This window comes from Nonomuraea sp. NPDC049714 (assembly GCF_044465295.1).
Lineage (GTDB): Bacteria > Actinomycetota > Actinomycetes > Streptosporangiales > Streptosporangiaceae > Nonomuraea.
In genome coordinates this window covers 222,850-334,516 of the sequence record NZ_JBITLM010000013.1, presented here as the reverse complement: position 1 = coordinate 334,516, position 111,667 = coordinate 222,850, and the positions used below count along the sequence as shown (strand labels likewise).

The following is a 111,667-nucleotide window of genomic DNA, read 5'->3' as shown; positions in this document are numbered from 1 at the left end:
CGCAGGCACGGCTCCCGCCGCCTCGCACGTACGCAGTGGGGCCAGGGACGCTCGATCTGGGACGCCGACACGCGCGGCCGCCCCTTCACCGTGGACGAGGTGGAGGTGGTCCGCGAGCAGGCCTCCGAGGCCGTCGCCGGCGTACTGGACAGCCGTGAGGTCTGGGTACGCAGGCGGCGCTACTCCGTCGACGCCAGGCCCGTGCAGCTCTCCACCTCCTACTTCCCCGCCGGCCCGGTCGAAGGCAGCGCGATCACGGCCGTCGAGACCGGGCCCGGAGGCGTCTACGCCCGGCTGAGCGACCTCGGCCTGCCACCGGCCCACTTCACCGAGGAGGTGCGCGCCCGCATGCCAGGCCCCCGTGAGAGCACCCTGCTCGGCCTGCCGGGGGGCACCCCGGTCATCGTCATCGACCGCACCGCCTACACCGCCGGGGGTGTTCCCATCGAGCTCAACGAGATGGTCCTGGACGCCGCCGCCTACGTCCTGCAGTACGACTTCGACGCCTGAGCCGGACCAAGCAAGGGTGACCTGTCCTCCACGATCATTGACGTCTCTAGAGAAGTAGCGCACCTTCGTAAGAGATGGAACCTCGCACAGGGGCCCCCTCGGAGGGTTGACCAGATGGCCTTTGACCGGCATCTAGCCGAAATAGCCCGAGAGCACCCCAAATGGACCATCTGGCGGAGCGACGCCGGACGGTGGTGGGCCACCCGCCACCATCCGCTCGACGACGAGCAGCGGGCCGCCGGCTGTGCGATGACCATCGACGCGGACGACCCGGACGACCTGCGCAAGCAGCTCCGGGACCAGGAGAGGCGGACCGGCGGCGGACCGGAGTGGGGAGCCGGCCCGCCACCTCCGTAGGACAGGCGCTGGACCGTTCCCCGGTCCACGCCCACGAGCAGCCCGGTGCCGGGTTCAGCAATCGGCGGCTCCGGCACCGGGCCACCAACGGATCACCCCAGGGGACGCGTACGTGGAAGCCTCCGACCCGATCGGGGGCGGAGGCTTCCACCCGACGGCCTGCCTTCCCCGTCGCCGGACGGCGAGAGGGCCCCGCCGGACGGCGGGGCCCTCTCCTTCCTGAACGGAACGGTTACTGGCGCAGTTGCAAGCGGCCGATGTTCACGTCCGTGTCCTCGGCGGAGACGCGGCCATCGGCCGGCGCCTCCTGCGGACGGTCGTCGCCCCGCTCCTGGCGCTGCTCCTGCCCCCGCTCCTGGCGCTGCTCCTGGCGCTGCTCCTGCGGCTGGTCCTCGACCTCGACGATGACCCGCACGTCGTCCTGCGGCGCGGGCGTCAGGGACTTGGCCGCGTCCGGCACCAGCGCGCCCGCCGCGGACTCGTCGCGCATGAGGTCGCTCAGCACGGTGCTGACCTCGTTCAGCCTCCGCACGACCTCGCTGTGCGTGTTGGTCAGATACTCCACCCGGCGGCCGGCGTGCTCGTCCAGCGAGGCCACCCGCTGCTCCGCCGCCGCCAGCGTCGACTCGGCCTCCTCACGGGCGGACACGACCGTACGCTCGGCCTCGCCCCTCGCGCTGGAGAGCGTCTGCTCCGACTCGGCACGGGCCTGCGCCACCATCTGCTCGGCCTCGGACGTGGCGGTCGAGACCAGCCGCTCCGCCTCGCTGGTGGCCGAGGAGACCAGGCGCTCCGCCTCCGCGTGCGCCTCGCGCACCCTGGCCTCCGACTCCATGCGGGCGGCGTTGCGCGCCTCCTCGGCGTCGGAGCCGGCCTGCGCCAGCATGCGCTCGGCCGCCTCCGTGGCCTCGCTCACCCGCCGCTCGGCCTCCGCCTGAGCGGACGTGAGGATCTTGTCCGCGGTCTCGCGCGCGGATGCCATGAGCCGCTCGGACTCGATCTTCGCGGACTCGCGCAGGGCGGAGGTCTCCGCCTCCGCCTCCTCGCGCATCGCCGAGGCCTCTTCCTGGCCGAGCTTGAGTATCTGCTCCAGGCGGGTGCTCGGATTGAAGTTGGTCGGCACCTCGGCTATCTGCCGTCTGGCCTCCGCCAGCTCGATCCGGCCCTGCTCGGCCTGGTCGATCGCCCGTGCCAGCCGCTCTTCCAGGTCCCTGACTTGGTTACGGGTACGGATCATGTAGTCGTGGACCTGGCGGCGGTTGTAGCCGCGCATCACGACCTCGAAGGTGTCGTCTTGCATCAGATCGGGAATGCTCTCGTGCCGGTTTGTCATGGGGGTTACCTAAGGGTTTGCGTGAGGCGGGGGAAGAAAATTGCGGGTTGTGAGGGTCTGACGACGAGACGTCAAGATTCGACTTTCCTGCCATCTGCCCACGTCCGCAACCGGAACGCCAGACCCAGGGCGGGAATTACGATGTGGCAGATGTACATCGCTGCATTGGACAACGGGGCAATCCCGGACATTCATCCCGAGGCTTACGTGGCCCCCGGAGCCGTCGTGGTGGGCAGGGTCTCGGTGGGCCGGGCGTCCAACATCTGGTACGGCTCCGTTCTCAGGGGGGACGACGAGCGGATCGAGGTGGGGGAGGAGTGCAACGTACAGGATCTGTGCTGCCTGCACTCCGACCCGGGTGAGCCCGCGATCCTGGAGTCGCGGGTCAGCCTGGGCCACAAGGCCATGGTGCACGGCGCCCACGTCGAGACGGGCGCGCTGATCGGCATCGGCGCGATCGTGCTCGGCGGCGCACGCGTCGGCGCGGGCACCCTGGTCGCCGCCGGAGCCCTGATCGCCCCGGGGAAGCGCATCCCGGCCGGAGTGCTGGTCGCCGGGGTGCCCGGCAAGGTCGTGCGCGAGCTCACCGACGACGACCGGGCCTCCTTCGCCCGCACACCGGACAGCTACCAGGCCAAGGCGATCAGACACCGGCAGGCGTCACCAATTTGATCAGGACCTCGTCCGACACCGAGGCGGTGTTGAGCGGGTCGGCGTAATCGGGCAGTTCGGGCCGGAGGAACCTGACGAAGTCCACCGTCATCTTCAGATCCGGCAGCCCTCTGACCTGCTTGGCATTGCCCTTGGTGGCGTCCTTCTTGAGCGTGCTGTAGCTGTCCCAGTCGGTGTAGGCGGAGACACCCCACTGCAGCACCTCGGGAAACTCCGACTCCCAGCGACTGCCGACCTTCCAGGTGCCGCCGTCCTCCTTGTACAGGGCGACGGCGACCCCGCCGACCCTGGCCAGGATGAGATCCATCCACTCGGACGTCACCGCTGACTCCTGGGGCTTGGAGCTGCCCTCCCTGGTGATCTTCACCTCGAGCCGGCCGGTCTTGTCGGTCGTGCCGGTCGCGATGGCCATCCAGTGGGGGGCGGCGTAGGTGCCGGGCTCCCTGGCCATCAGGCCGCCGAGGGAGAACTTGCGCTTGGGCGCGCCGCCCTTCTTGCCCTCGACCTTGACCCTGGCGTGCATGACGATGTCCCCGGCGAGATCCTGGTAGACGAACGGGCCGCGGAAGCCGTCGAACCACGCCGAAGTCTTGGGCTCCAGGTACATCGAGCCCTTGGCGGTCTTGTTCACGTCCAGCTTGGCGATCCGGTCCACGTCCTTCTCCGTGGCGCTGAGCTTCTTCCACATGGACAGGTCGGTGGCGGCGTCGAACTCGGTGGAGGCGCCGCCCACCTCGCCTCCGGGGTCGGGCGGCGTGGCCGCGGCCAGGGTCAGCACGCCGGCCACGTCGGGCGGCGGCTTGAGCGGTGCCGTCGTCCCGCATCCGGCGAGTAAGCCCACGAGCGCCACCATCCACGCCTTTTTCACCCTCATGGCGAACATTCTGCCGTGTTATGCCCATGGCCGATCCGAGTACGCCCAGTACGATGGCCGCCGTGCGCCCTTGGAACGCGTTCACCGCCGCCGAGGCGGAGGTCCGCTCGATGGTCGCCGACGCACGCTGGCAGACGCTGCCCGAGCCTGATCGCGCCCATGCCATCGCCGCCAGGACCCTGGTGACGCGCGACGGCGACCGGTGGGTGTTCGGCGCCCACGCGCGCTGGCACCTGCACGATCCGGCCGACGGCCGTTGGCACCTCGCCCCGCCGCCCCGGCGCCTGCGGGCCCGGCAGGTGGGGCACCACGCGACGGCGCTGCCCTCCGGCGTCGTCCCCAGCGGGCCGGACTTCATCGCCGAGCCCGGCTCCACGCAGGCGTTCGTCGGCCCTGACGTGCCCGTCAAGCTGTGCGAGCAGATACGGGAGCTGCTGCGCGCCAACTGCCGCAAGTCCGAGCTGGACTATCCGCTCACCGCCTTCGGCGAGATCTTCGCCCGAGACGTGCCGAGCACGGTCGCCGCGGTGTGGGGCACCATCATGTGGTGCGCCTACGCGCCCGCCTTCGACGGCAACGAGCGGCTGCTCACCATCTTCGGCGAGTTCCTGCGCAGGCCGCTGCCGGGCGACGAGTGGGTGCGCTGGCTGCCCGCCCCGCCGCTGATCGACCTGGTCACCCTCGTCGCCGAGCGCCGGCGAGCCGGTCAACCGCGCACCGCGCTGCGGCTGGCCGCGCTGATCGGCGACACCGCGCACATCCTGCTGTCGGACATCCGCTTCAGGCCGCGCGCCCTCGCGCTGCTGACGATGGTCGAGCCCGTGCTCAAGCGGCCGGGGCTGGACGACGAGGCGGCCCTGCGGGACGACCACGCCCTGCGCCTGGCGTGGCTGCGGCGCTGCCCTCAGCGGCTCGCCAGAGCGGTGCTGGTGGACACCGACCCCGAGGCCCATCTGTCGCACACCGTCTACGACCTGGTCGAGGCGCTGGCCTTCGCCCCCGATCCGCCGCGCGCCGCCGCCGTCTACCTGGCCGACCTGTCGGACTCCCGGAGCATGCTGCCCGCCCGGCTCGACCACCGGCTCAGGCACGCCTACGACGAGCTGCGCCGCGCGGGGCTCACCAGCACCTCGGCGAGCGAGCGGACCGAGCCTGACGGCTTCGCGGTGATGACTCCGGATGTACGGCCCGGCGCGCGCACGGGCCCACGACCGATGCCGCGCGACTCGCGTACAGGATCGGGCGCTGGTGCGGGAGACACGGGCGAGCGCGCCGCGGGCGGCCGGCAGGAGACGGGGGCCGGGGTCCGGGTGGAGACGGGGGTCGGGGTCCGGGTGATTCCGCCTGATCGGGCCGGCGCGGCGGCGGTGCTCGGCGCGGCGTACGCGGTCGGGCTGGCATGGAGCCGGGTTTCCGGGGCACGGGTGCCGGAGCGCGGGTTCGCGGGGTCTGTGCCGCTGGTGCACAGGCTTATCCACGAACGTGACGACAGTCCCATCTAAACCACTAATACCGTTATTTCACCGTAACTCCGGCTATATCGTTCTAACACTTCAGCAACGGGCCATTCGCTGAATTGTGATCTCGGAATCGGGAAATGATCCTCATGGGGACCAGGTGACGGCGGAAGGAATGACTCCGATGGGCCATGTCGCCGGAAGGTCCCGCGCCGTAACCTCGATGTGGGTGTGGGCTGCGGAAGGAAGGACGACGCGGTGGGGCACAATGACCTGGACTCTCGGGTCCACGACCGTGTCGCGTTGGACGAGATTGCGCTTTACGCCGAGGTGCTCACCGCTGTAGCAGTAAGCGAGCGGCGGTTGACCTTGGACGAGCTCGACGACGCGCTCGGATTGCGGACTTCGGCGAGCCGCTGAAGACGATCACTAGACCTGTCCCGGACTCCTCAGGGGTCCGGGACAATGGTTGCCAGGAGTGGTTCGGCATAACTAGTCAATCGCGTGATCAAGCTCCCGCGAATCCACTCCACCACTCCCCTACGCGTCCTTTACGCGACCTTTGCCTAACGCTACGGACGCTACGAGCGGACGAGGCGCGCGATGGCGGCCGAGGCCTCCTTGACCTTCGCGTCGGCTTCCGGCCCGCCGGTGGCGATGGCGTCGGCCACGCAGTGGGAGATGTGATCCTCCAGCAGCCCGAGCGCCACCGCCTGCAGCGCCCTGGTGGCCGCGGAGACCTGGGTGAGCACGTCGATGCAGTAGGCGTCGTCGTCGACCATCCGCTGCAAGCCCCTGATCTGGCCCTCGATCCGCCTGAGCCGCGTCAGATAGGCCTGCTTGTCTCCGCTGTACCCATGCATGGTCCTAAGGTACCCGCTGCCGGTATCGCTCACCTGAGGTCGGCGATCAGCTTCTCCCACTGCTCGCCCACCTCGTCGGCGGCGTGCCGGATCGCGGTGTCGAGCGCGCCCGCCGCCAGGGAGCGACGCCTGCGCTCGTCGTCGATCAGCGCCAGCAGCGCCGCCGCGAACAGTTCGAGCTCCACGCCGCCCTCCGGCACGAGCACGCCGTTGTAACCGGTCGCGACGTACTCCGCCGGTCCTCTGGCGCCCTCGTAGGCCACCACCGGCACCCCGCAGCCCATGGCCTCCAGGACGGTCATGCCGAGGTCCGCGCTGCGCGAGGTGTTGGCCACGATCGACGACTTGGCGAACTCCCCGGCCAGGTCGGGCGTGGTGCCCATGAAGTAGACGTGGTTGTGCAGGTCCAGCTCGGCGACCAGGGCGCGCAGCCGCCGCTCCTCCGAGCCGCCGCCGTAGAGCCTCAGGCGCCAGTCGGGCCGCTTGTCCGCCACGATCGCGAAGGCCCTGATCAGGCGATCGTAGGCCTTCGCCGGCACCCATCTGCCGCCCGCCGCCACGATCCGGTTGTCCATCCGCGAGCGCGGCCACGGGGCGCTGGGGAGGGCGTCGGGCACGGCGTGCACGGCCGGGCCGCCGTCGAGCAGCCTGGTCCACTCCTCCTGCGCCGACTCGGTGGCGGTGACGACCGCGTCGAGCCGGGGGTAGAGCCTCTTGACCGGTCCGGGCACGGCCGGGCGGCCCCACTCACGGGCGAGCCGCAGCACCTCGCGGGGGGCGTGCCTGGCCGACTGGACACTCAATCCTGGCCTGGTGGTGACGAGGACGTCACACTTCAGGTTCCGCAGCACCCGCCACAGCGCCACTTCGGTGCGCACCTGCCCCTTGGGGAACAGGTGGCGGACGCCGGGCCTGATGTCGATGACCGTGCGCATGGCGACGTTCGGCCCGACGGGGAAGAACGGCTTCTCCTTCGGCCGCCTGAGGCTGATCACCTCGACCTCGTGCCGCTGGGAGAGCGCCGTGGCGAGGTTCAGGGTGGAGCGCACGTCGCCGCGCATGCCGTACGCCGAGGAGAGCAGCAGGCTGATTTTCACCCGCCCACCTCGATGCGCAGCTCGTCGTCGGCGGTGTAGGAGGGTCTGATGGGCACGCCGTCGACCCTGGCCGACGGGTAGTGCAGCCGGCGGCGCTTGCCGTCCACGTCGTCCAGCCAGCCGCCGAGACGCAGCGGCGCGGGCACGCCGTCCACCTCCAGCGACGGCTCCCAGGTGCCGGACGCCTCCGGGTCGGCCGCGAGCACGTCCACCAGCGAGACCGCGGCGTGGAAGCGCACACCCTGCACGGTCGCGTTGGACGTGACCTGCGCGCCCGTCTGTCTGCGGTGCAGCGACAGCACGGCCTCGTGGCGCGAGTCGTCGTCGTCGAGCCCGGTGTAGGCCAGCAGGCCCGTCACCTCGAAACGGCCCTCCCTGAACCAGATCGCCCGGACCTCCGCCACCGGATCGGCCTCGTCGATCTTGAGCGCGAGGTAGCCGTTGCGGGTGCGGTAGGACCGGTAGGACAGGGTGCGTTTGCACAGGGCGTAGGCGTCGAGGTGGTCGAGCGAGAAGCCCGGATCGATGGTGCGCAGCCGCACCCGCTTGCCGCCCCGGCGCAGGTAGGCGTCCCAGCGCCCGGCGCTGAGCAGCAGCGGCGCGAGCGACACGGCCAGCGTGGCCTCGCGGGCGATCGCCCCCGGCGTGCCGAGCAGCACCCCGCGCTCGACCCCCGAGGTGCGGTGCCTGAGCACCAGCTCGGTCCCGCTGCGCAGTGGCTCCTGCATGGCCAGCCTCAAGGAGAGTACGTCCGCCAGGGTGACTTCCGCGTCTGTGACAACGACGCTCATCACGAGCCCCCCTCCCCGTCGAATAGAGCCATGCGACGTTGAGGTTACCGTGATTTTCCCGTTATGTGGATGGCAGATTTCCTGCCGTGGACCCTCTTGACGTACGGAACTTCTCCACAGGACCTGTGGAGAAGTCCGACTTTCTTCCGTCAGGAAGGGCTCTTGACCGATTTGATCAGAAGCTGGGCGACGTCCACGACCTCCAGCGACTGCTTGGCCTCGCCGGTGCCCTTCTTCTCGTTGATCGCGTCACCGAGCATCACCATGCAGAACGGGCAGGCGGTGGAGACGGTGTCCGGATCGGTGGTCAGCGCCTCGTCCACCCGCTCGGTGTTGATGCGCTTGCCGATGCGCTCCTCCATCCACATGCGCGCGCCGCCGGCGCCGCAGCAGAAGCCGCGGTCCTTGTGCCGGTGCATCTCCTGGGTCTGCACCCCGGGCACCTTGGACATGATGTCGCGGGGCTGGGAGTAGACCTTGTTGTGGCGGCCGAGGAAGCACGGGTCGTGATAGGTGATCTTCTCCTCGATCGGCGTGATCGGGGTGAGCAGCCCCTCGTCGACCAGCTTGGCCAGCAGCTGGGTGTGGTGCACGACCTCGTAGGTGCCGCCCAGCTGGGGATATTCGTTGGCCAGGGTGTTGAAGCAGTGCGGGCAGGTGGCGACGATCTTCTTGACGCCCGCTTCGTTCAGCGTCTCGATGTTCTGCTGGGCGAGCATGTTGAACAGGTACTCCATGCCCAGCCGGCGGGCCGGGTCGCCGGTGCACGCCTCCATCGGGCCCAGCACCGCGAACTTCACGCCGGCGATGTGCAGCAGCTCGGCGACGGCCTTGGTGGTCTTCTTGGCCCGGTCCTCCAGCGCGCCCGCGCAGCCGACCCAGAAGAGGTACTCGGTGTCCTCGGGCATCTTCTCGTCGACCAGCTCGACCTCGAAGTCGAGCTCGGAGATCCAGTCGGCGCGCTTCGTCTCGGACATGCCCCACGGGTTGCCCTTGTTCTCCAGGTTCTTCACCATCACCCCCGCCTCCGACGGGAACGACGACTCCACCATCACCTGGTAGCGGCGCATGTCGAGGATGTGGTCGATGTGCTCGATGTCCACCGGGCACTGCTCGACGCAGGCGCCGCAGTTGGTGCAGGCCCAGAGCACGTCCGGGTGGATCACGCCGTCCTCGCCGACCAGCGGCTTCTCCAGCAGCGCCAGCACGTCGGTGCCGGCGTGCGGGTTGTCCTCGGGCTTGACCCCGGCGGCGGCCGCCATGAGGTACGGGGCGACCTTGAAGGCGTGGTCACGCTGGTCGAGGATGAGCATCTTGGGCGACAGCGGCTTGTCGGTGTTCCAGGCCGGGCACTGCGACTGGCAGCGGCCGCACTCGGTGCAGGAGTAGAAGTCGAGGAAGCCCTTCCAGGTGGTGTCGCCGATCTTGCCGCGGCCCAGCCGCTCCGGGTCCAGGTCCTCGTCCTCGAAGTCGACCGGCTTGCCGTCGACGCGCATCTCGACGGCCGCGCCCAGCGCGTCGGGCCGGCGGGAGAAGGCGATGTTGAGCGGCGCGGTGAAGATGTGCAGGTGCTTGGAGTAGACCACGATGACCAGGAACACCAGCATGAAGCCGATGTGCAGGAGCAGCGCGATCTCCTCCAGCAGCGCGCTGCGCGGCAGCACGTCGCCCAGCGGGATCGAGACGAACGCGCCCGAGGTGTAGGGGAAGTTGCCGTTGGCCGACGCGGCCGCCCTGGCCAGGAAGAGCGTCCAGATGATGTTGAAGATCATGAACAGGACGAGCCAGGCGCCGCCGAGGTGCGAGCCGGTGAAGCGGGAGTCGCGGCCGAGCGCCTTGGGCGAGTTCCGCAGCCGGATGACGGCGAAGGCGACCAGGCCGAGCAGACAGGCGACCGCGATGAAGTCCTGCAGGAAGCCGAGCACCGCCCAGGTGCCGACGAGCGGGATGTGGAAGTCCGGCGTCCCGGTGATCGCCCCCTGGACGATCGCGCCGTACGCCTCGATGTAGACCGTCAGCAGGATGAAGAACGCCCACATGACGAAAAAGTGCGCGATGCCGGACGAGGTCCACTTGAGCAGCTTCTTCTGCCCGAACACCTCGACGAGCTGCGCCTTCAGCTCGGCGCCCAGATGGGTCCTGGCATACGCGACCCGCTCGGGAGCCGGTGGACCCACTGTCGCGAGCTTGTAGAGGAACGACATCCTGCGGCCCGCGACGGCCACCGCCAGAACGGTCATCACGAGTCCGATGATGGCAACCCAGAGCACGGGGGTCCTCCCACAGACGACGTTACTGTCAGCCTACTGACCTGGCCACTCCCCGAACTCTACTGCTGAGTAACATCCACGGGGTAACCGCGACTCACCTTACGGTCAGGACAACTACAGAACAATGCTCTACCCGACGAAATAGCGCTGAATCGTCGGTGCCAGCAGCTCGACCAGCTCCTCCGGCTCGGCGCTCGCCATCGGCTCCAGCTTGAGCACGTAACGGGCCATGAGCACGCCGAACATCTGCGAGAAGGCCGCCTCGATCCGCAGCGGCGGCACCCCGAGCTCGGCCGCCACCCTGCTCAGCAGGGCATTGGACACGAACTCCTGGAACATCTGCGCGGCCCGCTCGTTGGTCATCGCCGACCGGATGAGCGCGATCATCGGCTCCCGCGTCTCCGGCGCGGCGGTCACCGTCAGGATCAGGGTGACCAGCCTCCGGCCGAGCTCCTCGCGTGGGCCTTCGAGCAGCGTCGGGAGCACCAGCTCAGGGGTGATCGGCAGCCGCATCGCCTCGGCGAACATCCGGTCCTTGGTGTCGAAGTAGTGGTGCACCAGGGCCGGATCGACCTTCGCCTCCCTGGCGATGCCGCGCACCGTCGCCTTGTCGAACCCCTTCTCCGCGAACACCTTCCTGGCCGCGCTGAGAATCTCCCCACGCGTGTCCGCCGAACCGGGCCTGCGCCCGGGCCGTCGCTTGACCGTCACCGGCCCACCGCCAGATAGACCCGCATCGGCACCGACAACACGCCCTCGGGGAACTCACGCGCCAGCTCCGCCCGCTGCCGCCCGACCAGCTCGTCGGCCGCCTCCGGCGACAGCACCGCCATGAAGGAGTGGGAGCGAAGGTCGAGCAGGAAGTCCTCGATGGTGATCAGCCGGGTCCACGGGATCCAGCGCTCCCCGACCAGCTCCATCGCCGCCGCGATCGGCGGCACCGACCACTCCTCCAGCGCCTGCCCCCAGTAGCCGGGACAGCTCCGCGCCAGGCGCTCCTCGTAGGCGGCCAGCCACTCGGCCTGGGCGGCGTGGGTGAAGTTCCAGCAGCCGGCGATGGCCCCGCCGGGCCGCAGCACCCGCCGGGCCTCGGCGATGGAGGCCCCCGGGTCGAGCCAGTGCCAGGACTGGGCGTACGTCACCAGATCGGCGATCCCGCCGGCGAGGGGCAGCGCGTCGCCGTCGGCCAGCACCGCCGCGACACCACCGGCCACGTGCCCGGCAGCGCCGTCGGGCACGTTCCCGGCGATGCCGTCGGGTGCGTGCCCGGCGGCGCGGGAGCGCAGCCGGGCCAGCATCTCCGCGCCCGGATCCACCGCGATGACCTGGGAGCCGCGAGCCCGCAGGGCGCGCGTCATGATGCCCGTGCCGGCGCCGACGTCCACGGCCGTGGCGCCGTCGAACTCGACGCCCGACATCTCCGACAGCGCCCGGTAGAGCTCGTCGGGATAGCCGGGCCGGCCCGCGTCGTAGGCGTCGGCGACCCTGTCGAACACCCGGCCCAGCCCTCTCCTCGGCCCCACACTCATGGGGAGGCCGCCAGGTGGAGCCTGGCGAAGGCCAGGCCCTCCGCCAGGTCGTCGATCCGCTCGCTGCGGCCGGTCGCCTTGCGAGTGTTGATCTCCAGCACGACCAGGCCGGTGTAACCGTTGCCCGCCAGGCGCTCCAGGATGGGGGCGCACGGCTGGTTGCCCCTGCCTGGCACCAGGTGCTCGTCCTTGTTGGTCACGCCCAGGCCGTCGGCCAGGTGCAGGTGCGCCAGCCGGTCGCCGAGCTTGGTGGCCATCTCCATGGCGTCCGAGCCCGACACGGCGGTGTGCGACAGGTCGAGCGTGACCTGCGGGAAGTCGAAGTCGACCGGGTCCCAGCCAGGGGAGTAGGGGACCACGTCGTTGCCCCTGGCGCGCAACGGGAACATGTTCTCGACCGCGAAGGTCACGGCGGTCTCGTCGCGCATGCGCGCCAGGCCCGTCTCGAAGTCACGGGCGTAGTCGCGCTGCCAGCGGAACGGTGGGTGCACCACGACGGTGGACGCGCCGAGCCGCTCGGCCGCCTTCTGGGCCTTGACCAGCTTGGCCCACGGGTCGCGCCCCCACACCCGCTGGGTGACGAGCAGACAGGGCGCGTGGATGGCCAGGACGGGGATCTCGTAGTGATCGGAGAGCCGCTCGATCACGTCGATGTCCTGGCTCACCGGGTCGGCGCCGACCATGATCTCGACTCCGTCGTAACCCAGCCGGGCGGCCAGCTCGAACGCATCGGGAGTACGTTCCGGATATACCGAAGCAGTGGACAATGCGATCTTCGCATTGGGCACGCGGATGACATCAGCCACGCGACCCAGCCTAAGCCGGATGACCGGATATGGCGCGCCGGGCCTACGGTTGACCCATGCCCAGGATCGCGAGAGGCGCCATTCCGAGCCCGAACATCTGGCACACCCCGCAGGTGTACGAGCTGGAGAACCGGGCCGTCGACCCCGAGGACACGGCCGGCGCGGCCATGCGCGCGCTGCGCTCCTGGGACGGCGCGAACGTGCTCGACATCGGCTGCGGCACCGGCTTCCACCTGCCCGGCTACGCGGCGCGGGCGGCCAAGGTGATCGGCGTGGAGCCGCACGGCGACCTGGTGGCCCTGGCCCGGCGCCGCTGCGCGGCCCTGCCGAACGTCGAGGTGCACGCCGCCACCGCACAGGACCTGCCTGTCCCGGACGCCTCGGTTGACGTCGCCGTCGCGCGCTGGGCGTACTTCTTCGGTCCCGGCTGCGAGCCGGGACTCCGCGAACTGTCCCGGGTCGTACGGCGCGGCGGCGCGGCCTTCGTGGTCGACCTCGACGCCACCCGAGGGGCGTTCGGCCGGTGGTTCAGCCACACCGTGCCCACCTACTCCGCCGGCGCCGTGGAGGCCTTCTGGGTCCGCCACGGCTGGCAGCGGCAGCCGCTCGACCTGCGGATGGTCTTCCAGAGCAGGGCGGACCTGGAGGCGGTGCTGCGGATCGAGTTCGCGCCCAAGGTCGCCGAGCAGGCCATCGCCGAGACGCCGGGCCTGGAGCTGCCCTACCCGAACGTGCTGCGCTGGCGCCACTTCTGAGGGCTTGACCTTGACGTCGGTGTCAACGTTTAACGTGAAACCATGCGCATCGGAGAGCTGGCCGAACGAACCGGGGTGAGCACTCGCTCACTCCGCTACTACGAGCAGCACGGGCTGCTCAGCGCACGGCGGGGCGCCAACGGCTACCGCCACTACTCCGAGCAGGACGTCCGGCTGGTGTCGGAGATCCGCGCCCTGCTCTCGGTGGGGTTCACGCTCGAGGACACGCGCCCCTTCGTGCACTGCCTGCGTTCCGGGCACAGCACCGGCGGGTCGTGCCCGGAGTCCATCGAGGTCTATCAGCGCAAGCTGACCCAGATCGACCAGGAGATCCGCGTGCTGCTGGCCCGGCGCGCCGAGGTCACCGCCCAGCTCGCCGAGTCGTGCCCCGGCTGCTTCGTACGAGGAGAGACATGATCACGCTGACCACCGAGAACTTCGACGAGCAGGTCCTCAAGGCCGGCAAGCCGGTGCTCGTCGACTTCTGGGCGGAGTGGTGCCCTCCCTGCCGCATGATCGCACCCGTACTGCAGGAGATCGAGGCCGAGTACGGCCTGACGGTCGGCAAGCTCAACACCGACGAGAACCCGGAGATGATGGCCCGCTACGGCATCCTGGGCCTGCCGACGCTGCTGCTGTTCGACGGCGGTGAGCCGGTCAAGCAGATCATGGGCGCCAAGCCCAAGCGCATGCTCGTCAACGATCTGGGCCTGGTGTAAACCCTTAGGCCGACCGACGAAGTCCTCCCCTGGGTTGATCCGCCCGGCCAGGCCGCGCCCTAGCGTTGGCCCATGACCCGCACCGCCCTGGCCGGCCTGGCGGCGTTGACGGCATTGCTCGTCGTCGCCCTGCTCGACCTGGCACCCCCCGCGCCCAGCCCGGCCGGCGCCCCCGCCACGGCCTTCAGCGCCGCCAGGGCGCACGAGCACGTCCGCGCCATCGCCCGCGCCCCGCACCCGGTGGGCACCGCCGAGCACACCCGCGTCCGCGAGCACCTCGTCACCGAGCTCCGCGGCCTCGGCCTGGAGGTCCGCGTCCAGGAAGGCGTCGGCGTCCTCCCCCTGTCCCACGACGGCGTGGTCCCGATGGGCACGATGCGCAACATCGTGGCCGTGCGCCCCGGCACCGCCCCGACCGGGCGCGTCGTCGTCGCCGCCCACTACGACTCCGTGGGCGCCGGACCCGGCGCCTCCGACGACGGCGCCGGCGTGGCCACCATCCTCGAGATCGCGCGGGCCCTGCCCGCCCGCCTGCGCAACGACGTCGTCTTCCTCATCACCGACGGCGAGGAGGAGGGCCTGCTCGGCGCCGAGGCGTTCACCAGGGAGGATCCCCTGGCCAAGGGCACCGTCGTGGTGCTCAACCAGGAGGCCAGAGGCGTCCGCGGCACCGTTCAGATGTTCCGCGCCTCCCCCGGCTCCGCGCCGCTGATCAGCCTGTACGGCGCGAACGCGCCTCACTTGTCCGCCGACTCGGCCTTCGTGGCAATGCTGAGCGTGCTGCCCAACAACACCGACTTCCACGTCTTCGACGAGGCGGGCTGGCTCGGCCTCGACTCCGCCTTCATCGGCGGCGGGGCCTACTATCACACGGCACTGGACGACCCCGCCCACCTCGACCTGGGCAGCCTGCAGATGATGGGCGACAACGCGCTCGCCCTCACCCGCGCCCTGGCCGGCACCGACCTGACCACGCTCGAATCGGGGGACGAGTCGGTCTACTTCACCCTCCCCGGGGTGCTCGTCCGCTATCCGCTCTGGCTGGAGCTGCCCATCGCGGCCGGCGCACTGGCGCTGGCGGCGGCCCTGGCGTGGACGCTGAGACGCCGCCGGCAGGCGTCCCTGCCCCGCATCCTGGCCGGCGCCGGGCTCGCGCTGCTGCCCGTCCTGGGCGCCGCCGCCGCCGGTCTCGCGGTGCTGCCGCTGCTCACCCTGATCAGGCCCGAATACAGCGAGATGCTGACCGGCGACCCCTACCGTCCCTGGCTCTACCAGGCGGCGTTGCTGGTCTTCACGACCGCCGTCGTGCTGGCCTGGCGGCTCGTGCTGCGCCGCGTCGGACCTGCCGCGCTCGCGGCGGGGGCGCTGCTGCTGGTGGCGGTGCTGGGGCTGGTGTTCGCCGCGCTGCTGCCCGGCGGCGCGCACACACTGAGCTGGCCGGCACTGTTCGCCGCACTCGGCTGGCTCGTCTCACTGCGCCTGCGCGGCGCAGGATGGCGTACGGTCGCGCTCACTCTCGGGCTGGCGCCCGCCCCGGTCCTGCTCGGCGTCACCGCCGTGGTCACGATGGACGTCGGCCTGGCGATCGGCGGCGTGATCGCGGCCCCGCACTTCGCGCTGCTGCTGATGCTCCTGCTTCCCCTGGTGGAGCGAGAGCGGCCGGGCGCCGCCGAGCCGGTAGACGGGCGAGGTCTCGCGCCGGAGGGCGGCTCGGCGCCCAAGCTCCGCCGGGCCGCCCTCCCGCTGCTCACGGCCGTGGTCGTCACCGTGGGGCTGGTCGCGGCGGGCCTGTTGGTGGATCGCTTCGACGCCGCGCATCCCCGGCAGCACCGCCTCGCCTACTCCCTGGACGCCGCCACCGGAGAGGCCGTCTGGGGATCGCGGTCGGAGCCCCCCAGTGCCGACAGCGAGCGCTTCTTCGGCACCGACGCCTGGGCGACCAGACCCGCCCAGGCCGCCGACCGGCGCGCTCCCGAGCTGTCCGTGGTCAGGGACGAGACCACCGGTGGGCACCGCACCCTGACGCTCCGCCTCAAGCCGACCGGCGACGCCCCCATCACCGGGCTCGCCATCATGTCCGTCGAAGGAGCGGCGCCCATCTCCGACTCCACGATCGGCCCCATCACGGTGAACGACCGGCGCATCGGCACGGGGACCGGCTTCGCCTATCACGCCCCACCCGAGGAGCTGGAAGTCACCCTCGTGCTGCCTTCGGGGCCGGCACGGATCCAGGCGTTCGAACAGACCCACGACCTGTCCGCCTTACCTGGCTACCGGCCACCACCCGAGACGATCATCATGTACCCGGAGGCCACCGTCTTCCAGGTGCACACGTTGTGACCACCCCACCGGGCTGCCACCCCGGCTCAGGCTGAACGACGGATACCTCATTCGGCACCGCACGAGAAGCAGTCACCCACCCGACACCCCCGGCGGCGTCCTTCAGGGCGGAAAGGATGTCAATCGTCAAGGATTTGAGTCGACAGCAGCAGCGGTCCCCGCCTGCCCCGCTCCAGCCAGTACAGCCGGTAGGTCCCAGGCGAGGGCAAGGCGGGGGCGCCGAAGGGCACCGGGATGACCTCTGACTCCCTGATGCCGTGCAGCCGCCGTTCGCCGGCCTCCCCCTGTCCCTCCCCCGCCTGCGATCCCCGCAGGACAGCCTCGCAGGCACCGTCAGCACCGTCAGCACCGTCAGCACCGTCAGCACCGTCAGCACCGGGACGAGCCTCTGCCTGCCCCACCCGCGCCTGTGGACCGTTCGGGCCGACCTCGATCTGTCCCACCGCACTGCCGATCCGGCAGGTGGCCAGGTCAGCGATCGCTCTGCGGTAGGCGTACCGCTCACCCCAGTCGGGCACGCCCCAGAACCAGATACCTGCCAGGAGTTGCCAGCCCAGCACCACCAGCATGAAGGCCATCGCCGCCACAGCGCCGCCCCATCCCCCTTCCGGCACGATCCCTCCGTTGGTGGTGGCCCCGTACCACCCGGCCCATCCCTCGGTGATTACAAAAGCAATCACCAGCACCCATCCCAGAACCGGCGGCCCCACCCACGGCCCCGTGATCAGCGCCCGCTGCGCAGGCGTCACCCCGCCGGCGGCATTCGTCTCCCACGCCTGCGGATCGACCCACGACCACTCCGCGACCGAGCTGTCCTCGTCATCCGCGACATCACTCCGCATACCGACCCCCTCACCACATGGCCGCTGCTGAGCACCATTGAGAACCCAGATCTCCGCGCTGTCCATCGGCACAGCGCCCAACCCCGCCACACCGCACGCGATCACCGAATTCCCGTGTACGAGATCCCCATGTACTGCGGAGCCTGAGCTGTCGGCCCTGCTGCAGCGGGCTGCGCTGAGCGGGCTGCGCTGAGCGGGCTGCGCGATGTCATCGGGGACCGCATGAACCACCACGGCGCACCCGGCGACCTTGGAGGGTCCACCGTCCCGCGAGAATCCGCGTCTCAGCGATCTAGGCCCACCATTGTGTGGGCCTCGCGCTCGATTCTCGCGGGTCGCGGCCTCCCGCACCGCCACCCGACGGCACAGTCCGACGGCCAGAGCGAGGGCCAGGGCGAGGGCCAGGGCCAAGGCCAAGGCCAAGGCGAGGGAGGGCGAGGGTCAGGGTGACGGCCAGGGTGGGGGCGTTCACCTGAGCTGTGAGTCGGGGCGTAGGCGGAATGTCGGCGGGGACCGCTAGCCTGCTCGGCATGGCCAAGTCAGCGCAGAAGCCCGGATACCGCTGCGCCGAGTGCGGGTGGCGCACCATGAAGTGGGTGGGCCGGTGCGGCGAGTGCCAGGCGTGGGGCACGGTCGACGAGGAAGGCGCACGGGGCGGGGCGCACGTCGTCCAGGCCGGCGCCACGACCGCGCCGGCGATGCCGATCGGCCAGGTCAAGGCGGAGATGGCGGCCGCGCGGACGACCGGCGTGGGTGAGCTCGACCGGGTGCTGGGTGGCGGGCTGGTGCCGGGCGCGGTGGTGCTGCTGGCGGGCGAGCCGGGCATCGGCAAGTCGACGCTTCTGCTGGAGGCGGCGGCCCGCATCGCCGAGCGCGACACCGTTCTCTACGTGACGGGTGAGGAGTCCGCCGCGCAGGTCCGGCTGCGCGCCGACCGCATCGGCGCCATCCGCGACGAGCTCTACCTCGCGGCCGAGACCGATCTTGCGGCCTTGGTCACGCATGTGGAGAAGGTCCAGCCGAAGCTGCTGGTGGTCGACTCCGTGCAGACCGTCGGCTCGGCCCAGGCCACCGGCGTGCCCGGCGGGGTGACGCAGGTGCGCGAAGTGGCCGCCAATCTCGTACGGCTGGCCAAGGAGCGCAACATGGCCACCGTGCTCGTCGGCCATGTCACCAAAGAGGGCTCGATCGCCGGTCCGCGCACCCTGGAGCACCTGGTCGACGTCGTGCTCAGCTTCGAGGGCGACCGCCACTCCCGGCTGCGCATGGTCCGCGCGATCAAGAACCGGTTCGGCCCCACCGACGAGATCGGCTGCTTCGACCTGCATGAGCGCGGCATCGAGGGCATCACCGACCCGAGCGGCCTGTTCGTCTCCCGGCGCAGCGCCCCCGTGCCCGGCACCTGCGTGACCGTCACTGTCGAGGGCACACGCCCGCTTCCCGCCGAGGTTCAGGCCCTGGTCGCCCGCACCGACGCCCAGCAGCCCCGGCGCACCTCCTCGGGCCTCGACACCTATCGTGTCCAGATGATCCTGGCCGTGCTGGAGCGCAGGCTCAACGCCAGGCTGGGCGGCTGCGACGTGTTCACGGCCACGGTCGGCGGCCTCAAGCTGGCCGACCCGGCCGTCGACCTGTCGGTGATGCTCGCGGTGGCCAGCGCGGCCGGTGACAAGCCGCTCCCCGCCGGCCTGGTGGCGCTCGGCGAGGTCGGGCTGGCCGGAGAGCTACGCCCGGTCAAGGACGTACGCAGACGCCTGACGGAGGCGGCGAGACTCGGCTTCAAGCGCGCCCTGGTCCCGGCGGGCTCCCTCGACCAGGGCACCCAGAAGCGCAACGGCCAGCGCTCCCTCGTCCCGGTGGGACCGGTCGCGTTCGCCCCGGGCTTCGAGGTGATGGAGGCGGAAAACGTATGGGACGCCCTCACCCACGTCACCTGACATCCAGGCCAGGACCCCGCACCAACGCTCTGCGCGATCTCGGCCCTGCGGGCACGTGGCGTTCGAGGCGCAGGCGGCAGCAGACGCCGAGTGTCTATGACCCCTGGGACGCGAAACCATCGAGACACCGGCAGGGCAGGCGTTGACGGGTTTCCGGCCGGGAAGGCTTTGTGCCAGGTCAACCTCTGAAGATGGCTGATCCGTACAAGACCTGAGACTGGGCGGCGAGGGACGATGGGCGCATGAACGTGGACCTTTCCGCGGCCGATTCGTTCATGGCCACGCACGCGCGTGTCCTGGATCGTCGCCGCTTCGAGCTGCTGATGCACCGGACGACGGACCCCGCCGCCGTTCTGGCCGCCCTGGACGGCTACCGCAACGCCGACGGCGGGTACGGGTGGGGCTTGGAGCCGGACCTCCGTTCGCCGGAGAGCCAGCCGGGGGCTGCCCTGCATGCGTTCGAGGTGTTCGAGGACATCGGTCCGGTCAGGGCGCCGCAGGCCGTGGCGCTGTGCGACTGGCTGGAGTCGGTGTCCCTGCCCGATGGAGGGCTGCCCTTCGCGCTGCCTCTCAGCATCCCCGCCGGCACCGCGCCCTGGTGGCAGGGCGCCGACCCCACCGTGTCGGCGCTCCAGATCACCTCTGTGACGGCCGCCGCGGCCTTGCGCGTCGCCGCCCACGACCCGGCGGTGGCCGCGCACCCCTGGCTGGAGCGGGCCACCCGCTACTGCCTGACCGCGATCGAGGCGCTCGACCAGGCGCCGGCCGCGTACGTGCTGGCCTTCGCGGTGCGCTTCCTCGACGTCGTGCACGACAGCCGGCCAGAAGCGGCGAACCTCCTGCGCCACCTCAGCGCGTACGTGCCCGCGGACGGCCGGGTGCGGGTCGAGGGCGGCACCGAGAGCGAGACCCTCCACCCGCTCGACCTCGCGCCGTACCCTGACCGGCCGGCCCGGGAGCTGTTCGCGCCCAAGGTGATCGACGCCGACCTCGACCGCCTCGCCACCCTGCAGCAGGACGACGGCGGCTGGATCGTCGACTACGCCACGATCTCCCCGGCGGGCTCCCTGGACTGGCGGGGCCACACCACGATCCACGCCATCGACCTGCTCCGCCGCAACGGCAGGATCTGATCGAGCAGTCGCCGCCTGCCGCTCTCCGCAACCCGAGGGGCCCACGCACACAGGATCCGCCGTCGGACAGGCAGGTCCTCTGACCTGCGGCCGAACCTCGTGCGGCGTCATCAAGCTCTGTAGCCGGGAAACAGCCCACGATGGGCGATATGTCACGATGTCGCGACCTTCGCGGGCACTTCTCCCATCGAAGGAGTCACCTCTGGAATCCTCGACCTGAGGCGGAGGTGGACCTCAGCCGACACGGCTAAGCTGAGTTTGACGATTGGACACGGGGGTCAGGTGCCTAACGACAGGAGTCTTGACGACCGCCGTCGCGAAGCACTGGCGGCGGTAGCCCCGGGCACACCGCTGCGCGACGGCCTGGAGCGGATCCTGCGGGGTCAGACCGGCGGGCTGATCGTGCTCGGCCACAACAGGGTCGTCGAGCAGGTCTGCAGCGGCGGCTTCGAGCTGGACGTGGAGTTCTCGGCCACGCGGCTGCGTGAGCTGGCGAAGATGGACGGCGCGATCGTGATCAGTGACGATCACAGGATCGTACGCGCTGCCGTGCACCTCGTCCCCGACCCGGCGATCCCGACCGACGAGTCCGGCACCCGTCACCGCACCGCCCAGCGCGTGGCCAAGGAGACCGGCCTGCCGATCATCGCGATCAGCAAGTCCATGCGGATCATCGCCCTCTACCTCGACGGCATCCGTTATGTGCTGGAGGAGCCGGCGGTCATCATGTCCAAGGCCAACCAGGCCCTGGCCACGCTCGAACGCTACAAGCACCGCCTGGACGAGGTGTCCGGCACGCTGTCCGCGCTGGAGATCGAGGACCTGGTGACGGTCCGCGACGTGTCGGCGGTGGCGCAGCGGCTGGAGATGGTCCGGCGCATCTCCGACGAGATCAAGGGCTACGTGGTCGAGCTGGGCACCGACGGCAGGCTGCTGTCGCTGCAGCTCGACGAGCTGGTCGCGGGCGTCGACTCCGAGCGTGAGCTGGTGGTGCGCGACTATCTCCCGGCGGCGGCCGGCCGTCGGCAGCGCCGCCTCGCGGAGTCCCTGCAGGAGCTGGACGCCCTGTCGGGCAGCGAGCTGCTGGACCTGTCGATGGTGGCCAACGTGCTGGGCCACCACGGCGGCGACACCCTCGACAGCCCGGTCAGCCCGCGCGGCTTCCGCCTGCTGGCCAAGGTTCCCCGCCTGCCCGCCACCGTCGTCGACCGCCTGGTCAACCACTTCGGCAGCCTGCAGAAGCTCCTTGCGGCCAGCATCGACGACCTGCAGGCCGTGGGCGGCGTCGGCGAGTCCCGCGCACGCAGCGTCCGCGAGGGCCTCTCCCGCCTCGCGGAGTCCTCCATCCTTGAGCGTTACGTGTGATCCCCGCGGCGGTCAGATACGGCGAGAAGCTGTTCTTCCTCAATGACCACGCCAAGGCCCAGATCGTCCTGCGTGAGGCGCTCGCACGAGGCGACGAGGGAGCCCAGGACTGGCTCTGCGACGTCCTGATCGCCACCGAGCGCCCGGAGCGCCGTGTACGCGTACGCGGAGATGCTCAGGCAGGGGGCCGTGGTGCGGAGGTCGCCGCGCCGGCGGCGGACGCCGAGCGCCTCGGGGCCACTCCCGGACGGCTTCGCGAGCTGACCGGTTAGCGCGGCGAGCCGGCCGGTCAGGCGCGGGGAGGTGGCCGGTCAGGCGCGGCGGGGTGGCCGGTCAGCGTAGGTGGAAGACTCCCTTCGGGCTTTTGAGCTTGCCCATGCGCGCCACCGCGACGTACGTGCCGGGCAGGGCGTTCGGCGGGTCGGCGCGGCAGTCGCCGCTGGAGCGGCGGCGGTCCCAGTCGAGCGAGCGGACGTAGGGAACGCCGCGCTGCAGCTCCTTGACCTCGACCCCGGCGCCGCTGACACAGTCGGAGGTGGACCAGATCCGGTCCTCGCCCGAGGTGATCCGGATCTCCATGGCCCGCGGGCCCACGTCCGTCTTGCACATGACCGGGCCGGTGTTCACGACCGTGATGAGGAAGTTGGGGCGGGCGCCTCCGGCGTAGATCTCCTGCTTGCCCTGGAGGCCGATCACCAGGTTCGCCTCGGCGCAGGGCTCGCCCGCGCGGTGTGTCTGCGCCTCGGGGGTGGCCTTGGTGGCGCTCGGCTTGGGCGTGGGGCTGGCCGTGCCCATGGCGAGAGTGCGCAGTCCGGCGAGCAGTGGATCGGTGGCGGGCGTGGGGCTCTGCGAGGACTGGGCGCTGGACGGGCGCTCGGGCCCGGTCGAGCCGCTGGAGCACGCCCAGGCCACCACGGCCACCACCACAAGCACCCCGACCAGTACGCTCATGCGCCGCCGCCAGTAGACGTCGCCTCCGAATCCAGGGTCGCCAGGCATCGTATCCGGGTCCATCAGTGCCTCCCGAGGGGACCGCCGCCTTGAGGCGATGGGTGAATCGGGAGCGGGAGGGCCGTCAAGGCCCGAGCGTGCCCTGGCCTGTCAGGTTCGCGCATCATGGATGTCCTTCCGGGTTTTGTCGGTGCCGGCCGATATCGTGGCGCTTCCGTTACCGAGCGTGATGGGAGGTGGGTGTGCGCAGGTCGTTGAAGTTCCTGCTGCGTCCCACCGCCCGGCAGGTTGCGGCGCTCGCGGCGTGTCTGGAGGACCACCGGCAGCTCTACAACGCAGGCGTGAGCATCCGGTACGGCGACCAGTCCGCCGAGCTGAAACACATCCGGGGCGATGACCCCGACGGGCAGGGCCGGTGGTCGTTCTCCTCCCAGCAGGCCACGCTGCGCCGTCTGGACAAGGCGTTCGCTGCGTTCTTCGAGCGCGTCAAGTCCGGGCGCACGCCAGGCTTCCCCCGGTTCAAGGGGCGCGGCTGGTTCGACAGCGTCGAGTGGCCGAAGGACGGCGACGGCTGCCGGTGGGACTCCCAGCCTGAGCACCCGACCACGACCTACGTACGACTTCAGGGCATCGCACACATGCGGGTCCACCAGCACCGCCGCGTGTCCGGCACCGTCAAGACGATCAGTGTGAAGCGGGAAGGCTCCCGCTGGTACGTAATCCTGTCGTGCGATGAGGTGTCCGCCGAACCGCTGCCCGCCACGGGCGCGGTCGCCGGGATCGACCTGGGTGTCGCCTCGCTCGTCATTACCTCCGACGGCGGCCAGGTGGCCAATCCGCAGCACCTCGCGGCCACGGCCGGCCGTCTCGTGGCGGGGCAGCGCGACCTGGCCCGCAAGAAGCGGGGCTCCCAGCGGCGGCGCAAGGCGGTGGACCGCCTCGCCGCGCTGCACGCGGCGATCAACATCCTTGGGGCAGGGCTTGCCCGTCGCCAGGCTGCGGAAGCGGCTTAGCGAGAAGCCGCTCTCTTCAGGGAGCGGAGGAGTCACGAGCACAGCATGTTTAATCGCCCGGCCACTCAGCGTGACGACACGCCGCCCCTTGCCATCTCCACATACGCTAGGGCGCGTGCTTGAGCCGAAACCCCTACACCTTCCCATTCTGGAGTGGTACGAAAACAACGCCCGGGAACTCCCTTGGCGTGCCGGCGATTCGACCCCCTGGGGCGTGCTCGTCAGCGAGATCATGCTGCAGCAGACCCCGGTCGCCAGAGTGCTGCCGGTGTGGCTCGAATGGATGGCGCGCTGGCCCACTCCCAAGGCGCTGGCGGCCGAGCCTCCCGGTGAGGCCGTCCGCCATTGGGGCAGGCTCGGCTACCCACGCCGGGCGCTGCGGCTGCACGCCTGCGCCAAGGCCATCGTGGCCGAGCACGACGGTCAGGTGCCGTCGGACCACGCGACGCTGCTGGGCCTGCCCGGCATCGGCGACTACACCGCCGCCGCCGTCGCCAGCTTCGCCTACGGCGGACGGCACGCGGTGCTGGACACCAACGTCCGCCGGGTGTTCGCGCGCGCGGTGCGGGCCGAGGAGTATCCCCCCACCGCCACGTCGGCCGCCGAGCGCCGGTTGGCCGAGGCGCTCCTGCCGGAGCTCGGCGCCGCTCGCTGGGGAGTCGCCGTGATGGAGCTGGGCGCCCTGGTCTGTACGGCCCGCAGCCCGCGATGCGCCGACTGCCCGATCGCCGGGACATGTGCGTGGCGCCTGGCCGGCAAGCCTCCGCACGCGGGCCCGGCGCGCAAGGGTCAGACGTACGCGGGCACCGACCGCCAGTGCCGGGGCCGTCTGCTGGCGGTGCTGCGCTCGGCGCACGGCCCGGTGCCGAAGGCGGCACTCGACGCGGTGTGGGACGAGCCCGTACAGCGCGAACGCGCCCTCGACGGCCTCATCACCGACGGCCTCGCCGAGCACCTGGACGACGGCACCTACCGCCTCCCTCACGCCTGAGAGCGGCGGCAGGTCCCGCCACGGTCAGCACGCCCAGGGCAGCGGCATCCGCTCGGTCCCTTCGGGGACCAGGTCACAGGCGCCGTCGGCCACGAGGCCGCCCGGGTTGTAGACCTGCACCCCGGCGGGAGCGGCCACGATCGCGGTGAAGCCGCGCTCGGCGTCCGCGAACAGCTGCCGCAACACGTCCGCCGCGAGCACCAGGGTGTCCCCCGCGGCCACCTCGAACCGTTCGCGTCCCACCTGCACGGCACACGCACCGTCCAGCCAGGTCCACACCGACTCGCGGTCGAAGGCGTGCAGCGGCCCCGCCATCCCCGGCAGGGCGTCCACCCGCCACACCGACTGTCCGGCCTCGCCCTGGGTGGGCGAGGCCAGGGTGGTCATGACGCCGTTGGGAGTCTCGATCCGGCGGGCCTGCGCGTCACGAATGACAGTCATGCCGTCCTCCACTAAGATAGACAATGTTGTTGTCTAGATAGTGAACCAGGTTGTCTATCGTGTCAAGCGAGTCCCCCGGCTTCGAGCTGCCCCTGCGCCTCCTCATGGCCTTCCGCGTCCTGATCGACGAGCTCCACGCCGAGCTCGGCCGCCAGGGACACCCCGGCATCCGCCCCATGTACGGCTTCGTCATGCAGGCCATCGGCCCCCACGGCACGACGGCCGTCGAACTCGGCCGCATCCTCGGCGTCACCAAGCAGGCGGCGGGCAAGACCATCGAGACCCTGGAAAGGATCGGCTACGTCCAGCGCACCCCCGACCCCGACGACACCAGACGCAAGCTCGTCCGCCTGACCCCCTACGGCCTGGACGCCCTCGCCCGCTCCGCCCGCATCTTCGACGAGCTGCGCGCCAACTGGGCCGCCGAGCTGGGCGAGGACCGCCTCCACGCCCTGGAGGCCGACCTCCGCAAGATGACCCCCGCCACCCTCTGGCGGCTCGACACGCCCGGCTGGTTCGGCACCCTGTGACCGGGCGTCAGGCGGCCAGCTGAAGGCCCAGGCTGCTGAGGTTGGTGCGGGCCCAGTCGAGCTCCTGGGCCAGGAGCGACACCAGGGCGCCGGGGCCCTTGGCACGGCCAGGAACCATCAGGTTGTGCGTCTCGACCTCGATGTGGGCGCTGCCGTTCACCGCGCCGGCCAGCATCGCCGTGAGCGTGTCGTGGAGCACGGCTCCGGTGTTGAGCGTGTCGCCGGCGTGGTTGTGGACGTGGCCCAGCTTGACCACCGGCGCACCGCCCTTGGCCAGGCCGCGCAGGGCCTGACCGGGCTCCTCGGAGCCGCAGGCGAGGTGACAGGCGTCCAGGCAGACACCCAGGTGCTCGGAGTCGATGCCGCCCACGCGCTCCAGCGCCTGCTCGGTCGTCTCCAGCACGCAACCGGGCCACGGCTCGAAGCCGACCCTGATGGTCTTGCCGGTGACGCTGTAGATGCCGCGCAGCTCGCGGGCCAGCCGCTCCAGCCGCCGGGTGGCGATGGAGTGGAGGTCGGCGGGCCAGTCACGACGCCAGCCGATCGGTATGGTGGAAATGCTGCCGAACCGTACGTCCTCCGGCAGCAGGAACGCCAGGATCTTGGCCAGCGCCATCGTGTACCGGTAGCGCTCCGGCTTGGCCCAGTCGGGGCCCGGCACCTCCTGGTTGCGGCCGCCGGTGCCGTTGAGGCTGACGACCTCCAGGCCGCGCTCCTCCAGCGAGCGGCGCAGCCGTACCAGCTCGATGCGGTCGGCGGTGAGGTGGTCGGCCACGGTGGGCGACAGCCACAGGCCGACGCCCATCCGGTCCACGCCGAGCCGCTTGCGCACCGGCACGGCGTAGCGGGTCAGGTGGGCGATCAGGTTCTCCAGGTCCTCAGCGGGGTGAACGCCTGCGTTGTAGGCGAGGTGAACGAGCGTTCCGTCAACGTGACGCAGGCGCATCGGTGTCCTCCACGGCTTGCATTGGTTGTCCCCTCGCCCGCTTGAGGCTCGTGCGGACCCTGTTGAGCATGGCTGCCCACGGGTGGCGCACGCGTCCGCCCTGAGTTGATTTCGTACTACTCCCCCGGGAGCAGTCCCCACCGTAAAAGCGCACTCTTGCGGCTGGCTTGGACAGGACTTGGCGAAGCTCTACGCAGTGTAGTACTACTTTCGGTGGCGCGTACAGCCGTACTGCCAACAATTCGGCAACGGCCGCTGTGAGATGGCAGGCACCGCCCCCGGACAGCAGAAAACCCCTCGTGTTGACCACGAGGGGTTTCTGCGCCTTGGCGCTCGGACCGTCAGCTCTGGATCGAACCGGCGATCGCCGCGGCCGAGTCGGGAACCACCGGGACGTCCTCGCCCACGAAGAGGAACTTGGCGTTGTCGCCCTCGCCCTCGATCGTGACCTTGACGACCTGCCCCGGACGGAGCTCGCCGTAGAGGATCTTCTCCGACAGGGAGTCCTCAAGCTCGCGCTGGATGGTACGGCGCAGCGGCCGCGCACCCATGACCGGGTCGTAACCGCGGTCGGCCAGCAGCTGCTTGGCGTCGGGCGAGACGTCGAGCCCCATGTCGCGGTCCTTCAGGCGAGCGTCCACCTGGGCGAGCATCAGATCCACGATCTTGATGATCTCGTTCGGCGTCAGCTGGTGGAAGACCACGATGTCGTCGACACGGTTGAGGAACTCGGGCCGGAAGTGCTGCTTGAGCTCTTCCTGGACCTTCGACTTCATCCGGTCGTAGTTGGAGTCGGCGTCGTTGGACTTCGCGAACCCGACCCCGATGCCCTTGGAGATGTCCCGGGTGCCGAGGTTGGTGGTCATGATGATGACCGTGTTCTTGAAGTCGACCACCCGGCCCTGGGCGTCGGTCAGGCGACCGTCTTCCAGGATCTGCAGCAGCGAGTTGAAGATGTCGGGGTGGGCCTTCTCGATCTCGTCGAACAGGACCACGGAGAACGGCTTGCGCCGCACCTTCTCGGTGAGCTGACCGCCCTCTTCGTAGCCGACGTAGCCGGGAGGCGAGCCGAACAGCCTGGAGACGGTGTGCTTCTCCATGAACTCCGACATGTCGAGGCTGATCAGAGCGTCTTCGTCACCGAAGAGGAACTCCGCCAGAGCCTTGGACAGCTCGGTCTTACCGACACCGGACGGGCCGGCGAAGATGAACGAGCCGCCGGGACGCCGCGGGTCCTTCAGACCGGCGCGGGTGCGCCGGATGGACCGCGACAGGCCCTTGATGGCGTCGTCCTGGCCGATGATCCGCTTGTGGAGCTCGTCCTCCATGCGGAGCAGGCGCTGCGACTCCTCCTCGGTCAGCTTGAAGACCGGGATGCCGGTGGCCGTCGCCAGGACCTCAGCGATGAGCTCCTCGGTGACCTCGGCCACGACGTCCATGTCGCCGGCCTTCCACTCCTTCTCCCGCCGCTCGCGCTTGAGCTGGAGCTGCTTCTCCTGGTCACGGAGGGCAGCCGCCTTCTCGAAGTCCTGCGCGTCGATCGCGGACTCCTTGTCGCGACGGACGTTGGCGATCTTCTCGTCGTACTCGCGCAGGTCCGGCGGAGCGGTCATCCGGCGGATGCGCATCCGGGAACCGGCCTCGTCGATGAGGTCGATCGCCTTGTCGGGAAGGTAACGGTCGCTGATGTAGCGGTCGGCCAGCTGCGCGGCGGCGACCAGCGCGCCATCGGTGATGGAGACCCGGTGGTGCGCCTCGTAACGGTCGCGCAGACCCTTGAGGATCTCGATCGTGTGGCTGAGCGAGGGCTCGGCCACCTGGATCGGCTGGAACCGGCGCTCGAGCGCCGCGTCCTTCTCGAGGTACTTGCGGTATTCGTCGAGCGTGGTGGCGCCGATGGTCTGCAGCTCACCGCGGGCCAGCATCGGCTTGAGGATGCTGGCGGCGTCGATCGCGCCCTCCGCGGCGCCCGCACCCACGAGCGTGTGCAGCTCGTCGATGAACAGGATGATGTCGCCGCGCGTGCGGATCTCCTTGAGCACCTTCTTCAGGCGCTCCTCGAAATCACCGCGGTAGCGCGAGCCGGCGACCAGAGCACCAAGGTCAAGCGTGTAGAGCTGCTTGTCCTTCAGCGTCTCGGGCACCTCGCCCCTGACGATCTTCTGCGACAGGCCCTCGACGACGGCGGTCTTGCCGACGCCGGGCTCGCCGATCAGCACCGGGTTGTTCTTGGTCCTCCGGGAGAGGACCTGCATGACCCGCTCGATCTCCTTCTCACGGCCGATGACCGGATCCAGCTTGCCCTCGCGGGCGGCCTGGGTCAGGTTGCGGCCGAACTGGTCGAGCACCAGGGAGGTCGACGGGGCCGACTCCTGCGGGCCACCCGCGGCGGCCGGCTCCTTGCCCTGGTAACCGTGGAGCAACTGGATGACCTGCTGCCGCACACGGTTGAGATCGGCTCCAAGCTTGACCAGCACCTGGGCGGCCACACCCTCACCCTCACGGATGAGCCCGAGCAGGATGTGCTCGGTGCCGATGTAGTTGTGGCCCAGCTGCAAAGCCTCACGGAGCGACAGCTCGAGGACCTTCTTGGCCCGCGGGGTGAACGGAATGTGCCCCGACGGAGCCGACTGGCCCTGGCCGATGATCTCCTCGACCTGCTGACGCACACCCTCAAGGCTGATGCCCAGGCTCTCCAGAGCCTTGGCGGCTACGCCCTCACCTTCGTGGATCAACCCAAGAAGAATGTGCTCAGTGCCGATGTAGTTGTGGTTGAGCATCCTGGCCTCTTCTTGGGCCAAGACGACAACACGCCTCGCTCGGTCGGTGAACCTCTCGAACATCTCGTCGCTCCTCACAGAGCGGTCAGTCAGGCCGGTTAATCCGGTCCCGTCATCCCGCATGCTAGCCCTGGCTCGGCAAACCTTGCCCTCTGCCGCTGACACGCTCTATAGCAGACACGTTCCCCGAGAGCAGGGCCTTCACCCTCTATCCAACTACCGTTCGGGGGTGACGTGTTCCCGATACGCCGCAAGCGAACGATGTTTAGGGCGCTCGCCTGAAGTGGGTCTAATACCTCGGTGACGGCGCGGGCAGATCGGCACGGATCCACTGTCGGACGCCGTGGCGGGCCGGCCCAGGGCCGCCTTCGCCCACTCATCTACGCGCCGCGTCCGTAACTCTTACCCGGTCATCGTATGTGCTGGTGCAAACGCAGGCCAAGCGGCCGTGCAACGTATCACCCAGGGCGTAATCGCGGAGGGTCCGGTCAGGATCGTTACCGGTGGCGCCCCGGCGGCGTACCGGGCCGCGCGTTGGCCTGGATTACAGGACCTCAGCGTTCAGGCCAGGGGGTTGATTACCGGACCACCCGCCTACAGGTGCAGTGGATTAGCGGACCGCTCGCGTACAGGGGCGGGTGGATTGGCGGACCGCTCGCGTACAGACGAGGGGTGTGGATTACGGGACCGCCCGCGCACAGGCCGGGCGTGGATTTCAGGATCGCCGCGTACGGGGGCCGGGGGGTGGATACAGGACCGCCGCGTACGGGCCGGGGAGCGGATTTCCGGACCGCCACGTAGGGACTTGGGCGTGGCTTTCAGGACCGCCGCGTACGGGCTTGGGCGCGGCTTTCAGGACCGCCGCGTACGGGCTTGGGCGCGGCTTTCAGGATCGCCGCGTACGGGGGCCGGGGGAACGTGCGCCTAAACGGGCGGGAGGTAATGAGCGCGGACGAGTGACGTCGCGAGCCTCTTGGGGTGGCGGTGCGCCTGAACGGCTTCACGTGAAACAATCCGTCGCGACACGCCGGGAGAACGCCGCGTGGGAACGCTTCCATGCCGGACTTCTTCCACGAACCGGATCACCACGCGCGCCATAACGCGATCACCGAGAAGATCGGCGTGCCGGCATAACGCCGAATCCCGCCACCCCGGCACGGCCGGCCGAGGAAGCGGGAGCGTCAGGATGTCAGGCGGGGAAAGGTGGGGGCTCCAGGCAGCAGATCAACAAATGCCGCCCATTCGCCCACGGCCCGCACCGCACCGTCGGGAAACACCGGCCCAAATGCCGAAGAATCAGAAGATCAACCCGGGAAACGTCCACTATTTGAGATTTGCCCCAAAATGATCATGCGCTTATGGCGGTCGCCGGGGTCCTAGGCGATCGGCATAAGCGCATGGTCGGTGAGTCGGCTCCTTAGTGGGCCGCCTCGTACTTCTCTACGACGGTGGAGGCGATACGGCCTCGCTCGCTGACCGGCAGTCCATGGGCCTTGGCCCACTGCCGGATCTCAGCGCTCTTCTCGCGGCTCATCGCACGCTGCCCGCCGCGTCCGCGACGGCGCGTCGATACGGCACCTGCCCGGCGAGCGTGCTGCACGAAAGGCGTGAGGGAGTCCCTCAGCTTCTTGGCGTTAAGGTCGCTGAGGTCAATCTCATAGGTGGAGCCGTCAATAGCGAAGCTGACCGTCTCATTGGCCTCGCCCCCATCGAGGTCATCGATGAGAATCTCCTGGATCTGCTTGGCCATCTACGCAATCCTTTCCCGGAGCATTGTTTCATTCGCCTGAGCCAAACATATACCCGGAAAGGCGTTAAGACAATTCAGAGCTGCAGTGATTCGCTGAGCCGCTGATCAGTTGTGGTTCTCGGCCTGATCCTGGCGGTTTGGACGCCGTCCGGCGCCCTCGGAGCGCACCAACTTCACCACGCCAAAGATGAAGGCGCCGCCCACGACGACAGGTGGGATGAGCGCCGACAATACGTCTGTTACGGCTTGCATTCGTCCTCGTCTCCACAGCGGACCGGGGTTTCAGGGGCGTTTATACACACGTCGCGGGAGAGCTGGGGCCACCCGGCCCTCATGTCACCCAAGGTGAGAGCACCGCCCGCACCCGACCATAGCGGCACACCGATGCCCACAGCCCGGCAGGGGGCACCAACATCCGGCAACCCGGACGTCCATAGCCTAATGCCAGTCTCTCCAGGCTCCTTACCGGATCAAGCGGAAAATTTTGTGAAAAGCCATCGAGCCAGGTACGAGTGGCTCAACGAAGATCTTTGACCACCAGCGTTCCCGCGAGTCTGTCATGCGGCCCACGCTGGAGTGGCTTGTCGATCAAGATGAGCAGACCGACGCCGAACACGAACATTCCGGCCAGCAGATTGACCACCGGAATGCCCATCACCATAGCGGGCGCCGGATAGAGCAGGGCTCGTTTGAGCCGCTCACGCGGCGGAAGGTCGCCCGGCGCAACCCGAATCTTCATGATCGCCTTCCCGAACGTGCGCCCGCCTCGGGAAAGTTGACGCCAGTCGTAGGCCGTATATGCCAGCCCCGCGAGCACCCAAGCGAACACCCCGGGCAAACGTCCCTCGAACGCGTCCAGAACCCCGACAGTTCGGAAGATGCCCCAGAGCGCAATGAACAGAATGTAATAGAAGACGCCGAAGACGAGCGCTTCAATGAGCCTGGCGACGAGTCGTTCCCACCATTCAGCGGGCATCAGGTCCACCTGCGGCGGTGTCCCGGCCATAACCTCACCTCACCCCATCGCAGGCCTGTCAGAGCCCCGCAGGGCCCATTCTGGTACCGGATCGAGGCACAAAACAGGGGCCGACGGGATGCCGGCCCCTGTTTCACGTGGTCTGGGTTACTTGATCTTCACCACCACGGTGCCGGCGAACTTGTCGGCGAACGTCTGCTGCAGCGGCTTGTCCCAGAGCTGGGAGGCGGCGTTCACACCCACGGCGATCACGCCGAGCAACGGGCCGACCAGCGGGACGATGCCGAGCACGTAACCGCCCCAGGTGCCACCCGCACGCTTCAGCGCCAGGTCGGTCGGCAGCCCGCCGGGCGGCAGCGCCTGCCCCACCGGGACGACCTTGATCCCCATCACCATCTTGCCGAGCGTCTGCCCGTTCATCTTGGTCATGAAGAACTCGTAGGCCACGTACAGCGCCGCCAGGAGGAGGTACTGGATGAGCCCCGCGAGGAAGGAGGAGGCGCCCACGAAGCCGCTCGTGGCGCCGGTGACCGAGCTGTAGCTCGCGACGAACAGGGCGGTGATGACGAGGGACACCAGGAAGGAGATGATGCCGAAGATGACGCCGTCGATCAGACGGGCCACCAGACGCTGCCACCACTCCGCCAGCGGCGCCGGAGCACCGGGCGGCTGCACCCCGACCGGCTTGCCGTACGCCTGTCCGTAGGGCTGCTGACCGTAACCGGCCTGCGCCGGCTGCCCGTAGCCCTGCTGGCCGTACTGCGGCTGCTGACCGTACTGGGGCTGCTGTGCGTAGCCCTGCTGGCCGTAGGCCTGCTGCTGCCCGTAGTCAGGCTGAGAGGCCGGCTGCTGGCCGTAGTCAGGCTGCCCGTACTGCGGCTGCTGACCATAACCCTGCTGCCCGGAAGGCGGCTGCTGGCCATAGCCCTGCGGCTGCCCATAACCCTGCTGACCCGACGGCTGCTGCTGACCGTAGCCCTGCTGCTGGCCGTAATCCGGCTGGGGCTGCTGTGCGTAGCCCTGCTGGCCGTAGGCCTGCTGCTGGCCATAGTCCGGCTGAGAGGCCGGCTGCTGGCCGTAGTCAGGCTGCCCGTACTGCGGCTGCTGACCATAACCCTGCTGCCCGGAAGGCGGCTGCTGGCCATAACCCTGCGGCTGCCCATAACCCTGCTGACCCGACGGCTGCTGCTGCCCGTAGCCCTGCTGCTGCCCGTAGTCAGGCTGCTGCTGGCCATAGCCCTGCTGCCCGTACTGCGGCTGCTGGCCGTAGCCCTGCTGCTGCTGTTGCCCGTACTGGGGCTGCTGGCCATAGGCGTCGTCGGCCCGGTAACCGACGATGGTCACGTCGGGGTCGGGCTCGCCCTGCTGGCGTCCCGTGTTCTGCCCGTATTCAGGATGTCCGTACGGCGGGTTGTCGCCGGAGTTGTCCTGAGGATACGGCGGCTGTCCTGTGCTCACCGTGTCACCTCGCTTCGAGTGCGCATGTGGCACGTGTCAGGGCACATGCCTGTCCTGGCCCAAGGTATCGACATAGGTATCAACAATCACCTTTCCTGTCAGTCAAGGACCTCGTCACCCGACGCCAGGTGGAGCAGCATACGCGTGTTGCCCAGGGTGTTCGGCTTGACGTGCTCCAGGTCCAGGAACTCGGCCACACCTTCGTCGTAGGAGGCCAGCAGCTCGGCATAGACCTCAGGTGAGACCGGGGTGCCCTGGATGGTACGGAACCCGTGCCGGGCGAAGAAATCGACCTCGAAGGTGAGGCAGAACACGCGCTGCAGCTCCAGTTCCCTGGCGGTGCTGAGGAGAGCCGAGACGATCCGGTGGCCGATGCCCAGGCCCCGGGCCTCAGGGTGGACGGCGACCGTGCGGATCTCCGCCAGGTCCTCCCAGAGCACGTGCAGGGCGCCGCAGCCGACGACCTCGCCGCCGCGCTCGGCCACCCAGAACTCCTGCACGTCTTCGTACAGGGTGACGGTCGCCTTCTCCAGCAAGCGATGTCCGGCGCCGGCATAGGTGTCGACCAGGAGCTTGATGGTCCGGACGTCCGGGGTCCTGGCGCGCCGGACGACGACCTCTGTCTCTGGGACCGTGAGTTCGGCGACCTGCTCCATGGACATCCAGCGTACAGATGTCATTACGGCTCAGCCCTAACTCTCACCTCTGCCCCATCCTGTGACCTCTCGTGTTCGGGTGAGCACGCTCGGATTTGCACGGTTCCTACAGTCCCATCCCCCGACGAACCTAGGGCAAAGGGGACATAAATCCTTTTCTGTACGGGGTGCCACGAGATCACCTTGTGACCCTTCGGTTGTGAAACCTCTACAGACTCTGCAGTTCCGGTTGAGCAGGAACCTGGAGTGCATTAGTGTCCAGCGACGATGTCCCCCGCGATTCTCGTACGGGACGCGCCCAATCCCCGCAGGGGAGCCGGGGAACCACAAGTGGTGCCCGCACAGCACCACCAGGGGTGAATCCGAGTTTCGGCTCGGTAGGGCTGCTTCCGGCCCGAACCCGTCAGCTAACCCGGTAGGCGTCGATGGAAGGAGCTCGGTCGGTGAAGCGCAGCGGGACCAAGGAGAAACGGGTCCTCCAGCTCGGCGTTGTCGGCGTGACGGTCGCCGCCCTGCTCATGGCCGGCCCGCCCGGCTCCGCCGCCGCCGACCCGAAGCCCTCGCTCAAGCAGCTCTCCAAGCAGGTCGAGGAGATGCACGTCGAGATCGAGACGCTGACCGAGAACTACAACGGGCAGCGCGTGAAGCTCAAGGCGGCCCAGAAGTCCGCGCAGAGCGCCAAGAGGACGCTGGCCGTCAGTGAGGCCGAGCTGACCGCCAAGCGCTCCAAGGCGATGGTGCTCGCGCAGAACGAGTACATCACCGGCGGGCTCGGCAACGCCCTGACCTTCGCCGGCTCGATGGACCCCGAGAACTACCTCGACCGGGCCGCCACCACCTACGCGCTCCAGCAGCAGCAGGGCGAGGAGGTGGTCCAGCTCACCAAGGCCATGAAGGCGGCCGAGCGGGCCAGAGCGGGCGCCAAGGCGCGCATCGACGAGGTGACGGAGATCGTCAAGGATCTCGACACCAAGCGCGACAAGATCGTCAAGATGGTCGCCAAGGTGGAGAGCAGCCTCTTCAAGCGCGCGCTCGGCGAGGCCGGCCGCCCGGGCACCCCCGCCACCCGCGTCAGCCTGCCCATCCCCGGCTCAGGCAAGGCCGCGCAGGCCGCGCAGTGGGCGCTCACCCAGCAGCTCAAGCCCTACATCTGGGGCGCCGAGGGCCCACGCGGCTACGACTGCTCGGGCCTGGTGATGGCGGCCTACCAGCGCGTGGGGATCTCGCTGCCGCACTACACCGGTGACCAGTGGACCGCCGGCAGGCACATCCCCAAGGAGGAGCTGCGCCCCGGCGACCTGGTCTTCTTCTACAGCGACCTGCACCACGTGGGCATCTATCTGGGCGGCGGCATGATGGTGCACGCGCCGCGGACCGGTGACGTGGTGCGGATCGCGTCGCTCGACCGGCGCCCCTACGCCGGAGCCGTGCGCATCGCTGACTAGATCACCTCGCGCTGGATCACCTCGCGGGCTAGATCAGCTGCCGGCGTGCCGCCCAGGCCACCGCCTCGATCGCGGTGGCCACGCCGATGCGGTCGCAGATCCCCCGCAGTCTTCGGCGCACCGTCCGCCCGCTGATGTCCAAGCGCCGTCCCACCCGATCCACCGTTACCCCCTTGGCGAGCTCGGCCAGCAATGCCAGATCGGCATGGCTGAGCTCAACGCCTTCAGTGAGCACATTCATCGGGAGCCCTCCCTCCCAACAGCACGACTCGGAGACGTCATTGATCCGAGTGAGGCTGCTCGTCCCGCCAGACGGTAAACGCATGCGGGAAAGGTCGTCAAGCACGAGATCGGCATGACTTGACGCGCCTCGCCGCAGCTGAAGTACTCGCTATATGTCGGCAAATATCGGGGCGCAATGATCGCGGTGGTGACACCTGCGCAGCTTCGCTCCGCCGTCCCGCGCGGACGGCGGAGCCGCTGCCGGAAAGAGCCCGCTCAGCCGGTCGGTCTCACCAGCGGGAACAAGATCGTCTCGCGGATGTTACGGCCGGTGAACGCCATGACCATGCGGTCGATGCCGGCGCCCATGCCACCCGTCGGCGGCATCGCGTACTCCAGGGCCTGCAGGAAGTCCTCGTCGAGCTGCATGGCCTCCGGGTCGCCGCCCGCGGCCAGCAGGGACTGCTCCACCAGGCGGCGGCGCTGCTCGATCGGGTCGATGAGCTCGGAGTAGGCGGTGCCCAGCTCGGTGCCGAACCCGATCAGGTCCCACTTCTCCGTCAGCATCGGGTTGTCGCGGTGCTGGCGGGTCAGCGGGGAGGTCTCCAGCGGGTAGTCCATGACGAACGTGGGCTGGATCAGGGTGTGCTCCACGAGCTCCTCGAACAGCTCCTGGACCAGCTTGCCCTGTCCCCACTTGGCGTCCCAGTGGACGTCGTGCTTGTCGGCGAGCGCGCGGACCCGCTCCAGCGGGGTCTCGGTGGTGAGCTCCTCGCCCACCGCCTCCGACACCGCGTCGTACAGCCTGATCCTGGGCCACTCGGGGATGCCCAGGTCGACCTCGACGCCGTCGTGCACCACCACGGAGGTGCCCAGCGCGGCGACCACGGCCTTCTGGTACATCCGCTGGGTCAGGTCCGCCATGTCGTTGTAGTCGAGGTAGGTGCCGTAGGCCTCGATCATGGTGAACTCGGGGTTGTGCGTGGAGTCCGCGCCCTCGTTGCGGAAGTTGCGGTTGATCTCGAAGACCTTCTCGATGCCGCCTACGACCAGCCGCTTGAGGTAGAGCTCGATGGCGATGCGGAGGTAGAGCTCCATGTCGTAGGCGTTGATGTGGGTCTTGAAGGGCCGGGCGGCGGCGCCCCCGTGGATGGGCTGCAGCATCGGCGTCTCGACCTCGAGGTAGCCCTCCTCGTGCCAGAAGTCGCGCACCGCGCGCACGGTGGCGCTGCGGATCCGGGCCATCTCGCGGGCCTCGTCGTTGACGATGAGGTCGACGTAACGCTGGCGCACCCGCGCCTCGGGGTCGGTGAGGCCGACGTGCTTCTCCGGCAGCGGGCGCAGGCACTTGGCGGTGATCTGCCAGCTGTCCGCCAGGATCGACAGCTCGCCGCGGCGGGAGGTGATCACCTCGCCCTCGACGCCCACGTGGTCGCCCAGGTCGACGTCGTGCTTCCAGGCGGCCAGGGACTCCTCGCCGACCTTGTCGAGGGAGATCATGACCTGCAGGTCGCCGCTGCCGTCGCGAAGCGTGGCGAAGCAGAGCTTGCCGCCCACGCGGTTGAGCATGACGCGCCCCGCCACCCCGACCCTGTCGCCCGTCGCGGCGTCGGGTTCGAGGCTCTGGTATTTCTCCCTCACCTCGGCGTTGGTGGCCGTACGGGGGAAGTTGACCGGGTAGGGATCGACGCCCTGACTGCGGAGGCGGTCGAGCTTCTCCCTCCGGATGCGCATCTGCTCGGGAAGTTCTTCGCTCACACCACCAAAGGGTAGGGGATACGGCCACCTGCAAGCCGTCGTCGGCTCCCTGCAGGGGCGTCGCAAGAGCTCCCGGTTACCAATGACACACGAGCGGTCCCCTTCCCGAGCAGGGGGCCGCTCGTCCTAAGCGGTATTGCGGGCGTAGACGAGGCGCAGGCCGATGAGGGTCAGCCACGGCTCGTGCACGTCGATGGAGCGGGACTCGCCCACCACCAGCGCCGCGTGCCCGCCGGTGGCCACCACGGTCACCTCGTCGGGGTCCTCGGCCAGCTCGGCGGCCATCCGCTCGACGATGCCGTCCACCTGGCCGGCGAAGCCGTAGATGATGCCCGCCTGGAGCGCCTCCACAGTGTTCTTGGCGATCACCGAGCGCGGCCTGACCAGCTCCACCTTGTGCAGTTGCGCGCCGGCCGCGGCGAGGGCGTCGACGGAGATCTCGATGCCGGGGGCGGTGACCGCGCCGACGTACTCGCCCTTGGCGGACACCGCGTCGAAGGAGGTGGCGGTGCCGAAGTCGACGATGATGCACGGGCCGCCGTACTGGTCGATGGCGGCCAGCGCGTTCACGATGCGGTCGCTGCCCACCTCCTTGGGATTGTCCATCCGTACGGGCACGCCGGTGCGCACGCCGGGCTCGACGATCACCGCCGTGACGTCGCCGTAGTAGCGGCGGCACATCTCGCGCATCTCGTTGAGGACGCTGGGCACGGTGGAGCAGATGGCGATGCCGCCTACGTCGGCCCCCTTGAGCAGCGGCGACTGGCCGAGCAGACCCTGGAGGACGACCGCGATCTCGTCGGCGGTGCGGCGGGCGTCGGTCGCCAGCCGCCAGTGCTCGATGACGTCCTCGCCGTCGAAGAGGCCGAGCACCGTGTGCGTGTTGCCGACGTCGATCGTGAGCAGCATCGATTACCCCCGTAGATCCAGTGCGACGTCAAGGGCCGGCGCCGAGTGGGTGAGCGCTCCGACCGCAAGGTAGTCAACGCCAGTCTCAGCCACATCACGTGCCAATTCCAAGGTCAATCCCCCGCTGGCTTCAAGAGCAACCGTGCTTTTCGCACTATTTTTCGCGATTTGCACGGCATGTACGGTCTCTTCGACCGTGAAGTTGTCCAGCAGGACGACCTCGGCCCCCTCCGCGAGCACCGCCTCCAGCTGCTCGACGCTGTCCACCTCGACCTCGATCGGCAGGTCCGGGTAGCGCTCGCGCACCGCCAGGAACGCCTCGGCGACGCCTCCCGCGGCCACCACGTGGTTGTCCTTGATGAGTGCCGCGTCCGACAGCGACATGCGGTGGTTGACGCCACCGCCGCAGCGCACCGCGTACTTCTCCAGCGCCCGCAGCCCCGGCAGCGTCTTGCGGCTGTCCCGCACCCGTGCGGTCGTGCCGCTGATCGCCTCCACCCACCTGCCGGTCAGCGTGGCGATGCCGGACAGGTGCGTGACCAGGTTCAGCGCGGTGCGCTCCGCCGTCAGCAGGGCCCTGGCGGGCCCCTCGACGGTCATCAGCACCTCGCCCCGGCGCACCCGCTCGCCGTCCTTGGCCTTCCGTTCCGTACGGGTCGCACCCAGCCGTACGAAGACCGCCTCGGCCACCGCCAGGCCGGCCACCACGCCGTCGGCGCGAGCCACCAGGTCCCCCACCGAACGCTGCCCCGCCGGGATCGTCGCCAGGCTCGTGACGTCACCGGCCTCCTGCAGGTCCTCAGCCAGCGCCCGGTCGATCACCGCGTCGACGCCGGCCGGGTCCAGACCGGCGGCGGTGAGCTCCTGGGCCAGGCGGTTCGGCATCGCGTCACCGTGCGGCGTGTAGGTCATCTGCGGGCCCTCCTCGGTCAGGGTCACGTCCAGGTGACCCAGCCATTCGTCGTCGTCGCGGTCGGGGAAGTCCTCACGCCAGTGCGAGCCACGGGTCTCCTGCCTGGCCGCCGCCACGCCGGTGAGCACGGTGGCGACGGTGAGCAGGTTCGTCGCCTCCCACGACTCGGTGCAGGCGGCCACCTGGACCGGAGTCCAGCGGGCGTCGCGCAGCGCCTGTGCCGTGGCCGCGAGCGAGGCGTGACTGCGCAGCACGCCCGCCCCGGTGCTCATGTGGGACTGGATCCGGCCCCGCACCCGCGGGTCCGCCAGGCCCGTGGGCGCCTGGGACGCCACCGGCTCGCCGGGCGCGCTCCGCAGGTGATGGATGTCGTCGGCGATCCGCTCGGCGAAGACCAGCCCTTCGAGCAGCGAGTTGGAGGCCAGCCGGTTCGCGCCGTGCACCCCCGTGCAGGCGACCTCACCGCACGCGTACAGGCCGTCGATGGACGTACGGCCACGCAGGTCGGTACGGACTCCGCCGCTGGCGTAGTGGGCCGCCGGCGCCACCGGGATCGGCTGGGTCACCGGGTCGATGCCGTGCTCACGGCAGACGGCGTAGATGGTGGGGAACCTGGTCCGCCACTTGTCCTCGCCGAAGTGGCGGCAGTCGAGCAGGACGTGGTCGCGTTCCTTCTCGCGCATCGTCCGCATGATCGCCTTGGCCACCACGTCCCTGGGCGCCAGGTCCGCCAGCTCGTGCACGCCGGTCATGAACCGGTCGCCCTCGTGGTCGACGAGGAAGGCGCCCTCGCCCCTGACCGCCTCCGAGATCAACGGCTGCTGACCGGTCGCCCCCTTGCCGAGCCAGAGCACGGTGGGGTGGAACTGGACGAACTCCAGGTCCCGCACCACGGCGCCGGCCCGCAGCGCGAGCGCCACGCCGTCACCGGTGGAGACGAGCGGGTTGGTCGTGGAGGAGTAGATCTGGCCCATGCCGCCGGTGGCGAGCACGACGGCGGGCGCGCGCACGGCGCCCACGCCGTCACGGGCTCCCTCGCCCATGACGTGCAGCGTCACGCCGGCCGTCCGGCCGCGCGCGTCCTTGAGCAGGTCGAGCACCAGCGCCTGCTCGATCACCTCGATCCCGCCGGCGCGAACCGCCTCGATCAGCGCCCGCTGCACCTCGGCGCCGGTGGCGTCGCCGCCGGCGTGCACGATCCGGTGCCGCCGGTGGCCGCCTTCCCTGGTGAGCTGGAGGTGCCCGTCCGGGGTCCGGTCGAAGTCCGCGCCCCGGTCCATCAGCCGCCGTAGCGCGCCCGGCCCCTCGGTGACCAGCGTCCGCACCGCACGCGTGTCGCACAGGCCCACGCCGGCCAGCCGCGTGTCGTTGAGGTGCTCCTCGGGGGTGTCCGCCGGATCGAGGACGGCCGCGATGCCGCCCTGCGCCCAGCGGGTGGACCCGGCGGCGAGCACGTCCTTGGTGACGACCAGAACCCTGGCGCGCGGCACCAGCTCGGCGTAGTGCAGCGCGACGGTGAGCCCGGCGATGCCCGAGCCCACCACGACCAGGTCGGCCTCGACGGTCCAGCCGGGATCGGGCGCCACCAGCCGCAGAGGGATCGCCGGTGCACTCATGGAACCTCCTTGAGGCGATTTCGTCACACTGACGATAACGCCTGACCTCAGATGCTCCGCACCCGGGGCACCCCTGGATCAGTGCAGCGTGAGGACCGCGTTGTCGATGAGCCGGGTGGCGCCGACCCGAGCGGCGACCGCGAGCACCGCCTCGCCCGTGTGGGACTCGGGCACCTCCCCGAACGTGGCCGGGTCCACCAGCGCCAGATAGTCCAGCTCCAGCGCGGGCGCGGCGGCGTCGAGCACCTCCCGCGCGGCGGCGCGGATCTTCGCCGGCTCCCGCTCTGCGGCGCCGGCGCGCAGGGCGCGGGACAGCGCCAGCGCAACCTGGCGCTCACCGGCCGACAGGTAGCGGTTGCGGCTCGACAGCGCCAGGCCGTCGGGCTCCCGAACCGTGGGCGCGCCCACGATCTCGACGGGCACGTCCAGATCCGCGACCATGCGCCTGATCATCGCGAGCTGCTGGGCGTCCTTCTGGCCGAACACCGCGACGTCGGGCCGTACCAGGTTGAACAGCTTGAGCACGACCGTGAGCATCCCGTCGAAGTGGCCCGGCCTGGAGGCGCCCTCGACGATCCGCCCCATCTCGCCGGAGTGGACGCTCACCTGGCGGTCCGGGGGATACATGTCCTGCGCGGCCGGGGCGAACACTACCTCGGCGCCCTCCTCCCGGCACACCTCAAGGTCGGCGTCGAACGTGCGCGGATAACGGGAGAAGTCCTCGTTCGGCCCGAACTGCAGAGGGTTGACGAAGATGCTGACCACGACCTGGTCGGCACGAGCGCGGGCCGTCCGGATGAGCGAGCGGTGACCCTCGTGCAGGGCTCCCATGGTGGGCACCAGGGCGACGGTCCCGGCACCGCGAGCCTTGATCAGGTCGGTGCGGTTCCTGGCGACGATCAGGTCCATCCGGGGCCTCCGAGAGCGGCGGTCAGCGAGGTGGCGGGTCCACGCCGTGACCGGCTGCGGTCAGGTCCATATGTTGCCACCCAGCGCGTCGAGCAGCCGCTCCGCCTCCTCCGGCTTCAGCAGCCCGGCCGCCAGCGCGCGGTCCGCGGTGAGCCTGGCCAGCGCCACATAGGCGTCGGCCGCCTCGGGAGCGCTCAGGATCAGCGCGTCGACGTGCTTGCGCACGGTGCCCGCGTCGCCGCGCACCACCGGCCCGGTCAGGCCCGCGAGGCCCAGCCTGAGCACGTTGTCCAGGGCGGCGCCGAGCAGCGGGCCGAGCATCCGCCCGGGGTGCTCGACGCCGATGCGCCGCAGCAGCTCGCCGGACTCGGCGATGAGCGTGACCATGTGGTTGGCAGCGCTGGCCAGGGCAGCGTGGTAGAGGGCACGGTCGGCGTCGGCGATCCAGACGGGCTCGCCGCCCATCTCGATGACCAGGGCCTCGGCGATGGGGCGCAGCGGCTCGGGCGCGGTGACGCCGAACGAGCAGCCGGTGATCCGGTTGAGGTCGTCGTCCCTGCCGGTGAACGTCATCACCGGGTGCAGCGCGAGCGGCAGCGCGCCCGCCTTGGCCGCCGGCTCCAGCACGGACAGCCCGTAGGCGCCGCTGGTGTGCACGAGCAGCTTGCCCTGAAGAGCGGCCCCCGTCGCCGCCAGGCCGCCGACGAGATCGGGCAGCGTGTCGTCGGGCACGGTGAGCAGGATCAGCTCCGCCGCGCCGACGACCTCGTCCGGCCGGGTGGGCTCGAGACCCAGCCGGTCGATCACCCATCCCCTGGAGGCGTCGGACACCCCACTCGCTGCCACGACCCGGTGACCCGCCTGCGCCAGAGCGGCGCCGAGGGCGGAGCCCACCTTGCCTGCTCCCAGCACGCCGACGGTCAGCCGTGCCGGGCGATCACCTGCGTCCATGCCGTCTCACCCCTGTCGACCCAATGGCGCTGCCGACCAGCGTAACGGCCTGACAGAGGCACACATGTGACCGGGGTTTTGCCGCATGTCGCGTTATCGACAAATGGGACAAGGGCATACAAATGGTGCACCCCCTGTCGGAATGAGATGAGGAGAGGGGTTCATCGCATGGCAGCGGGCGCCGAGTCGCAGGACCCGACGCCCGCACAGTGCGCGAACCTCTTGGAGGTGCACCGGTGGCCACCACCGCCGATCGGCGGCCACTCGTCGAGCTCGGACCGGTCATCGGCCGGTCCGAGCCCTTCATGCGTCAGCGGACGCTGGAGCCGCCCTTGCAACCGGAGACGGCCTGACCGAGGGCTGCGACCGAGTTGCCGCAGACGTTGATGGGAGCGGTGATGGGCACGGTGACGGCGTTTTCGGAGAGCACGTCGTTGTGGCCGGGGACGATGCCGGCCTGAGCCGGTGCGGCCAGCGAGAGCATGGCGAATGCACCGACCACGACGATGGTCTTCTTGGACACGAGAGCTCCTCTCGAAATGCGGCAGAGCCGCAGGGATGAGCCACCACTCGAATTACCGTGAGCAGTCACTCGGTAACAACGAGTTAACGATAGAGCAACTCCTGCACATTGTGTAGTCACAAAGTAACGCATTGTGTATCGTGAGATATTTCTAATATGTGGCTCACCTGGCGCGCCGCCATCGACCGCGCGCTGTACAGCGAGAGCGGCTTCTACCTGCGCGAACGGCCCTCAGGTCACTTCCGCACCTCGGTCAGCGCCTCGGCGGTGTTCGCCGAGGCCGTGCTGTCCCTGCTCGTGCAGGTGGACGCGGAGCTCGGCATGCCGGGCAAGCTGGACCTGGTCGACATCGGCGCCGGCGAGGGGGTGCTCGTGGGCCGGGTGCTCGGCGCGGCCGACCCCGAACTACGCAGCAGACTCCGGGTGACGGCCGTCGACCTGTCCCCGCGGCCGCCGGGCCTGCCACCGGAGATCGACTGGCGTGCCACCGTCCCCGCCGGGATCAACGGCCTGGCCATCGCCAACGAGTGGCTGGACAACATCCCGCTGGACGTCGCCGAGCAGACCTGCGACGGGCCCCGGCTCGTTCTGGTCGACACCGAGACCGGCGCCGAACGGCTCGGCGACCCTCCCACCGACGCCGATCGGGAGTGGCTCGATCGGTGGTGGCCGCTGTCGGGCACCGGCGCGCGGGCCGAGATCGGGTGGCCGCGCGACGCCGCCTGGGCGACCGTCCTGGCACGGCTCGAACGGGGTCGTGCGATCGCCGTGGATTATGCACACCCTGTGGATAACCGTCCCCCTTGCGGCACGCTCACGGGATACCGCGACGGCGCGGTGGTGATGCCCGTCCCCGACGGGACCTGCGACATCACCGCTCACGTGGCGCTCGACGCGTGCGCCGAGGCGGGCAGGCGGGCCGGTGCGATATCCACAACGTTGTCCACACAACGCGTCGCGCTGCGTGCTCTGGGGATCACCGGCACACGCCCGCCGCTCGACCTGGCCCGGGTCAACGCGCGCGGTTATCTCAGGTCCCTCGCACGGGCCTCGGAGGAGGCCGAGCTGATCGATTCGTCCGGTTTGGGGGGATTCGGCTGGCTCAGTCAAAGCCGGTGAATCAGGGCCGGTGGATCAGGCCACTCTGAGGTCGAGCGACTCCAAGCCCCGGATGACGTAGCCCGGCTTCCACACCGGCTCCCTGACGAGCTCCAGCTTCGGCGCGCGGTCCATCAGCGCACCGAACGACTCGATCAGCTCGATCCTGGCCAGCGGCGCTCCCAGGCAGAAGTGGATGCCCGCGCCGAAGGAGATGTGCGGATTGTCCACCCGGCCCACGTCGAGCCGGTCCGGGTCGCCGAACACCTCCCCGTCGCGGTTGGCCGAGCCGAACAGCAGCGCGACCTCCACGCCGCGCGGGATGACGACCCCGCCGACCTCGATGTCCTCCAGCACCCAGCGCTCGAACATCTGCAGCGGCGTGTCCCACCGCATCAGCTCCTCGATCGCCGTCGGCAGCAGCCCGCGATCCTCCCGCAGGCGTACGAGCTCGGCCGGGTTCCTGAACAGGGACCACCAGCCGTTGCCCGTCACGTTCACCGTGGCCTCGTGGCCCGCGTTGAGCAGCAGCACACAGGTGCCGACCAGCTCGTCCTCGGTGAGCTCGTCGATCTGGGCGAGCGCGCTGATCAGGTCGTCACCGGGCCGGGCCGCCCGCTCGCGGGCCAGCTCCTTGAGGTAGCCGGCGAACTCCGACGCCGCCCGGACGGCCGTGTGCTGCGCCTCGGGGGCCGGGTTGAGCTCGTACATCCCGCAGATGTCAGCCGACCAGGGGCGCAGCAGGTGGCGGTCGGCGTCGGGGATGCCGAGCATCTCCGCGATCACCGTCACCGGGAGCGGCTCGGCCACCTCGGCGACGAGGTCGCCGCCGCCCCGCTCGACGAACGCGTCCACCAGGCCGCCCGCGATGGCCCGCACGCGGGGGCGCAGCGACTCCACCATGCGCGGGGTGAACGCCCTGGAGACCAGGCGGCGCAGCCGGGTGTGCACCGGCGGCTCGACGTCGAGCATGCCCGCCCTGATCACCCGCCAGAACGGCTCCTGGAACTCCGGCTCCGGCTCCTGGCCGAACTCCTCGTGCGTGGCCACCTGCAGGTAGGACCGGCCCAGGCGGCGATCCCTGAGCAGGGCGTTCACGTCGGCGTGGCGGGCGATCAGCCACTGGCCCGTCGGCTCGAAGAAGCTGACCGGGGCCTGCTGCCTCAGCTCGGCGTAGACCCCGTACGGGTCGGCCACGAAATCGGGATTCCAGGGATCAAAGCGCACAAGTGCATCCTAAAGGCGGGGGTTGCCTTCCATGGGCGGGTGTCGGTTATAGTGCCTGACGTAGGTCATGAGTGCCAGCGTCAAGCCCCGGCTCGCTGGCCGGCAACCCTCGCGTCCGCGGCGGGGTGCCCCGGGTGAAGACCTGGTCCGTCACGAGGTGTGGCGGGCAAGCGCGGGCTCCGTGGTCTCCAGGGGTCCGACGACCTCAGGAGTTTCGCCGTGCCCACGTTGACGATCTTCAGCAACGCTCCCCAGCAGGACCAGGCCGCCGCCCCCGTCCGGCAGGGCAGGACCATCCCCGCCGTGCTCGGCGCCGACCTCGAGGTGCCCGTCAAGGGCGGCAAGCTGGTCGGCTACGCCAACCTCGACTACGCCGCCAGCGCCCCCTGTCTGGAGCCGGTCAGCGCGGCCGTCACGGCAGCGCTCCCGGCCTACTCCAGCGTGCACCGCGGCGCGGGATACGCCTCCCAGCTCACCACCGCCCGCTACGAGCAGGCCCGCCACACCGTACGGGCCTTCGCCGGCGCCCGCCCCGACGACGCCGTCATCTTCACCCGCAACACCACCGACGCCACCAACCTGCTGGCCCGCTGCCTGCCGGACGACACCACCGTGATCGTCTTCGACACCGAGCACCATGCCTCACTGCTGCCCTGGAAGCGGACCGTACGACTCGCGCCGCCCGCCTTCCCCGGCGAGGCGGTCCGCGCCGCCGACGAGGCGCTGGCCGGGGTCGACGGGCCCAAGCTGCTCGTCGTCACCGCCGCCTCCAACGTCACCGGCGAGCTGTGGCCAATCGCGGCCCTGGCCCACATCGCGCACCGGCACGGCGCCCGCATCCTGGTCGACGCCGCCCAGCTCGTGCCGCACCGCCCGATCAACCTGACCGCGCTCGACCTGGACTACGTGGCCTTCTCCGGGCACAAGCTGTACGCCCCCTTCGGCGCGGGGGTGCTGCTGGGCCGCCGTGACTGGCTGGCGGACGGCGAGCCGTACCTGAAGGGCGGCGGCGCGGTGCGCTCGGTCGGGCAGGCCGGGCAGGCCGCCGACTGGCACGACGACCCCGAGCCCCGGCACGAGGCCGGCACCCCGAACGTGCTGGGCGCCATCGCGCTCGCCGCCGCCTGCGACGCCCTCACCGCCACCGGCTGGACGGCGCTGGTCAAGGAGGAGGAGCGCCTGGTCGCGCGGCTGCGCGCGGGTCTGGCCTCGATCGCGGGCGTGCGGGAGCTGTCACTGTGGGGACCCGCCCACCCGCGGGTGGGCATCGTCTCCTTCACCGTCGACGGTCACTCCGCCCGCCAGGTCGCCGAGGTGCTGTCCGGCGAGTACGGGATCGGGGTGCGGGACGGCAAGTTCTGCGCGCACCCGTTCGTGCGGCACCTGCTCGGCACCGCCGACGGCGGCTGCGAGGACGACACCGCCTCGGCCGTGCGGGCCTCGATCGGCATCGGCTCCACGCAGGAGCACGTCGACCGGCTCGTCGAGGCGCTGCGGGACCTCGTGGCGCGGTGACGGATCAGCGGTTGGGCGGCTTCGGCGGCCTGCGCTGCTCGTCACCGATCAGCGCGTTGACGTCCCGCATGTCCTCCTCGCTGAGCGCGTCGGACCGGTGCCCGGACGGCTGCCTGGGCACGGGGTGCTGCCGCGTCTCGTCCTGAGGCCCCGGCCCCGCGTCCTCCCGGTATCCGGTCTGGGTGTCGTCCCGGTAGACCGGCTGCGTGTCCTCCCTCGGAGGCCGCTCCGGCCGGTAGCCGGGCTGCTCGTCCCGGTAGACCGGCTGGGTGTCCTCGCGGTGGGCGGGCGCGGGCCGGCCGGCCGACGCCTTCTCGGCGGCGCGCCGCTGCGCGCGCTTCCGGTAGATGCCGTGGATGATGCCGTCCAGGCCGAGCCTGCCGCCCCCCAGCGCCAGAAGCAGGAGCGCGACCGAGCCCAGCGCGGCGGCCAGCTCCCAGCCGCCCTCCTGGACGAAGACCCCGTTGTTCCAGTGGGCGAACGCGATCGCCCCGATCATGCCGATCAGCAGCAGCAGCGCCGCGGGCCGCACCAGCAGGCCGATGATCAACAGGGCGCCGCCGACGGTCTCGACGACCGTGCTGAACGCGGCGGCCAGTTGCGGCTGCGGCACGCCCATCTGGGCGAACCCCTCGGACGTGGCACCCAGGCCGCCTTGCCATTTCTGCCATCCGTGCGCGACGAAGATCACTCCGACGACCACCCTGGCGATCAGGGCAGCTATGTCGTACACAGCCCTTTTCATGATGATTTCTCCCCCGTTTCCGGTATTACTCCCCCTGACCGGCTAAGGGATGCACCCGCATACCGTTCCTTGACCTGCCCCAGCGCTGGATCACCACTGCGCCCGGTGGCAGCATTGCTTTTATGACGGAACGCGTAGTGGGAATCGGAGCGGGCGCGAAAGAGCTGGCCACCGAGGACATGATCCTCAACATCGGCCCGCAGCACCCCTCGACGCACGGCGTGCTCCGGCTCCGCCTGACTCTCGACGGCGAGCGCATCTCCACCGCCGAGCCGATCATCGGCTACATGCACCGGGGCGCGGAGAAGCTGTTCGAGGTCCGCGACTACCGGCAGATCCTGGTCCTGGCCAACCGGCACGACTGGCTGTCGGCGTTCGCCAACGAGCTGGGCGTGGTCATCGCCGTCGAGCGCATGCTCGGCATGGAGCCGCCGGTCAGGGCCGTGTGGTCGCGCACCCTGCTGGCCGAGCTCAACAGAGTGCTCAACCACCTGATGTTCCTCGGCTCCTACCCGCTGGAGCTGGGGGCCATCACGCCCGTCTTCTACGCCTTCAGCGAGCGCGAGCGCATCCAGGCGGTGATGGAGGAGATCTCCGGCGGGCGCATGCACTACATGTTCAACCGGGTCGGCGGACTCAAGGAGGACCTGCCGCTCGGCTGGCTGGACCGGGTCTCCGAGGCCACCGCCGAGACCAGGCGCCGCATCCCCGACATCGAGAACCTCATCCTCAACAACGAGATCTTCGTCGCCCGCACCCGGGGTGTCGGCGTGCTCACCCACGAGCAGATCATGCAGTACGGCGTGAGCGGTCCCGTCGCCCGCGCCTCCGGGGTCGACTTCGACCTGCGGCGCGACGACCCGTACCTCGCCTACTCCGAGCTTCCCGTCAAGGTCGTCACCCGTGGCGCCGGCGACTGCCACGCCCGCTTCGAGGTGCTGCTCGAACAGCTCAAGGTATCGCTCGACCTGGCCGACGCCTGCGTGGACCGGCTGCGCTCGCTGCCCCCCGGCCCCATCAACCAGCGCCTGCCCAAGGTGCTCAAGGTGCCCGAAGGCCACACCTACGCCTGGACGGAGAACCCCCTCGGCATCAACGGCTACTACCTGGTGTCCAAGGGCGACAAAACCCCCTGGCGGCTCAAGCTCCGCTCCGCCTCCTACAACAACATCCAGGTGCTGCGCGAGATGCTCCCCGGCCACCTGGTGGCCGACATGGTGGCCATCCTCGGCTCGATGTTCTTCGTAGTGGGTGACATCGACAAGTGAGCTCCCCCACCGTCCAGCGGGACAAGTACGTCGACTGGCTGCGCGCGCTCAGCCTCATCGTGGTGGTCGTCTGGCACTGGGCCTTCACCATCCTGCAGTGGAAGTCCGGCGTGCCCGAGCCGACCAGCCCGCTCGGCTTCACCTCGGGCTTATGGATCCTCACCTGGCTGCTGCAGGTGCTGCCGCTGTTCTTCTACGTCGGCGGACACGTACACCTGCTGTCCTGGGGCCGCGCGCAGCAGCGCGGCACCGGCATCGGCGCGTTCGTCTGGCGACGCATCCGCGCTCTGGCGATCCCGGCGCTGGGCCTGTCCGGCGTGTGGATCGCCATCGGCGCGGTCGTCACCTGGGCGTTCGACGTGGCGTGGATGGGGCGGGTGGTGCTGCTCGTGCTCAGCCCGCTCTGGTTCCTCGGCGTCTATCTGGTGCTGATCGCGCTCCTGCCCGTCGCGCTCTACCTGCATCGCGAGTACGACGTGCTGGCGCTCATCTGGCTCGGCGGGGCGGCCCTGGTCGTGGACGTGATCCGCTTCCGCTACGGCGTGGAGTGGGTGGGCTGGCTGAACATGCTCATCGTGTGGGGGCTGGCGCACCAGGCCGGATTCTTCTACGACCGGGTCGTCGCGCTGCCCCGGCGCTACGACGTGGGCGTGCTGTGGACGGGCCTGTTCGCGCTGTTCGGCCTGGTCTACTCGGGCATCTACCCCGGCTCCATGGTGGGCGTCCCGGGTGACAAGTGGTCCAACATGGCGCCGCCGACGTTCGTCATCGTGGCCCTGCTCATCTTCCAGATCGGCCTGATCGAGGTGCTGCGGCCGTCGATGGAGCGCGTGCTCGTCAAGCCCGGCTGGAGCCGCGTCAACGACGTCATCAACCGGTTCGCCCTGCCGCTGTTCCTCTTCCACACCACCGGCATGGCCATCGCCCTCGGCCTGTCATGGTGGCTGTTCGGCTCCCCGACCCCCCAGGTGCCGCCGGACCTGTGGTGGTGGCTCGAACGCCCCCTCGCCGTCATCGGCCCCCTGATCTGCACCCTCCCCGTCATCTACCTCTTCGGCCGCCGCCGCACCCCCGCCGAACAAATGCAAGACAAACGTTGAACACGAGCCTATCCTGGGACTATGGCGAACATCGGTTTTCGTGCCACACCAGAAGACGAACGCATCATCGAGGCCGCCATGCAGGAGGGAGAGCGGACCAGCGACGTCATCAGACGCGCACTCCGGTTGCTCGAACGAGAGGTATGGCTCAAGCAGGCCCGAACCGATGCTGAGCGACTCGTGGATGAAGATCTCTCCGCGGAAGGGGATGCCTGGTGATCCGCGGGGCTGTGTACCGCGTGGACCTCGGCGAGGCGAAACGAGGCTCTGAACAGCGGGGCAAGCGCTTCGGACTCGTGTTGAGCCCGACCTCCATGCCCTGGAGCGTCGCCACGGTCATCCCCACGTCCACCCAGGCACAACCTGCCGCCTTTCGCCCCGAGATCGAACTCGGCGGGAGGATGACGCGTTTCCTGGTCGACCAGATCCGCACCATCGACACCAGCTTCATCCACGGCGAACCCGTCCACTACCTGGGCAGAGACGAGATGGCCGAGGTGGAGCACGCGGTGACGCACTACCTGGGGCTCTGATCCTCAGGGTCCTTGGGGATGCGGCAGGCGTATTCCAGGAAGAGGGCGGCGGCGATCAGCGCCACGCACGACAGGAACGAACCGGTCGCGATGAAGAACTCCGCGCGCGGTGTGTCCTTGGCGAACAGTTGCAGCGTGTGGAGGGCGAAACCGGCGAAGAGTCCGGCGAAGACCGCGCCGCCGTAGGCGGAGGCCTTGGCCAGGGCCGCCATGCGGGCCACCGCCAGCGGCTCCACCGGCTTGGTGCCGGGCCTGCGGTCGATCCTGGCCTTGATCATCCAGCCGCTGTAGGCCTCGCCGATGGCGAGCAGCAGCACGGTCGGGACCGCCGTCCACGGCAGGATCACCAGGTCGGTGTAGATCAGCCTGACGAGCAGCCAGGCGGCCAGCGCGACGACGACGACGATGCCGGCGAGGACACCAGGGCGGGTGGGCCTCAATCGGGCTCCTGCAGTTTCAGCTCGCGTTGTAGCCGCACGCCCTGCCGGTCCAGGCCCGCCAGCAGCTCGGCGATCCTGCCCCGGCCGGGCAACTCGCCCTCGGGGTCGACCTCGAACCACGGCACGAGCACGAACGCCCGCTCGTGCGCCAGCGGATGGGGCAACGTCAGGTCGGGCTCGTCGCAGACGATGTCGCCGACCACGATGAGGTCGATGTCGAGCGTGCGCGGCCCCCAGCGCTCGGCGCGGACCCGCCCGAAAGCGTTCTCGACGCCCTGCGCCCGCTCCAGCAACGTCTGCGGCGCCAGCGTGGTCTCCCCGACGACGATCGCGTTGAGGAACGGTCGCTGCCCCTCGGGGCCGCCGACCGGGTCCGTCTCGTAGACCGGGGAGGCCCTGACGAAGACCAGGCCCGGCGCGTCGAACAGGGTGTCGATGGCGCCCTGCAGCGTGTCAAAGCGTCGGCCCAGGTTGCTGCCGAGGGACAGGATTGCCTTCATGGACGACTCCGCTCGATGGTCACCACCACGTCGTCGAACGGCAACGGGATCGGTGCGGCCGGCTTGTGCACGCTCACCTCGACCGACTCGACGATCTCACTGCCCAGGCAGACGTCGGCCAAGCGCTGCGCGAGCGTCTCGATCAGCTCGACCGGCTCGCCCTCCACCACCTTGACCAGCGCCTGGGCGAGCTCGCCGTAGTCGACGGTCTTGGCGAGGTCGTCGCCCGCGGCGGCGGGCGAGGTGTCGAGGAACAAGGTCGCGTCGACGACGAACTCCTGACCGAGCTCCCGCTCGGCGGCGAGCACGCCGTGTCTCCCCCTGGCCCGCAGGCCCCTCAGCACGATCCGGTCAGCGCTCAAGCTCGTCTTCCTCCTCCTCGTCGTCGTCACTCTGCAGCACCGGCGAACCGTGGTGCATCCACAGCCGCCAGCCCTGCGCGGTGCGGACATAGACGTTGCTGGCCACCACCTTGCCCGCGGCGAAGCTGGACTCGCCCTCCTCGCCCGCGGTCAGGATGTTCTCGACGCAGGTCAGGACGGCAACGTCGCCCAGCACCGTCGTGCTGACGTCGGTGAGCACGAACTGGATGTAGGTGGTGTTGGCCATGATCAGCGCCCACGACCGGAGCACCTCCGACCGGCCCGCCAGCAGGGTCCAGCCCGGATGGACGCAGCTCACCTGCTCGTCGGCGGAGTCCTCCGCCCAGATCTCGGTCATCCTGTCGAGGTCGGCGTCCTCGATGGCGGTGTAGAAGTCCTGGTTGACCGTCTCGATCGCGGCCGTGTCGACGCTCATGTGTTGGCTCCGGCTCTCTTCCATGCTGCGGCCACGCGGACGGCATCGGCATTGGGACCTACGTGGTGCACCCGCACACACCAGGCGCCCTCACGGGCGGCCAGCGCGGTCACCGCCAGCGTGGCGTCGTCACTGTGGCTGAACGGGCGCGGCGTGCCCTCGGCGTCGGCGAGCAGCCGTCCGAGAAATCTTTTGCGCGAGGCGCCGACGAGCAGGGGATAGCCCAGCTCGGCCAGGCGCGGGAGGGAGGCGAGCAGCGCCCAGTTGTGGGTGGCGTTCTTGGCGAAGCCCAGCCCGGGGTCGAGCACGATCTGCTCCTCGGAGACGCCCTCGGCCAGCACCAGGTCGACCCGCTTGGCCAGCTCCTCGCGCACCTCGGTCACCACGTCGGCGTAGACGGCGCGGCGCTCCATCTCCTGGCTGTGGCCCCGCCAGTGCATCACCACATAGGAGACGCCGGTGGCGGCCACCACGCGGGGCATCTCGGGGTCGGCCAGGCCGCCGCTCACGTCGTTGACCAGTCTCGCGCCGGCCTCGACCGACGCCAGGGCCACCTCGGCCCGCATCGTGTCGACGCTCACGGCCACGCCCTCGGCGCTGAGCGCCCTGATCACGGGCACCACCCGGGCGAGCTCCTCGTCCAGGGACACCCTGGCGGCTCCCGGCCTGGTCGACTCGCCGCCCACATCGACGATGTCGGCTCCCTCGGCGACCAGCCCGATCCCGTGCCGGATGGCGGCCTCCTCGTCGAACCAGAGACCGCCGTCGGAGAACGAGTCGGGCGTCACGTTGACCACGCCCATGACGAGGCATCGGTCCTCGTCGCCCAGCCCCGGCACCCTAGTCATGTGCCCAAGCCTAGGCGCTCTGCCATACCCGGTGATATCGCGGGTCCCCAGTTGTGGATAACGATCCCTGCGCGCTTCCGACGCGTGCGGATCACGTACGGGATCGCCCTCAGCACGCCGGTGGGCCGGGGCTGCGAGGCCCCGAACGGGAGGACGGCGGGCTGTGCGCGGGGGCGCCCGTGGCGGAGGGAGGGCTGTGCGCGGGGGCGGCGGTGGCGGGGGGTGGCCAGGCGTCAGCGTCCGAGGATCAGCGCCATCGCCTCGGCGCGGGTCTTGTCACTGGTGCGGAAGTCGCCGCGGACGGCCGACGTGACCGTCTTGGCACCCGGCTTGCGGACCCCGCGCATGGTCATGCACAGGTGCTCGGCCTCGATCACCACGATCACGCCGCGCGGCTCCAGCACCCGCATCATCCCGTCGGCGATCTGCGAGGTCATGCGCTCCTGGACCTGCGGCCGCCGGGCGAACACGTCGACCAGGCGGGCCAGCTTGGACAGCCCGGTCACCTGGCCCTGCTCGTTGGGGATGTAGCCGACGTGGGCGACGCCGTAGAAGGGGACCAGGTGGTGCTCGCAGGTCGAGTAGACCTCGATGTCCTTCACCAGGATCATCTCGTCGTGGTCGACGTCGAAGACCTTGGTGAGCACGTCCTCCGGGATCAGGCCGAGGCCGGAGAACTGCTCGGCGTAGGCGCGGGCGACCCGGGAGGGAGTCTCGAGAAGGCCGTCACGGTCGGGATCCTCGCCGATGGCGTAAAGGATCTCGCGGACGGCCTTCTCGATCCGTCCCTGATCTACGTCATGCGATTTCACGCACTGTCTCCGGAGGGCAGCGCGTCCTGATGCCCTGTGGTGAGCGAGCCGTTGCCCGACTGCTCCTTCGGGGTCAGGATCGGCGGCCGGTCGGAGGGAAGCCGCTTGCCGTATCCGGCGTAGGACGGCCGGTGCTCCCTGACCACCACGGAGGCGAAGATCTCCACCACCTGCTGGCGGGAGAGCGTCTCCTTCTCCATGAGCTCCAGCACGAGGTTGTCGAGCACGTCGCGGTATTCGACCAGGATGTCCCACGCCTGGTCGTGCGCCGTCTCGATCATCCGGCGGACCTCCTCGTCGATCGTCGAAGCGATCTTCTCGGAGTAGTCGCGCTCGTGGCCCATCTCGCGGCCAAGGAAGACCTCGGCGTTGCCGGTGCCGAACTTACGGGCGCCGAGCTGCTCGCTCATGCCGTACTCGGTCACCATGCGACGGGCGACGGCCGTGGCCTTCTCGATGTCGTTGGAGGCGCCGGTGGTGGGCTCGTGGAAGACGAGCTCCTCCGCCGCGCGGCCGCCGAGCAGCATCGCGAGCTGGTCCATCATCTCCGACCTGGTGGCCAGGAACTTGTCCTCCATCGGCAGCGTCATCGTGTAACCGAGCGCGCGGCCGCGGGACAGGATCGTGATCTTGTGCACCGGGTCGGAATTGGGCAGCGCGTGCGCCACCAACGCGTGACCGCCCTCGTGGTAGGCGATCATCTTCTTCTCCTTGTCGGACATGACCCGCGTCTTGCGCTCGGGCCCTGCCATGACACGGTCGATCGACTCCTCGAGCAGCTCCATCGTGATCAGCTTCTGGTCGGCGCGCGCGGTGAGCAGCGCCGCCTCGTTGATCACGTTGGCCAGGTCGGCGCCCGTGAACCCGGGGGTCCGGCGGGCGATGACGTCCAGGTCGACGTCCGGCGAGAACGGCTTGCCGCGGCCGTGCACCTTGAGGATGCCCTTACGGCCCTCAAGGTCAGGACGGTCGACGGTCACCTGCCGGTCGAACCGGCCGGGACGCAGCAGCGCCGGGTCGAGGATGTCGGGCCGGTTGGTGGCGGCGATGAGGATCACGCCGCCCTTCACGTCGAAGCCGTCCATCTCGACGAGCAGCTGGTTGAGCGTCTGCTCGCGCTCGTCGTGACCGCCGCCCAGGCCGGCGCCGCGGTGGCGGCCGACGGCGTCGATCTCGTCGATGAAGATGATCGCCGGCGCGTTGGCCTTCGCCTGCTCGAACAGGTCGCGCACCCGGGAGGCGCCGACGCCGACGAACATCTCGACGAAGTCCGAGCCGGAGATCGAGTAGAAGGGCACTCCGGCCTCACCCGCGACCGCGCGGGCCAGCAGGGTCTTGCCGGTGCCGGGCGGGCCGTACAGCAGCACGCCCTTGGGGATCTTGGCGCCGATCGCCTGGAACTTGGCCGGGGCCTGCAGGAACTCCTTGATCTCCTGGAGCTCCTCGATGGCCTCGTCCGCGCCGGCGACGTCGGAGAAGGTGGTCTTGGGGGTGTCCTTGCTGATCAGTTTGGCCTTGGACTTGCCGAACTGCATCACCCGCGAGCCGCCACCCTGCATCTGGTTCATGATGAACAGGAAGATCAGCACGATGATGACGATAGGGAGGAAGCTCACCAGCAGGCTGACCAGGAAGCTCTCCTGGGGCACGTCGGTGGCGAAGCTGTCGGTCTTCTTGGCGTCGACCTGAGCCTGCAGCTCGTCGGTCAGCTTGGCGCCGTAGCCGGTGACCCAGTCAGACTGGATCGTCTTGGTCGGGGTGTCGCTCCCGCCGACCGTGATCGGCTTGTGCAGCGTCACCTCGATGCGCTGCTCTTTGTCGATGATCTTGGCGTTGCTGACGTTTCCGGTGCGGATCTGCTGGAGCACCGTTGACGTGTCGGCCTGCTTGAAGTTGCCGCCGCCGCTCCAGAGCTGGGTGACGAGCAGGAGCAGCACGACGATGCCCAGGATCCACAGCAGTGGCCCACGTGTAAATCGCTTGAGATCCATCCGATGCGGAACCCCTTGCGGGCCCGTCCCTTCCTGACCATGGCCTGGAACCCCGGGTCGTCCCCGGGGCCGCGGCATCCGACGCCGCGATTTCTTGACTACCCGAAGGGGACGCTGGGTCACCCTCCCGGAGTCAGAAGGTACACCGGAGAAGCGCGCGGAGGGACCGCCCGCTACACCGGCCTTGCCCTACCAACGTACGTCAAGGTGTGTGGTGTTCCGCCGCGGCGGAGATTGCTATCTGTAAACGTGTGGTGCAAGGGTCCCGATGAACGGAAGGTTCCGGTAACGCTCGGCGTAGTCGAGCCCGTAGCCGATGACGAACTCGTTGGGAATGTCGAAGCCGACGTACTTGACCTCCATCGGCACCTTGATCGCGTCAGGCTTGCGCAGCGCGGCGCAGATCTCCAGGGACGCCGGGTTGCGTGACTTGAGGTTCTCCAGCAGCCAGTGGAGGGTCAGGCCGGAGTCGATGATGTCCTCGACGATCAGGACGTGGCGGTCCAGGATGTCGGTGTCGAGGTCCTTCAGCACCCGCACGACGCCGGACGACCTGGTGCCCGCGCCGTAGGACGACACCGCCATCCAGTCCATCTGCACCGGCACGTGCAGGGCTCTGGCCAGGTCGGCCATCACCATGACGGCGCCCTTGAGCACGCCTACGAGCAGAAGTTCCTTGCCTCGGTAGTCCTCGTCGATCCGGCCCGCCAGCTCTTTGATCCTGGCCTGGAGGTCGTCCTCGGGGATGAGGACTTTCTCGAGGTCGTTGCCCATGTCGGCAGAGTCCACCTGTGGTTCCTTACGCGATGGGACTGATGGCGAGTATCAGGGTGCCATACCGCCGCACGGCCGACAGACCACCGGGCAGGTCCAGAGCCTTCTGCCCGTGCCAGTGGGTGATCAGGCGCTCCACGGCCAGCACGTGCGCCGCCGAGAGCGCGCCGGAGGGCGCGCCCGCCGCGATGGCGGCCCGCCGGAGCACCCGCCGCCGCACCGCTCCCGGCGCCTTCTCCAGCCCCTGTACGGCCAGTCGCAGCCGCCCATCGTTATCGCTTAGAGCGCAATCCCTGAAGACCGTTTCGGCCCACTCGTCGAGGGCGTCGGCGTCGTCCCTGGCGAGTCTGGCCGTCCTGGCGAGCGCCTCGGCCACCCCCGGCCCGAGCTCCTCCTCCAGCACCGGCAGCACCCGGGAGCGCACGCGCACGCGGGTGTAGCGGACATCGGCGTTGTGCGGGTCGTCCCAGAAAGAGAGCTCCTGCGCCCGGCAGGCGGCGACCGTACGGCTCCTGGGCAGGTCCAGGAGCGGCCTGCGGTAGAGCCCGGCGGCCGGGGCCATCCCCGACAGCGATCTCAGGCCGCTGCCCCTGGCCAGCCCCAGCAGGACGGTCTCGGCCTGGTCGTCGCGCGTGTGGCCCAGCAGGACCGCGTCGGCGCCCAGCCTGCCGGCGGCCTCGGCCAGCGCCTGATATCTGGCGTCTCTGGCTGCGGCTTCGGGGCCGCCCGCCGTACCGACGGTGACGGTGAGGACCTCGCCGAACCCCAGCCCGAGCGCGGGCGCGAGCGAGACGACCTCGGCCGCGCGCGCGGCCGAGCCCTCCTGCAGCCCGTGATCCACGCTGAGCAGCCCGGCCCGCAGGCCCGCCCTCGGGGCGACGAACCCGAGCGCGGCGGCCAGAGCGAGCGAGTCGGCGCCGCCGCTGCACGCGGCGAGCACCAACCGGCCCTCGCCGAGGTCCGCGAGGGCCTCGCGCACCGCCCTGCGGACGTCGGCCACGGCCGGATGTGGTCCCACACCCGCCATTCTCCCGCCACGAGGACAGGGAACCGCCCATCGTCGCGGGCGGTGGCTCAGCTGGGCAGGGCCGGGGTGCCGATGACGCGGCGGACCCAGGCGTCGGGGTCCGAGACCTCGGCCGGGGTGGGCAGGGTGTTAGGAGAGGTCCAGACGCGGTTGAAGCCGTCCATGCCGGCCTGGTCCACGACCTTGCGGACGAAGGCCGCCCCCTCGGCGTACTGCTTCATCTTGAGGTCGATGCCCAGCAGGCGGCGGATGGTGCGGTCGAGCTTGGAGCCGCCCTCGCGACGCTGCGCGAACTTGGCCCGGATCTGCGCCACCGACGGGACCACCGAGGGGCCGACCGCGTCCATCACGAAGTCGCCGTGACCCTCCACGAGCGTCATGACGGCCGTCAGGCGGTCCAGGATCTCCTTCTGATGCGGCGTCTGGATGACGTCGATGAGGTTGCCCTCACCGCCCCTGACCACGTCGGCCACCGTGTCGGCGGCGCCGCGCAGGCGGTCCACCAGGGTCGGCAGGTCGAGGTCGGAGGCCAGCAGGAACTCGGTCATCTGCGAGCGGACGTACTCGCGCAGCCACGAGACACCGGTGAACTGCACCCGGTGCGTCTCCTCGTGCAGGCACACCCACAGGCGGAAGTCGTGCGGGTTGACGTTGAGCTCGCGCTCGGCGTTGACGATGTTGGGCGCGACGAGCGTGAGGCGGCCGATCGGCTCGCGGCCCGTCGGGTCCGGCGGCAGGAACAGCTCGTACTGGCCGAGCACCCGCGTGGCGAGGAAGGCCAGCACCGCGCCCACCTCGACGCCGGTAATGCGGGAGCCGACGGCGCTGACGATGGCCGGCGGCGGATTGGCGGAGCTGCTCACCCGCTGGGTGAGCGGCTCCAGCACGACCCGGAAGCCCTCGACGTTGGCCTTGATCCAGCCCGGCCGGTCGACGATGGTCGCCACCTGCGGCGCGGTATCGGTGTGAATCCTGGTGAATTCGCGCACGTGCCCTTCGGCCTCGCGCGACAGCGTGCGGAGCTCGGCGACGGCCTGCCTGGCCTCCTCGCGACTCACTTGAGGACCGGGGCGCACAAGGCGCGTGCCGGTCGTGACGGCCAGATCCCAGTCGATCACCTGCATGACATCCACCGTACGTGCTCGTTGCCCGGCCCGCGAAAGAGTGCTGTCAGGAGCGGGCGACGATGGCGGCCAGTCTGTCGAGTGCGGGCTCGGCGTACGCGGGGACCCGGTCGGCCAGGAAGGCGAAGGTGACGAGTCTGCCGTCCTTGGTGGTGGCGAGGCCGGCCAGCGTGTTGACGTTGTTGAGGGTGCCGGTCTTGGCCCTGACCAGCCCGACCTGGCCCTTGCTGTCGCTCCTGGTGAAGCGCCTGCCGTTGCCCAGGGTGCCGGAGAAGCCGGCGATGGGCATGCCGGAGGCGACGGCGTGCAGGCCCGGGTGGGTGGGCGCGGAGGCGAGGCTGAGCAGCCTGGCCATGGCGTCGGCGCTGATCCGGTTGCGGATGGACAGGCCGCTGCCGTCGTGGACCTCGACGCCCTTGGTCACGCCGAGCCGCTGCAGCACCTGCGTCATGGCCGCGGTGCCGCCCTGGAAGGAGGCGGGCCGGCCTTCCTTGATGGCCACGTGCCTCGCCAGGGCCTCGGCCAGGTCGTTGTCGCTGAGGGTCAGCGTGCGCTCGACGAGGGCGTAGACGGGGGCCGATTCGACCTTGCCGAGCTCGGCGGCCGTGGGGGCGGCCTTGGCCGGGCGGATCGTCCTGGCGGCGGCGATGCCGTACCTGCGCAGCAGTTTGGCGAAGGCGGCGGCGGCGTACCTGGGTGGGTCGGACACCCGCGGCTGGCGGTTGGCGGGGTGCTGCCTGCCCTCGTCGATGGCCAGGGCGTGGACGGGCGCCACCTCCCCGTCGGGGATGTAGCCGGGCTTCCAGCCGGGGGCGATCGGCGAGCCGGTGAACAGGGAGTCGTCGTAGGAGAGCGTGACCTTGGTGACGCCCTGGGCCTTGAGCGCGGCGGCCGTGCGGGAGGCGAGCGTGGCGAGCGACGCCTGCTCGGGGTAGGGCTTCGCCTTGGCCAGGGGGCCGGCCAGGGTCGGGTCGCCGCCGCCGACCAGGACGACCGAGTCGCGGGTGGCGCCCTGCACCACGCGGGTGGCCAGGCGGGCGTCGGGGCCGAGCGAGGCGAGCGCCGCCACACACGTGGGGATCTTGGTGGTGGAGGCGGGGACGATGCCCGCGTCCGGGTTGGCGGCGAAGATCCGCTCGCCGGTGACGGCGTCGAGAACGACGGCTCCCACCCGGTTGCCCAGCGCTTTGTCACCCAGGGCATCGGTGAGCTGCCGGGTCAAAGTACCCTTGGTCGGGAGAGGTCCGTCTCCTGATCTCACCGGCAGCTGGGCCAGCACAGGCCCCGCGGTGACCACGGGGGCGGGGGGAGCCCCTTCAGGAGACGCGGTCGGCTCGGTCGGTGATGACAGCGCGCTCAGGTCGAGGTCGTTGTTCATCGCGTAGACGCCGGTGACGATGGTCACGACCTGCAGCATGGCGAGAGTGGTCAGCATCACCAATCGCTCGTGCCGTGCCACGTCACCTGACCTCTCTCCTGGTGTTCGCCTACGAGACATTAACGCCCGACCGGGGGTGCCCGGGGGTGCGAGTGGAGGAACCGCGGTGGAGTTCGACGTTGTCGTTGAGATTCCCAAGGGACAACGGAACAAGTACGAAGTGGACCACGAGACCGGCAAAATCAGGCTGGACCGGCTGTTGTTCACCTCCACGCAGTACCCCGCCGACTACGGCTTCATCGAGCACACGCTCGGTGAAGACGGTGACCCGCTCGACGCGCTGGTGCTGCTCCAGGAGCCGACGTTCCCCGGCTGCTACATCACCTGCCGGGCGGTCGGCATGTTCCGGATGACCGACGAGAAGGGCGGCGACGACAAGGTCCTCTGCGTTCCCGCCACCGACCCCCGTATGGCCCACATCCAGGACATCCACCACGTGCCGGAGTTCGACCGGCTGGAGATCCAGCATTTCTTCGAGGTCTACAAGGACCTGGAGCCCGGCAAGTCGGTCGAGGGCGCCAACTGGGTCGGCCGCCTGGAGGCCCAGGCGGAGATCGAGCGGTCCTTCCAGCGGGCGAAGGACGAGGGTTTCGACCACTGAGCCGTCAGCGGGGCCTGGTGGCGCCCACCAGGTCCCCCCGCCACATCGAGGCGACCCGTACGACGTCGCCGGTCTGCGGTGCGTGCACCATGAGATCCCGCCCGACGTACATGCCGACGTGATGGATGGTCGTGGCGTCGTGCTTGTCGTGGCCGAAGAACAGCAGGTCGCCGCGGCGTAGCTGGTCGAGGGGGACGTGCGGGCCGGAGGTCCACTGGGTGCCCGTCCAGTGGTCGATCCGCACGCCCGCCTGCTCCCATGCCCGCATGGTCAGGCCCGAGCAGTCGTAGCTCGACGGCCCGTCGGCCGCCCACAGGTAGGGCTTGCCGAGCTGGGTCAGCGCCCAGTTGGCGGCCACGTCACCGTTGGCCGAGCCTGTCGCGGCGCTCTTCGCCGAGAAGCCGAGCCCGATCCGGTCCAGCATCGCCGCCCGCCGCCTGGCCAGCAGGTCCGCCCGGGTGCGCGCCGCGATCACCCGCCGCCGCAGCTGGTTCCTGTCGGCCCGCAGCGCCCGGGTGTCGCGCCGCTGCCTGGCCACCGCGGCTTCGGCGGTGTTCCTGGCCTGGGCCGCACGGTCGGAGGCGGCCTGCTGGACGGCCTCGGCCCGGGCCGCGTGCACACGCAGGATGGTGGCGACCTCCTCCGCGTCGCGCAGCCGGTCGAGAAGGTAGGCGCGCTCGCGGCCGAACTGCTCGAGCACGCTCATCCTGTGCAGGTAGCCGTCGGTGTCGCCCTGATCGCTGAGCAGCGTGACCATCCCGCCGTCCAGGCTCATCCCGCCGTACGCCTGCGCGGCCAGCAACGCCACCGGCTGCCGGGCCCGATCGACCTCGGCCTCCGCGGCGGCGGCGCGCGCGTCGGCCCGCTGCCGCTCCTGCTCGGCCTGCCTCAGCCGGACGAGCTCGCCGTTGTAGGCCTCGACCAGCCGCTCCGCCTCGGCCGCCAGCGCGTCCAGCCGCCCTTGCGCCTCGGCCAACCTGGCCGCCGCGACGCCCAGCTGTTTCGACCGATGGTGTACGGCCTGCCGCGCCCTGGCGACGTCACGCGACGACGGCGCGGGCTCGGCGTAGACCGGCGGGCAGAGCACGACGATGAGGCAGGCGGCCAGAAATCCGGCTCTGACGTGCATAGAGTCCCCCCGCAGTCACTCTATGCACACAGTTCCCTACTGTTACCGTGCGTAACGTTACTTCGCCACCGAATCAGGCGTGACCGTCACGGTGGGCGGCGTCTGGCTGGGCGCCACCGTCGGGTCGGCGGTCTGGGGCGGCGGGCTCGTGGGGGGCTGGGTGGTCGGCCTGGTCGGCGGCGGCGCCGGGGTGACGGTGGGAGTGGGCGGCAGGGTGGGAGTCGGGCAGGGGGTCGGCTCGGGCATGGGCTCGGTCGGCCGCAGGGTCGGGTCGGCCGCCTGGGAGCTGCGGGACGGGGACAGTGACAGTGATGGTGCCAGTGATGGTGGCTGTGACGGCCGCCCGTCGTCGACCGGGTCGAGCAGGGAAGGCCGCGGGCTGGTGGTGACGATGCTCACGGGCGTGGCGGTGGGCGTCGTCCCGAGCGGGTGGGTGGCCGTACCGTCCAGGAGCGGTTGGACGTCGTCGCGCTCCGACCGCACCCGCGACTCCCAGGGGAGTGTGAGGCCGGGCGGCTCACCCGCCGGCGGGAAGGCCACCGTGGCGACGCTCGGCAGGCCGTCGACCTCCTTGCCGAAGAAGTCGAAGATCACGCCTATCGCCACCACGGTCGCGACCGCCGCCGCCGCGCCCGCCAGCGCGCGAGGCCACGTGCGAAGCCGCCGTTCGCCCACAACGGGAAATCCGGCGGCGTCCAGAGCCTCCGACCTCCTGGCCACATAACGCCGATAGAGGAACAGCTCCGGGTCGACGACGCAGCTCAGCACCCGGACCCTGGTCGCCTCCGGCAGCGTGACCTGGGGCAGCAGCTCGAACACCTTGGCCGCCGACACCTGCCGGCTCAGATGCGGGGCACAGGTCTCGCAGATCGGCAGATGGCCGACGAGCCGCCGGCGCATGTCGGGGGTCAGCTCTCCCGCGAACCCGGTCAGGATGCGGGCCCGCGGCGGGCAGTCGTACGGGCCCTTCCTGGCCAGGATCTCCGCGGTGATGGCGTCGCGCAGCCGCTCGCGGGCCCCGTCGTAGAGCTCCACCACCTGGTGGACGGCCAGGCCCAGCACGGGGGCGAGCTCCCGCGTGGACAGCTCGTGCCTGGCCGTCAGGTCGAGCACCTCGGCGTCGGCCGCGGACAGGCTGCGCACCGCGTTGGCGGCCATCAGGCGCAGGTCGGCGTCCTCCTGCTCCGGAGCCCCGTCAGGCGCCTCCGCCGCGTCCTGCCGCACGGCGATCCTCCGGCGGGTGCACTCACCGCGAGCCAGCGCGTAGAGCCACGGCCGCAGCATGCCGGGGTCCGACAGCGCGGCGGCGTGCGCCTCCGCCGCGATCAGCACGTCCCGCAGCGCCACCTGAGCGCTGTCGGCGTTGCGGAGAAGGAACCAGCAATATCGGTAGATGCTCTCGGCGTGCGTGTCGTACAGCGCGGCGAGGGCACCCGGATCGCCCGCGCGCAGCGCCTCTACCAGGACGCGGTCATTCATGTCACCGAAGGTAATGGATTAGTAACTTGCAGTTCTACCGTTTCCGCGCGATAGCCGTACCTTGTCACCTCGAAGCCATAAAACGCTTCTCGCTTTGTCCGTGAATAGCCGGACAGCACCATGCCCGATTTATTAGGCTATTTTCCCGACATTTAGTCGATATTTACTGCTCTCGACCGGTCATCGCCTGACTTCCCCGGTCCATCTGGAACGGTTCCGTGGTCGGCTTGATCGTGTGCAGGGGCACCGCGCCGCCGAGCGCCAGGTCCTCGAACGGACGCCCGGTCGAGCCCCAGGTCCGGGCGCTCACATCGGTCTTGGCCACCGCGCTCCCCTTGGGCAGCCCCGCGACGGTCAGGATGAACCGCGGCGGGCTGCCCGCCTTCACGTCGTCCACGAACGTGCTGCCGCCGCCGAGCAACTTGCCCGCCTTGTCCCGCAGCAGCGCGTTCACCACCAGGCTGCTCGCGGGAAGCCGGTACGGATTTCCGATGTACCCCGTGACCAGGTACGAGCCGTCCTTCTGCGGCAGCGTCTGCACCCGCGACACCGGGAACGGCCTGAAGGCCGAGGCGATCCGGGCGGCCGGCCGCCACTGCGCGGGCCGGTAGTCGATCGTCACCTTGACCGGCTTCTCGGCGGCCCTGGCCTCGCCCGTGAAGGCCAGCGAACCACCGGGCGGCACCGCGTCCAGCGGCTGGTCCATCCGCACCACCTCCCGACCGGCGGCGTCACGGCCGACGACGGTGGCCACCACGTGCTCGCCGAAGTGCCACGGATTGACGTTGGCGAGCACTCCGGCCCAGTTCACGGCGTAGCCGTCGGCTGACTTGACGACGTTCGACGCCTGTTCCTTGAGCGTGAGCGGCTTGAGCTGCTGCTGTTGCTGAGACGGCCCCTCCTTCGAGCACCCGGTGAGGCAGATCGCCCCGAGTGCGAGGAGGCTGACGGTTAGGCTACGCGGGATCACTTTGCCGTGATAACCGGTTCATGGACACGAACGGCATATGACACGCGCCAGCCGTACCAAGTCTTTAACCGGACTCTTCGCCAGGGCCGCTCATCCGCGAGGCCGCACCACGCGCCTTTCGTCCCAGACCGGCTGCGGCGATTCGTACACCATGCCGTCGGAGCCGAATACCAGATAACGGTCGAAATCAGCGGCGAACCAGCGGTCGTGGGTGACCGCCATGACCGTGCCGTCGAAGGCGTTCAGGCCCACCTGGAGCGCCTCGGCGCTGGCCAGGTCCAGGTTGTCGGTCGGCTCGTCGAGCAGCAGCAGCGTCGCGCCCGACAGCTCCAGCAGCAGGATCTGCAGCCGGGCCTGCTGACCGCCCGACAGCGTGTCGAACCGCTGCTCGGCGACCAGGCCCGCCAGCTCGTAGCGGGCCAGGACCTTCATGGCCTCGTTCTTCAGCCTGGCGTGCTCGGACATCACGATCTCGACGGGCGTGCGGCCGAGCAGGTCCGGCCTGGCGTGCGTCTGCGCGAAGTGGCCGGGCACCACCCTGGCGCCCAGCCTGGCGACCCCCGTGTGGGCGACCGGGACGGTGCCCGCGATCAACCGCAGGAAATGCGACTTGCCCGAGCCGTTGGAGCCGAGCACCGCCACCCGCTCGCCGTACCAGACCTCCAGGTCGAACGGCCGCATGAGGCCGGTGAGCTCAAGCCCCTCGCAGATGACCGCGCGCTTGCCGGTGCGTCCGCCGCGCAGGCGCATGCTGATGTTCTGGTCGCTGGGCGTCTCCTCGGGCGGCCCTGCCTCCTCGAACCTGCGCAGCCGCGTCTGGGCCGCGTGGTAGGGCGCCGCCATGCCGTCGTTGTAGCGGGCCTTGTTCTTCAGCATGTTGACCAGGGCCTTGAGCTTGGCGTGCTCCTCGTCCCAGCGTCTGCGCAGCTCGTCGAGCCGGTCGTTGCGCGCCTTCCTGGCCTCGGCGTAGGTGCCGAAGCCGCCGCCGTGGATCCAGATGCCGCCGGACTCCACGGTGACGATCCGGTCGGCGGCGTTGGCCAGCAGCTGGCGGTCGTGGCTGACCAGCAGCACGGTCTTGGGCGTCTCGCGGAGCTGCTGCTCCAGCCACTCCTTGCCCGGCACGTCGAGGTAGTTGTCGGGCTCGTCGAGCAGCAGCGTCTGGTCCGGGCCGCGCAGCAGTGCCTCCAGCACCAGCCGCTTCTGCTCACCGCCGGACAGCGTCGACACATCCCGATATTTCACGTTGTCGTACGGCACACCGAGGGCGGACACCGTACAGGTGTCCCACAGCACCTCGATGTCGTAACCGCCGGCGTCGGTGTAGTCGGTGATGGCCTGCGCGTAGCGCATCTGCGTCTTCTCGTCGTCGCGCTCCATCATCACCAGCTCGGCCTGCGCCAGCCGCTCCGCCGCCTGCCGCACGGCCGGAGGCGCGACGCCGAGCAGCAGGTCGTGCACCGTGCTGCCGTCACGCACGCTGCCGATGAACTGCCGCATCACGCCCAGCCCGCCGGAGCTCGCCACACTGCCGTCGACCGGCTGCAGGTCGCCCGCGATCAGCCGCATCAGCGTGGTCTTGCCCGCACCGTTGGGCCCGACGAGCGCGGCCTTGACCCCCTCGCCGATCCGGAAGGACACGTCGTTGAGCAGCGGCCGCCCATCGGGCAGCACGTATGTCAAATGTCCTACTTCGACGTGAGCCATGCGCTGCAGATTATCCGCCCAGCGCCCAGGCTCGCACTTCCATTACCCTGTACGCACAGCTGGAAGACGACCACTCTCAGCGAGTGGAACGGCGACACGGCAACCTTCGCCTGCTCCGCGCTGACACCACCACGGTCATCGCCGGACCGCTCACGGATCTGCTGGCCCTGACCTACGGTCCCGCCGCCGTCCTACCCCCGCTCTTCCAACCCATCCCCGGCATCGAGGAGGCGTACATCTACGGATCGTGGGCCGCCAGACACGCACACCAGCCAGGGCCGCCGCCACAAGACGTGGACGTCCTCGTGGTGGGGTCCGCCGACGACGACACACTGTACGACGCGGCACGGACAGCAGAACGGACCCTCGGCCGGGAGGTGAACGTCACCCGAATCTCATCGGAGTCCTGGACGGACAGCGCTCCCGATCCGTTCGTGACGTCTGTGCGAAACAAGCCCCTGTACCCCCTGATTTCGAAAGAACGCGACTCATGAGATGGATGCAAGGACGCGACTGAACAGAGGCGATGCTGTCGTCGGGACAACTGGAACGCGTCCCGGCGAACCGGCAGCATGCCGACATCCTGCTCTCCCAAGCCAGCCGGCACATCGAACTCGCTCACAGCGGCTGCGAGACAGATCCCACAGGCGCATACCAGCTCCTCTACGACGCTTCCAGGAAGTCGCTCGCCTCGATCCTGGAAAACCAAGGGTTGCGAGCCACTAGCAGAGGCGGCCATCTCGGCAGTATTGGATGCGGTCACGGCCCAACTCGATCCTCCCCTTGGGCAGTCGCTTCGCCCGTTCGATCGGATGCGCCGCCGGCGCAACAGCGCCGAATATCCTTTGCCGAACGCTCCTGGAATCACTCCTGATGACGTCCGGCGGGATTTGGCCAAGGCGGAGGAGTTCGCATCACTGGCCCACAAGGTGCTGGACCAGATGAGGCCGTACTGAGTTCCACGGGAACCGTCGAGCCGGTGCCGTGGGAGGGTGGTTGCGAAGAGACGGGATCAAGTGATCGCCCTCCCAAGCCCACCCGACGTCGAGCACAAGTGTTCACACCTCGAAGCCATACGAACGGTTGATCGGTAAGTGTTCACATGGACGCGTAGGAAGACCCTCACGTCTCCGTACGGGGGCAGAGCGCGCCCGCGATGATCTCCAGCAGCGAGGCGGCCACCAGAGCCGCCGCGGGATGCCAGGACAGCAGGAACGCGCCGGCCAGGGCGCCGACGAACATCGCGGCGACGGAGGCCAGCTGACGCCCCGCCCTGCCGTGCGACGGCAGCATGAACACCCCCGCCAGCGCCCGGGTCACCACCGTGGTGGGCAGGTCACGCGCGGCCACCCGCAGCACGGTGACGTTGCGTGAGCCCATCGCCACCGCCAGCACGACGATGACGGCGAAGCGGTGCGGTGTCTGCTGGGAGGGGTCGGCGGGCAGGCCGAGGGCGACCAGCGCCGCCACCATGATCAGTGCGCCTTCACCGCACACCGCGTACGTCAGCCAGCGTTCCGGTCGCCTGCGGCTCAGCGTGACGTTGGCCCGGTGACCGGCCAGCGCGCCGAGCGCGAAGGCCACCAGCGCCACGGCCGGCCCGGTGACCGGGATCGAGCGGTCGATCAGCCCGAAGCCGACGAACAGCACGTTGCCCGTCATGACGGCGGCGAAGACCTGGTCCAACCCGATGTAGCTGACCGCCTCGACCACGCCGGTGACCCCGGTGAGCAGGACCAGCGCCAGCGTCAGACGTGACGTCGCGAAGGGCATCCTCCTTCATACGCGCTCACGCGGCGCCGGTGCCGCGTGCTTTGCCCAGCCGGGTGCGGACCCCGGCAAGGGCCTTACCCACCTTGCCCGGCCGGGTGCAAGGGCCTTGCTCACCCCAGCAGGCTCGCCGCCCGCGCGCGCAGGTCGGCCGAGGCCGTCCGCGGCGAGCCGGCGTCGAACGGCGGCTCCGGGTCGTACTCGATGACCAGTTGCACGGCCTCGGCGGTGTCCTGGTCGGCCGCCTGGGCGAGCAGCGCAAGCGCCATGTCGATGCCGGCCGAGACCCCGGCGGCGGTCACGATCTTGCCGTCCACGACCACCCGCTCGTGCACCGGCTCCGCGCCCATCCCCGGCAGCTGGTCGATCAGCGCCCAGTGGCTGGTCGCCCTGCGCCCCTTCAGCAGCCCGGCCGCGCCCAGCAGGAACGAGCCGGCGCAGACGGAGGCCGTCCAGCGGGTGTGCTCGTGCACCTCGCCGATCCAGCTGACGAGGGCCTGGTCGGAGAGCGCCTCGATGGTGCCGATCCCGCCCGGCACCACGATCACGTCCGGCCTCGGCACGTCGGCGTAGCTCGCGGTGGCCTCGATGCTGAGGCCGCCCTGGTCGTCGGTCACCGGCCCCGGCTCGGCGGCCACGAAGGTGACCTCCCAGTCGGGGGCGAAGGCCAGCACGGTGTAGGGGCCGATGGCGTCGAGGCCGGTGTAGCCCTTGTAGAGGGGGATCGCGGCGTGCATGGTCAGGTCTCCTTCGAGTGACATCAGCGCCGTTTCAGGTCTTTCATCCTGATCAGGACGTGTCGTTGCGTCAATGAGATGACCATTGCGCTTTACGCCGTCCAAGCTCGGCGGGCCTTTACCCACGCACGCGCGTCATGACCTTCCGCATGCGAATGACCACGCTAAGTTACGGGTGTTCTCACAACTCATCGATCAAGGAGATCCCCTGTGAGGCTGTCCACCCGAGTCGCCGGCGCCATCGCGGCGGCGGCGCTGTTCACCCTGGTCGCCCCGGTCCCGACCGCGACCGCCAGCCCTCGTTCCACCTGCTACGGCGGCCGCGTCTGCCTGTACGCCGGCTTCGACTACAACCGCGGTCAGACCGACCACTGGCGTGACTTCGTGCACGACGACTCCAACCTGGACGATGACAACTGGCTCAGGTGGGACTACAGCAACTCCTGGCACAGCATGAACAACGAGTCCAGCTCGGTCAGGAACCGCGTCGGCTGCCCGATCACACTGTGGCAGCACGCCTACTTCACCGGCGCGCACAGCACCTTCCTGAACGACTCCAACGACGGCTTCCTGGCCAACAACGCCGTCGGCAACAACCGCACCAGCTCCATCGACATCTGGTGCCGCTGACCCGAAGCAGCGCCGGTTTCCGGGCCTCACCGGAAACCGGCCGCCACGCCGGACCGCCGCTCGTGCTCGGCGCCCTCCTCGTGGCGGTCACGGCCTGCACGCAGCCACAACAGGCGCCCGAGCCCACCACCGGCATCAGCGGCGTGGCGGATCTGAAGCTGCCGTTCGACGCCTACAAGCCCACGCCCGCCCAGCGGGCGCTCCTGGGCAACGCGCACAACCTGGTGGTCGTACGGTGCATGCGCCGGCACGGCGTCACCGTGCATCCCCCGGGCACGAACCAGCAGGCCATCGCCGCCGCCGACCCGGGCAACACGCGCCGCTACGGCGTGGTGGACCCGGAGCAGGCGGCGCGCTTCGGCTACCACCTGGCCCGCCCGGCGTCGCCGCCCGAGGCGTCGCAGTGGGCGGCCGACCTGCGCCAGACCGCCCGCCGGCACCTGTACGGCAAGCAGGGCAGGCCGGGGTGCCTAAACCGGGCGCCGGACGTGCTGTCCCGCAGCGCCCCGGAGGCCGACTGGCAGTGGCTGGCGATGCAGGACGCGCGCACCCTGGAGCGGGCCGCCAAGCGGGCGGTGGTACGGCGAGCCGTCGGCAAGTGGGCGGCGTGCATGAAGGCCGCAGGCCACTCCTACCCCTCGCCGGAGGCGGCCATCGCCGACCCCCGCTGGAACCTGGAGGGCGCCGAGATCACCACCGAGGAGAAGCGGGTCGCGGTGGCGGACACCTCGTGCAAGTGGTCGTCCGGCCTGGTGGCCACCTGGTTCACCGCAGATGCCGAGTTGCAGCGCAGGATCGTGCTCAAGCACTCCGACCGCTTCGCCGACCTGCGCGACAACCTGGGGAAGCGGCTCGACCGGGCCACCGCCATGCTGGAGCGCCAGGGGCTCACCGGCTGAGCAGGTCCCGCATCTGCGCGATCTGCGCCCGGCGCGACTCCTGCACCTTCGCGGCCCACTGGGTCACGGCCGGTGCGACCCCGTCGCGCACCTCCTCCGCCGCCATCTGGACGGCGCCGTCCTGATGCGTGATCAGCAGGGTCAGCAGGTCGGACTCCAGGGTCTCGGACCTCTTGAGCTCGGCGATGCGCTTCTGGTCGATCTCCGGCAGCCCGCCGTGATGATCGTGCGCGCCGTCCGCCGGGGTGAGCGGTTGCTGCCAGGAGTGCAGCCAGCGCAGCATCATCTCGACCTCGCTCTGCTGGGTGCTCACGATGGCCGCCGACAAGGTCTTGAGCTCGGGGGTGGTCGCCTTGGCCGCGCCCACCTCGGCGATCTCGATGCCCTGCCGGTGGTGCTGCACCATCATCTGCACGAACCTGACGTCGGCGACGTTGACCGGTGGACCGCCTGTCCCGCCCGACCCGCAGGCGACCATGAGTAAGAGTCCGAGCGCCGCTAAGACGTACCTCATGGCTCGTCAGCGTGACACGCGGGTGTCCGATCCGTCGAGGGCCTCACGCGACCTTGGACGAGGGCGCCTTCCAGGTGTTGCACACGCTCGGCCCTCCCGCCTGATAGCCCTTCTTGGACCAGCTGAGGCGGTTGGCGAGCTTGCCCTCGCCCTTGAGCTTGTCGAACTCGGGCGGGTCCGTGTCCTCGAAGACGGACTTCCAGTTCTTGACGGTCAGTCCGAGGCTCTTGTAGGAGGCGGCGGTCAGGCAGTCGGCCTGAAGCTGGAGCCGGCGGAGCTGCTCGTCGATCTCGGGCTGCTCGCCTCCGTTCGGCAGTGCCTGCCAGGCCTCGCCGATGCCGGTCTGGACCTGCACGATTCCGCTCCACGCGTCCGTGACGGCGGCGAACACCTCCGAGTCGTCCTTGGCCTTGATCCAATCGGCGGCCAACCGTACCCGGATGAAGTGCAAGCACTGCTGGGCGAATGATCCTTCGACCTCCCTGCGCCCGTTGCAGGTGTACTTCTCATCCCTGTCCGCGAACCCCACCTGCACAGGCTGGAAGTCGGGGATCGACGACTTCCAGGTCTTGCTCATGCAGGCGACGAGGTCGGTGACGTACTTGGTCGTCGAGGCCCTGGTCGTGCCCTTGACCAGCTTGCACGTGGTCTTGGGGAGCTTGCCCTTCTTGTAGAGCTCGTTGTGGGTCAGCTCGGCGGCGCCCTTGACGGGGTAGGCGTGCGCCGTACCGGAGACAAGCATCAGGCCGGCGGCGGCCACCGCGCATACGCGAAGGATCATGGCGCCGAACATAGGGGGAAGGGCGCCGGATTGTCAGTGATTTATTCGGAAATTTCGTGATTTACCGGTGTCCGGCACTTTCAGGTTGCGCGCCCTGCATGCGCTGTCTGCGCCGCCGGCGCAGCCAGGCCAGTCCCAGAACCGCCAGCCCGATCGGCGTACGCGCCAGCCGGCGTGCCACCAGGAACTTGAAGAGTGTCTTCATGACCGGACCCTGCCCCCCAGCGCGGCGAGCATGCTCACCCGGACATCGCCCCGGCCTCCGGCGCCGCGCCGTCCACCACGCGCATCCACAGGCCCGTGGCCGGCGCCGCCTGACTCACCCGGAGCCGTTCGAGCCTGACGTTGGTCCCGCCCGGGTGGTCGAACAGCCGCACGCCGTCGCCGAGCATGACCGGCGCGATGAACACCAGCACCTCGTCGAGCACACCCGCTTCCAGGCACTGCCGGGCCACGCTCGCGCCCAGGACGTTGACGTACTTGTCCCCCGCCGCCGCCTTGGCCGCGGCCACGGCGCTGTCGAGGTCGCCGACGAAGGTGACGCCCGGCACGGACGCGCGCGGCACGCGGTGGGTGAGCACGAACTGCGGCCCCGCCCACCCGCCGCCGAACGCCTCCCCTTCCTGCTCGGTGCCCTTGTACGGATCGTCGCCGCCGAAGGTCGTGCGCCCGACGAGCAACGCCCCGACCTGGCCGATGATCTCGTCCACCAGCGGATCGGGCCCCAGATGGTCGGCCAGCCAGGACATGTCACCGCCGGGACCGGCGATGAAGCCGTCCAGCGACATGGTGACCGAATACAGCATCTTGGCCATGGACCCTCCCTGCGGATCGACGGGTTCGCACCCGTTGAGACCGGGAACCGTACCCGAACTCATCGGTCCCACGGATCAGGACGTGTCAGGCCCCTCGCGACCGCTGTCGCGAGGGGCCTTCGGAGGCTACGGACGGCTGACCGACTCGCAGCTCACCGGAGCGTCCGCCGGGTCGGCGGTCGCGCTGTCGCCGGACCCGTTGCCGCAGTCGATCAGGGTGTCCTTGGTGCCCTGGATGTCATCGGCGTCGATGATGTCGTCTCCCCCTCGGCCGTTGAGGGTGTCGGCGCCCTCGCCACCGATCAGCCTGTCGAAGACATCGCTCCCGGTCAGGGTGTCGGCCCTGACGGTGCCTTCGATGGTCTCCACGTCCCGGGTGACGTCGTCGTCGTCGATCGACCGGCCGTCCGGCCGTGAGCTGTCGTCCTTGGTCACGGTCACGGCCGAGCCGCTGGAGCCGTAGTCGACCTTGTCGGTCCCGGATCCGCCCTTGTAGACGAAGCTCGTCCCGTCGAAGCCGAGCCCGGCCTGGAAGGTGTCGCCGCCGCTGCCGCCGTCGATCGTTCCCCCGATCCCCACCCGCGACAGGAACCGGTCGTCGCCACCGCCCAGGGTGGCGTTGACCTTCTCGACACCGCTGCCGCAGTTCACCTCGTTGCCGGAAACCTGCTGACAGCCGGACCCCGTCGCTGCCACGACCTGCCCGAACACGTGCAGCCGGCCGCTGACGGACTGGAGCGTGATGGTGTCGTCCCTGGCGATGGAGCCCGCCGTGATGGTCACGGTCCCGCCCGCCCTGCTCACCGTCGGCTCACCGGCGGCGGCCTGGCTCACCCCCGGCGCCACGGCCAGCAGACCGGCGGCCAGACCGCCGAGCACGGACAGCCGGACCGCGCCACGCTTGAACTCGTTCATGGTCATTACCCCGTATGGATCTTGGCGGGCTCTCCGAATGAGCACCGCTCGCGTTCGACCCAACGATGAACCAGAACATTATTCTCTTCTGCGCACAAGTCCATGTATCAAAAGCCACCGAACACGTAAAAGTACGCATTCCCGGACCGCCCGGCGCCTCACCAACGGCCTTGCCGAGGAGCAGGCACCGCCCCTGTACCAACTCCGCCACCGTTTCACCTGCGGATGCGTATGTTAGCGTTTTAGATTGAACAGTTGACCTAGTGTCATGGCGGCAGCATGGCGAACTCGGATGCCACGGCAGTTCCATCACTGCCCTGGAGGTTCAGCACTCGCACCCTCGACCCCGACGAGGCCAGCGAGCAGGGCACCCAGACGTACTATCCACTTCGCATGAATATTCTTCGCGGAGCCGAACAGTTCAAGATGTCGATCGACGCCATGCAGCTCGGGCCGATCCTCGTCGGAGACTGTCGGTTCGACGCGGACATCAAGATGGACTTCGCCGAGCTTCGCAAGTTCTATCACCTCAACATTCCGCTGTCGGGCTACCTGCACTCCAAGAATTTAGGGAATGAGATCACGGCAACCCCGGAACGTGCTGTGTTGTACGGGCCGACCGGGGATGTGCAGCTGAGCCGATGGAGCGCGCGTAGCCGTATCCTGTGCATCAAGATCAGGCGCGAGGCGCTGGAGGCGGAACTGGAGCGCCTCCTGCAAAGGCCCATTCGCGCACCGATCGATTTCGCCCCCTCGATGGACCTTACCCATGGCTATGGGCGCATTCTGCGGGACCTGGCCTGCATGCTCGTCGGGCAGATCGGGCGCGAGGAGCCCCTGACGAGGCAGGAGATCATCGGCGCGCCCCTCTGGCACAGCATGCTCACCCATCTGCTGGCATCGGCGGATCACCGCTACCAGGAGGAACTGCTCAGCCCCGCGCCGCCCTGCCGGCCTCCGGCGCTCAAGCGAGCCATCGAAGCGATGCGGGCATCACCGGAGACCCCGTTCTCCGCGGCGGAGCTCGCCGAAATCGCAGGTGTCAGTATCCGCACCCTCCAAGCGGCATTCCAGACCCACCTGAACCTGGCGCCGATGGCTTACCTGCGGGACTTGCGCCTGGAGCGGGTACACGCGGAGCTTGCCGCATCAGACCCGTCCTGCACCAGCGTTACCGAAGTAGCGTATCGGTGGGGCTTTACACATTTGGGGCGATTTGCCATCGCTTACAGCAAGAAGTACGGAGTTCGCCCTTTCGCGACTCTGCGGGCAGGCAGATAACTCGCCGCAGGACGGCCGCCATGCACCGCCCGGCGGCGTCGGCGAGGAGTGCACACCGGAACGGATGTACCACCGCCGCGTTCCGCTCTCTCTACTGCTTGCGCAAATCGGCCGGCTGCTGCGCAAACGGGATCGCGGGCGGCAGTATGCCGACTTTATTGTTCGTGATGAACGACCTGGATCGAGCCGTCGGACAAAAAGGACCCAAAAAGAGGCTATATGACCGGGACCAGATCATCGGTTGGCGCCCCGGGGCGGACCATCCGATTGATGCGACGTCTAAGGACGTGGGCCGGATTCGATCGGGCTACGCCCCACCCACCGCGGCCGCCCGCTGGGCGCTCCCCCGGAGAGGGCGCGGGGCAACATCAGGAGCCCGGCAGGTTCTTGACGGTGAACATGGCGGTAATCCTTTTGTGCACCATCATCAGCACCGGTTCCGCCATCTGGTCAGCCAATGAGGCCCGCATGGCCAACGAACGGGAAGACAAGAACCTCAGCACCGCGGCCATCGCCCAACCGACGACCGAAAACGGCGGTTGTGCCTCAGTAGAGAAAGGCAAGGCGTTCACCCTGTCGGGAACCGCGAAGATGGCTCACGGTTCGGTCCTTTGGGAGATCACCCAGCCTCCCGACAACAGTATGTACATCGGTTCGGTGGCGAACCCTCAGAGCCCGAACGGCAACTGGACCATCACCATCCCGTCCATTGGCGCTGACGAAGACGCCGGCGCGATATTCCAGATCCTCGTGGTCAGCGCGACGCCCAACGCCGCGAAGGCACTCCGCGACGCCACGACGGCCAAACCCTATAAGGCCATCAAGAAGATTCCCGATGGCGTTGACATCCTCGACCAGATGTGCGTTCAGCGAGCGAACTGACGGCCCACTTGAACCTGTTCTGCATCCAGACCCTTCCGGCCGTCGGGTGACGAGCTCGCCGCCCTGATCGTGCAGCAGCCACGGGCCATCGCCGAACAGCTACAGCGAAGAATGAGCGCCTCCCGGCTCTGGTGACCGAGCTGGACCGCCGCCCGAACGGGCGTATCCGGAGATTCCCCGCAGCCGCCGTCAGCGGATGCCCCCATCCGGCCGGAGAAGCCGGCACCTTGACCTGCCATGTGCGGCGCCTTCGCGCGTGCTCATGCGGCAAACTCAAAGGCCCTCTGTGATCATCACAGAGGGGCCTTCCGCCTGGAGCCGCCTTCGGGATTCGAACCCGAGACCCTTTCATTACGAGGCCCGCTGCGGGACTACCGGCGAGGAAGCCGGCGCATCTGGCCGCTGATCGTCGTCACCCCCCAACTCCTTCAGCATCACGCAAAGACAGGGGTTCCGCCCGAAGTCATCTCTCGATGCCGGGTGACCAGGCGTATTCCCGGCGTATTCCACGCTGCTGCCGGCGCGTGCAACGATCACTCCGGTGAACCTCGGGCCGCCGGGATCGCTCATGTCAGAAGCCTCGTCGGAGGCCGTATTCCATCCCCTGGCACCAGGCGCTCCGGCGGGCTGATCTCCGTCCGAGAGAAGGAAGAACGATGAACCCGCTCAAAACGGTCACCGTCGGCGTCGCTGTCGCGGTGGCGAGCGTCATTCTCGCGCAACCGGCCTTGGCGGCGAGTTTTCAACGGGACGTCGGCGACGGGATCGTCCGCTACGCCGACCCCACGAACGAGCTGTGCGTCCGGGCCGATGACACCACCGGGACAGCCTGGGTGGAGGTGACCCTGACCCGCCCGGGTGTGATCGGAAAGCCCATCGTCATCAGAGACGACAACATCCGCCACCCCGGCGCCACCTGCGCGGTGCTCCCCGCCTTCGACAACGTCACCTACCGGGCCGATTACGAGAGCTACTGGAGCGGGCGCGACACCGTCCTGCGCGGGACGTTCACCTTCCAGGCCTGACGCTCACGCAGGGCCCCCGCACCATCGATCGCCGCTCTTCGTCGCGATCCGCCACGAGGCGATACCTCGCACCTCTCCCCCCGCCGGCCACGCGGGAGCGCTGAAGCGCACGCCCCAAGGCCAACCGAACCAACCGAGACATCTCTTGCTGGAGGACTGTTGAAGACACGCATGCTGGGCGCCGCGCTGGGCATCGCAGTATTGAGCGGGCTGCTGGTGCCAAGCCCGGCGCAGGCGACAGACGGAGCGGCCTCCGCCAGCGTGCCCCCCTACCGCGACCTCGGTGGCGGGTCCGTCCGGGCGACCATCGACTTCACCAGCCGGACGAGGGTCGTCGTTCGGAACTTCACGGTGCGCGACATCTGTCCCGGCGACAACGCTCCGGTGAGTGCCCGGTTTGTCTGGGTTCACACCGACGGAACGGACGGGACCAGCGCCTGGAGGTCGGACACCAACGGCTGCGGCGACCACGGCACCAACTTCGGAAACCTCACCCGCACCGGCCGCAAGCCCATAAGGAAGGTCTACCTGCATGTGCGGGCCAGGGAAGGTTCTTTCGACTTCAGCGCGGACCAATACAACCAGTACAACTGAGCCGCTGAGTCTTAGGCTTTCAGCTGGTCGGCGTACCAGGACTTGATGACGTTGCCGATGATGGTCAGGCGTTCGTCGAAGGGGATGAAGGCGGACTTCATCGCGTTGATGGCGAACTAGCGGAAGTCGGGCAGGCCGTAGCCGAAGGCGTCGGCGGGCAGGGCGAGTTCGCGGGTCATCGAGGTGCCGCTCATCAGGCGATTGCAGGTACTCGAAGGCGTCCAGGTGCCGGGTGGGCGGGTAGCCCGCCTCGGCGCCGGCGATGTCGAAGCCGACCACCCCGGCGTCGCGGTCGGAGATCGCCGGGGTGGCGATCTCCATCGACCGGACCCGGCGCCGTAACGCGGTCAGCTGCGACGTCCTGTGCGCCATGCTCCGCACCAACACCCCCTACCAACCACCCACGCTCCGCGGCTTGACCAACCCCATAGGGGCACCCCCGGACACCTCCACTCAACCGCCGACGTAGTGGAAGCCTGGCTTCGGGTGCATGAGGACAAGCAAACAGCGGGCAAGCGGTGGGAGGAACACGGGCTCGTGTTCGCCTCCACCGTGGGCACGCCCCTCGACTCCCACAACGTGCGGCGCGCCTTCCGTGCAGTCATCGCCAAGACTGACCTCGACCCCGACGAATGGACGCCCCGAGAGCTGCGACACAGCTTCGTGTCCCTGCTCTCAGACCAAGGCATCCCGCTGGAGGAGATCTCCCGGCTGGTCGGCCACAGCAGCACGGCGGTGACCGGACTGGTCTACCGCGAGCAGATCCGTCCCGTCCTACAGGATGGTGCGGTGGCCATGGATCGGATCTTCAAGGCGTGAGATCGGGAAGCTTAGACACTCAGAAGCCCCTCAAGATCCCTTGAGGGGCTTCTGACCTGGAGCCGCCTTCGGGATTCGAACCCGAGACCCCTTCATTACGAGTGAAGTGCTCTGGCCGACTGAGCTAAGGCGGCATGCCGTACGGCTTGGAAGAGTCTACAGGAGCCCGAGGGGTCCTCGCTCCCCCGAGCAGCCGACGTTTTCCGCCATCCGGCGGGCCCAGCTCAGGGCGTCAGCGGCCCCGCCAGCACCGACCGGCCCGCCGCCTCGTCCCCTGCCCAGGTGATCGCGGGGTGGCTGTCCGGGAGCCGGTTCCAGAGCATCAGCAGCAGGTTCTCCGCCGTCGCGGCGATCTCCGCGACCGGGTCGCCCGGACCGTACGTCCAGGACGTGCCGGTGTCGGTGGCCAGAAGGCGGAGCGCGTGCGGGGGCGAGGTGGCCCGGCCGCGGGCTATCTGGCGCGGAGCCATCGTGTCCAGCACTTCGGCGACCCCCTCGCCGGCCAGCTCAGGGTCGAGCGGCCGGGCCGTGCCGAGCGCGTGCTCGGCGTCCCAGCGGTGCACCAGCGTCTCCAGGCAGCGCCGCCGCTGCCAGAAGCCGACCGTGTGCGGCGGGTGGAACGTCCAGGCTCCGGTGGCCGGGTCCGTGTCCAGCGCCTCCAGCAAGGTCCTGAACGTCCCCTCGAACCATCGCCCCAACTCGGCGGCGTCCCTCGGCGCCGGCGGGGCTTTGTAGCCGCCCTGCCTCTCCTCCACGGCTGCCGCTGCCCACAGATTCTCGCGGCCCAGGTGGTCCGCCAGGTCGTGCAGGGTCCAATCGCCGCAGTGCTGGATCGGGGTCGACAGGTCGGCATAGAGGCAGTCGCGGAAGGCCTCGAGCTCCCGGCGAAGCCCTCGGAGGAGGTCGGTGGCGCGCACGGTGCGACCCTAGCGAAGGCGTGCCCCGGCCCGGGCCAGGGCCCCGAAAGGCCCGGCCCGGGAGGATCCCGCTCCTACGCCTGGTCTGTGGGCTCGTTGCCGTAAGCGGCGTCGTGGGCCTTGCGGGGGCCGCAGACGCTGGCCTTGGAGCAGGAGCAGCGGCGGCCGCCGTCGTTGAGGCGGACGACGACCGAGTCCGAGGGGACGTTGTGGCCCACCACCGTGCCCTCCCCCTGTGGGGTGTCCACGGTGACGCCCACGCGGGGAGCCGTGGCCCGGAACTCCTGATAAAGGGGATGCTCGTACTTCAGGCAGCACATCAGCCGCCCGCACGCGCCGGCGATGCGCAGCGGGTTGACCGGCAGGTCCTGGTCCTTGGCCATGCGGACCGAGACGGGCTCGAAGTCCTTGAGGAACGTGGCGCAGCACAGGTCACGGCCGCACGGGCCGATGCCACCCTGCAGGCGCGCCTCGTCCCGCGGCCCGATCTGTCGCAGCTCCACCCTGGCCCGCAGGTTACGGGCCAGGTCGCGGACCAGGGCACGGAAGTCGACCCGGTGCGGGGCCGAGAAGTAGACCGTGTAGACGTTGTCCTTGTCCAGATAGTCGACGCCCACCACCTTCATCGGCAGCGTGTGCCGTTTGATCAGTCGTTTCGACACGCTGCGCGCCTCGGCTCTGCGGCGCTTGTTGGTCTCGTCGCGGGACAGGTGCTCCTCGCCCGCGACGCCCGCGCACACCGGCAGCCCGTCGATGTCCTCGCTCGTATATTGCGGCGCCCACACGCACTCTGCCACCTCGGGTCCTGAGTCGGTCGGGACCAGCACCTTGTCGCCCACGCTGGGGCTGTGCCCGCCCGGATCGAGGTAGTAGAGGCGTCCGTAGCGTGTGAAGCTCACGGCCATGATCATTCCCATGGACTCGCGCTCGCCTCCTGACGGCCTCGGGGGTTCTTACGGCCTTCGCTGCCACATTACGTGTCCAGGACGCTGACAGTGAGGGTGCGGGCGCCGGATGCCGGCAGGATCAATCGCGGCCTGAGCACACCGTGCTCTTAGGCAGGATCAGCCCATAACGCGCGATCAGCAGACTCGTGTCGGCCGCACAAGCCCCGTCGACGACCGTCGCGACGCCCGACTGCCGCTTCAGCTTGTCGATCGTCATGTTCCGATCGACCTCTGGCTTCATCGTCAACACGAACGATTCGGGCATGTCCGTCACTTTCACTTTGGCCTTGATGGGTGACTCGCTCTTGAGCGACCTCTGGAAGTCTTCATATGCCGCCGCCTGGTCCACGAACGTGAACGACTCGACGTCGGGTCGCGACTCGATCAGCCGGCGAAGGGCGTTCTTCTCCGCATTCGTCACCGCTTTGCCTTCCTTCTTGACCCCCTTGAAAGTGCCTTCTCCATCAAGAACCTGCTCGGCACCACACGAGACCTGAGTGGCCCCCTTGCCACACAGGAAGGCCCTGACCACGGATCTCGTCGTCTCCACCCTGTCGGCGGCCATGCCAGAAGGCAGATCCACGACATTCTGGATCCCCGGCACTCCCCGCAACGCCAGCGACACCTGCTTCGGGTCGGCCCCCTCCCTGATCGTCAACCTGAACGATGCCGGCAGGTCAACGGCCCCGACACTGTCCATCAGCGCCTTGTTGTGGACGAAATCCCGCCGGAAGCTCTCGTAGGCGCGAACCTGGTCGACGAAGACCACCGCTTCGACTTCCGGCAATTGCCGCACCAAGGCGTCGACCGCCTTCGTCTCTGCGGCGGTAACGTCACGCCCCTGGCACAGGCGCTCCTTCGGCACCGCCTTCGAGCACAGGAAGACGGCCGCCTCCCCCTTGCCCTTCTGGCGGTCCGGCTCCGGATTCACCGCCACGGCATGGTCCACATCCCCCGGACCACCCATTCCCACCGCGCCCGCGACCCCCACGAGCACGACGACGGCCGCCACGGCTACCAGCCGGAGATCCACTCGGAACCGGGACCGCTGACTCCCGTGCAGCGGCCGTAGGGTGCTGGTGTCGACGGTCGCCCCGGCCTCAGCGAGAGCCTGGCGCAACCGGTCCTCCATCGGACTGTTCATGAATCCTCCCCAAGTGCCCGGCGGAGGGCGGTCAGCCCTCGCGCGATCGTGGACCTGACCGTGCTCGCACTGATCCGCATCGTCTCGGCGATCTCCTGGTCGGCGAGACCGAGGTAGTAGCGCAGCGTCAGCGCCTCGCGCTGCCTGCGCGGCAGCTTCCGCAGCGCCACGAGCAGCTCGCGGCGCTCCTCCGTCGCCATCGCGGCGCTCTCCGCCGACCAGACAGGCGGGTCGTACGGCACCGCCCGCCGGAACACCGTGGCCCGTCGCCGCAGCACCGACCGGCACCCGTTGAGCACGGCCGAGCGCACGTAGACCAGTGCCCTGCCGGGATCTCGCAGCCTGCCCCGCCCCGCGTGCGTGCGGGCGAACGCCTCCTGCACGACGTCCTCGGCCGTCGCCTGATCGCCCACCATGATCAGTGCGAGTCTCACGAGCCCGACATGATGCTCGGCGAAGATCACCGAGACGTCCACCTGCTCGCGCATCAGCGCCTTCCCTCGGGAAAGCAATTCGACTTCCACATCACAGAGACGCCTTACGGCCCCATCTGCTGCTTCAGTCACCGCACTATCTTGGGTGCGGCCCGTTCGGGCAGGCTGCTAGGAATTCCGCACACGTAGCGACAGCATCATGGACTCGACCGCGATCTGCGGGTTCACGTTCAGGTCGAGGCGCTCGCGGCACCGCATGATCGCGTCGATGCGCCGCAGCGTCTCCTCCGGGGTGGAGGCCTTGGCCAGCTGGTCGATCTCGTACCGGATGTCGTCGTTGGCCAGCTCCACCCCCGCCCCGAACTGCATCGCCAGCACGTCGCGGTAGAACGAGGTCAGCTCCAGCAGCGCCGCGTCCAGCGAGTCGCGCTTGATCCTGGTGGCCCGGGATTTCTGCCGGTCCTCCAGCTCCTTCAGCGCGCCGGCGCCGCCGCGTACGAGCCCGCGGTTGAGGCCCTTGCCCGTGGAGCCCTCGCCGTAGAGCCTGCGCAGGTCGGTCGTCTCCGTCGCGTTGAGCGCGCCCGTGGAGGCGGCGGCCTCCTCCTCGGCCGTCTTGACCAGCCGCTCGGCGGCGCTGACGCATTCGCCGACGCCGGTCAGCGAGCGTGGGATGGACAGGACGGCCTCGCGCCGCAGCCGCGTCGCCTCGTCCAGCGCCAGGGCTCTGGCCCGGCCGATGTGCCCCTGGGCCGCGCGGGCGGCGAATCGGGCGGTCTCCCACGGCACGCTGTCGCGGGTGGCCAGCACGTGCGCGACCGCCTCGGTGCCGGGGGTGACCAGGGTGACCTGCCGGCAGCGGGACCTGATGGTGATCATCAGGTCGTCGGCGGCGGGCGCGCAGAGCAGCCACACCGTACGCGGCGGGGGCTCTTCGATGGCCTTGAGCAGGGCGTTCGCGGCGGATTCGGTGGCCCGGTCGGCCCCCTCGAACAGGATGACGCGCCAGCGGCCCTGGGTCGGCGCGCCCGCCGCTCTGAGGATGAGCTCGCGGGTCTGCTTGACGCTGTAGGACAAGCCGGCCGGGCGTACGGTCTCCAGGTCGGGGTGGGAGCCGATCAGCACCTGGTGGCACTGGTCGCAGTGACCGCAGCCGGCGTCGGGGCAGAGCAGAGCAGCCGCGAAGGCCCGCGCGGCCTCCTCGCGGCCGGAGCCGGGCGGTCCGGTGAACAGCCAGGCGTGCGTCATGCCGGCGCCGCGCCCGCCCCGCACGGTCTCGGCGGCGGCCGCCGCCGCTCGCGACAGTACGGTCGTCGCCTGGTCCTGGCCTACTAGGTCATCGAAGACACCCACGGCATCAGGCTAGTCGCGGATGGCGGGCATCGTGCCCGTTGCGTTCTCGGACTCCTCCGGCACCGGGTCCGGCAGGATCTCGCGGATCCGGTCCTGGATCGCGCGGGTGATCTCTCCGGTCGGCAGTGTGCCGTCCACCACCAGGTAGCGGTCGGGGGCGGCGGCGGCCAGTGCGCGGAACTCCTTGCGCACCCGCTCGTGGAAGTCCAGCGGCTCGGCCTCGATCCGGTCCACCGCCCCGCCCAGCCTGCTCAGCCCCAGCTCCGGCGGCGTGTCGATCAGCACGGTCAGGTGCGGCACCAGCCCGCCCGTCGCCCAGGCGTTGACCTTGGACACGTCCTCGGGGTCGAGCGAGCGCCCTGCCCCCTGGTAGGCCAGCGACGAGTCGACGTAGCGGTCGCAGACGACCAGGGCGCCTCGGTAGAGAGCCGGGAGGATGACCTTCTCCACGTGCTCCGCGCGGTCGGCGGCGTAGAGCAGCGCCTCGGCCCTGGCCGACAGCCCGCGCTCGGCCGCGTCGAGCAGGATGGCGCGCAGCCGCATGCCGATCTTGGTGGCCCCCGGCTCCCGGGTCTGCACGACGTCGAAGCCCTGGTCGCGCAGCCAGATGGCGATCAGCCTGGACTGGGTCGTCTTCCCGGAGCCCTCGCCGCCTTCGAACGCCACGAACAGGCCGGGCAGCGGCTCGGCCGTGTCGGCCTGGAAGCGCTTGCCGCGCACCGCCGCGATGATGTCCTCGGAGAGCGAGACGCCCTTCCTGTCGTCCATGTGACGCAGGCCGAGGATGCCGACGACGGTGGCGAGCACGCCGCCGGCCAGCAACACCATGTTGGTGCCGTTGAACTGGTAGGCCAGGTCGCCGAGCCGGAACAGGTGCTCGCCGAACAGGGCGGCGAGCGGGTTGGCCGCGGCCACGACCAGCAACAGCGTCACCCTGGCGGTGGACTGCAGGAAGGAGAACGTGCGCCCCCGCATCGAGTCCTCGACCTCGAGCCCGATGAGGGTGTAGCCGATGATCCAGGCGATGCCCGCGCAGGCCCCGAGCGCCACGGTCAGCATGACCACGATCACCAGGTTGTGGACCAGCGCGATGGCCGCCAGCACGAGCCCGGCCAGGATGAGCGACAGGCCGAACAGCCGCCGCCGCGACAGCTCGCGCAGCAGTCGGAGCCCGAAGAACATGCCCAGCGCCATGCCGACGAAGACCGCGCCGAACACGATGCCGTAGGCGGCGTCACCCCCGCCGAGCGCCACCACGTAGATCTTCGCGACGCCGACCACCGCGCCGCCCGCGGCGAACGCGCCGAGCATCCCGATGATCAGACCGCGCACCAGGCGGTTGGTGCCGACGAACCGCCAGCCCTCGACGATCTGCTTGAACACGGACGGCGTGGAGATCGCCCCGTCGCGCTTGGGGATGTCGCGCAGCGTGAAGATGAGGAAGGCCGAGACGAGGTAGGCACAGGCGTTGACGACGAGCGCCAGCGCGGTCGGGTCCATCCAGGCCAGGAACGGCACCATGTTGCGGGTGACGTCGCCGACCAGCGACAGGGCCGCGAACAGCACCGCGGCGATCGGCGCGGTGCCGTAGGTGACCATCAGGTTGAGCTGGTTGGCCGACTCGAGCTGCTCCTTGGGCACCAGGTTGGGGACGGTGGCGTCCTTGGCCGGCACCCAGAACAGGTTGACGCATTCGACGAGCAGCGTCGCGATGATGACCCATTGGTAGCTGTTGACCAACGGGATCGACAGCACCACGGCGAAGCGGGCCAGGTCGGCGGAGAACATCGTCAGCCGCCGGTCGAACCGGTCGGCGAACGCGCCCGCGAGCGGCCCCAGCAGGACGGCGGGCAGCATCTTCGCGATGAACACGCCGCCGATGGCCAGCGACTGGATGCGGTAGTCGCCCTCGGTGAGGTTTCCGGCCAGGGCGGTCAGGGCCAGGATGTTGAGCCAGTCACCCAGGCTGCACACGGACATGGCCGTCCAGAGCCGGCGGAACGGCGCGATAGCCAGCACGTGTGTTTGTCGGCCAAGGGCGGTCATGATGTCAGCGTATCCAGGTGTTCGCTGGGAGTGGGATGGCGAGCGACGAGTCGGATATACCCGGCGGCTCGTCGCTGAGGGTAGTACGTTCATGGCCCCGCGCGCAGGTGGCACAGCGCGAATGGGCCCCCGTGATGACCATCGTCGAAACCACGCTGCCGTCAGCCCCCTCTGCGCGCTTGCTCGATCAGCGGCGCCCAGGCCGTCCGGACGGCGGCGGGCAGCTCCAGCTCCTCCCAGAGCTCCACCAGCAGCACCCCGTCGACATGGTCGAGCAGCTCTCTCGGGCCGCCCTCGCGCAGCAGCGCGGAGTAGGCCTCGCGGCGCTCCCCGCGATCGGCCAGGTCGTAGATCCGCCCGCCCAGCCGCAGCGTGCCCAGCGCCTCGGCCACGGTCAGCCGCGGCAGGTGGCCGGGGACGGAGAACGGCCGGCCGTCGTCGGCGACACCGGCGGAGAACCCCGCCTTGGGCTCCAGCGCCAGCCGGAAACCGGCCGCGTCGAGGATGCGCCCGGCGGTTTCGAGGGTGGGCGACTTGCGGCCGTGCTCGTAGGCCGACAGCGTGGTGCGCGAGGTGCCGCTCACCCCCGCGAGCTCCTTCTGCCGCATCCGCGCCGCGTGCCGGGCCTGCTTGAGCAGCATCCCGCCCTGCTCCGCCCAGAACCTGACGTCGGGCACCCCGCCGACCGGGGAAGAGTCCATCATCACCTCCGAGTATCCCTTGAGATACTACGGCATCGGAGACGCTGTGTGAGCGGCGAAGTGCGTAAAGTCAGCGGAGTTCGAGCATAGTGATCTCCGGCGGCGCTCCCACCCGGATCGGCGGCCCCCAGAACCCTGCCCCCCGCGTGACGTACACCTGCACCCCGTCGACCGTGCCCAGCCCGGACACCACCGGCTGCTGCAGCGGGACCACCAGGTTGAACGGCACCATCTGGCCACCGTGCGTGTGCCCGGACAGCTGCAGGTCCACGCCGTGGCGAGCGGCCTCCACCGCCTGCACGGGCTGGTGCGCGAGCAGCACCGTCGTACGGCCCTCCGCCCGCCCGCCCAGCGCGGCGGCGAAGTCGGGCCCATCGCCCGTGGCGGTGCCGTTGACGTCGTTGACCCCGGCCAGGTCGAGCACGGCCCCCTGGTGCCGGATCTCCACCCGCTCGTTGCGCAGCGACCGGACCCCGAGCTCGCCCAGCTCCTCGATCCACTCCTCTGGACCGTTGGCCGTGTAGTACTCGTGGTTGCCCGTGACGAAGTAGGAGCCGTACCGCGACTCCAGCCCCCGCAGCGGCCTGGCCAGCGCGCCGAGGCTCTCGACCGAGCCGTCGACCAGGTCCCCGACGATCGCCACCACGTCCGCCTCGAGCCCGTTGATCATGCGGACGATCCGCTCGGTGTGCGCCCTGCCCGTGAGCGGCCCCAGGTGGATGTCGCTCACCACGGCGAAACGCAGCCCGCCGAGCCGGGAGTCCAGCCCCGGCAACGTGACCTTGACCGGCTCGATCACCGGGTCCCCGAGCGCCACCGTCACGCCGTACCCGACAGTGCCGAGCGCGCTCGCGCCCGCGACGGCGGCCGTGGCGCGGCCGAGGAACAGCCGCCTGCTCAGCAGATCGTCAACCGGCGCAGGCGCTGCCGGCCTTGAGTCGGGCGCGCCCCCGACCGAGGCCAACTCCTTCACCGCCGGCACGGGCGCCACCCGCCGCCGCATGATCAGCCCGGCCACCGCCCGCGGCACCTCCAGCAGCAGGAGGAACACGAGCAGGTAGAACATGATCCCCACCCACGCGTAACCGGGCCACGACAGCCAGGACAGCGACTCCAGGCGCATCCCGCCGAAGGTACCCAGCACCAGCAGGAACAGCCCGGCCATCGCGAACGTCAGCCCGGTGCGCACCTTCCCCGGCCGCGTAGTGGCGCGGACCAGCCGGTGCCACAGGTAGAGGTGGATCGCAACGACCACACTCACGACCACCACGAGAAAGGCCACGTCATCATGCTACGAGCAGCACAGAAGGGCCGCGCCCGCCCGCCTGAGAGGACTCTCAGGACTTGGCGGCGGGCTTCTTCCTGACAGGCGCCTTCTTCGCCGGAGCCTTCCTCGCGGTCGCCTTCTTGGGCGCGGGCGCACGCTCACGCCGCTCGGCCAGCAGCTCCGCCGCCCGCTCGATGGTGATCTCCTCCACCGTGTCGCCCTTGCGCAACGACGCGTTGGTCTCACCATCGGTGACGTACGGCCCGAACCGCCCTTCCTTGACCACGACCGGCTTCTTGGAGTTGGGGTCGTCGCCCAGCTCACGCAGCGGCGGCGCGGCCGCGGCCCGGCCTCTGCCCCGCTGCTTCGGCTGCGCGAACAGCTCCTTGGCCTGCTCGATCGTGACCGTGAACAGGTCCTCCTCGGAGGCCAGCGAGCGCGAGTCGGTGCCCTTCTTCAGGTACGGGCCGAACTTGCCGTTGTGCGCCACCACCGGCTCGCCCTCCAGCTCGCCCACGGGGCGCGGGATGGACAACAGCCGCAGCGCGTCCTCAAGCGTGACGGTCTCCAGCGACATGGTCTTGAACAGCGAACTCGTCCGCGGCTTGACGGCCTCGGCCTTCTTCGTCCGCCTCTTCGGCGCCCCCTCCGCGGGCGGCGCCTCCTCGGGAAGGATCTCCGTCACGTACGGCCCGAACCGCCCGTCCTTGGCCACGATCATGTTCCCGGTCTCCGGGTCGTGGCCCAGCTCACGATCGCCCGTCTGCCGCGAGAACAGCTCCTCGGCCTTCTCGGCGGTCAGCTCGTCGGGCGTCGTGTCCTCGGGCACGTTCACCCGGGTGCCGTCCCGGTCCAGGTAGGGGCCGTAGCGGCCGACCCGGATGACGATGTCGCTGTCCCGGATCGCGAAGGAGCTGATCTCCTTGGCGTCGATGTCGCCGAGGTCGCTGACCATCTCCTTGAGGCCCTCGTCGCCGTCGGCGCCGTAGTAGAAGCGCTGCAACTCCGGCACCCGCTCGGCCCGGTCGTTGGCGATGTCGTCGAGCACCTTCTCCATGTCGGCGGTGAAGTCGTAGTCGACCAGGTTGCCGAAATGCTGCTCCAGCAGATTGACCACGGCGAAGGCGAGGAACGACGGCACCAGCGCCGTGCCCTTCTTGAACACGTAGCCGCGATCCAGGATCGTGCCGATGATCGACGCGTAGGTCGACGGGCGGCCGATCTCCCGATCCTCCAGCTCCTTGACCAGCGACGCCTCGGTGTATCGAGCCGGCGGCTTGGTCGAGTGCCCGGCCGCGTCCAGCCGCGACACGGTCAGCGGATCGCCCTCGGCCAGGTTGGGCAGCCGCTTCTCGGCGTCGTCGCGGTCGGTCGACGGATCGTCGGCCCCCTCGACGTACGCCTTCAGGAAGCCGTGGAAGGTGATCGTCCGGCCCGACGCGCTGAACTCCACGTCCTCACCGGCCGACGACCGGCCGCCCACCTTGACCGTGACCGACTCACCCACGGCGTCCTTCATCTGGGACGACACGGTCCGCTGCCAGATCAGCTCGTACAGCCGGAACCGGTCACCGCTCAGCCCCGTCTCCCCCGGCGTGCGGAACTCCTCGCCGGACGGCCTGATCGCCTCGTGCGCCTCCTGCGCGCTCTTCACCTTGCTGGTGTAAACACGCGGCTTGTCCGGTACGTACGCCGCGCCGTACAGCTTGAGCGCCTGAGAGCGCGCGGCCGCGATGGCCGTCTCCGACAGCGTGATGCTGTCGGTGCGCATGTAGGTGATGAAGCCTTCCTCATAGAGGCGCTGCGCGACCTGCATCGTGTACTTCGCGGAGAAGCCCAGCTTGCGGCTGGCCTCCTGCTGCAACGTGGTCGTCCGGAACGGCGCGTACGGCTTGCGGGTGTACGGCTTGCGTTCGACGGACTTGACGGCGAACGACGACTCCCGGAGCCGACCGGCCAGCTCGCCGGCGGCGGCCTCCGACAGGTGGAGCACGTCGGCGTTCTTCAGCTGCCCGTTGCTGGCGAAGTCGCGGCCCTGCGCGACGCGCCGGCCGTCGACCCCGGTGAGGTTCGCGGTGAAGTCCCGCGGCCGCTCCTCGGTCCTGCCGGTGTCGAACAGCGCCTGCAGGTCCCAGTAGTGGGCGGAGGTGAACGCCATCCGCTCCCGCTCACGCTCCACCACCAGCCTGGTCGCGACCGACTGCACCCGACCGGCCGACAGACGCGGCTTGACCTTCTTCCACAGGACCGGGCTGACCTCGTAGCCGTAGAGCCGGTCCAGGATGCGCCGGGTCTCCTGGGCGTCGACCAGGCGCAGGTTGAGCGTGCGGGGATTGGCCACCGCGTCACGGATGGCCTGCTGAGTGATCTCGTGGAAGACCATGCGGTGCACCGGCACCTTGGGCTTGAGCACCTCACGCAGGTGCCAGGCGATGGCCTCGCCCTCGCGGTCCTCGTCAGTGGCGAGATAGACCTCGTCGGCGTCCTTGAGCAGCTGCTTCAGCTTGGCGACCTGCGACCGCTTGTCGGGGTTGACCACATACAGCGGCTCGAATTCATGCTCGACGTTCACGCCCAGTCGCGCCCACGGCTCCCCCTTGAACCGCTCAGGGATGTCGTCGGCCTTCTCCGGAAGATCACGGATATGACCGATGCTGGACTCGACGATGTAGCCGGCGCCGAGGTACCCCTCGATCGTCTTCGCCTTGGCCGGCGACTCGACGATCACCAGGCGTGTTCCGCCGGCGCTGCCGTTCATGGCTGGCACGCTGCTTCCTACCTCGCTGTTCGCTAGCAAAATCCCCCTGCCGGGAGCCGGCACAGATCTGAAAGGTAACCCGACTCGCGAAAAATTCCTTCCCCCGGGGCTACCCACTGGCTTCCAGGTCCACCCACCAGCACGCAGAATAAGCCCATCGAGCTGCATGGCGCCCTGACTCAACTCTGGAGACTAATCGTTGTGCCCGACTACTCCTACATGGATATCTTCATCCCGCGCGAGCTATCACGCGAAGCAGCACGTCAGCTGCTGACCGAACACGCGGAGTACGGCCAGTGGGAACTCTCGCGGGTGCGTCTGTACCCCGACGGGAGCCGTCGCGTACGCCTCCGCCGCCGGATCATGCGTGTCCGCAGCACCCTTTGATGCCCAGGACCTAACTCAGCCCACTAGGGCCGGTCCCCAGAAGCCCGGCTGGACCTACTCGGGCCGGTCGCCGGGAGCCCGGCTGGACCTACTCGGGCCAGTATCCCGACCTGGCTCGTCCCACTCGGGCCAGTATCCCGGCCCGCTCGGGCCACGGCCCGCTCGGGCCGCTCAGGCCGATGTCCGGACATGGCTTTGCCCGCTCCGGGCCGCGCCCCCGGAACGGGCAAAGCGTCTATCGCTCACTGCCCGCTGGCGGCGGGCAGTGGCCGTGTGCGGTTACTTCCGGCCGAGGCGGAAGCGGCGGGTGGTGGCGAACAGCGTCGCGGAGGCCGCCAGCATGCCGCCCAGGACGAGCGCGAACAGCGCGCCGGTGTTCATCCCGGTGACGCCCATGGGCTGAGCGGCGCTCATCAGACCCAGACCGCTGGTGGGCAGGCCACCCGTCGCGGAGCTCACCGCGCCGCCGACCGGGGTGGAGCCGACCAGCGAGGTGGCCGGAGCGAGCGCGGACGCCGGCCCGGAGGAGGCGGCACCGGCAGGCTTGGCGAAGGACGGGCCGCCTGACGGCTTCTTGGCCCTCGGCGGGGTCTTGGGCTCGCCGGGCAGGCCAGGCAGCGCGGGCAGCTTCGGCAGACCGGCCTGGCCGGCCACGTCGCCGACGACCGGCAGCGGCGGCAGACCGGAGCCGCTCATCTGCTGGGCCATGGTGCCGACCTCCTGCAGCCCACCCAGCGCCGGAACGGCGGGGAGCGCGGGCAGCGTGCCGCCCGTCCCGGCCGGGGAGACCTTGCTCACATGCCGCACGTAGGGGTTGTGGCCACCGTCGTGCGGCGGCTGACCGACGTGCGCCCCGCCGAGGCACCCGGCGGCGGCGTCACCCAGGACGGCCACCGCGTTGCCGCAGACGTTGATCGGCGCGGTGATCGGGGCCACCACCTGGTTGCCCGCCAGCACGCCCGACCGGCCGGAGGTCCTGTTGCCGCCCCCGCCCACGCCGTGGTGGGGTGAGACGGCCGCGCCGCCCTTGCAGTGGGCCTCCGCGAGGCCGAGCGCCGCGACGGCGTTGCCACAGGCGTTGACCGGGGCGGTGATCGGGGCCACCACCTGGTTGCCCGAGCCGACACCTGAACGGCCGGAGGTGGTGTTGCCACCGGCCCCCTTGCCACCGTTCTTCACCGAGGCGCCGCCCTTGCAGCCGGCGAACGCCTCACCGAACAGCGCGACCGCGTTGCCGCAGACGTTGACCGGAGCGGTGACCGGGGCCACCACCTGGTTGCCCGCCAGCACGCCCGACCGGCCGGAGGTCCTGTTGCCGCCCGCACCGGAGCCGCTCTTGGAGTTGTGCACCGACGCGCCGCCGGCGCATCCGGCCTGAGCGTTGCCCACCGCGTTGCCGCAGGCGGTGATGGGCAGGCTGATCGGGGCGATGACCTGGTTGCCGCTACCCGCGCCGAAGCGGCCGTCGGTGTCGTTGCCGGTCGAGCCCTGGTGGTGGTGGCGCGCGCTCTGGTAGCCGTGGTGGTGGCCGTGCCCGCCGCCGTTGGTGACGGTCGAGCCGCCCTTGCACCCGGAGAACGCCTGCCCGAAGGCCGCCACGGAGTTGCCGCAGATGTTGATCGGCGCGCTGATCGGCGCGATCACCTGGTTGCCGCCGAGCACCGAGCCCCTGCCGGAGGTCCTGTTACCGCCCGCGCCGGGCCCGGTGTCACGGACCGAGGAGCCACCCTTGCAGCCCGCCGTCGCGTCACCGAAGATCGCCACCGCGTTGCCGCAGGCGTTGATCGGCGCGCTGATCGGCGCGGTGACCTGGTTGCCGCCGAGCACGCTGTGGTCGCCAGAGGTACGGTTTCCGCCCGCGCCGCCCTTGCCGGACTTACGCACGGTGGCGCCGCCCGTGCATCCGGCGTCGGAGCTGCCCACCAGCGAGACCGCGTTGCCGCAGGCGTTGATCGGCGCGCTGATCGGCGCGTTGACCTGGTTGCCGCCCAGGACGCTGTGGTTGCCAGAGGTCTCGTTGGGGATGCCGCCCCTGCCGGTGTCGACCACCGACGCGCCACCCCGGGAGGAGGCGGTGGACTCGCCGACCGCGGCGACGGAGTTGCCGCTGATGTCGATCGGCAGGGAGATGGGAAGGTTGACTTGGTTGCCGCCGCCGATGGAACCGTCACCGGAGGTGTCGGCGAGCGCGGTGCCGCCGCCGAAAGACATGACTGCAACCGCGAGCAGAGCCGCAGGGGCCGAAGCCTTCGCCCACGTACGCATGATGGATGCTCCTACTGATGATTTGGGGGAATACCTGACAGTTCGCGGGCAGCCGAGGCCGTGCGAGGTCGTTGACGCACCGCGCACAGCGGAGACCTCGGATTGGCGAACCAGTGATTGACGTGTCACCCACTGGCGGAGGGGCAGTCAGGCCGCGCTCCGCCGCCGGCAGTCGAAAGCCGGGACCTGTGGTGGGGATCAGTCAGGTGAGAAGGAGGGGTCGTCCGCCGCTGTGCGGACGACAGGGGGGAGCTCGAACGCCCAGGGGACGTGCCGAGCCTCTAGCCGCGGGTCGAAATCAGACCGCGCGACATCGCCCACATGCGGCCCGAAGGGGCCGTTGCCACCGCCATTGGGCACCAGACCATCGGTGTCCAGAATGTTGTCGGCGGTGGAAGGTGGTGGCAGGCCAGGGTCGGACTGGCTCGTGAGCCCGTCGACAGTCAGCCCCGCCATCGCCCCGGCGTCATCCGACGCCGAGGTCATCCCGCTCACCGGCGAGATGCCGGTGGCCGGCTGAGGGGTGCCGACTCCTGTCGCCGCGGTGGTGTCCGCGGCCGCCGGAGCGGCGAAGAGCATCCCGAACGCAACGGCGAGCAACCAACCAGCAACCAGCAGAACGCCGGCCGCGGCCGCTCGCACGATGACCCGACGGGCGCCGGCCGCGAACCGCGCCATCCGGTCAGCCCGGCAGGTGATCGAACCGTCCGCCGAGATCGTCGCGGGCACGCGTCGCGCAGCGAGGGACATGTCCCCCACTTGCTGCACCGACGTGCGTGCCACGTGACCTCCTGAGCTCCTGGACCGACCTCACATCGTGAGGCCGGTCCGTTGGACTCACCCCTCAACGGAAAGTAACCGTAGCAGCACCCATGGTTGCCGCAAAGCCTTTTCGACTGAGATCCAGTGACCGGTCAAGTCCACCCACCACAAACCGTCCCTTATCGCCCCGACCTGCCCGTCCACCCCATGACACGCCCGCATCGAGGACAGTTTTCACGGCCGAATCGCCTCCCGGCCGGCTCCACGGCGCCTCTCCAGATTCCCGGTATGACGCACCCCCCAGAGTTTGCTAACCTTACGGAGCCGACGCGAGATGACGGTCTCGCGTGCAGGCACCACGTCCGGGTGGCGGAATAGGCAGACGCGCTAGCTTGAGGTGCTAGTGCCCTTTACGGGGCATGGGGGTTCAAGTCCCCCCTCGGACACACACCGCTCGCACATGTGGGGGCTCCGGTTTAATCCGGGCCTCCACATACTGCTTTTCCGGGTAGTACGTGAGCTTCAAACCCAACTGGTTGTAAAGCTCCGCCTTGTCGTCCGGATCCGCGTCGGCGACCAGCCGCACTAGGTCCCCGACCTCCTCGATCATCGATCGGATCTCCGCGACGCTGATGCGCTGGGCGGCTGGAACAGCTTTGAGCTCTCCTTCAAGGCGAGCGCGTTCGCTCTTGGTCTCGTTGATCCACGAGGAGATCTCGATCGGGTCGCCTCCCGCGTCGAGCGCGGAGCGGTACTGACCCAGCTTGCGATCACACTTCGACAGCCGTTTCCGCAAGCCGATCAGAGCCGCCTCGTTCGGGTCGATCGCCTGCTCGGCCATGGCCGCGAGCGTGCGTTCCAGCGACTTTGGTCCGAACTCGGTCCCCAGCCAGCCGTCGACCTCATCAAGGATCTCCGCCTCCCGCAGGTAGACGACCTTGGGATGGTCGAGCTGGTTGACGATGGCGTACTGGGCGGGGAAGCGGCACCGGTAGTACGCCTGATGGTTGTTCCAGTTGCCCTGCATCCGGCGCTCGCAGTACCCGCAGAACAGAACGCCCCGGAAGGCGTATGGGCGTCGCGTGGGGTGCGGACGATGGCTGAACTGGCCGTGCGCACGCTTGGAGAGGACCTCCTGGACCCGTTGATACTCCTCGACGCTCACGATCGCGTCGTGGACGGGATGCTCCGACCAGATCCACTGGTCCTTGGTGTTCCACCGCTGCTTGGTCGTCGTCCCCAGCGCGACGTTCTCGATATCCAGCAGGACCTCGTCCTTGCGCTGCCTGTTCCACACCTGGTGACCGGTGTAGCGCGGATTGGTGAGGATGACCCGGACGGCGTACTTCGACCACGCAAGCTGATCCCGGTGCTTGTTCCGCCCGGGATCACTGGCCGACGGCGACAAGATCCCCTGCAACGTCAGATCCTCGGCGATGTCCAAGTAGCCCCGCCCCTTGAGGAACTCGCTGAAGATCCACCGCACCACCCGTGAGGTGACCGGATCGGCCACCAGCCGCCGCAACCTGCGCCCATCGGCCGCCTTACCCGGGTTCGGGTGTGGACCGGCGTCTTGGAGGCTGTAGCCGTACGGGGGACGCCCGCCGAGGAACCTGCCCTCGGTCGCGGTGATCGCCGCCATCGCGGCCCGAACCCGGATCTTGATGCGGTTGCGCTCGCCTTTCGACAGCCCGCCGAAGACGCCCATGATCATGTCGTGGGCTTCGTTCGCCGGATCGATCGGCCCGCCGACCTCGGGCACCCACAAAGGGACCCCGAAGTGCTCGAACAGCGGGAACGTGAGGCTGTACTGGTTGCCGTAGAACGCCCGTTGCGGCTCTCCGATCACCACGGCGTCGAAGCCCCGCCGTGGGTCCTTCAGCTCCTCGATCAGCGCCGCTGCGTGCGGCCGGAGCTGCCAGGGGATCGAGCGGGACTTGTCGACGTCGAAGAACTCCGCGACCACCTCCCCGCCCCGCGACTCGATCAGCGCCCGCGCCCGATGCAACTGCCAGGCCCGCGATGCCTCCGGATCCTGGTTGTCCTCGGTCGACACCCGGCCGTAGAAGCCGAACCTGATCGTCATCTCTCCTGCTCCTTCACGGTCTGTAGCTGCTTGGCGCGGGCGACAGCCTTGAGCAGGATCCGCAACAGCACACCGGCCGCACCAGGGGTGAGCCTCAACTCCTCCCCCGGCACGACCAACCGCAGCTCGTTCTCTGCGCCGTTCACGACTCGCTCCTGCTTGGAACGGGGTGCCGCGTCCACCGCCGACGGGGCCGGACCCAACGGGCCCGCCCGCCCCGGGCGGTCCTCCATGAGCGCTCGCCTCGGTGACCGCTGTCAATCATGGTCTGGACACGCTCTCCTGCCTGCCCAGCCGCACACGGTCGTGCACAGCCTGTGGAAAACGAGGAGCAGCCCTGCCCCCGCGTCGTGCCGGCAGCGGATGCGGCCATCAAGCCCCACCGCCTCGTTTCCGCAGAACGAGCAGGTCTTCGTGTGCCGCGGCACACACCGCCAGCCCTTTCTCCTGGCTCCGCCAGGCTTCCAACATCTGGAAGAACGACGCCCGGTTCACCAGCCCGCCATCGCGCAGCCCACACAGCAACGCCACCAGACGGTGGGTGAGCACCAGACCGGCCTCCTCCGCCGTCGCCATGACCTGGCCGGGAAGGTCGACGAGCTGCCCGTCGACCCGGATCGGCCGAACGGTGATCGCCACCACACCACCCGGCCGCAGCAGTTCGCCACATCCTTCGAGGATCCGCCCGAAGCCCTCCATCAGCTCCGGCAGCCGCCGGTGGGCGAGGTTGCCCTTATCCGTGGAGTAACGGTGGTTCCACTTCTCGACCGGCCCGCCACCGTCCCGGCTGCCAGAGCGGACATGCCCATGCGTCTGCGCTCCGTACGGCGGAGAGGTCAGCACCAGCGCGGCCTTGCCCCACAAGTCGGCGAACACGGTCGCGATGTTCCTCGCGTCCCCGCAGGCCACCCGAGCACTCCCCGTCGCCCCCTGAGAGCGGGCGTGCTGGATGTTCGCCGCGGTGAGACCCGTGAAGTCCCCCTCGTACTCCATCCCAACCGCGTCCCGCCCCAGATGCACCGCCTCCACCAAGGTGGTCCCGATCCCGCACATCGGATCCACCGCCAGCTCGCCTGGCTCGCTGAACGCGGAGATCACCTGGGCGGCGATGGACGGGAGCATCTTGCCCGGATGCCTCATCGACTCCGCCACGTAACGGCCGCGCCGCTGAACCCGCGACTGCAGCTGGCCCGTGACCAGCACCGACGACAGAACGTTCTCGTTCAACGAGCACCTCCGGCGGTGCGGGTGAACAGGCACACGTCCGCATGCACCGACACCACCGGCGGCAGCTCCGCAGACTGAGCACAGCGAAGCTGCGCCAGTTCCGCCGGCCCTAGCTGCACGACGAGCGCATCGCCTTGAATCGGGACCCGCAACGCGATGACGTGCTGGAGGTAGGTGAGCCCGGCCCGCGCCGCACGCTGGATGATCCCCGGTGCCTGATCCACCAGCCTGCCCCGCTCATACCTGGCGGTCGTGATCACCGCCAAGTGGCCATCCGGTGCGAGGACCTGCCGCGCATCCTCCAGAAACCTGCCCAGTTGCAGCATGCCGAGCGTCGGCTGCTCCGCCCGGCACACGGGACAGGAGCTTCCCGTCGTCGAACCGGTCGGCCGTCCGAATTCCGGATACGGAGGAAGAGCCGCGATCAACAGCTCAACCCGACCTTCCAGGCCGAGCAGCGCTTCCCGAAGCTCACCCGGGCCGTGCGGACGCAACCTCACCGCAGCCCGCTGATCCGCCGCAAGATCCCGCCGCAGTCGGCCGACGAGATGCTGCGCGACCGGCAGGCGCGGAACACACCCGATACCGAGTCGCCCCATCTCCGCCGCCGCGACGAGAACCGTCTCGCTCGTCGTGAAGACGTCCGCGACGACCTCGCCCGGACGGGTGCAGGCGCCGATCAGATGCCGCGCCAACTCCCGCCCGACGGCCTGGCGATGCCGCTCGCATACCGCCTCGGTAACGCGCGGCCGGTCCTTGGCCTCGGGCTCTCCAGGTGCGGTGTCGGAACACAGCCACACCGAGAGCGGCACCAACCGTCTCTCAGCCGTCCGCGACCTCTTCGACCGCGGTCCGTCGTTCTTGCTCATCTACGGTGACCCGTGACGGCCACCCGTTCCCATGCACTGAAACACCGGTTGATCAGTGCTGATTGGAACCGCTGACGTTCTTCAGGTGTCCTTTCCAGACGCGGTCCCGTCATCCTCCTGCGCGGCCCGCCGCTTGTCGTGAAGCCGTCTACGCACCACGCGGCCAGGCCACCTGCTCACTGCGTGAGGTTTGATGTTCTCGAGGGCCATGGCCCTCGCGTACCCACCACGGTGACGGTCGCCAGGCGGGGGGACAGTGCTGTACTGGCTGTATTCAGTGGCGGGGACGTCCCACACCAGAATGCGCCACTCGGTGTCGTACTCGTCATCGAAAACGTAGTCATCCACGATTTCTGGCGCGGAGGCGACCAGGTGGTCCAAGTAGGCGTCGAAGGTTGCGTGACCGAAGTCCTGCGGATTTCCTTCAGCGTCATCCTCCACTCCACGCTCTAGCACCATGTCGCCGGGCCCGTAGTGCCTGACCTCTGACCAGACCTTGTCGAGCTTGTCCCTCGTCTGAATCACGAAGGCGTACTGGTTACCAACCGAGCTCATCCTTCAAGTCTGGCCATGACAGACCACCGCGTCTTCGGCCACCGTAGGAATACGTGTGTCCGGTAACAACATCCTGGCGCTGATGCAGCAGCCTCTGCGCTACTGGCTGAGCGTGGATCACATGATCAAAGATGCTGCGTAAGCGCAGATTAGTAGGTAATCCGTGAATCTCACCTGGCCCCAATGGCAGTACGCCTCCTACATGTCGTGCGTATGCTCGATGCAGGTCGCCTGCAAAGGGAGAGCATCATGGCCAGCTACCGGGTCATCGTGGTTGCGCTGCAAGGAGTCGTCAACGACCGCGCGGCCAAGGAGACTGCACGGTTGCTGGGCGCGAGCCTCGAGCAGAACAACCGCTGGCTGGTATTCGACTTATCGGGGGCCAAACGCATCACGCCGGGCGGCTGGCGGTTCATCCTGAGTACCTGGCTCAACGCGCGTGCGGCAGGCGGAGGCGCATCCCTGGCCGGTGGAGCAGAGGTCTCCCACGCGCATTACGTGGCCCGTCAGATCGGGCTGCCGGCCTCACCCAACGTGGAGCATGCCCTAGCGGCGCTGGAACCGAGTACCCATCTGTCGGAGCTCGCCCCAGCGCACCTGTCGATGGACCTCATGAAAGCTCAGGATTGGTCTGAGGCCCAGTCTGCCGACGGCTATGAGCGGGCCTTCCTCACTTTCTTCGGCCACCGACCGTCGGCCGAACCGCTAAAAGATGCGTTCTCCCGAGCATTGATCATGCAGGCGTTAGCCGACGTCAGGCCAGTGACCGAAGGACCTGATCCAGCCCTTGACGCGATGCCGGCGGGGCCAGATGAGGACGTCCTGGCGGCTCTGCGCGAGGCACTCCAGCCCCGGGGTACCCAGATCGGTTTTGCCTATCTGGACGACTCGGCCAGCGCACCGGCGGTGGAGGCGGCGTTACGGCAGCTCGGCGAAGCGTTCGGGTGGGAGGTGACGGCACATTCCAAGCCGCTACAGGGCTCATGGTTTCGCCGGTTCCGCCTGAAGGCCAAGGACCTGGCGATGTCCGCAGACGCCAAGGAGATCGCCGAAGAGCTGCGCCGGGCCGCCGAACTACGGGCACTGCACGGCGTCCAGGCACAGAATGATGGCGTGCAGGCGCAGGCTGCGGCGACTCTCATACAGGCGCTCGACGGTACCGAGCAGGCGGTGGTTCTAGTCGGCTCCGTTCTAGTGATCAAGGACTCGGGCCGCTTGGCAGTGCGCACGCTGACGCAACGCCAGCTCATCTACCTGGAACGCAGCACTGATATGACCCAACCGAGCAGGGTGCTTGAGGCTCTTGAGCGCTACGGCGCTGCGGCCGACGATCCGCCACCGAAGCGGAGCCGCGACCTCCCAGCGGGCGACGACAGCAGTGACGGGCTGCCATCACACTGCGAATAGCGAGCTAGGGCGCTCGCTGGACACTGGCAATCACGCTTGCGGCTTGGGTTGTAACCGGACGAAGGCCTCACTGACTCCCCGTCGCTGATGCGCAACGACGACGGGTTGGCAAAACCTTGGACGACTCACTCGGTGGGGCGCACTCAGGCAGGTTAGTCACAGACCGGTGTGCTTGGTGTGATCTTTGCGTGTGCCCTTGGAATCTGTCCTTCACTCCTGGTCAGACGGTTGATGGAGTGACTGTGGCAGTTTCATGATGTCTGCGCTTCTTCCCATGGTGCCCCGAGTTCTCCCCATCCGGTGGTCCAGACCTGGATCGACCAATCCGGCTCGATCTACGGGGAGACTCCATGGTCCTCGAACTGCAGGACAGCACGACCTCGAAGCACTTCAACGACAACGCCCTGAGCGCGGCAAACAGAGCATTCCAGCTCCTGGTCACCGGACCGAGCCCGCTCTCAGTGGACGGGCGCTCCATCGGTCATGGGGCACCCGTGCGTCTGATCGATCTCGGCGAGCTGAAGACGCTGCTGCTCGGGCCGCAGGCCGGCGACGAGCTGAAGGACGCCGTCTGGGCGCACCTTGTGCGGCGTTCGCGGTGCGATGGTCCGGCGTGGGTGATCGGGTGTGTGGGGGTGGCGATGCCGGGGCTGAAGAATCTGGCATCGCGGACCTCGCAGGGCTGCCCGGTGCATGTGGTCGACGACATCGTCTCGGAGATGGTGACGAACTTCGTCGCCCAGCTCGGCCGGATCGATCTCGACCGGCCGAACATCCTGCCTCGGCTGTTGATGTGGGCGAGGAAGGGCGCGCTCCAGGTTCGAGCGCGTGAGCTCGCCTCCGTCGAGTTGTGTGGCGAGATGCCTGAGCAGGTGGCCATGACCGGGGAGCCGTTTCTGGTGCTCGCCGAGGCTGTCCGGTGCCGTGTCATCACTTCGGATGAGGCGAAGCTGATCAACGCAACGCGCTTGGAGGGCCAGGCGCTGCGGGCGTACGCGGCGCGCTCGGGGGTTCCGGCGGATCGGCTGTACAGGCGCCGGCGGGCGGCGGAGGCGCGGTTGGCGCGGGCGATCGAGGAGGGTCAAGTCTCGGTCAGTTATGACGGGCCGGGCTCCAGCTTCGGGGGCTGAGTCGGTGGTTCATCCATGTCAGCCGTGATCACGGCTCGGGGTGGAGTTCCGGGGGCGATCGCCTGTTCCCATCGAGTCCATCGTCCCTCGTCCTTCGAAGGAGGACACCCTTCCCGGACCGTTCCGGGTCAGTGATCACGGCTGGCTGCCCGTACAGGACTTCTCGTTCTTGGGAGCCATGTCATGAAGCCGTCTCGGCCTTGTCCGTTGTTCGTTATCCGGGTTCCAGCGGGGGTGAGCTGGACCCGGCGTGGTGTCGCGTCGTTGCTGTGGACGGTCGGATGTACGACGGCCGCACTGACCGTGCCAGGGATCGCCGAGGCGATGACCGGGCTGGCCTCACCCTCACTCGACCAGGTCATCACCAACCTGCGGAACGTGGTGATCGGGCTGCTCGTCGGGCTGGCCACGCTCTTCTTCACCATCGGGGGCGTCCGCTACATCCTGGCCGGCGGCGACCCAGGAGAGGTCGAGGCCGCCAAGAAGACGCTGCGGTACGGGGCGCTCGGGTACGGGGTGGCGGTGCTCGCGCCGGTCCTGGTGGAGATCTTGCAGCGGATCGTGGGGGCCTGAGGTGGCCGGCACGCGCAGAAGGGCGGTCGGGCTGCTCGTCCTTCTGGCGCTCGCCGCCGCGTTCGCCTCGGTGCTGTTCAGCGGATGCGCACTCGCCGCATCGCCGACGCCGAGTGCAACGCCTTCCCCCGCTCCCAGCACGGCGCCGCCGCCTTCGGCCGTGGAGCAGGAGTGCGGGTTCATCAACGTGGCCTGCGAGGCCCGTCGGGCGGTCAATGAGTGGTTCACGCATCTGGTGGAGACGGCGTCCAAGCCGGTGTTCGAGATGCTCGGGTCGACCGTGCTGGCGACGCCGGAGTTGGACTCTCCGGTGATGGCGCGAGCCAAGCAGTTGTGGGAGGTATCGCGGACGATCGCGAACACCTGCTTCGTGTTGCTGGTGACAGCCGCGGGCGTGATGCTCATGGTCGGGCAGGCGCTCCCGGGGGAGAGCTCGGCGCGGGAACTGCTGCCACGGCTGGTGTGGGCGTTCCTGGCCGCGAACTTGAGTCTGGTCGCGATCGGGTACGCGATCACTCTGGTGAACGGGCTGAGCCATGCGTTCCTGGCCGACGGGGCCGGCCAGATCGATCCAGAGTCAGTGTTCGAGGCCGTCAAGGTGACGATCCTGGCGGGGATCGCCACCCACGGCGTGTTCTTCGCGCTCGTGTCACTCGTCGCGGTGATCCTGGCAGTCGGGGTCGTCTTCACCTACCTCGTCCGGCTCGCGCTCACCATGGTGGTGATCGCAGCAGCACCCCTGGCGTTGATCTTCCACGCGCTGCCGATGACCGACGGGTTGGCCCGGCTGTGGTGGCGGTCGTTCATCGGCCTGCTGATGATCCAGATATGCCAGTCACTCGTGCTCGTCACCGCACTGAAACTGCTGTTCTCCGATAACCCGGCCGAGAACGCCGCCACGTTCTGGATCCCGGCCTCGGCAGATCTGGCCGACCTGCTCATGGCCGTGTGCCTGCTGTTCGTACTGCTCAAGATTCCCGGATGGGTCGCACGGACGATCTGGCAGGCGAACAAGCCTCGGACGCTCTCACGCCTGGTGCAGTCCCTGATCGTCTATCGCGGGCTGGGCATGCTGCTCGGCAAACGCGCCGGTGCGGCACGCGCGGCACGGCGTCCCAAACCGCCGAAGCCGCCCAACGGTGGTGGAGGCAGCGGGCCCGGCGGTCCTCCTGGAGGCGGTCCTCCCAGTGGTGGTCCTCCCAGTGGTGGTCCTCCCGGCGGTGGTGCTGGTGGGCCGGGTCCGCGCCCAGGTGGACCGCGCCGCCCTCGTCCTCCGTCCGGACCGCCCACCAAGGGGTGTGGTGGCAACGGAAGCGAGCCTGCGGGACGTGCCCATCATGGCCGCCTAGCACGTCCTGACAGGCCGGACAGGGCCGTCAGGGAACAGCCGGGCCCCATCGCCCATCGCCGCCCGCAGCCGGGCCGTCATGACCGGCCGACCGTCCACCCCAACCAGCAGCCGAACGCCGCACGCCTGCCGCAACCGCCCGCGTCACGCCGCGCGAAGCGCGGTCAGCCACAGGTCACCGTGCAGCTCGACGTGCCTCGTACTCCTAGAAGGGCAGAACGCCGTGCGACACGCAAGTAACGAGCGACCGGTCGCGACGATCCCGACCGACGTGGAGATGCCGGACAAGATCCTGGCGAACCTGACCATCAGGCAAGTCGCGATCCTTGCGGGGACCGGGCTGCTGTCGACGTGGGTTTACCTCCTGGCCGGTGACCGGCTGCCCATCCCGGTGCTCGCCGCGATCCTCCTACCGATGATCGCCTGCGGGTGCGCCCTGGCACTCGGCAAACGAGACGGGCTCGGTCTCGACCGGCGCCTAGGCCTGTCGAGGGTACAGCGTGACGTCAGCCGTCCAGCCCTCGTTGAACCGGCTGGTCAACGAAGTGCACCGCAAGACCCCGGCCGCCTGCCATGGCAAGGCCGGGGTCTCGTGCCACCGGACGCGGCGCCGCGAGCAGTAGCTGCTACAAACCCGGCGCCGCAACACACAGCTGTTCATCGGCCGAGCCCGGCGGCGCCTCAGCCGAACCACGTAGCAGGATAGGGCCGCGGGAAGCCCCGGCGGACATAGCCCTCAGCCGACGCAGCGCTTCAGCGTGGCCACGGCGCCGTCGTCGCCGGTGAGCACAGCGGCCTCAGCACGGTCACCAGGAGCACCGGGATCAATGGCAGCAGCCGCAGGATGATGAGGGTTGGGCGCGGGAGCCACCTGGGGACGCCGAGCGCCCGTGACCGGCGCGGAGGATCTACTTGTCTGGTTGCCGGGTGCGATGCCGGTCATCTGGACCTGCCTTGCTCATGAGCCGACGGTAGGTTCCATTTCTCAGGTATCCGTAAGAGCGCGGTACCCAGCGACGCTCTAATCCTGGCCTCAGGTTGATCGGGGACAATGAGCGGCAAAAACATCGACTGGAAGGGGGCGGGCCGGCGTGCGGATCATGATCGCGGATGATGAAGCGGCCATCCGTGAGTCGCTGGAGCGGGTGCTCCAGGTCGAGGGTTACGACACCAGCACCGTCGCCAACGGTTTCGCCGTGCTCGACGGGGTCGTTGGGGCCGACGGCGACACGCTGGATCTGCTGATCCTCGACGTGATGATGCCCCGCCTCGGCGGGCTGGAGACCTGCCGGCGGTTGCGGGCCGCGGGTCGGGATCTGCCGGTGCTGATGCTGACCGCCCGTGACCAGGTCTCCGACCGGGTCACGGGGCTGGACGCGGGCGCCGACGACTACCTGCCCAAGCCGTTCGCCACCGAGGAGCTGCTGGCCCGGGTGCGGGCCCTGCTGCGCCGGCGCACGCCGACCGACGGGGAGTCGCAGATCCTGTCGTTCGCCGACGTCCGGCTCGATCCCGACAGGTTCGAGGCGTGGCGGGGCGGGCGGCCGCTGCGCCTGACCCGGACCGAGTTCTCCCTCCTGCAGGTCCTCATGAGCAACGCGACCCGGGTCCTGACCCGCGACGCGCTGTTCGAGGCGATCTGGGGCTTCGACATGAGCGCCACCGCCAACAACCTCCAGGTGTACGTGAGCTACCTGCGCCGCAAGATGGAGGCCGAGGGTGAGCCGCGATTGATCTACACGCTGCGCGGCCTGGGTTACGTGCTGCGGGAGACTCCTCCGTGAGCAGGCCCGCCGGCCGGGAACCGCGCCGTCTGACCCGATGGTGGCGCCGGCGGTCCCTGCGGGCCAGGCTGACGGTGATCGCGGCGACGGCCATCACGGTCAGCGTGTTCGTGGCCTTCCAGGTGGCCAGCGAACTACTGGGCTGGGAGCTGCAGGACAGCGCCAAGAATCAGCTGCGCGCCGACTCCCGCGTCCTGGCGACGAACGCGCAGCGCGCCGGTCTGGCGCAGGTCCAGCTACCGCCGTATCCCGGATCCGGTCGGCTGGTGCGGGTCATCCTGCCCGACGGCTCGACCCGGACGCCGACCGGCCAACCCGCGCTGCCCCCCGTCAGCGAGCACGCCGAGCGGGTGGCGCAGGGCGCGTCGGCCGACCTGATGGAGTCCAACGACAGTGACGAGGACGGCTACCTCATCTACACGCTGCGGGCGGAGGACGGCGCGGTCCAGGTGGCGCAGGTCGCCGACGACAGCCCGATCAACCGGTTCGGGTTCGGCATGCTGCTGATCGGGCTGCTCTGCGTGGTCGGCGGCGCCCTTGTCGGGCGGACCGTGGCGCGGACCGGTCTGGCACCGATCGACCGGCTGACCGCCGCCGCGGTACGTGTCGCGGACACCCGGGATCTCGACGCCGACATCCCGGATGAGGGCGGTGGGGAGATACGGCGGCTGATCCAGTCGATCAACGACATGCTCGCCGCGCTCCGGGACTCCCGGCGGGCCCAGCGGCTGCTCGCCGAGGACGCCGCCCACGAGCTCAAGACCCCGCTCACCAGCCTGCGCCTCAACGTCGAGCTGCTGATCCGGCTGGATCGGCGCGGCACCCTGGACAGCGCACTGCCGGCGGAGAGCCGGACCCGGCTGCTCAACGATCTCGGCGCCCAGGTGGCCGAGTTGAGCACCCTTGTCGCCGAGCTGACCGACCTGGCGCGCGGTGACGTCAGCGACGAGAGCACCGAGCTGCTCGACCTCGCCGACGTGGTGGCGGCCGCCGCGACCCGGGCACGTTCCCGCACGCCCGACATCGAGGTCGCGCTCGACGTGACCTCTGTGTGGGTGAGCGGGCGTCCCGCTGCGCTCGAGCGGGCGGTGCTCAACCTCATCGACAACGCCGGCAAGTGGTCCCCCGCGGACCAGCCGGTCCAGGTCCGGCTCCGTGCCGAGGGCGCGTCGGTAGTGCTCGAGGTCGACGACGCCGGGCAGGGCATCGACGCCGCCGACGTACCGCGGGTGTTCGACCGGTTCTACCGTGCCGACAGCGCCCGGGCGTTGCCGGGATCCGGTCTGGGGCTGTCGATCGTGCAGCGGGTCGTCGACGCCCACGGCGGCCGGGCCTCCGTCGCCCGCTCCGCACGCGGTGGCGCGCTGCTTCGGGTCGACCTTCCGGCCGCGGCCCCGCCCGCCCCGATCGCGCGGCTCACCGCCGGGGAGGACACCGCGGCGTGCTGACCCGCCCCGGCGGCGCGGCGCAGAACAAGGGACCGCGGCCCTCGGGCATGGCCCCGCGCGGCTCACCGCCGGGCCAGGATACGCGGTGCGCCAGCCCCAGCCCCGGCCGCACGGCGCAGGACCAAAGGGCGGTGACCGTCGGGCCCATGAAAAAATCCGGGACGGGCCCCAGGCCCGTCCCGGATTTCGTCCGTGCCGCCGCGCTCACCGTTGCAGCACGGGCTCCTCGTCGTCGGCGAGCGGCTGTTGACCGTCCGGCAGCTTTGCCGCTGGACGGGACAGCCGGCTCGGCCACCATATCCGCCGGCCGATCAGCAAGGTGAGGGCGGGCACCAGGACCGACCGCACCAGCAGGGCGTCGAGCAGCACGCCGAAGGCGACCAGGAACCCGACCTCGATCAGCATCACCAGGGGAAGGGTGACGAGGACCGCGAACGTGGCCGCCAGGACCAGGCCTGCCGAGGTGATGACGCCACCGGTGGCCGAGAGGGCTTTGAGCATGCCCTCTCTGGTGCCGAGACGCACGGTCTCCTCCCGGGCCCGGCTGGCCAGGAAGATGTTGTAGTCGACGCCGAGCGCCACCAGGAACAGGAATGCCAGCAGCGGCACCGAATAGTCGACACCCTTGAACCCGAGGATCGTGTCGAAGACGAACACGCTGCCGCCGAAGGCTGCGGCGAATGAGACGATCACGGTGGCCATCAGGACCAGCGGGGCCAGGATCGCGCGCAGCAGCAGCCCGAGGACGATCAGGACGACGGCGAGCACCAGCGGGATCACCAGCTTCTCGTCGCGCTTGGTGGTCACCTCGGTGTCGAGGTTCTCCGCACTCGGCCCGCCGACGACCGCCTCCGCCCCGCTCACCGCGTGCACGGCGGTGCGCACCCGCTTGATCGTGTCGTACTCTGCGACGGTGTCCGGCGCGTCCTTCGGGAACACGGAGATGTTGGCCCAGCCACCGCTGGTCTGCTCCGGGATGGCCAGGGCCACACCGCGAGTGTCCTTGACGATGTCCAGCACCCGCTCCTGGTGCGCAGACCGCGTGAAGACCGTCATCGGCTGGCCGCCGAGCTCCGGGAAGTGCTGGCGGAGAACGGTGAAGCCGGTGACCGACTCCGGCGCGGACAGGAACTGGTCCTGCTCCCGCAGGGCGCCGGTGTTGCCCGCCAGCCCGAGGGCGAGCACGCCGAGGACTCCGAGCGAGCCGAGCGTCGCCACCCACCGGCGGCGGCTGATGGCGGTGCCGAGCCGTCCCCACAGCCCCGGCTTCTCCTCCACGGCCGTGCTGAACCGCGGGATGGCCGGCCAGAAGATCCGCCTGCCGAGCACCACGAGCACCGCCGGGAACAGCGTCAGCATGGCCACCAGCGCGCACAGGATGCCGGCCGCACCGATCGGGCCCAACCCGCTGGTGCTGTTCAGGTCCGCGACGAGCAGGCAGAGCAGGCCGGCGACCACGGTGGCAGCGGACGCGACGATGGCCGGCGCCGCGCCGCGTAGCGCGTGGACCATCGCGACCCGGACGTTCTCATGGTGGTGCAGTGCCTCTCGATATCGAGCGATGAGCAACAGCGCGTAGTCCGTGCCGACGCCCAATACGAGGATCGTCAGCAGCGCCGAGTTCTGGTCGTTGACCACGATGCCGAAGCCCTTGACGAGCAGGTAGACGGTCCCCATCGCGGTCAGTGCGGCCGCGCCCACGGCCAGTAGCGGGATGATCCACAACACCGGGCTGCGGTAGGTGAGGATGAGCAGGAGCGTGACGACAACGATGGTGGTGAGGAGGACCTGCACGTCGATGCCGTCGAAGACGGCGTCCATGTCGCCGTCGATCGCGCCCGGGCCGGTCACGTCTAGTTCCAGGCCGGAGGGGCGGTCCTTCGCGGCGTCACGCAACGGGCCGACGATGTCCTCCGGTGCGCCGTAGGCCGTGCTCACCTCGAGGGTGAACATCATCGCCTTGCGGTCGGTGGAGGGGCTCGTCGGTGAGCCCTCGTCGTCCTCGCCGGCCGCCGCCGTCGCCTTCGGCGGGTACCGCTGGGCAAGGGTGTCGCAGTGGCGCTCGACCGTCGCGCGGTCGGCGTCGGTCATGCCGCCGGCGCGGTGGTACACGAAGACGAACGTGTTGTTGTCACCGCCGGGGAGACTGTCGTCCAGCACCGCCACCTTGGTGGACTCGGCACTGGCCGGCAGGGTGTCTACGGCGCTGTCGGTGGTGACCTAGCTCAGCTTTCCGCTCAGCGGCACCATGCCCGCCGCCAGCACCAGCCACAAGCCAATCACTAACCAGCGTGGTGGCGTCGAGGTCCTGCCCGGTAGGCAAGGCCCGGGCGACACAGCCGTCGGGCCGGATGAGCAACGCGTCGACGTCCACCCGGGCCGTGCGGGCGGTGACGGTGTTGACCCGTCCGGTCCACGCGGCCGCGGCGTCGCGGGCCTCCGCGCGGTCGACGAGGTCGAGCAGGGGCCCACGACCCTCACGCAGCAGGTCCGCCGACCGGGTCACCGCGGTGACGACGTCCGGGTCGGGCCGCTCCAGCGTCAACTTCATGTCCGGGCACAGGGTGCCGACGAGCCGGTGGTCGTCGCCCAGGTCGTACCGGGCGTCCATGCCGGCGAGCGGGTCGGTGACGTACCGGTGGGCGTCGTCGAGGTCCATCAGGTCGGAGAACATCTCCCACAGCGCCCTCGTCTGCGGGCCGGGTCGCATCAGGGCTCCTGTCGGGCTGGTGGGGCGGATCCGCCGCGACCGGGTGGTGCGGCTGCCGAAGCCCTCGATCAAGGAGTACGCCCTGGCCTGTCCCCAGGGCGGGCGACCGCCGATGCACGGCAAGGAGTTCCGCTTCGCCAACCCCGAGACCTGGCCCGAGGCGGCGATCACCACCGTCACCGACACCACCAACTACGGCAAGGCCGAAGCCCAGGCGTGGGACCGGGTCCACCCGAGGCCTGGCAGAGCGTGCCGGTCGGCCCATCGCGCCCGCGCCCGTTGCCATCGGTTCGGAGGCGGAGGCCCTGTCGGCGGAGGGGGCGCAGGCGGTGCAGACACACGATCACGGTGGGGGACGTATCGCCCGCCTGGCAGGCGAACGGCAGCCTCCACAACGGCACTTGGCATGATGTCTCTGTTGGAGCGCCGGGCCTCGGTGTACGCGCCGACGAGTGGAACGGTTGTCCTGCGCCACCGGACCTTGAGCGCGTGCCATCGCAGGTTGAGTGACCCGTCAGTCCCACGAGTTGAAGATCGCCGCGCCAAGAGTCGCGGGCTGCCAGTACTTGATCTGGCGCCACTCCGCCTTGGACAGAGCTGAAGTGTCTGCATCCTCCAGCGAGGACAGGAGTTCCGCCGCTGTCAAGAGAGTGAAGCCGAAACTGCCGAGGGCGGCGGCCCAGGAGATAGGTCGACACCAAGGCCCCTGGCGGGACGCTGACCAGGTCGAACGCGCCGTCGTGTGGTGGGCCGGCTGGTACAACACCGAGCGCCTGCACTCCGCACTCGACTACCTCCCACCCGAGGAGTTCGAGGCGGCCTACTACCGTTCTTTGGTCACTCCGAAAGCCGCCTGAAACACACAAGGTCGGCCGCTACGAAACTCGGGGCAACTCACTCCGACATGTCATGACGGTAGAACTGCGCCAACTGTTCGATAACGGGACGCAGTTCGCTGTCCGCTGGCCAGGGAGTGACCGGCATCGTGTCATCGGTCGAGCGCATTCAGGGATTCTCGCACCGATACACAACATGGATCCACGGGGCGACGAGAGCCATATGCGACAGCGTCGGCCGTCGAGCATCCGTCCGGCCTCTGCACCGCGACGGTTTAAGGACGGGTTCTAACGTTCGTCTCAGGTTCGCTCGGTAGGAAGTAGGCATCCAGATAAGCGATGCAACCCGTATGTAGGAGGCTGGTGATGGCAGTCGACGCAGCGCCGTCAGGGAAAGCGCCGCCCGGGCGGTTGAGGTTCGGGGCGGCCACCAGGGCGCTGGCGACGGCGTTCGCTGTCGCCGCCCGCGGGTCGCACGCCGACAACAGTGCGGCGCCCGCCGCGACCGGCCCGCACAGCGCGCACGCGAGCGGGTCGTCAGTTCCGCCCCAGCCGCTGCGCGTCGGCGAGCGGTTCCTCGACCTGAGGATGGCCGAGGCCTAGACGCCCGCGCCGCCGGAGGGCGGCGGCTCGGACGGGTACCGGTGCCAGGTGATCGATCCAGGCCTGACCACGACGGCGTTCCTGACCGGGACCCAATTCGCACCGGAGAACGTTGCCATCGCGCACCACGCCGTCGTGTACGCAGTGCCGTCGGGCGGTGCTGCCGTGGTGCGCGAGCAGGACGCGAAGACCCGTGGTCTCGGCTGGCAGTGTTTCGGCGGAACCGGCGCGGCCGGCGTCGAGGTCGAAGGGGGGCGCGGCGTGGGTGGACACCTGGGCGCGCCTGGTAACGACGAAGGGTCGATCTGAAGCATCTCGCAGACGGATGCCGCACGGATACCGCACCACACAAACACCTGAGGAGAGACTGACATGAAGTCTATGGGACGTCGCGGCTTTCTAGCCGCTTCCACGGCACTTGGCGCTGGTGCCGGCTTGGCCGCGTATGCCGCCGTTTCGGCAACGGACGGGAACAAGACTCCGGACAAGACTGCGGACAAGACTGCGGACATTGCATTGCGAGACCGGGACCTGCCCTTCATCGGCACGGAGGAGACCTTTTCGACTCCCACGTTGTTGAAGCTGAACTCCATCAATCAGGATCACATAGCGTTCCTTGAGGAAATTGGTCTTTCGGATCTAGGCCAACGCCGCATCGGCGATATGGATGCGGGAGGACTCAACGTTCAAATCCTCTCTGCTCATACACCCTCCGTACAAAATGTCCCTGGGCAAAGGGGCATCGACCTTGCCTATCGCCTTAACCGGCAACTTGTAGACGGGCCAATCGCCAAATATCCGGGCCGCTTCAAGGCTTTCGCCACCTTGCCCTTGCGGAGTCCGGAGGCGGCGGCGGACGAACTGGAACGCTCGGTTCGGGAAGATGGCTTCTTGGGCGCACTGACCAACGGACACATCGCGAAGAAGTATCTCGATCATCCCGATTTCGAGCCTGTGCTGGCACGTGCCGTTGCTCTCGATGTGCCGATCTACCTGCATCCCGGCTATCCAGCTGACGAGGTCTTCAAGATCTACTACAGCACCACACGGTCTAAATACACGAAAGAGTACCAAGACTACATTTTCAGTGGGTCTGGATATGGCTGGCACCAGGAGGTGCTGACCCAATGCGTTCGGATGATCACGTACGGGGTTTTCGACAGATTCCCCAAACTGAAAATCATCATCGGCCACATGGGCGAAGGTCTTCCCTTCTACTACGAGCGGATCGTCAATGACATGGGCGAGCCAACCAAAGACTCGCTCGAAAAGCCCATCGGGCAATACTTCCAGGACAACTTCTGGGTCACAACCAGCGCATTCCCCCAGACCGAACTGCTCGATCTCCTGCTGAAGTACATAAGCGTGGATCGAGTGATGTTCGCAACCGACTACCCGTTCGCGGACATAAAGGAGCAGACCGACTGGTTCCGCGGAGTCGATTTGCCACGCGAAGACAAGGAAAAGATTGCGTTCCGAAATGCAGAGAAACTGTTCAGAATGAAAGTGCCCGTGAAGTGATACGCCAGCGTCGGCCGGAGTGAAAGAATGCTTTGCTGTAAGGCGAGAGTACGGCCGAAGTATGCGATGCGCGGCTGCCGCATCACGCGGTCCTCATGCAACGGCTCTGCTGGTTGATGGCTGCCGCTCGCCTCATCGGGGAAGCTTCGCGGTGCGTTCGGGGTGAGCCGCAGTGATGTACCGCATTGCGGTCTGCGAGGAGATACCGAACAGGCGCATCAGGTGCAGCGGGTCGTCGACCTCGAATGCCTCGTCGCGGATCCGGTCCTGCCGTAGCGTCTGCATCGTGAGTCCGGTGGGCCGGAAGACGGCGGTGAACGTGGTGCCGATGGGCGAGTGAGTGGTGTCTACCGCGGTCCATCGGTTGATCAGCAGATGCGGGTTGGTGGTCACTGGCCAGCGGCGGTGACGTTCGCGG

113 protein-coding genes, 2 tRNA genes, 1 pseudogene and 2 riboswitches (2 of these 118 running past the window's edge) are annotated in these 111,667 nt (G+C 69.2%); of the genes and pseudogenes, 46 read left to right on the top strand and 70 right to left on the bottom strand.

The genetic code is table 11. The annotated features are described in order from the left end of the window. Together ACIBQX_RS40220 and ACIBQX_RS40215 are read left to right on the top strand one after the other, a co-directional pair. Positions 1–510 carry the 3' portion of a GntR family transcriptional regulator gene (locus tag ACIBQX_RS40220; protein WP_397014070.1) on the top strand. The gene continues 243 nt to the left of window position 1, outside the view, so the window shows 510 of its 753 coding nt (coding positions 244–753); its start codon lies beyond the left edge, outside the window; its stop codon occupies positions 508–510. A 114-nt stretch (positions 511–624) separates the two neighbouring features. Continuing rightward, on the top strand, positions 625–867 hold the full coding sequence (locus ACIBQX_RS40215; RefSeq protein WP_397014068.1) for a hypothetical protein: 243 nt from the start codon (positions 625–627) through the stop codon (positions 865–867). Positions 868–1,099: 232 nt separating this feature from the next. Here ACIBQX_RS40215 and ACIBQX_RS40210 read toward each other — a convergent pair whose 3' ends face one another. Next, positions 1,100–2,167 carry a V-type ATP synthase subunit E family protein gene (locus ACIBQX_RS40210; protein WP_397014066.1) on the bottom strand — a complete coding sequence of 356 codons (1,068 nt, stop codon included), beginning with the start codon at positions 2,165–2,167 and terminating at the stop codon, positions 1,100–1,102. Positions 2,168–2,350: 183 nt separating this feature from the next. Between ACIBQX_RS40210 and ACIBQX_RS40205 the strand changes: the two genes are divergently transcribed. Continuing rightward, complete coding sequence (locus tag ACIBQX_RS40205) at positions 2,351–2,872, top strand: gamma carbonic anhydrase family protein (RefSeq protein WP_397014064.1); 522 nt, start codon at positions 2,351–2,353, stop codon at positions 2,870–2,872. Here the strand turns inward: ACIBQX_RS40205 and ACIBQX_RS40200 are convergent. Continuing rightward, positions 2,844–3,746 (bottom strand): hypothetical protein, encoded by a 903-nt coding sequence (locus ACIBQX_RS40200; RefSeq protein WP_397014062.1) that lies wholly within the window; start codon positions 3,744–3,746, stop codon positions 2,844–2,846. The genes ACIBQX_RS40205 and ACIBQX_RS40200 overlap by 29 nt on opposite strands. Before the next feature lie 53 nt (positions 3,747–3,799). On the opposite strand from ACIBQX_RS40200, the gene ACIBQX_RS40195 reads away from it, so the two are divergent. Continuing rightward, a complete protein-coding gene (locus tag ACIBQX_RS40195) occupies positions 3,800–5,248 on the top strand; it encodes a hypothetical protein (protein ID WP_397014060.1) in 1,449 nt (482 codons plus the stop codon). A 536-nt stretch (positions 5,249–5,784) separates the two neighbouring features. Here ACIBQX_RS40195 and ACIBQX_RS40190 read toward each other — a convergent pair. The 7 genes from ACIBQX_RS40190 to ACIBQX_RS40160 all read right to left on the bottom strand — a co-directional run bounded on the left by ACIBQX_RS40190 (position 5,785) and on the right by ACIBQX_RS40160 (position 12,559). Beyond that, a complete protein-coding gene (locus ACIBQX_RS40190; RefSeq protein ID WP_397014058.1) occupies positions 5,785–6,066 on the bottom strand; it encodes a metal-sensitive transcriptional regulator in 282 nt (93 codons plus the stop codon). Between the two features lie 29 nt (positions 6,067–6,095). Next, positions 6,096–7,163 carry a glycosyltransferase gene (locus ACIBQX_RS40185; RefSeq protein WP_397014056.1) on the bottom strand — a complete coding sequence of 356 codons (1,068 nt, stop codon included), beginning with the start codon at positions 7,161–7,163 and terminating at the stop codon, positions 6,096–6,098. Then, positions 7,160–7,954 carry a hypothetical protein gene (locus ACIBQX_RS40180; RefSeq protein WP_397014054.1) on the bottom strand — a complete coding sequence of 265 codons (795 nt, stop codon included), beginning with the start codon at positions 7,952–7,954 and terminating at the stop codon, positions 7,160–7,162. The genes ACIBQX_RS40185 and ACIBQX_RS40180 overlap by 4 nt, the downstream gene beginning before the upstream one ends. A 149-nt stretch (positions 7,955–8,103) precedes the next feature. Next, a complete protein-coding gene (locus ACIBQX_RS40175) occupies positions 8,104–10,194 on the bottom strand; it encodes a (Fe-S)-binding protein (RefSeq protein ID WP_397014102.1) in 2,091 nt (696 codons plus the stop codon). 159 nt (positions 10,195–10,353) lie between these two features. Continuing rightward, entirely contained in the window at positions 10,354–10,935 is a 582-nt protein-coding gene (locus tag ACIBQX_RS40170; protein ID WP_397014052.1) for a TetR family transcriptional regulator, read from the bottom strand. Next, the gene (locus ACIBQX_RS40165; RefSeq protein WP_397014050.1) at positions 10,932–11,753 is read right to left on the bottom strand and encodes a class I SAM-dependent methyltransferase; all 822 of its coding nucleotides are present in this window, start codon (positions 11,751–11,753) and stop codon (positions 10,932–10,934) included. Before ACIBQX_RS40165 ends, ACIBQX_RS40170 begins: the two co-directional genes overlap by 4 nt. After that, positions 11,750–12,559 (bottom strand): sugar phosphate isomerase/epimerase family protein, encoded by an 810-nt coding sequence (locus tag ACIBQX_RS40160; protein WP_397014048.1) that lies wholly within the window; start codon positions 12,557–12,559, stop codon positions 11,750–11,752. Before ACIBQX_RS40160 ends, ACIBQX_RS40165 begins: the two co-directional genes overlap by 4 nt. Positions 12,560–12,615: 56 nt before the next feature. Between ACIBQX_RS40160 and ACIBQX_RS40155 the strand changes: the two genes are divergently transcribed. From ACIBQX_RS40155 to ACIBQX_RS40140, 4 genes are all read left to right on the top strand, one after another. Further along, positions 12,616–13,314 carry a class I SAM-dependent methyltransferase gene (locus ACIBQX_RS40155; RefSeq protein ID WP_397014046.1) on the top strand — a complete coding sequence of 233 codons (699 nt, stop codon included), beginning with the start codon at positions 12,616–12,618 and terminating at the stop codon, positions 13,312–13,314. Positions 13,315–13,356: 42 nt separating this feature from the next. After that, positions 13,357–13,731: a MerR family transcriptional regulator gene (locus tag ACIBQX_RS40150; protein WP_397014044.1), complete on the top strand. Its 375-nt coding sequence runs from the start codon at positions 13,357–13,359 to the stop codon at positions 13,729–13,731. Beyond that, entirely contained in the window at positions 13,728–14,033 is a 306-nt protein-coding gene (gene trxA, locus ACIBQX_RS40145) for a thioredoxin (protein ID WP_397014042.1), read from the top strand. Before ACIBQX_RS40150 ends, trxA begins: the two co-directional genes overlap by 4 nt. Before the next feature lie 72 nt (positions 14,034–14,105). Then, complete coding sequence (locus ACIBQX_RS40140) at positions 14,106–16,373, top strand: M20/M25/M40 family metallo-hydrolase (RefSeq protein ID WP_397014040.1); 2,268 nt, start codon at positions 14,106–14,108, stop codon at positions 16,371–16,373. A 119-nt stretch (positions 16,374–16,492) separates the two neighbouring features. Here the strand turns inward: ACIBQX_RS40140 and ACIBQX_RS40135 are convergent, their stop codons facing one another. Further along, positions 16,493–17,215 (bottom strand): hypothetical protein, encoded by a 723-nt coding sequence (locus tag ACIBQX_RS40135; RefSeq protein ID WP_397014038.1) that lies wholly within the window; start codon positions 17,213–17,215, stop codon positions 16,493–16,495. Positions 17,216–17,745: 530 nt separating this feature from the next. Here ACIBQX_RS40135 and radA point away from each other — a divergent pair. The 4 genes from radA (at position 17,746) to ACIBQX_RS40115 (ending at position 21,922) form a co-directional block, all read left to right on the top strand. Then, a complete protein-coding gene (gene radA, locus ACIBQX_RS40130; protein ID WP_397014036.1) occupies positions 17,746–19,152 on the top strand; it encodes a DNA repair protein RadA in 1,407 nt (468 codons plus the stop codon). A gap of 242 nt (positions 19,153–19,394) precedes the next feature. Then, positions 19,395–20,285, top strand: coding sequence for a hypothetical protein (locus ACIBQX_RS40125; RefSeq protein WP_397014034.1), 891 nt, complete (start codon positions 19,395–19,397; stop codon positions 20,283–20,285). A gap of 282 nt (positions 20,286–20,567) precedes the next feature. Further along, entirely contained in the window at positions 20,568–21,650 is a 1,083-nt protein-coding gene (gene disA / locus ACIBQX_RS40120; protein WP_397014032.1) for a DNA integrity scanning diadenylate cyclase DisA, read from the top strand. After that, entirely contained in the window at positions 21,647–21,922 is a 276-nt protein-coding gene (locus tag ACIBQX_RS40115) for a hypothetical protein (RefSeq protein WP_397014030.1), read from the top strand. Before disA ends, ACIBQX_RS40115 begins: the two co-directional genes overlap by 4 nt. Before the next feature lie 61 nt (positions 21,923–21,983). Here ACIBQX_RS40115 and ACIBQX_RS40110 read toward each other — a convergent pair whose 3' ends face one another. Further along, positions 21,984–22,664 (bottom strand): hypothetical protein, encoded by a 681-nt coding sequence (locus ACIBQX_RS40110; protein ID WP_397014028.1) that lies wholly within the window; start codon positions 22,662–22,664, stop codon positions 21,984–21,986. Positions 22,665–22,843: 179 nt separating this feature from the next. Between ACIBQX_RS40110 and ACIBQX_RS40105 the strand changes: the two genes are divergently transcribed. Both ACIBQX_RS40105 and ACIBQX_RS40100 read left to right on the top strand, forming a co-directional pair. Further along, entirely contained in the window at positions 22,844–23,614 is a 771-nt protein-coding gene (locus tag ACIBQX_RS40105) for an RNA-guided endonuclease InsQ/TnpB family protein (RefSeq protein ID WP_397014026.1), read from the top strand. 232 nt (positions 23,615–23,846) lie between these two features. After that, on the top strand, positions 23,847–24,605 hold the full coding sequence (locus ACIBQX_RS40100; protein WP_397014100.1) for an A/G-specific adenine glycosylase: 759 nt from the start codon (positions 23,847–23,849) through the stop codon (positions 24,603–24,605). Between the two features lie 24 nt (positions 24,606–24,629). Here ACIBQX_RS40100 and ACIBQX_RS40095 read toward each other — a convergent pair whose 3' ends face one another. Next, positions 24,630–25,046, bottom strand: coding sequence for a cupin domain-containing protein (locus ACIBQX_RS40095; protein ID WP_397014024.1), 417 nt, complete (start codon positions 25,044–25,046; stop codon positions 24,630–24,632). Between the two features lie 59 nt (positions 25,047–25,105). Between ACIBQX_RS40095 and ACIBQX_RS40090 the strand changes: the two genes are divergently transcribed. After that, positions 25,106–25,576 (top strand): MarR family winged helix-turn-helix transcriptional regulator, encoded by a 471-nt coding sequence (locus ACIBQX_RS40090; protein WP_397014022.1) that lies wholly within the window; start codon positions 25,106–25,108, stop codon positions 25,574–25,576. A 7-nt stretch (positions 25,577–25,583) separates the two neighbouring features. On the opposite strand, the gene ACIBQX_RS40085 is transcribed toward ACIBQX_RS40090, so the two are convergent. The 6 genes from ACIBQX_RS40085 to ACIBQX_RS40060 all read right to left on the bottom strand — a co-directional run bounded on the left by ACIBQX_RS40085 (position 25,584) and on the right by ACIBQX_RS40060 (position 34,142). Beyond that, positions 25,584–26,522, bottom strand: coding sequence for a sugar phosphate isomerase/epimerase family protein (locus tag ACIBQX_RS40085; protein WP_397014020.1), 939 nt, complete (start codon positions 26,520–26,522; stop codon positions 25,584–25,586). A gap of 341 nt (positions 26,523–26,863) precedes the next feature. Further along, positions 26,864–29,365 carry an ATP-dependent Clp protease ATP-binding subunit gene (locus ACIBQX_RS40080; RefSeq protein WP_397014018.1) on the bottom strand — a complete coding sequence of 834 codons (2,502 nt, stop codon included), beginning with the start codon at positions 29,363–29,365 and terminating at the stop codon, positions 26,864–26,866. Between the two features lie 1,354 nt (positions 29,366–30,719). Then, positions 30,720–31,052 (bottom strand): Lsr2 family protein, encoded by a 333-nt coding sequence (locus tag ACIBQX_RS40075; protein WP_189137798.1) that lies wholly within the window; start codon positions 31,050–31,052, stop codon positions 30,720–30,722. Between the two features lie 517 nt (positions 31,053–31,569). Then, on the bottom strand, positions 31,570–32,058 hold the full coding sequence (locus ACIBQX_RS40070) for an RDD family protein (protein ID WP_397014016.1): 489 nt from the start codon (positions 32,056–32,058) through the stop codon (positions 31,570–31,572). Positions 32,059–32,175: 117 nt separating this feature from the next. Further along, a complete protein-coding gene (locus tag ACIBQX_RS40065) occupies positions 32,176–33,486 on the bottom strand; it encodes an RDD family protein (protein WP_397014014.1) in 1,311 nt (436 codons plus the stop codon). Between the two features lie 98 nt (positions 33,487–33,584). After that, positions 33,585–34,142, bottom strand: a complete 558-nt coding sequence (locus ACIBQX_RS40060) for an amino-acid N-acetyltransferase (RefSeq protein WP_397014012.1) — start codon at positions 34,140–34,142, stop codon at positions 33,585–33,587. A 285-nt stretch (positions 34,143–34,427) separates the two neighbouring features. After that, a riboswitch (cyclic di-AMP (ydaO/yuaA leader) is annotated at positions 34,428–34,579 on the top strand. 6 nt (positions 34,580–34,585) lie between these two features. Here ACIBQX_RS40060 and ACIBQX_RS40055 point away from each other — a divergent pair. Then, complete coding sequence (locus ACIBQX_RS40055; protein ID WP_397014010.1) at positions 34,586–35,587, top strand: NlpC/P60 family protein; 1,002 nt, start codon at positions 34,586–34,588, stop codon at positions 35,585–35,587. A 28-nt stretch (positions 35,588–35,615) separates the two neighbouring features. Here the strand turns inward: ACIBQX_RS40055 and ACIBQX_RS40050 are convergent, their stop codons facing one another. The 7 genes from ACIBQX_RS40050 to ACIBQX_RS40020 all read right to left on the bottom strand — a co-directional run bounded on the left by ACIBQX_RS40050 (position 35,616) and on the right by ACIBQX_RS40020 (position 43,388). Beyond that, positions 35,616–35,828, bottom strand: a complete 213-nt coding sequence (locus tag ACIBQX_RS40050) for a LuxR C-terminal-related transcriptional regulator (protein WP_189137793.1) — start codon at positions 35,826–35,828, stop codon at positions 35,616–35,618. Positions 35,829–36,085: 257 nt separating this feature from the next. Beyond that, a complete protein-coding gene (gene lysX / locus ACIBQX_RS40045; protein WP_397014007.1) occupies positions 36,086–37,567 on the bottom strand; it encodes a bifunctional lysylphosphatidylglycerol synthetase/lysine--tRNA ligase LysX in 1,482 nt (493 codons plus the stop codon). Positions 37,568–37,693: 126 nt separating this feature from the next. Beyond that, a complete protein-coding gene (locus ACIBQX_RS40040; protein ID WP_397014005.1) occupies positions 37,694–38,476 on the bottom strand; it encodes a type III pantothenate kinase in 783 nt (260 codons plus the stop codon). A 3-nt stretch (positions 38,477–38,479) separates the two neighbouring features. Beyond that, complete coding sequence (locus ACIBQX_RS40035; RefSeq protein ID WP_397014003.1) at positions 38,480–41,005, bottom strand: L-aspartate oxidase; 2,526 nt, start codon at positions 41,003–41,005, stop codon at positions 38,480–38,482. Between the two features lie 78 nt (positions 41,006–41,083). Next, a complete protein-coding gene (gene panC / locus ACIBQX_RS40030) occupies positions 41,084–41,914 on the bottom strand; it encodes a pantoate--beta-alanine ligase (protein ID WP_397014001.1) in 831 nt (276 codons plus the stop codon). A gap of 60 nt (positions 41,915–41,974) precedes the next feature. Beyond that, entirely contained in the window at positions 41,975–42,865 is an 891-nt protein-coding gene (locus tag ACIBQX_RS40025) for a Rossmann-like and DUF2520 domain-containing protein (protein ID WP_397013999.1), read from the bottom strand. A gap of 310 nt (positions 42,866–43,175) precedes the next feature. Next, positions 43,176–43,388 (bottom strand): chaplin family protein, encoded by a 213-nt coding sequence (locus ACIBQX_RS40020; RefSeq protein ID WP_397013997.1) that lies wholly within the window; start codon positions 43,386–43,388, stop codon positions 43,176–43,178. A 156-nt stretch (positions 43,389–43,544) separates the two neighbouring features. Here ACIBQX_RS40020 and ACIBQX_RS40015 point away from each other — a divergent pair, with 156 nt between their 5' ends. Further along, the gene (locus ACIBQX_RS40015) at positions 43,545–44,507 is read left to right on the top strand and encodes an SAM-dependent methyltransferase (RefSeq protein WP_397013995.1); all 963 of its coding nucleotides are present in this window, start codon (positions 43,545–43,547) and stop codon (positions 44,505–44,507) included. A gap of 15 nt (positions 44,508–44,522) precedes the next feature. Here ACIBQX_RS40015 and ACIBQX_RS40010 read toward each other — a convergent pair whose 3' ends face one another. After that, entirely contained in the window at positions 44,523–45,713 is a 1,191-nt protein-coding gene (locus ACIBQX_RS40010) for a cytochrome P450 (RefSeq protein WP_397013993.1), read from the bottom strand. Between the two features lie 63 nt (positions 45,714–45,776). Continuing rightward, positions 45,777–45,892, top strand: a riboswitch (SAM riboswitch). A 40-nt stretch (positions 45,893–45,932) separates the two neighbouring features. Here ACIBQX_RS40010 and ACIBQX_RS40005 point away from each other — a divergent pair. Beyond that, positions 45,933–47,228: an aminotransferase class V-fold PLP-dependent enzyme gene (locus ACIBQX_RS40005; protein ID WP_397013991.1), complete on the top strand. Its 1,296-nt coding sequence runs from the start codon at positions 45,933–45,935 to the stop codon at positions 47,226–47,228. A 4-nt stretch (positions 47,229–47,232) separates the two neighbouring features. On the opposite strand, the gene ACIBQX_RS40000 is transcribed toward ACIBQX_RS40005, so the two are convergent. After that, entirely contained in the window at positions 47,233–47,973 is a 741-nt protein-coding gene (locus ACIBQX_RS40000) for a DoxX family protein (RefSeq protein ID WP_397013989.1), read from the bottom strand. 122 nt (positions 47,974–48,095) lie between these two features. Here ACIBQX_RS40000 and ACIBQX_RS39995 point away from each other — a divergent pair, with 122 nt between their 5' ends. From ACIBQX_RS39995 to ACIBQX_RS39980, 4 genes are read left to right on the top strand one after another with little or no spacing between them, the layout of a single operon-like run. Then, positions 48,096–49,241: an NADH-quinone oxidoreductase subunit D gene (locus ACIBQX_RS39995; protein WP_397013987.1), complete on the top strand. Its 1,146-nt coding sequence runs from the start codon at positions 48,096–48,098 to the stop codon at positions 49,239–49,241. Beyond that, positions 49,238–50,341: an acyltransferase gene (locus ACIBQX_RS39990; protein WP_397013985.1), complete on the top strand. Its 1,104-nt coding sequence runs from the start codon at positions 49,238–49,240 to the stop codon at positions 50,339–50,341. Before ACIBQX_RS39995 ends, ACIBQX_RS39990 begins: the two co-directional genes overlap by 4 nt. A gap of 21 nt (positions 50,342–50,362) precedes the next feature. Next, a complete protein-coding gene (locus ACIBQX_RS39985; protein WP_397013983.1) occupies positions 50,363–50,560 on the top strand; it encodes a hypothetical protein in 198 nt (65 codons plus the stop codon). Continuing rightward, positions 50,557–50,874 carry a type II toxin-antitoxin system PemK/MazF family toxin gene (locus ACIBQX_RS39980; RefSeq protein ID WP_397013981.1) on the top strand — a complete coding sequence of 106 codons (318 nt, stop codon included), beginning with the start codon at positions 50,557–50,559 and terminating at the stop codon, positions 50,872–50,874. Before ACIBQX_RS39985 ends, ACIBQX_RS39980 begins: the two co-directional genes overlap by 4 nt. Here the strand turns inward: ACIBQX_RS39980 and ACIBQX_RS39975 are convergent. From ACIBQX_RS39975 to dacB, 11 genes are all read right to left on the bottom strand, one after another. Then, the gene (locus ACIBQX_RS39975) at positions 50,859–51,314 is read right to left on the bottom strand and encodes a DUF3180 domain-containing protein (RefSeq protein ID WP_397013979.1); all 456 of its coding nucleotides are present in this window, start codon (positions 51,312–51,314) and stop codon (positions 50,859–50,861) included. The two genes, ACIBQX_RS39980 and ACIBQX_RS39975, sit on opposite strands and share 16 nt — an antisense overlap. Further along, a complete protein-coding gene (gene folK, locus ACIBQX_RS39970) occupies positions 51,311–51,814 on the bottom strand; it encodes a 2-amino-4-hydroxy-6-hydroxymethyldihydropteridine diphosphokinase (protein WP_397013977.1) in 504 nt (167 codons plus the stop codon). Before folK ends, ACIBQX_RS39975 begins: the two co-directional genes overlap by 4 nt. Further along, positions 51,811–52,176, bottom strand: a complete 366-nt coding sequence (folB, locus tag ACIBQX_RS39965; RefSeq protein ID WP_397013975.1) for a dihydroneopterin aldolase — start codon at positions 52,174–52,176, stop codon at positions 51,811–51,813. Before folB ends, folK begins: the two co-directional genes overlap by 4 nt. After that, a complete protein-coding gene (locus ACIBQX_RS39960; protein ID WP_397013973.1) occupies positions 52,166–52,612 on the bottom strand; it encodes a nuclear transport factor 2 family protein in 447 nt (148 codons plus the stop codon). The genes folB and ACIBQX_RS39960 overlap by 11 nt, the downstream gene beginning before the upstream one ends. Continuing rightward, entirely contained in the window at positions 52,609–53,415 is an 807-nt protein-coding gene (folP, locus tag ACIBQX_RS39955; protein ID WP_397014098.1) for a dihydropteroate synthase, read from the bottom strand. Before folP ends, ACIBQX_RS39960 begins: the two co-directional genes overlap by 4 nt. Before the next feature lie 278 nt (positions 53,416–53,693). After that, a complete protein-coding gene (folE, locus tag ACIBQX_RS39950; protein WP_397013971.1) occupies positions 53,694–54,272 on the bottom strand; it encodes a GTP cyclohydrolase I FolE in 579 nt (192 codons plus the stop codon). Further along, positions 54,269–56,263: an ATP-dependent zinc metalloprotease FtsH gene (ftsH, locus tag ACIBQX_RS39945; protein WP_397013969.1), complete on the bottom strand. Its 1,995-nt coding sequence runs from the start codon at positions 56,261–56,263 to the stop codon at positions 54,269–54,271. The genes folE and ftsH overlap by 4 nt, the downstream gene beginning before the upstream one ends. 237 nt (positions 56,264–56,500) lie before the next feature. Then, complete coding sequence (gene hpt / locus ACIBQX_RS39940; protein WP_397013967.1) at positions 56,501–57,052, bottom strand: hypoxanthine phosphoribosyltransferase; 552 nt, start codon at positions 57,050–57,052, stop codon at positions 56,501–56,503. 10 nt (positions 57,053–57,062) lie between these two features. Continuing rightward, positions 57,063–58,064, bottom strand: a complete 1,002-nt coding sequence (tilS, locus tag ACIBQX_RS39935; RefSeq protein ID WP_397013965.1) for a tRNA lysidine(34) synthetase TilS — start codon at positions 58,062–58,064, stop codon at positions 57,063–57,065. Positions 58,065–58,111: 47 nt separating this feature from the next. After that, on the bottom strand, positions 58,112–59,188 hold the full coding sequence (locus ACIBQX_RS39930) for a zinc-dependent metalloprotease (RefSeq protein ID WP_397013963.1): 1,077 nt from the start codon (positions 59,186–59,188) through the stop codon (positions 58,112–58,114). A 46-nt stretch (positions 59,189–59,234) separates the two neighbouring features. Continuing rightward, entirely contained in the window at positions 59,235–60,647 is a 1,413-nt protein-coding gene (gene dacB, locus ACIBQX_RS39925) for a D-alanyl-D-alanine carboxypeptidase/D-alanyl-D-alanine-endopeptidase (RefSeq protein ID WP_397013961.1), read from the bottom strand. 85 nt (positions 60,648–60,732) lie between these two features. Here dacB and ACIBQX_RS39920 point away from each other — a divergent pair, with 85 nt between their 5' ends. Continuing rightward, on the top strand, positions 60,733–61,227 hold the full coding sequence (locus ACIBQX_RS39920; protein ID WP_397013959.1) for an inorganic diphosphatase: 495 nt from the start codon (positions 60,733–60,735) through the stop codon (positions 61,225–61,227). Positions 61,228–61,231: 4 nt separating this feature from the next. Here the strand turns inward: ACIBQX_RS39920 and ACIBQX_RS39915 are convergent, their stop codons facing one another. The 4 genes from ACIBQX_RS39915 to ACIBQX_RS39900 all read right to left on the bottom strand — a co-directional run bounded on the left by ACIBQX_RS39915 (position 61,232) and on the right by ACIBQX_RS39900 (position 66,512). Continuing rightward, positions 61,232–62,356, bottom strand: a complete 1,125-nt coding sequence (locus tag ACIBQX_RS39915) for an NlpC/P60 family protein (RefSeq protein WP_397013957.1) — start codon at positions 62,354–62,356, stop codon at positions 61,232–61,234. A 57-nt stretch (positions 62,357–62,413) separates the two neighbouring features. Further along, positions 62,414–63,835: an RNA polymerase sigma factor gene (locus ACIBQX_RS39910; protein ID WP_397013955.1), complete on the bottom strand. Its 1,422-nt coding sequence runs from the start codon at positions 63,833–63,835 to the stop codon at positions 62,414–62,416. A 163-nt stretch (positions 63,836–63,998) separates the two neighbouring features. Further along, on the bottom strand, positions 63,999–64,805 hold the full coding sequence (locus ACIBQX_RS39905) for a hypothetical protein (protein WP_397013953.1): 807 nt from the start codon (positions 64,803–64,805) through the stop codon (positions 63,999–64,001). A 90-nt stretch (positions 64,806–64,895) separates the two neighbouring features. Continuing rightward, positions 64,896–66,512, bottom strand: coding sequence for an ABC-F family ATP-binding cassette domain-containing protein (locus tag ACIBQX_RS39900; RefSeq protein ID WP_397013951.1), 1,617 nt, complete (start codon positions 66,510–66,512; stop codon positions 64,896–64,898). An 83-nt stretch (positions 66,513–66,595) separates the two neighbouring features. Here ACIBQX_RS39900 and ACIBQX_RS39895 point away from each other — a divergent pair, with 83 nt between their 5' ends. Continuing rightward, positions 66,596–67,006, top strand: coding sequence for a hypothetical protein (locus ACIBQX_RS39895; RefSeq protein ID WP_397013949.1), 411 nt, complete (start codon positions 66,596–66,598; stop codon positions 67,004–67,006). 628 nt (positions 67,007–67,634) lie between these two features. On the opposite strand, the gene ACIBQX_RS39890 is transcribed toward ACIBQX_RS39895, so the two are convergent. Both ACIBQX_RS39890 and ACIBQX_RS39885 read right to left on the bottom strand, forming a co-directional pair. After that, positions 67,635–68,285 carry a YoaK family protein gene (locus tag ACIBQX_RS39890; RefSeq protein WP_397013947.1) on the bottom strand — a complete coding sequence of 217 codons (651 nt, stop codon included), beginning with the start codon at positions 68,283–68,285 and terminating at the stop codon, positions 67,635–67,637. 110 nt (positions 68,286–68,395) lie between these two features. Continuing rightward, entirely contained in the window at positions 68,396–69,043 is a 648-nt protein-coding gene (locus ACIBQX_RS39885; RefSeq protein ID WP_397013945.1) for a DJ-1/PfpI family protein, read from the bottom strand. A gap of 186 nt (positions 69,044–69,229) precedes the next feature. Here ACIBQX_RS39885 and ACIBQX_RS39880 point away from each other — a divergent pair, with 186 nt between their 5' ends. Continuing rightward, positions 69,230–69,649 (top strand): peptidase inhibitor family I36 protein, encoded by a 420-nt coding sequence (locus ACIBQX_RS39880; RefSeq protein WP_397013943.1) that lies wholly within the window; start codon positions 69,230–69,232, stop codon positions 69,647–69,649. Beyond that, entirely contained in the window at positions 69,640–70,548 is a 909-nt protein-coding gene (locus tag ACIBQX_RS39875; RefSeq protein ID WP_397013941.1) for a hypothetical protein, read from the top strand. Before ACIBQX_RS39880 ends, ACIBQX_RS39875 begins: the two co-directional genes overlap by 10 nt. Here the strand turns inward: ACIBQX_RS39875 and ACIBQX_RS39870 are convergent. The 5 genes from ACIBQX_RS39870 to ACIBQX_RS39850 all read right to left on the bottom strand — a co-directional run bounded on the left by ACIBQX_RS39870 (position 70,538) and on the right by ACIBQX_RS39850 (position 73,573). Then, positions 70,538–71,062 (bottom strand): DUF305 domain-containing protein, encoded by a 525-nt coding sequence (locus ACIBQX_RS39870; RefSeq protein ID WP_397013939.1) that lies wholly within the window; start codon positions 71,060–71,062, stop codon positions 70,538–70,540. The two genes, ACIBQX_RS39875 and ACIBQX_RS39870, sit on opposite strands and share 11 nt — an antisense overlap. Before the next feature lie 43 nt (positions 71,063–71,105). Then, positions 71,106–71,843, bottom strand: a complete 738-nt coding sequence (locus ACIBQX_RS39865) for a hypothetical protein (protein ID WP_397013937.1) — start codon at positions 71,841–71,843, stop codon at positions 71,106–71,108. Between the two features lie 61 nt (positions 71,844–71,904). After that, positions 71,905–72,048 carry a DUF6203 family protein gene (locus tag ACIBQX_RS39860; protein ID WP_397013935.1) on the bottom strand — a complete coding sequence of 48 codons (144 nt, stop codon included), beginning with the start codon at positions 72,046–72,048 and terminating at the stop codon, positions 71,905–71,907. 34 nt (positions 72,049–72,082) lie between these two features. After that, positions 72,083–72,658 carry a dihydrofolate reductase family protein gene (locus ACIBQX_RS39855; protein WP_397013933.1) on the bottom strand — a complete coding sequence of 192 codons (576 nt, stop codon included), beginning with the start codon at positions 72,656–72,658 and terminating at the stop codon, positions 72,083–72,085. 126 nt (positions 72,659–72,784) lie between these two features. Beyond that, the gene (locus ACIBQX_RS39850) at positions 72,785–73,573 is read right to left on the bottom strand and encodes a hypothetical protein (protein WP_397013931.1); all 789 of its coding nucleotides are present in this window, start codon (positions 73,571–73,573) and stop codon (positions 72,785–72,787) included. A 279-nt stretch (positions 73,574–73,852) separates the two neighbouring features. Between ACIBQX_RS39850 and ACIBQX_RS39845 the strand changes: the two genes are divergently transcribed. The 4 genes from ACIBQX_RS39845 to ACIBQX_RS39830 all read left to right on the top strand — a co-directional run bounded on the left by ACIBQX_RS39845 (position 73,853) and on the right by ACIBQX_RS39830 (position 77,355). After that, entirely contained in the window at positions 73,853–74,854 is a 1,002-nt protein-coding gene (locus ACIBQX_RS39845; RefSeq protein ID WP_397013929.1) for an AraC family transcriptional regulator, read from the top strand. Between the two features lie 387 nt (positions 74,855–75,241). Beyond that, positions 75,242–75,736: a hypothetical protein gene (locus tag ACIBQX_RS39840; RefSeq protein WP_397013927.1), complete on the top strand. Its 495-nt coding sequence runs from the start codon at positions 75,242–75,244 to the stop codon at positions 75,734–75,736. A 656-nt stretch (positions 75,737–76,392) separates the two neighbouring features. Continuing rightward, complete coding sequence (locus tag ACIBQX_RS39835; protein WP_397013925.1) at positions 76,393–76,761, top strand: hypothetical protein; 369 nt, start codon at positions 76,393–76,395, stop codon at positions 76,759–76,761. Positions 76,762–76,932: 171 nt separating this feature from the next. After that, positions 76,933–77,355: a hypothetical protein gene (locus tag ACIBQX_RS39830; protein ID WP_397013923.1), complete on the top strand. Its 423-nt coding sequence runs from the start codon at positions 76,933–76,935 to the stop codon at positions 77,353–77,355. An 11-nt stretch (positions 77,356–77,366) separates the two neighbouring features. On the opposite strand, the pseudogene ACIBQX_RS39825 reads toward ACIBQX_RS39830, so the two are convergent. Further along, a pseudogene (locus ACIBQX_RS39825) lies at positions 77,367–77,718 on the bottom strand (hypothetical protein); the annotation flags it as partial. Between ACIBQX_RS39825 and ACIBQX_RS39820 the strand changes: the two are divergent. Further along, complete coding sequence (locus ACIBQX_RS39820; protein WP_397014106.1) at positions 77,618–77,824, top strand: hypothetical protein; 207 nt, start codon at positions 77,618–77,620, stop codon at positions 77,822–77,824. The pseudogene ACIBQX_RS39825 and the gene ACIBQX_RS39820 overlap by 101 nt on opposite strands. A 17-nt stretch (positions 77,825–77,841) precedes the next feature. Next, positions 77,842–78,174 (top strand): tyrosine-type recombinase/integrase, encoded by a 333-nt coding sequence (locus ACIBQX_RS39815; RefSeq protein ID WP_397013921.1) that lies wholly within the window; start codon positions 77,842–77,844, stop codon positions 78,172–78,174. Positions 78,175–78,231: 57 nt separating this feature from the next. On the opposite strand, the gene ACIBQX_RS39810 is transcribed toward ACIBQX_RS39815, so the two are convergent. From ACIBQX_RS39810 to topA, 10 genes are all read right to left on the bottom strand, one after another. Beyond that, positions 78,232–78,308: transfer RNA gene (locus ACIBQX_RS39810), tRNA-Thr, on the bottom strand. Between the two features lie 90 nt (positions 78,309–78,398). Then, the gene (locus ACIBQX_RS39805; protein WP_397013919.1) at positions 78,399–79,091 is read right to left on the bottom strand and encodes a maleylpyruvate isomerase family mycothiol-dependent enzyme; all 693 of its coding nucleotides are present in this window, start codon (positions 79,089–79,091) and stop codon (positions 78,399–78,401) included. 74 nt (positions 79,092–79,165) lie between these two features. Next, on the bottom strand, positions 79,166–80,002 hold the full coding sequence (locus ACIBQX_RS39800; protein ID WP_397014096.1) for a stage 0 sporulation family protein: 837 nt from the start codon (positions 80,000–80,002) through the stop codon (positions 79,166–79,168). A 115-nt stretch (positions 80,003–80,117) separates the two neighbouring features. Then, positions 80,118–81,182: a permease-like cell division protein FtsX gene (locus ACIBQX_RS39795; protein WP_397013917.1), complete on the bottom strand. Its 1,065-nt coding sequence runs from the start codon at positions 81,180–81,182 to the stop codon at positions 80,118–80,120. Beyond that, on the bottom strand, positions 81,179–81,670 hold the full coding sequence (locus tag ACIBQX_RS39790) for a SigE family RNA polymerase sigma factor (protein WP_397013915.1): 492 nt from the start codon (positions 81,668–81,670) through the stop codon (positions 81,179–81,181). The genes ACIBQX_RS39795 and ACIBQX_RS39790 overlap by 4 nt, the downstream gene beginning before the upstream one ends. Before the next feature lie 114 nt (positions 81,671–81,784). Continuing rightward, positions 81,785–82,966 carry a DNA polymerase III subunit delta' gene (locus tag ACIBQX_RS39785; RefSeq protein WP_397013913.1) on the bottom strand — a complete coding sequence of 394 codons (1,182 nt, stop codon included), beginning with the start codon at positions 82,964–82,966 and terminating at the stop codon, positions 81,785–81,787. A gap of 9 nt (positions 82,967–82,975) precedes the next feature. Further along, a complete protein-coding gene (gene tmk, locus ACIBQX_RS39780; protein ID WP_397013911.1) occupies positions 82,976–85,012 on the bottom strand; it encodes a dTMP kinase in 2,037 nt (678 codons plus the stop codon). Positions 85,013–85,173: 161 nt separating this feature from the next. Beyond that, complete coding sequence (locus ACIBQX_RS39775; protein ID WP_397013909.1) at positions 85,174–85,716, bottom strand: helix-turn-helix domain-containing protein; 543 nt, start codon at positions 85,714–85,716, stop codon at positions 85,174–85,176. Between the two features lie 67 nt (positions 85,717–85,783). Further along, a complete protein-coding gene (locus ACIBQX_RS39770) occupies positions 85,784–86,995 on the bottom strand; it encodes a metallophosphoesterase (protein WP_397013907.1) in 1,212 nt (403 codons plus the stop codon). A 55-nt stretch (positions 86,996–87,050) separates the two neighbouring features. Then, positions 87,051–89,738, bottom strand: a complete 2,688-nt coding sequence (topA, locus tag ACIBQX_RS39765; RefSeq protein WP_397013905.1) for a type I DNA topoisomerase — start codon at positions 89,736–89,738, stop codon at positions 87,051–87,053. Between the two features lie 219 nt (positions 89,739–89,957). Between topA and ACIBQX_RS39760 the strand changes: the two genes are divergently transcribed. Beyond that, a complete protein-coding gene (locus tag ACIBQX_RS39760; RefSeq protein ID WP_397014094.1) occupies positions 89,958–90,125 on the top strand; it encodes a DUF5703 family protein in 168 nt (55 codons plus the stop codon). A gap of 279 nt (positions 90,126–90,404) precedes the next feature. Here the strand turns inward: ACIBQX_RS39760 and ACIBQX_RS39755 are convergent, their stop codons facing one another. Continuing rightward, positions 90,405–92,336 carry a chaplin family protein gene (locus ACIBQX_RS39755; RefSeq protein ID WP_397013903.1) on the bottom strand — a complete coding sequence of 644 codons (1,932 nt, stop codon included), beginning with the start codon at positions 92,334–92,336 and terminating at the stop codon, positions 90,405–90,407. Positions 92,337–92,588: 252 nt separating this feature from the next. Then, positions 92,589–93,173 (bottom strand): hypothetical protein, encoded by a 585-nt coding sequence (locus ACIBQX_RS39750; protein ID WP_397013901.1) that lies wholly within the window; start codon positions 93,171–93,173, stop codon positions 92,589–92,591. Between the two features lie 339 nt (positions 93,174–93,512). Between ACIBQX_RS39750 and ACIBQX_RS39745 the strand changes: the two genes are divergently transcribed. Next, positions 93,513–93,598 (top strand) — tRNA-Leu (locus tag ACIBQX_RS39745). On the opposite strand, the gene ACIBQX_RS39740 is transcribed toward ACIBQX_RS39745, so the two are convergent. The 5 genes from ACIBQX_RS39740 to ACIBQX_RS39720 all read right to left on the bottom strand — a co-directional run bounded on the left by ACIBQX_RS39740 (position 93,580) and on the right by ACIBQX_RS39720 (position 97,889). Further along, positions 93,580–95,238 carry a recombinase family protein gene (locus tag ACIBQX_RS39740; protein ID WP_397013899.1) on the bottom strand — a complete coding sequence of 553 codons (1,659 nt, stop codon included), beginning with the start codon at positions 95,236–95,238 and terminating at the stop codon, positions 93,580–93,582. The genes ACIBQX_RS39745 and ACIBQX_RS39740 overlap by 19 nt on opposite strands. After that, positions 95,235–95,384 (bottom strand): hypothetical protein, encoded by a 150-nt coding sequence (locus tag ACIBQX_RS39735; RefSeq protein ID WP_397013897.1) that lies wholly within the window; start codon positions 95,382–95,384, stop codon positions 95,235–95,237. Before ACIBQX_RS39735 ends, ACIBQX_RS39740 begins: the two co-directional genes overlap by 4 nt. Before the next feature lie 226 nt (positions 95,385–95,610). Next, entirely contained in the window at positions 95,611–96,465 is an 855-nt protein-coding gene (locus ACIBQX_RS39730; protein ID WP_397013895.1) for a TRM11 family SAM-dependent methyltransferase, read from the bottom strand. Continuing rightward, positions 96,462–97,334: a DNA methyltransferase gene (locus tag ACIBQX_RS39725; protein ID WP_397013893.1), complete on the bottom strand. Its 873-nt coding sequence runs from the start codon at positions 97,332–97,334 to the stop codon at positions 96,462–96,464. The genes ACIBQX_RS39730 and ACIBQX_RS39725 overlap by 4 nt, the downstream gene beginning before the upstream one ends. Before the next feature lie 81 nt (positions 97,335–97,415). Then, positions 97,416–97,889 carry a hypothetical protein gene (locus ACIBQX_RS39720; protein ID WP_397013891.1) on the bottom strand — a complete coding sequence of 158 codons (474 nt, stop codon included), beginning with the start codon at positions 97,887–97,889 and terminating at the stop codon, positions 97,416–97,418. Between the two features lie 249 nt (positions 97,890–98,138). Between ACIBQX_RS39720 and ACIBQX_RS39715 the strand changes: the two genes are divergently transcribed. From ACIBQX_RS39715 to ACIBQX_RS39685, 7 genes are all read left to right on the top strand, one after another. After that, entirely contained in the window at positions 98,139–99,296 is a 1,158-nt protein-coding gene (locus ACIBQX_RS39715; RefSeq protein ID WP_397013889.1) for a hypothetical protein, read from the top strand. A 350-nt stretch (positions 99,297–99,646) separates the two neighbouring features. Further along, positions 99,647–100,426 carry a hypothetical protein gene (locus ACIBQX_RS39710; RefSeq protein WP_397013888.1) on the top strand — a complete coding sequence of 260 codons (780 nt, stop codon included), beginning with the start codon at positions 99,647–99,649 and terminating at the stop codon, positions 100,424–100,426. A gap of 264 nt (positions 100,427–100,690) precedes the next feature. Next, on the top strand, positions 100,691–100,999 hold the full coding sequence (locus tag ACIBQX_RS39705) for a pilin (RefSeq protein ID WP_397013887.1): 309 nt from the start codon (positions 100,691–100,693) through the stop codon (positions 100,997–100,999). Position 101,000: 1 nt separating this feature from the next. Continuing rightward, entirely contained in the window at positions 101,001–102,587 is a 1,587-nt protein-coding gene (locus tag ACIBQX_RS39700) for a hypothetical protein (protein ID WP_397013886.1), read from the top strand. Further along, positions 102,571–103,053 carry a PrgI family protein gene (locus ACIBQX_RS39695; protein WP_397013885.1) on the top strand — a complete coding sequence of 161 codons (483 nt, stop codon included), beginning with the start codon at positions 102,571–102,573 and terminating at the stop codon, positions 103,051–103,053. The genes ACIBQX_RS39700 and ACIBQX_RS39695 overlap by 17 nt, the downstream gene beginning before the upstream one ends. Positions 103,054–103,438: 385 nt before the next feature. Then, a complete protein-coding gene (locus ACIBQX_RS39690) occupies positions 103,439–104,131 on the top strand; it encodes a response regulator transcription factor (protein WP_364527272.1) in 693 nt (230 codons plus the stop codon). Next, the gene (locus tag ACIBQX_RS39685; protein WP_397013882.1) at positions 104,128–105,579 is read left to right on the top strand and encodes an ATP-binding protein; all 1,452 of its coding nucleotides are present in this window, start codon (positions 104,128–104,130) and stop codon (positions 105,577–105,579) included. Before ACIBQX_RS39690 ends, ACIBQX_RS39685 begins: the two co-directional genes overlap by 4 nt. A gap of 204 nt (positions 105,580–105,783) precedes the next feature. On the opposite strand, the gene ACIBQX_RS39680 is transcribed toward ACIBQX_RS39685, so the two are convergent. Then, on the bottom strand, positions 105,784–107,739 hold the full coding sequence (locus ACIBQX_RS39680; protein WP_397013880.1) for an MMPL family transporter: 1,956 nt from the start codon (positions 107,737–107,739) through the stop codon (positions 105,784–105,786). Next, on the bottom strand, positions 107,711–108,469 hold the full coding sequence (locus ACIBQX_RS39675; protein WP_397013878.1) for a hypothetical protein: 759 nt from the start codon (positions 108,467–108,469) through the stop codon (positions 107,711–107,713). The genes ACIBQX_RS39680 and ACIBQX_RS39675 overlap by 29 nt, the downstream gene beginning before the upstream one ends. On the opposite strand from ACIBQX_RS39675, the gene ACIBQX_RS39670 reads away from it, so the two are divergent. From ACIBQX_RS39670 to ACIBQX_RS39650, 5 genes are all read left to right on the top strand, one after another. Further along, entirely contained in the window at positions 108,357–108,890 is a 534-nt protein-coding gene (locus ACIBQX_RS39670; protein WP_397014092.1) for a hypothetical protein, read from the top strand. The genes ACIBQX_RS39675 and ACIBQX_RS39670 overlap by 113 nt on opposite strands. A gap of 49 nt (positions 108,891–108,939) precedes the next feature. Beyond that, a complete protein-coding gene (locus ACIBQX_RS39665) occupies positions 108,940–109,146 on the top strand; it encodes an integrase core domain-containing protein (protein ID WP_397013876.1) in 207 nt (68 codons plus the stop codon). Positions 109,147–109,491: 345 nt separating this feature from the next. After that, complete coding sequence (locus ACIBQX_RS39660) at positions 109,492–109,728, top strand: hypothetical protein (protein ID WP_055609459.1); 237 nt, start codon at positions 109,492–109,494, stop codon at positions 109,726–109,728. 48 nt (positions 109,729–109,776) lie between these two features. Further along, the gene (locus ACIBQX_RS39655; protein ID WP_397013874.1) at positions 109,777–110,037 is read left to right on the top strand and encodes a hypothetical protein; all 261 of its coding nucleotides are present in this window, start codon (positions 109,777–109,779) and stop codon (positions 110,035–110,037) included. Between the two features lie 63 nt (positions 110,038–110,100). Then, positions 110,101–111,249: an amidohydrolase family protein gene (locus ACIBQX_RS39650; RefSeq protein WP_397013872.1), complete on the top strand. Its 1,149-nt coding sequence runs from the start codon at positions 110,101–110,103 to the stop codon at positions 111,247–111,249. A gap of 132 nt (positions 111,250–111,381) precedes the next feature. Here ACIBQX_RS39650 and ACIBQX_RS39645 read toward each other — a convergent pair whose 3' ends face one another. Continuing rightward, positions 111,382–111,667 carry the 3' end of a hypothetical protein gene (locus ACIBQX_RS39645; protein ID WP_397013870.1) on the bottom strand. It continues 1,613 nt past the right edge of the window, so 286 of the gene's 1,899 nt are visible here — the last part of the coding sequence; the start codon falls outside the window, past its right edge — the gene reads right to left on this strand; its stop codon occupies positions 111,382–111,384.

What these genes read in the sequence shown, in the direction of transcription:
- ACIBQX_RS40215 (WP_397014068.1), top strand. Translation starts at nt 625, where the DNA reads ATGGCCTTTGACCGGCATCTAGCCGAAATAGCCCGAGAGCACCCCAAA.
- ACIBQX_RS40210 (WP_397014066.1), bottom strand. Translation starts at nt 2,167, where the DNA reads ATGCAAGACGACACCTTCGAGGTCGTGATGCGCGGCTACAACCGCCGC.
- ACIBQX_RS40205 (WP_397014064.1), top strand. Translation starts at nt 2,351, where the DNA reads ATGTACATCGCTGCATTGGACAACGGGGCAATCCCGGACATTCATCCC.
- ACIBQX_RS40200 (WP_397014062.1), bottom strand. Translation starts at nt 3,746, where the DNA reads ATGAGGGTGAAAAAGGCGTGGATGGTGGCGCTCGTGGGCTTACTCGCC.
- ACIBQX_RS40195 (WP_397014060.1), top strand. Translation starts at nt 3,800, where the DNA reads ATGGCCGCCGTGCGCCCTTGGAACGCGTTCACCGCCGCCGAGGCGGAG.
- ACIBQX_RS40190 (WP_397014058.1), bottom strand. Translation starts at nt 6,066, where the DNA reads ATGCATGGGTACAGCGGAGACAAGCAGGCCTATCTGACGCGGCTCAGG.
- ACIBQX_RS40180 (WP_397014054.1), bottom strand. Translation starts at nt 7,954, where the DNA reads ATGAGCGTCGTTGTCACAGACGCGGAAGTCACCCTGGCGGACGTACTC.
- ACIBQX_RS40175 (WP_397014102.1), bottom strand. Translation starts at nt 10,194, where the DNA reads ATGACCGTTCTGGCGGTGGCCGTCGCGGGCCGCAGGATGTCGTTCCTC.
- ACIBQX_RS40165 (WP_397014050.1), bottom strand. Translation starts at nt 11,753, where the DNA reads ATGAGTGTGGGGCCGAGGAGAGGGCTGGGCCGGGTGTTCGACAGGGTC.
- ACIBQX_RS40155 (WP_397014046.1), top strand. Translation starts at nt 12,616, where the DNA reads ATGCCCAGGATCGCGAGAGGCGCCATTCCGAGCCCGAACATCTGGCAC.
- ACIBQX_RS40150 (WP_397014044.1), top strand. Translation starts at nt 13,357, where the DNA reads ATGCGCATCGGAGAGCTGGCCGAACGAACCGGGGTGAGCACTCGCTCA.
- trxA (WP_397014042.1), top strand. Translation starts at nt 13,728, where the DNA reads ATGATCACGCTGACCACCGAGAACTTCGACGAGCAGGTCCTCAAGGCC.
- ACIBQX_RS40140 (WP_397014040.1), top strand. Translation starts at nt 14,106, where the DNA reads ATGACCCGCACCGCCCTGGCCGGCCTGGCGGCGTTGACGGCATTGCTC.
- ACIBQX_RS40135 (WP_397014038.1), bottom strand. Translation starts at nt 17,215, where the DNA reads ATGCGGAGTGATGTCGCGGATGACGAGGACAGCTCGGTCGCGGAGTGG.
- radA (WP_397014036.1), top strand. Translation starts at nt 17,746, where the DNA reads ATGGCCAAGTCAGCGCAGAAGCCCGGATACCGCTGCGCCGAGTGCGGG.
- ACIBQX_RS40125 (WP_397014034.1), top strand. Translation starts at nt 19,395, where the DNA reads ATGAACGTGGACCTTTCCGCGGCCGATTCGTTCATGGCCACGCACGCG.
- ACIBQX_RS40110 (WP_397014028.1), bottom strand. Translation starts at nt 22,664, where the DNA reads ATGGACCCGGATACGATGCCTGGCGACCCTGGATTCGGAGGCGACGTC.
- ACIBQX_RS40100 (WP_397014100.1), top strand. Translation starts at nt 23,847, where the DNA reads ATGCTGCAGCAGACCCCGGTCGCCAGAGTGCTGCCGGTGTGGCTCGAA.
- ACIBQX_RS40095 (WP_397014024.1), bottom strand. Translation starts at nt 25,046, where the DNA reads ATGACTGTCATTCGTGACGCGCAGGCCCGCCGGATCGAGACTCCCAAC.
- ACIBQX_RS40085 (WP_397014020.1), bottom strand. Translation starts at nt 26,522, where the DNA reads ATGCGCCTGCGTCACGTTGACGGAACGCTCGTTCACCTCGCCTACAAC.
- ACIBQX_RS40080 (WP_397014018.1), bottom strand. Translation starts at nt 29,365, where the DNA reads ATGTTCGAGAGGTTCACCGACCGAGCGAGGCGTGTTGTCGTCTTGGCC.
- ACIBQX_RS40075 (WP_189137798.1), bottom strand. Translation starts at nt 31,052, where the DNA reads ATGGCCAAGCAGATCCAGGAGATTCTCATCGATGACCTCGATGGGGGC.
- ACIBQX_RS40070 (WP_397014016.1), bottom strand. Translation starts at nt 32,058, where the DNA reads ATGGCCGGGACACCGCCGCAGGTGGACCTGATGCCCGCTGAATGGTGG.
- ACIBQX_RS40060 (WP_397014012.1), bottom strand. Translation starts at nt 34,142, where the DNA reads ATGGAGCAGGTCGCCGAACTCACGGTCCCAGAGACAGAGGTCGTCGTC.
- ACIBQX_RS40050 (WP_189137793.1), bottom strand. Translation starts at nt 35,828, where the DNA reads ATGAATGTGCTCACTGAAGGCGTTGAGCTCAGCCATGCCGATCTGGCA.
- ACIBQX_RS40040 (WP_397014005.1), bottom strand. Translation starts at nt 38,476, where the DNA reads ATGCTGCTCACGATCGACGTCGGCAACACGCACACGGTGCTCGGCCTC.
- ACIBQX_RS40035 (WP_397014003.1), bottom strand. Translation starts at nt 41,005, where the DNA reads ATGAGTGCACCGGCGATCCCTCTGCGGCTGGTGGCGCCCGATCCCGGC.
- panC (WP_397014001.1), bottom strand. Translation starts at nt 41,914, where the DNA reads ATGGACCTGATCGTCGCCAGGAACCGCACCGACCTGATCAAGGCTCGC.
- ACIBQX_RS40025 (WP_397013999.1), bottom strand. Translation starts at nt 42,865, where the DNA reads ATGGACGCAGGTGATCGCCCGGCACGGCTGACCGTCGGCGTGCTGGGA.
- ACIBQX_RS40015 (WP_397013995.1), top strand. Translation starts at nt 43,545, where the DNA reads ATGTGGCTCACCTGGCGCGCCGCCATCGACCGCGCGCTGTACAGCGAG.
- ACIBQX_RS40000 (WP_397013989.1), bottom strand. Translation starts at nt 47,973, where the DNA reads ATGAAAAGGGCTGTGTACGACATAGCTGCCCTGATCGCCAGGGTGGTC.
- ACIBQX_RS39995 (WP_397013987.1), top strand. Translation starts at nt 48,096, where the DNA reads ATGACGGAACGCGTAGTGGGAATCGGAGCGGGCGCGAAAGAGCTGGCC.
- ACIBQX_RS39985 (WP_397013983.1), top strand. Translation starts at nt 50,363, where the DNA reads ATGGCGAACATCGGTTTTCGTGCCACACCAGAAGACGAACGCATCATC.
- folK (WP_397013977.1), bottom strand. Translation starts at nt 51,814, where the DNA reads ATGAAGGCAATCCTGTCCCTCGGCAGCAACCTGGGCCGACGCTTTGAC.
- ACIBQX_RS39960 (WP_397013973.1), bottom strand. Translation starts at nt 52,612, where the DNA reads ATGAGCGTCGACACGGCCGCGATCGAGACGGTCAACCAGGACTTCTAC.
- folP (WP_397014098.1), bottom strand. Translation starts at nt 53,415, where the DNA reads ATGGGCGTGGTCAACGTGACGCCCGACTCGTTCTCCGACGGCGGTCTC.
- ftsH (WP_397013969.1), bottom strand. Translation starts at nt 56,263, where the DNA reads ATGGATCTCAAGCGATTTACACGTGGGCCACTGCTGTGGATCCTGGGC.
- tilS (WP_397013965.1), bottom strand. Translation starts at nt 58,064, where the DNA reads ATGGCGGGTGTGGGACCACATCCGGCCGTGGCCGACGTCCGCAGGGCG.
- ACIBQX_RS39930 (WP_397013963.1), bottom strand. Translation starts at nt 59,188, where the DNA reads ATGCAGGTGATCGACTGGGATCTGGCCGTCACGACCGGCACGCGCCTT.
- ACIBQX_RS39915 (WP_397013957.1), bottom strand. Translation starts at nt 62,356, where the DNA reads ATGCACGTCAGAGCCGGATTTCTGGCCGCCTGCCTCATCGTCGTGCTC.
- ACIBQX_RS39910 (WP_397013955.1), bottom strand. Translation starts at nt 63,835, where the DNA reads ATGAATGACCGCGTCCTGGTAGAGGCGCTGCGCGCGGGCGATCCGGGT.
- ACIBQX_RS39900 (WP_397013951.1), bottom strand. Translation starts at nt 66,512, where the DNA reads ATGGCTCACGTCGAAGTAGGACATTTGACATACGTGCTGCCCGATGGG.
- ACIBQX_RS39890 (WP_397013947.1), bottom strand. Translation starts at nt 68,285, where the DNA reads ATGCCCTTCGCGACGTCACGTCTGACGCTGGCGCTGGTCCTGCTCACC.
- ACIBQX_RS39885 (WP_397013945.1), bottom strand. Translation starts at nt 69,043, where the DNA reads ATGTCACTCGAAGGAGACCTGACCATGCACGCCGCGATCCCCCTCTAC.
- ACIBQX_RS39870 (WP_397013939.1), bottom strand. Translation starts at nt 71,062, where the DNA reads ATGAGGTACGTCTTAGCGGCGCTCGGACTCTTACTCATGGTCGCCTGC.
- ACIBQX_RS39865 (WP_397013937.1), bottom strand. Translation starts at nt 71,843, where the DNA reads ATGATCCTTCGCGTATGCGCGGTGGCCGCCGCCGGCCTGATGCTTGTC.
- ACIBQX_RS39860 (WP_397013935.1), bottom strand. Translation starts at nt 72,048, where the DNA reads ATGAAGACACTCTTCAAGTTCCTGGTGGCACGCCGGCTGGCGCGTACG.
- ACIBQX_RS39855 (WP_397013933.1), bottom strand. Translation starts at nt 72,658, where the DNA reads ATGGCCAAGATGCTGTATTCGGTCACCATGTCGCTGGACGGCTTCATC.
- ACIBQX_RS39850 (WP_397013931.1), bottom strand. Translation starts at nt 73,573, where the DNA reads ATGAACGAGTTCAAGCGTGGCGCGGTCCGGCTGTCCGTGCTCGGCGGT.
- ACIBQX_RS39845 (WP_397013929.1), top strand. Translation starts at nt 73,853, where the DNA reads ATGGCGAACTCGGATGCCACGGCAGTTCCATCACTGCCCTGGAGGTTC.
- ACIBQX_RS39835 (WP_397013925.1), top strand. Translation starts at nt 76,393, where the DNA reads ATGAACCCGCTCAAAACGGTCACCGTCGGCGTCGCTGTCGCGGTGGCG.
- ACIBQX_RS39830 (WP_397013923.1), top strand. Translation starts at nt 76,933, where the DNA reads ATGCTGGGCGCCGCGCTGGGCATCGCAGTATTGAGCGGGCTGCTGGTG.
- ACIBQX_RS39820 (WP_397014106.1), top strand. Translation starts at nt 77,618, where the DNA reads ATGTCGAAGCCGACCACCCCGGCGTCGCGGTCGGAGATCGCCGGGGTG.
- ACIBQX_RS39800 (WP_397014096.1), bottom strand. Translation starts at nt 80,002, where the DNA reads ATGATCATGGCCGTGAGCTTCACACGCTACGGACGCCTCTACTACCTC.
- ACIBQX_RS39795 (WP_397013917.1), bottom strand. Translation starts at nt 81,182, where the DNA reads ATGAACAGTCCGATGGAGGACCGGTTGCGCCAGGCTCTCGCTGAGGCC.
- ACIBQX_RS39790 (WP_397013915.1), bottom strand. Translation starts at nt 81,670, where the DNA reads ATGCGCGAGCAGGTGGACGTCTCGGTGATCTTCGCCGAGCATCATGTC.
- tmk (WP_397013911.1), bottom strand. Translation starts at nt 85,012, where the DNA reads ATGACCGCCCTTGGCCGACAAACACACGTGCTGGCTATCGCGCCGTTC.
- ACIBQX_RS39775 (WP_397013909.1), bottom strand. Translation starts at nt 85,716, where the DNA reads ATGATGGACTCTTCCCCGGTCGGCGGGGTGCCCGACGTCAGGTTCTGG.
- topA (WP_397013905.1), bottom strand. Translation starts at nt 89,738, where the DNA reads ATGAACGGCAGCGCCGGCGGAACACGCCTGGTGATCGTCGAGTCGCCG.
- ACIBQX_RS39760 (WP_397014094.1), top strand. Translation starts at nt 89,958, where the DNA reads ATGGATATCTTCATCCCGCGCGAGCTATCACGCGAAGCAGCACGTCAG.
- ACIBQX_RS39755 (WP_397013903.1), bottom strand. Translation starts at nt 92,336, where the DNA reads ATGTCTTTCGGCGGCGGCACCGCGCTCGCCGACACCTCCGGTGACGGT.
- ACIBQX_RS39740 (WP_397013899.1), bottom strand. Translation starts at nt 95,238, where the DNA reads ATGACGATCAGGTTCGGCTTCTACGGCCGGGTGTCGACCGAGGACAAC.
- ACIBQX_RS39725 (WP_397013893.1), bottom strand. Translation starts at nt 97,334, where the DNA reads ATGAGCAAGAACGACGGACCGCGGTCGAAGAGGTCGCGGACGGCTGAG.
- ACIBQX_RS39720 (WP_397013891.1), bottom strand. Translation starts at nt 97,889, where the DNA reads ATGAGCTCGGTTGGTAACCAGTACGCCTTCGTGATTCAGACGAGGGAC.
- ACIBQX_RS39715 (WP_397013889.1), top strand. Translation starts at nt 98,139, where the DNA reads ATGGCCAGCTACCGGGTCATCGTGGTTGCGCTGCAAGGAGTCGTCAAC.
- ACIBQX_RS39710 (WP_397013888.1), top strand. Translation starts at nt 99,647, where the DNA reads ATGGTCCTCGAACTGCAGGACAGCACGACCTCGAAGCACTTCAACGAC.
- ACIBQX_RS39660 (WP_055609459.1), top strand. Translation starts at nt 109,492, where the DNA reads ATGGCAGTCGACGCAGCGCCGTCAGGGAAAGCGCCGCCCGGGCGGTTG.
- ACIBQX_RS39650 (WP_397013872.1), top strand. Translation starts at nt 110,101, where the DNA reads ATGAAGTCTATGGGACGTCGCGGCTTTCTAGCCGCTTCCACGGCACTT.